The organism is Parabacteroides sp. AF17-3 (genome assembly GCF_003635445.1).
GTDB lineage: Bacteria > Bacteroidota > Bacteroidia > Bacteroidales > Tannerellaceae > Parabacteroides > Parabacteroides goldsteinii.
The window spans coordinates 523,887-639,229 of sequence record NZ_QTMM01000001.1 but is presented as its reverse complement, the minus strand read 5'-3'; the positions used below and the strand labels follow the sequence as shown (position 1 = coordinate 639,229).

Sequence of the window (115,343 nt, the reverse complement as noted above, 5' to 3'; positions counted from 1 at the left end):
GGCAGGAAACTTCGGGAAAAGAGGTCGATGCCATCGTTGCCTTCCCCCATAATTACGGTTGTTCACAATTAGACAACGACCACGAAAATACCCGTAAGATATTACGTGACATGGTGAAGCATCCGAATGCCGGCGCCGTGTTAATCGTCGGACTAGGCTGCGAAAACAATCAGCCGGATGCTTTCCGCGAATTTCTCGGAGAATACGATACCGAACGCATCCGTTTCATGGTTTGCCAGCAAGTAAAGGATGAACACGAAGAAGGAATGAACATCCTGCGGGAATTATACACAATCGCCTCGACCGATAAACGGACAGCCATTCCCATGAACGAACTGCGCGTCGGACTGAAATGCGGTGGCTCGGACGGTTTCTCCGGCATCACAGCCAATCCGTTGCTGGGTGTCTTCTCAGACTTTCTGGTTGCACAGGGAGGAACAACCGTCCTGACGGAAGTCCCCGAAATGTTCGGTGCGGAAACATTGTTGATGAACCGCTGCGCGACAGAAGAGTTGTTCAACAAAACCGTCCGTCTGATTAACGATTTCAAAGCCTATTTTCTGGAAAACAAGCAGCCGGTCTACGAGAACCCCTCACCGGGAAATAAAGCCGGAGGAATCTCCACACTGGAAGAAAAGTCATTGGGATGCACACAAAAGTCTGGTAAATCCGGAGTAAAAGATGTCCTCATGTACGGAGACCGGCTAACCACCCGCGGACTAAACTTGTTAAGCGCCCCGGGTAATGACCTGGTAGCCAGCACAGCACTGGCGGCTTCCGGTTGCCACATGGTACTCTTCACCACCGGACGCGGGACGCCTTTCGGCACGTTTATCCCCACTGTCAAGATGTCGACAAACACCGCTCTATCGGAAAACAAACCCGGCTGGATTGATTTTAATGCCGGAACGTTGGTGGAAGGTGAATCGATGGAAACCCTCAGCGAGCAGTTTATCCGATTCATATTGGAGGTCGCCGGAGGCCGTTTCGTAAACAACGAAAAGAAAGGATACCGGGAAATTGCCATCTTCAAATCCGGAGTCACTCTCTAAGTGGCTAGCAGATAAAAATTTTTCAGACAGCCTTTCCCATTTCGTATGCCTGCTTTAACGCGGGATGACTTTCGGTTTCGCCCGGTCCACCAACCCCACCGGCGAATACCGTTCCTGCAAGACGAGCCTTTTCGAAACAGTCGATCCATCCAGTGAGCCCTGCAACAGCACGTTTCGGTACATACTCCTCATTTTCCGCTGCGCTGGTCAGCATGTAAATATCACGGAAACGATAGTCGGAAGGATAAAGCGGATTGGCACGGTCAAGCAATGTTTTGAGCTGTCCGCACATTTCATAGTAATAAATGGGTGTTGCGAATGCGATTACATCGGCATCGTGCATTTTTTCCACGATGGCTGGAGCATCATCTTTGATGACACATTTTTGTGTTTTCTGACAGTTGAGACAGCCTTTACAGAAATGTATCTCCTTATCTTTTAGGGTTATTTTCTCAACTTCATTTCCCGCTTCGGCAGCCCCGCGGATAAATTCGTCCGCCAAGGCTTCCGAGTTACTCCGCAAACGGAGACTTGATGATATGACTAATACTTTTTTCATATTTTTCAAAAGTTCAATATTCTTCTTATTATTTGATGTTGTTTTTTGTAGATTTAATGAATCGTAAAGCCACCGTCTACCAGTAAAGCATGACCATGCACAAAACTGGAGGCCGGACTGCAGAGCCACAACACTGCATCTGCTATCTCTTCCGGCTTACCTAAACGTCCGGCCGGTATATCACGGACCAGTTCTTTTTCTAATTGCGGGTTTCTACGTATTAATTCTTCTGCCATCGGAGTAAGTATTACCCCCGGACAAACGGCATTGATCCGGATTCCTTTTGCTGCGTAGTCCATAGCTGCCGTACGTGTCATGCCAATAACACCATGTTTACAGGAAATATAGGCAGCCTGTCCGGCGAAAGCTGTTACTCCTCCTTGCGAAGAGGTATTGACAATAGCTCCACCTCCTTGTTTTAGCATCTGCCCGATTTCGAATTTCATACAGTTCCATACCCCTTTGAGGTCGACTGCAACAGTACGGTCAAACTCATCGTCCGTAATTTCCGCCATCGGGCGTTGCGGTGTTTGAATGCCTGCATTGTTAAGTGCTGCATCCAGGCGTCCGTATGTCGAGACTATCCAATCGATCATTTCCTTCACTGCCTGCACATCCGATACGTCACATTGATAAGCTACAGCATCATATCCGGCATCAATAAGTTTTCGAGCCTGCTCTTCCGGCTTTTGAATATCCGCCATTATAACGGTTGCCCCTTCACGGGCAAATGCTTCTGCACAAGCAAGTCCAATCCCCATTCCGGAGCCTGTAACCATGACAATTCTTTTTTCCATTGTTTTTCTGTTTTTATCTATGTTCAAAGATTTCTTTAATTTTACAGAGGCAAAGGTAAAGGCTTATGTTGCTTTGTTTTGTAGATAAATTACAGATGTTCTAACCTTGATTACAGATTTGTGGAGTAGATTACACTTCATCAATGCTTGAACAAGCAAAGGCAAAAGCCTCCGGAACGGGACTGGAGATTAATTTCATTGAAGCAGATATGCGAACATTAAAGAAACAGATATACATTTAGCATCGGATGAATAATCGGAGAAAGTCAAAAATAGACTTCCAATTAAAAAAACAGTCTCAGGCAGAGGGTATCAAATTAACAGGCAGGGCATTCATTACGCTCTGTTTTGCTTTGTACCGTTATGGACTGAATATTTTTTTCCATCAACTCTGTTATAAAAACACCTTTTCCCCGACTATATAATAAAGTTCAAACAAATGAAGTCAAACCAGAAAGAATTTCTAAAGATATTGTCTGCTTACCAAGGTATTATCCATAAGGTAAATCAGGTATATTTTAAGTCGAAAATAGACAAAGAGGATAATTTCCAGGAAGTCGTCTATCAGCTTTGGCGTTCTTTCCCATCGTTACAAAACAAAGAGAAACCAGCTTCATGGATTTATGCAGTAGCTATAAACACTTCTATTTCAAAGGTCAGACAAGACAGCCGGATTGAGTTCTGCGATGCTTCTGATTCTGCGCTCAATATAGAGGCGGCCACCCCCAATGAGCAACAAGAACAGAACGAGAACTACCAAAGGCTTATAAACGCTCTGTATAAACTGAATGAAATAGATAAATCGATCATGTTGCTTTACATGGAAGATTATAGTTATGAGGAAATTGCTGAAATAGTCGGAATGAGCAGTTCCAACATCGGAATGAAAATTCACAGGCTAAAGAACCGATTACAAAAACAATTAAAAAAGTAAGCCCTATGGAAACAAATGACATTAAAGATATTTGGAAAACAGAAACTGTAAAAGAGATGAAACCGTATTCCGAGGAAGAACTAAACGAAATAGTGGTTAAATCTGTAAGAAAATCAATCAAAACAGTATATCCCGGGACTATTTTTCGACTCGTTGTCATTGCTGTGATTGTGTATCTCATCGCAACATTATTTTTAAGGGAGCAGAGTATGGAAGGAATGCTCTTAGATGTCAGCGCTTTAGTTATATTATCTGTTTCTTATCTGCTTTGGGAACGCTCTGCTTACAAAATGCGGAAATATACCAATAGCAAGCCTGTAAAAGAATGGCTGGAATATCGAATAAAGGAATTTGAGAAAAATATAAAATTCAAAACCAAATATGATTTGGCCATATATGCATGTTCTTTTCTGTTTTCAATAGGTTTCTATGTCTTTTATCAAATAGCGGCAAATATTCCCCCGGGCATTTTGACTGTTATCATTATTCCGCTCGGACTTATCATTTACCTTTTGATAGCAAGACGTTCTATAAATCGAAATTATCAAAAAGCTCTTCATGAACTAAAAGAGCTCTATAAACAATTTGAAGAGTCAAACAAATAAAATATACGTATGAAACGAGTTATTATCAGCCTATTCGTATTTTTGCTAAGCAGTAATGCTTTTGCTTTTATTCCGGAAATCAAAACAATCCCGTTAAATGACGGAGAAGTAATTGAAGCCCGCCTGTGTTTACCGGATAATAAAGTGAAAACAATTGTCTTTTGTATTGCCGGAACGGGGCCGACTACCTATTTGACAAAGAGAACGACATTCAATTATTTTGATGAACTTGCGAACGGCTTTTGTGAAGAAGGAACGGCATTTTTTACCTATAACCGCCGGGGATGCAAAACAGGCGAAACTCCTCCTTTATTTGTAGAAGTGGATTCCGCAAAATATGCAAAATATACTCCTGTTCAGGAAGCTGAAGATGTGGAGACAATGATTTCATTCCTTCAAAAAGACCAACGCTTTACAGAATGCAAGATTCTACTTTATGGAATAAGTGAGGGTACTATTATTGCCGCGCTCGTTGCAGAACGAAAGGTCGTGCATATAGACGCTTTATTACTACACGGATATGCCCATGAAAATATGTATGATATCATCTTATGGCAAAATAAAGGACATGGAGTAATGATAATGGCAAACTCCGTTTTCGACAAAGACGGAGATAAAGCGATCAGTAAAGAAGAATATGAAACAGAGGAGGAAACAGTTATCCGGCATAAAACCTACATGTTTCAGAATATGCCATTTGATTCACTGGATATAGTAAAAAACGGCGTCATCGATATACATGACATTGAAAAAATGCGCATGCCGTTCCATGGAGAATTAATAAAAAGAATAACCAACAATGATTGGCTGTGGATTAGAAGTAATTACTTTAATATAACTCCCCAATGGTTTAAAAGCCATTTTAAACTTGAACCGAACAAAACAAGATTGTTACGACTACATATACCTATACATATTTTTCATGGTAAGGAAGATGCAAACGTGCCGGTAGAAGGTGTTTATGACTTACAGGAACGATTCGAAGTCTGTAATAAAACAAACCTGAACATACATCTTTTAGAAAACCACAATCATGATCTGAACTTTCAGGATTGGTTGATTCATAAAAAATGGTCTGAAGGATTTAGACTACTATTTAGTGTGGCAAAAGAATTATCTCTTTAAGGCCCCTCTTTAACCGGTCCAGACCGTCTATCAGCACCTGACGGGGGCAGGCTATATTCAGACGGATAAAACCTTCACCCGCCTCACCATACATGCTTCCTTCATTTACCCAAAGCTTTTCGTCTTCCAGAAGTATTTCCACTATCTCTTTCGAGCGCCGTTTCAGTATCGAGCAATCCACCCATACCAGGTATGTGCCTTCCAGTATCACTACAGGGAATTCCGGGAGGTACTCATTGAAGTAGGCTTTCAGATAATTGTAATTTATCGCCAGATAATGTTTCAATTCTTCCAGCCATTCCTCTCCGTCGTTGTAAGCGGCCATCAGTGCTTCCACTCCGAACGGATTCACATCACAAACTTCGTTGATATTGATGGCTTTGTCTATTTTCATACGCATATATTCATCCGCCGAGATAATATTGGCAATCTGTAGTCCTGCCAGGTTAAATGCTTTGCTTGGAGACGTGCATGTGACGGAATGCATCAGGAATTCTTCCGAGATAGAAGCGAAAGGAGTATAGGTATGTCCCGGATAAACCAGCTCACAATGAATCTCATCCGCTATAACAATCACATCGTTGCGGAGACAAATCTCACCGATACGTGTCAGTTCCTGCCGGGTCCAGACTCTCCCTGCCGGATTATGGGGGTTGCAAAGAAGTAACAGCTTTACTTTCGGATCAGAAGCTTTTTGCTCCAATCCGGCGAAATCGATACGGTAAGTTTCGTTTATATAAAGAAGGGGATTTTCCACTATTTCGCAACCATTATTGCGGATGGAAGAGAAAAAACAATTATAAACCGGGGGTTGTACCAGAATGCAGTCTCCCGGAACGGTGAGTGCCTTGATAACGGCTGACAATGCCGGTACGACGCCCGAAGTATAAATAATCCAGTCTTTTTCAATCTGCCAGCCGTGCCGCCGGGCAAACCAATCCGTTATTGCCTCATAATAAGCCGGAGGCACTTTTGTGTAACCGAAGATACCGTGTTCCACCCGTTTGCGCAGAGCCTCCACCACAGCGGGAGCCGTACGGAAATCCATATCGGCAACCCACATCGGTAGAACATCATCGTCGTGTGCCGTATCCCATTTGTAGGAATTGGTAGCACGCCGGGGAGTTATTTTATCGAAAACATATTTCATGCGCTGAAGCAAGTTCTGTTGTCCCATAATTTCAGTTCGCAGTCGGCAGGAGCTTTGATATTTCTATCAATGATGATCTCACCGTAACTCTCTGCCAGAATAATACCGGCACGCGGATTCTTCACGCTATGAACAGGACTGTTGATAGTGGCATCCACACTGCTATATTCAAAACACAGGTCGGCATCATCACCCATTATGCAATCCTCCATAATGAGATTATGGGCGTAACAGAGCGGTTGCGTACCAGAAATCTTACAGTTCACCAGCCGAAGATTGCGTGAATGCCAGCCTAGATACTCTCCATTCAGTTCTGAATCGTATACCGTTACATTTTCCGTATTCCAGAAAGCATCTTTCGAGTTGATAACGGCGTTGCGGATTTCCACATTTTTGCAGTACTGGAAAGAATAATTCCCATTCTGGCTATAGTTCTCGATACGGATATCCTCACTGTGCATGAATAGATAATCGGCCTTGTCTATCTGTACATTTTTCAGTGCCACGTTGCGGCAATGCCACAGAGTTTCCAGGGCATTGGGAAGTTGTACATTTTCCAACCTGATTCCGTCCATTTCACGGAACATCTTCGGGGCCTCTACTACCGTATCCGTCATTTGGAGATTTTGGGAATACCACAGGGCCGCCCGTGCTCCCTCCGTAAAAAGGCAATTCTTTACAATAAAGCCATTAGTATGCCAGAAAGGATATTTACCTTCAAACCGGCAGTTTACGGCAATGATATTACTGCATTCTTTCAGTGCGGACTCGCCTGTATGAATGGTTACATTTTCCAGTTGCAAGTCGTGTGTAGCGAATAGAGGACGTTCGCCTCCGAATTCTTTGTTTTTAATTATTTCCATGATATAATATTTAATTGTTTCGTTATTCATTTTATAATTCCAGTCCCATTCAATAGGCATTGTCAAGATGTTTTAGGAGGATTATCTAACTATATTGTTTCTACGTTGCAAAATTACGGGAAGAAAAAGACTTCCTTTGTAGATAAATTACAGACATCACTACCTCAATTACTGATTATCTCTTTATTCACGGAATGATATTCGCCTTTCACCCAATCCAAATCTTCCACAGTTACTTTTCACTGTCTTCTGAATTATTTTTCCGTTTCACATAAATAATCGTTCGACATATGTTCTTTATTCATTCGACAGTTATCGAATGATTATGCGACAGATGTTAAATGCATAAAGAATAATTGTCGAATGAAAAGTTATTTTAAACCAATAATAACCATACGATTAAAAAGAATATATATATATGTTTGCGACATTATTAGAGACACCTAATTTTGTTTTTTTGTAGGCTCTCATGTTCTTTTTGGTGTTCTTAACTAAAACAAACGCTTGAAAATCTGTAATTTAGCCAAAAGAAGGTTGTGTCCCTACGGTATCTCCTCCCTTTTACGTATCTTTGTTTAGGAAAAGGAGGTTATACGGAACGTAAAATCATACATATAGATATGGATGCATTCTATGCATCGGTCGAACAGCGGGATAATCCGGAGCTGCGGGGAAAAGCGCTGGCGGTCGGTTATTCGGAAGAGCGCGGCGTGGTTGCCGCGGCCAGTTATGAGGCACGTAAATACGGTGTCCGTTCCGCCATGTCGTCACAAAAAGCCAAGCGCTTATGTCCTCACCTGATTTTTGTACCGGGCAGAATGAGCGTATATAAAGAAGTTTCTTCACAAATCCACGAGATTTTCCATGAGTATACGGATATCATCGAACCGCTTTCGCTGGATGAAGCCTTCCTCGATGTGACGGAAAATAAAAAGCAAATCCCCCTGGCTGTCGACATTGCCAAAGAAATCAAACAACGGATAAGACAAGAACTGCATCTGGTCGCCTCCGCCGGTATTTCATACAATAAATTCCTGGCTAAAATCGCCTCCGATTACCGTAAGCCGGACGGCCTTTGCACCATCCATCCGGCTCAGGCACTCGACTTTATCGCCCGGCTACCTATTGAGTCATTCTGGGGTGTGGGTCCGGTCACTGCCAAAAAAATGCACACATTAGGCATTCATAACGGTGCCGAATTACGGGACTGTTCGCTGGAAATGCTGAGCCGCCAGTTCGGTAAAGCAGGCAGTCTGTATTACGAATGTGCCCGGGGAATAGACCTTCGCCCGGTAGAAGCCGTCCGTATCCGTAAATCCGTCGGGTGTGAGCATACATTGGAAAAGGATATTTCCCGTACCTCTTCCGTCATCATCGAGCTTTATCATGCTGCTACCGAATTAATCGGCCGCCTGCAACGGACAGGCTTCAAAGGGAACACACTGACATTAAAGATTAAATTCCATGATTTCACCCTGAAAACGAAAAGTATCACGCAACCCCATGAACTCATCACCCTGAATGATATTCTTCCCCTGGCTAAACAACTGCTCAGGGAAGTGGATTACGCAACCAACCCCATCCGGCTAATCGGCCTTTCCGTTTCAAATCCATTGGAAGAGCGTGAGGAAACAGAAAGAAAAGAACGGTGGGAACAGTTAAGTTTGGAGTTCAGCGATTGGAAAGTTTCATATTAAAGCTATATTTGCACAGAAATCTAAAAGGGATACTATTATATGCACAAGCGGTTCCTCTCCATATCCGGGCAAACCGATGACGAGTTACTTATTCTTTTGCAAAAAGGAAATGAGAGGGCTTTTACTGCTATTTACGAACGCTACCACAAGCTGCTCTATGTGTTGGCATACAAATATTTAAAAGATAATGACACCGCAAAAGACGCTGTCCAGCAGATATTTCTGAAACTCTGGGAATCGCGTTCCCTGTTCAGCATCCATATCAACCTGAGAAACTACCTGTACACCATGTTGAAAAACCATCTCCTGAACGAGATACGCAACAACTACACCGCTCTGGAGAAGAATTACGAACTGGCACAGGAAACAATCGAATATGAAAACGAAATATTATCGAAACTGGAAGAGAAGGAAATGACCGAGCAACTGTACCGGGCCATCGACGGCCTGCCGGAACAAAAGAAAGCAGTCTGCCTGTACAAACTGAAAGACAGTTTATCCAACCAGGAAATCGCAGAAAAAATGCAGATATCCATACCGACTGTCAAAACCCATTACTCGCAGGCTATCAAGCTGCTCCGTGAACATTTCGATAAGTTACTAATCCTATTGCTCTCCTCTCTTTTCTCCTGAAAAGAAAAAAAGAGTAGCAAACACTCATACCATCCGCCCAGTTATGTGTCAATTAAGAAAACAGGAATAAAATGAAAACACCAGATAAACATATCATCGACAGGGCCCTCAACAACACGGCCACCCCGGAGGAAGCCCGCCAGGTAATCCGCTGGTTCTCCACCCCTGAGGGTACAAAATATCTATCCTCCTTAATGGATGAGGACGCAGAAAAGATACAGCCGGGCAACGAAGAACTGTATGCTGAACGCAGCATCCCTTCCGATGAAATGTATCAGTATATCATGAAGAGAATCCAGCTCCGGAAAAGGAAACGGATGCTTTTCCGGGCAGCCGCCATTCTCATTCCATTGCTATTATTCCTCGGTCAATTCTGGTATATAGATAAACGTATCGACCTATTTGCCGATTCCGGCTACGAAGAGATATATGTTCCCAAAGGTGAACGTATGCAACTGATTTTCCAGGATGGTTCCAGGGCCATGCTCAATGCCGAGACACGCATCAAATACCCTCGAAAGTTCGGTTTCAACGAGCGTAAAGTCGAATTGGAGGGAGAAGCCTTCTTCGAAGTATCTCCCAACAAAGACCGCCCGTTTATCGTTGACCTGAAAGAAGTCAATGTGAAAGTACTGGGTACGACATTCGACGTAAAAGCATACGCAACCGATCCGGATATCTTCGTTTCGCTGGAAACCGGAAAAGTAGCCTTAGCCAATAATGCCCGCCCACTTGCTCATTTACAACCGGGGGAGAAAGCCACCTACAACCGTAAAACCGGTGTCTGCAAAATATCCCGGCCTGAAGATATCGGGCATAACTCTGCCTGGGAAAAAAATCAGATCGTATTCAATAATACGCCTTTATCCGAAGTCATCACGACCTTGTCCCGCTGGTACAACGTAGAGTTCGAAATGCAGGACTCCTCGCTGCTCTATTATAACTATACACTAACGTCCACAGATCAGAAGCTGGAACAGATACTGAAAGATCTTGAAAAAATAACACCTATACAATTCTCTGAAGAAGAGGGAATTATAAAGATAAGAAGAAAAAAATAAATAATTTTACATTCTCCACTCATACTTTTTTGTCCCTTGTGTGTCTACTATATAAAGACGAACAGGGACTAGTCGCCCTGTAAAGGATCGAGAAACTATCATATTGTTTAACCTATAAATAAAGACAAGCATGAACGACACAACATAACAGACTCAAAAAAATAACCGGAAATGTCCCCACATCCCCGGTTATTCGACGTACCGAAATTCAAATTAATTTCTAATACATAAATTCATTTCAAAAATATGAAAAAAAATAATCTGTGCCTTATCCCCAGGCACCTTTTAATATTAATTGAGAAAATCCCGAATGCAATGAAACTGACATTCTTATTTCTTGTCATCTCTTTGTTAACTTTTACAGCGGAGGCTTCCGCCCAAAGGGTATCCATCTCCCTCAATAACGTAAAAGTAGAAAAGATACTGTCTACTATTACCAAGCAGACAGGACTAAGCGTAGCATACAGCAAACAGATCGTCAACCTGGACAGAAGAATGAGTATTCAGGTGGAAGATGCCGATGTAGCCCAGGTATTGGAAAAACTCGTTGCCGATACCAATTTGAGTTATGAAATTAAAAACAATAAAATATACTTGTTTGAAAAGTCCCCCACTACAATACCCATTGTTGCACAACAAAAAAAGCACATAACCGGAATCGTTGTTGATCAAAACGGAGATCCGATAATCGGCGCAAATGTGGTAGAGAAAGGAACAACAAATGGGACAGTGACTAATCTCGATGGAGAATTCTCCCTTAATACCATATCAGATGCTACCTTATTAATAACTTATATCGGATATACAGAAAAAAATATTCCGATAAAAGGAGAAAACAACCTGAAAATCATCCTGAAAGAAGATGTAGAAGCATTGGAAGAGGTTGTTGTTGTAGGTTACGGTTCGGTAAAAAAAGGAAATCTGACGACAGCTGTCAGTTCTGTCAAATCCGAAGTGTTGGAAAACAGACCTCTACAAACAGTCACAGATGCCTTACAAGGCACAGTTGCCGGACTGAATATCGTGCAGTCAAGCAAGCCGGGCACCGCATCTTCCATTCAATTACGCGGTGCAACCTCACTCAATGATGCCGGCTCTCCTCTGTTATTAGTAGACGGGGTTCCTGGCGAGTTCAATTATCTAAACGTAGACGACATTGAAAGTGTAACAGTATTGAAAGATGCCGCATCTGCCGCTATTTATGGTTCACGTGCTGCACACGGTGTTATTCTGGTAACGACCAAACGTGGTAAAAGTGCAAAGCCGACTTTCAAATACAATGGATATATCGGAGTTAACACGCCTACTAATATGCCAAAAACCGTCAGCTCTGCAGAATATGCACGGGTAAGAAACGAATCCCAAAGAAATTTAGGTAAGGCAGACATTTTCACCGAAGATGATATCCGTAAGTTTGCAAGCGGAGAAGACCTAAACCGCTATCCGAATACCGACTGGATCGACTTAATGTTCAAAAACAGCATTACAACACGCCATTCGATTGCTGCAACAGGAGGTAACGAAGGGGTCAAATATTATTTAAGCGGAGGTTTTGATCATCAGACAGGAGTTATACCCGAAGTAAACCAGAATGTATTCAATGTCCGTTCAAACGTGGATGTGGCCATCAGCAAACGTTTCAATCTCTCATTTGATATGCGCTATATCCTGCGTGAAAAAGATGAAACCATGGGAACTTCGGACGGAACAGGTATTGATGGCATCATCATCGATACTTATAAAATGAATCCTACATACCTTGCTTATTATACCGACGGAAGCTATGCTTACAACTCCAACGGCATTGTAAACCCGTTGGCTTATTTATACGAAGCAGGAAACTGGCAGGATGATACTCACGACGCATCCGGTATTTTCAAATTAAGTTACGAATTTATAGACGGTTTGAAATTAACCGGATTGGCTAACGTAAACTACATTTTCAACAAAAGCTCCAAAATGAAACGCCAGTTCCAGATAACCGACTATAATTCGAAAGATAATGTGACTCTGGAGCAAAATTCATTAGACGAAAGTCGCAACTATTCAGCTTATTATAACCTTCAGGCATTATTGACTTACCAAAAACAGTTTGGTAAACATTCATTGGATGTCCTGGCCGGTTATCAACAGGAAAGCGAGAAGTCCGACTGGATCAGCGCTTACAGAGATGGTTACCCGACCGACCTCGTTCATGTCCTGACCGGAGGTTCGATGGACAACTGGAGCAACGACGGAAATGCAGACCATTGGGCTATTGCCTCTTTTTTAGGACGTATTAACTACGATTATGCAGGGAAGTATCTCCTGACATTCAATATTCGTTCTGATGCCTCCTCCCGATTTGCCAAAGGACACAGATGGGCTACATTCCCATCAGTTGCAGCCGCTTGGCGTATTACCGGTGAAGATTTTATGAGTAATGCAACTTTTATGGACGACTGGAAAATACGTGCTACATGGGGTAAAACCGGTTCTTCTTCCGGATTAGGCCTGTATCCGAGCTACACCACTATCGGCATCGGAAACACAGTCTTGAATAATACATGGATTCAAACCGGTTATTTACAAAACTTAGGAAATACAGAACTGAGATGGGAAACCACAACAATGCTGGATTTCGGAACAGACCTCCAATTATTAAAAAATAGGCTTGGGGTTACATTCGACTACTATATAAAGAACACCAATAACATTTTGATCGGACTGCCTGTCCCTATGGAATACGGTTTTAGCAATCCGAATGTAAATATCGGAAAAGTACAAAACCGCGGATGGGAACTGGAAGTAAACTGGAATGATAAAATAGGAAATGTAAGTTATGGCATCCAGGCCAATCTATCCAACAATAAAAATGAAGTAAAAGATTTAGGAGGAACAGGTCCTTGGAAAGATGGTTACACAGATGTCGGATTACCAATGAATTCTATTTACGGTTATGAGGCTTTAGGCTTTTTCCAATCGGAAGAAGAAATTGCCGAATCACCATTTCAGAATATCAAAAATAAGCCGGGAGATATAAAATATAAAGACCAGAACGGAGACAACAAGATCGACGGCGATGACAGAGTAATCTTAGGAGACCGTGCTCCTCATTACCTATACGGTTTACGTTTAAGTGCAGCTTGGAAAGGTTTCGATATCAGTGCTTTTTTCCAAGGGATCGGAAAAAAAGACTATATCATGGGAGGTCCGGGAGTACAACCATTAAGCGATGCCGGAAAAGGACCAGTATTTGAACATCAGCTGGATTATTGGACAGAAGATAACCGCAACGCCTCATACCCTAGGGTATTGGATAACGTTCAAGGATCTTTCAATTATGCTACTTCCGACTTTTGGAAAATCAATGCCGGATATCTGCGTATGAAAAACCTGCAATTAGGATATAATTTTTCAAACAGTCTGATTAAAAATACGAGATTCTCAAATCTGCGTATATTCTTCTCGGCCTCTAACTTATTTACAATAGACAACTTTGTTGCAGGATATGATCCGGAATCAGGAAATGCTTACAGTTATCCTTTATCCAGAACATACTCTTTTGGTTTGAATGTTCAATTTTAATGAAAGGAAAGTATAATGAAAAAGATAAATTTATTGATATGTTTGTTCGTTACAGTTCTGCTAAACAGTTGCGATAGCTTTTTAACAACACCTCCACTCGACCAGATTCCAGAATCCGAATGGTGGAAAAATGCAGAGCAATCACGCCTGATGGTAAATGAATGTTACGTCAAAATCTACAATAGTGGAATGGACCATATAGTCGCTTTCCGTGACGGATTTACCGATAATGCCATGTGGAGAGATAACTATCCCATGGCCGACGGCTCCTGGACGGCATACACCGGTAAAGTAAAAGAAGAATGGAGATACACTGAAATAGCCAATTTAAATTACGTTCTGGATGGTTTGGAGAAATCGAAAGAATATTTGACGGAAGAGGAATATGCTCATTTAACTGCCGAAGTTCGTTTTATTCGGGCATTCATATATTATGACATGCTGTTTTATTTCGGGGACATTCCTCTGATAAAAAAAGTACTGAGCATCGAAGAATCGAGAGAAACAAGCCGGCAACCAAGAAAAGAAGTCCTAAACTTTATCCTATCGGAATTAAACGATGTATTGACCGACATAAAAAAAGAACCGTCTGAAGAAAGCGGACGTGTTAACGAAGATGTTGTCAATGCTTATCTGGCCCGTATCTATTTACATGAAAAGCAATATGATAAAGTTTTAGAACATACCGCCGCAGTAATGAATACCGGTAAATACGAACTCTATCGTGCCTATGATAATGACCCGGCAAAAAATAGTTATGAAGAATTATTCCGTCCGGCAGCCGATGGCAATAATAAGGAAGTCATTTTCGAAAAACAATATTCATATCCGCTAAAGACAACAACGCTCAACCGCGACTTGTCACCTCAATCCAGCGTTTACAGAGGTTGGCTGCGTCTGTTACCTGTACAAAATCTGGTAGACGAATATGAATGTATAGGAGGACATCCTTACGATCAATGCCAGGATTTGAACTGCCAATATTGCAAATTACGTCAGGAAATCTCTGACAACGGAGGATATGGAGAATATGAATATCGGGACCCACGCCTCAAATCAACAATTATAACTCCCGGTTGGGAATGGAAAGTAAACGGAATCGTAAAATCTGTCTATGGCATAGAAGATCCCAACAGCCGTGATTATTTGGCCAAAGAACCTCACAGTACCGGTTTTTTAGTAACTAAATGGGTTGATCTTGAAGGTGAAGAAGTCGATGCTACACGAAGTCACAAAAACATGACTATCATCCGCTACGCAGATATCCTGTTAATGCGAGCAGAAGCGCTCATCGAAAAAGATGAAAACCTAGACGAAGCAGTCAAATTGATTAATGAAATTCGCGACAGGGGTGGTATGCCTGGCATCGAAATGGCTTCTCAAAATGTCTTAAGAGAAAAATTACGCCATGAACGGCGTGTCGAATTTGCATTCGAAGGCTTACGTTATTATGACATTGTCCGTTGGAGAATTTGTGATAAAGTCAAAAACGGAAATGTTTACGGATTTGCTAAAATGACCGATTCTGGTAAACGTGAAAACATCTTTCTGGAAAAAAGGGTATGGAAAGATCACATGTATCTGTGGCCTATTCCACAAGCTGCAATTGATTTAAATGAGAACCTCGAACAAAATCCCGAATGGTAAACATTCGTACACGTAAAATTTAAATTAGCGAGGCTGTTCATAAAAGATCTATTTATCTGAAAGGACAGCCTCTATTATTTCAAAATCGTCTTTTAAACATGAAAATAACAACATACATTTTCGCTTGTATAGCAAGCTTGTCATTCAACAGCTGTACATCGGAGAAAACAATCGACACATCCGTTTATATGGATATTAATCGTCCTGTAGAAGAGAGAGTTGAAGCACTGCTGAAACAAATGACCCTGACCGAAAAAATAGGCCAAATGGATATGGTCTCCGAATGGGATAAAGATGCAATTATAAAAAACGGATATTATGATTTCGGAGCATGGATTGCCGGAATGGAACCGGAAGAGACAAATAAAATTCAGGCGTTATCAGAAAAGACAAGACTAAAGATTCCTTACCTGATTGGCATGGACGCTGCCCATGGCTATGGCACATTATCCGGTAGAACCATATTTCCGACATCAATAAGTATGGCAGCCACTTTTAATCGCAATTTGGTAAAAAAAGCGGCAAAGACAGCGGCTGGTGAAATACGTTCGGCTGGTACACACTGGACTTTTGCTCCTTGTGTAGACATTGTTTACGACGCTCGGTGGGGAAGAACCGGAGAAACCTACGGAGAAGATCCTTACCTGTCAAGCGAACTGGTCAAACAAGCCATCAGAGGATTACAGGAAAATGCAGATCCACAAAAAAGAGTGGCTGCCTCAATGAAGCATCTGGCAGCCGGTGGAGCTTCCGTAGGGGGTGTCAATCATGCTTCGGCCGATATTTCAGAGCGTTCGTTACGTTCTTATATATTACCTCCATTTAAGGCGGGAATCGAAGCCGGTTGTATGACGATTATGCCCGGTCATAATGATATTGGAGGAATACCCGCCCATGCTTCCAAATGGTTGTTGACAGACATCGTAAAGAATGAATTTGGATTCAAGGGGTTTTACGTCAGTGACATGATGGATATGGACAATCTGAAGACGCTTCATTTTACCGCTGAAAATCAGAAAGACGCACTTCGCCAATCTGTTAATGCCGGAATGGATATGCACATGTACTCACCCGACACGACACAGTTTATAGTGCCATTGACACAGTTAGTGCAGGAAGGGATAGTCCCTATCAAAAGAATTGACGATGCAGTCAGAAGAATCTTAAAAATTAAATTCGAACTAGGATTGTTTGAAAACAGATACATTGATCCGGATAAAGATATTTATGCTACGGCAGAAAACCGTTCTTTATCTTTAGAAGCCGCCCGTGAATGTATTGTTCTTCTGAAAAATGAAAATAACTTGTTACCCATTGATGTTCAAAAATATAAACGAATCCTGGTAACTGGTCCCAATGCAGACAATCAATCTATCTTAGGTGACTGGTCCTTCTTTCAGCCAGACAGTAACGTAACCACTGTATTAAAAGGAATCCGGGAAGTTGTACCTGGCATAGAAGTCGTTTATAGCAACAGCGGCCGGATAAAAGCAAAAATTTCGAAAGAAAAAACCAATACGACTGACCCGGCTTTGCAGAAACAATTGCTTACCGAAGGTGGCGGTATTTCCGATTACAGCATATCCGATGCCGTAACAAAAGCTAAATCCTGCGATCTGGTTGTCGTCGTAATCGGAGGATACGGAATCCGATCGGATTGGGGACTACGAACTTACGGAGAGTCGGCTGACCGACCGTCTATTGATTTTTACGGCCGACAAGTCGAATTAGTCCAGGCTCTTCAAAAAACCGGAAAACCGGTTGTTGCCGTAATAGTAAATGGGAAACCTTTAAATAATGAATGGATCTCCCAGAATATCCCTTCAATCATTGATATCTGGGAACCGGGCATGTACGGGGGAAAAGCGCTGGCCGAAATTCTCTTCGGACAGGTTAATCCTTCCGGAAAACTTCCAATAACAATCCCTAAAAATGTCGGTCAGATTCCCATGTATTATTATCAGTCCTCTTCACGTTACTGGACCGGTTATGGCCTTGGAAGTTCTCGCTCGGACGATCAACCGGCATACTGTTTCGGACATGGATTAAGCTATACAACTTTTGAGTATAGCGATTTAAAACTCGATACGGTCTTCTCTCTGAAAGAAGATATTCAATTATCTTTCAAAGTAAAAAATACAGGAAACCGTACCGGAAAAGAGACACCTTTATTATTTGTACACGACTGTGTTTCAAGCGTTGTAACCCCTGTTGCCCTCCTAAAAGAATTTACAAAGGTTGAACTGGAAGCCGGGGAAGAGAAGACGGTCCATTTTACCGTTCCTTCTTCCAACCTGGGTTTATGGAATACTGAAATGAAATATACAGTAGAACCAGGTAAATTCATATTCAAAATAGGACGCTCGTTTAATGATATACGCCTGGAACAAGATATATTTATACAATAATAAGGTCTCCTTATCTCTTTTTATTAGACGTACCTTTAAACCAATTTAGAGGTACGTCTTCACATTTAGTTCCAGGTCTAAATAAAAAAAGACCTACCTCTTTCTCTAAATACTAACTGAGATTTATATAAATTCATGTATATTTGCGACAATACATCTTTCATGTAACAGGGAGAGCGGATTATTATGATGGAAAAAGAGGAAGAACTACATTTGATTCATTCCCTGAAATCGGGGGATAATCAAGCATACAAATACATATATGATCATCATTATACTTTGTTATGTAAGATTGCCTACGAATTTCTGAAGGATGACTTTCTTTCAGAGACTATTGTGGATGATGCCATTTTCCATCTTTGGGAAATCAGGGAAACAGTCAATATAACCACCTCCCTTCGTAGCTACCTGGTCCAGGCTGTGCGTAACCGCTGCATAAATTACCTAAATCTGGAAAGAGAAAAAAGGGAAGTTCGCTTTTCCGTTATCGACCAGCAAAACGAATGGATCAATTCTGTTTTCTCATCGGATGATTACCCGCTGGCAAGACTTCTGGAAAACGAACTCGAACAGGAAATAAAAAATGCTATCGAAAGATTACCGGATGAATGCAGGATCGTTTTTCAAAAAAGCCGGTTCGAAGAGAAACGTTATGAAGAAATTGCCAGAGAATTAGGTATTTCCGTCAATACCGTCAAGTACCATATTAAAAACGCAATATCCCGTCTGAATGCCGATTTAAACAGGTATTTGCTTATACTCCTCTGCTGTTTCTGTATTTAAAATAAAAAATTTGTCCGCCCACACTACCCTCCCATTCTTTTCAACTGTCATATAAGTAAGAACATAACAAATGAAGCCCACAAATACACATATCAAGATAGATGAACTGATCGCAACATACCTTTCGCAAGGTCTGGAAGCGGAAAAACTGGCAGAACTGGAGAATTGGCTCAAAGCATCCCCGGAAAATCAGAAACATTTCCAACAGATGCGTGAGATCTGGTTCTCAACAATCAGTGCAAGCGAAGAAGAACGATATAATAAAGAAGAAGCATACAGCCGGTTCCTCAGCAGAACCCGCCAAACACATCAAGAAGAGAAAACCGTCAAAAAGCTATCTTTACATAAATTCTTTTATGGGGCAGCTGCCGTCGCACTTCTCTGTCTTATTTCCTTCGCTTCCTACCGGACCGGTACCGAACAGGTAAAGAAACAATTTGCCGAAATGGTCGTCGAAGCTCCGTTAGGGTCAAAAACCAGATTATATCTTCCGGACGGAACCTTGGTATGGCTGAATGCCGGTTCGACAATCACCTATTCACAAGGCTTCGGTGTAGAAGAACGAAAACTGAAATTAAGTGGTGAAGGATATTTCGAAGTGACACGCAATAAACAATTACCTTTTGAAATCACGACAAAAGAATTGCAATTAAAAGTGTTGGGAACAAAATTCAATTTCAGGAATTATCCGGAAGACGAAGAAGTGTCCGTCAGCCTGCTGGAAGGAAAAGTGAGTTTAAGAAACTATCTGAAAAACGATGCCCTTTGTTATCTGGAACCCGATCAGAAAGCGATCCTGAACAAGAAAAACGGCAAACTGATGGTTTCCGCCTCCGAAGCACGGTATACAGCGGAATGGACCAACGGATTCCTGTTCTTCGACGAAGAATTGCTGCCGGATATTATCAAAGAACTGGAAAGAAGTTATAACGTAAAAATACACCTGGAAGACAATTCACTGGAAACATTCCGTTTCTACGGAAACTTCGTCAGAAAAGAACAGACTATCCAGGAAATATTAGAAATGTTAGCTTCGACTGGAAAACTAGAATACAGGATAAATGAAAAAGACATCTATTTATCCGCCAAATAAAAGTCTTTATTTAATACTTATTTATTAACTTAAAATTGAATTTATATGAAAAGAAGAGACCCTGGTTAGAACGTAAAAACCGAGTTCGATATAAAAAGAACCGGAGGATCTGCACAATCCTCCGATTCAGATATCCGGACTCCATTCACTGCGAATTCCGAAAGTATTGACAAATATAGTAAAACTTTACTTCCGGTATTAAAATTTCTTGTTTAAAACAATTAATTCTAATTACTTATGAATATCAGAAAGAAGGCCATATATATGGTCCTGGTGATGTTTTGCCTGAATTTAACAGTGTTTGCGCAAAACATAAGCCTGAATTTAAATAATGTGACGGTTAAAAAAGCCATTGAAACATTGAAAGAGACAAATGGCTATTCCTTTGTTTTCGCCTCCGGGGACATAGATACCCGAAAAACCATTTCAATTGCAGCAACTAATAAACCCATATCTGAAGTTGTAAAACAGATACTAAACGGTCAAACATTATCCTTTGAAATAAAAGGGAAAAATATCATTGTAAAAAAAGAAACCGATACAAATCTCCCGGATGATAAAAAACAAAGAATCTCCGGTGTTATCACTGATGCAAACGGCGAACCGGTAATAGGAGCGAACGTAATTGAAAGTGGAACCGTTAATGGTACGATTACAGACCTGAACGGCAAATACTCACTGGAAGTATCACCCAATTCAACCCTTCAAATCACTTACGTCGGCTACGACACGCAGGAAATTAAAATAGGAGGACGAACAACGATCAATATTGAACTGAAGGAAGATTCGCAAGCCCTGGAAGAAGTGATTGTTGTCGGCTATGGTGTTCAGAAAAAAGTCAACCTAACAGGAGCCGTATCGCAGGTATCCTCCAAAGTATTGGAGAATAGACCAATTACAAATCTGAGCCAGGGACTGCAAGGCGTTGTCCCTAACCTGAATATCAATAACTCCGATGGCAATCCGAATTCCACCGCAAAAATGAATATACGCGGGGCCGCCACCATCAGCAACGGTGACACATCTCCTCTCATCCTGGTAGACGGAGTACAAATGACACATTTCAATATGTTGAATCCGGAAGATATCGAGAGCATCTCCGTCTTAAAAGACGCTTCTTCGGCAGCTATTTACGGAGCAAGAGGGGCTTTCGGTGTTATTTTAATTACAACTAAAGGGGGGAAAGCAAATACAAAACCGGTCATTGAATACTCTGGAAGTATCCAGTTCAATACGCATACTTATCTACCCGATATGTTAAGTGCGGTAGATTATATGGATGCGTCCAACGAATCTTCATTCAACAATTCCGGTAAAAACAAATATACGGATGAGCAAGTACAATGGGTGAAAGATTATAATGCCGACCCGGTAAATAATCCGATCTATCATGTATTGGATAACGGTAAAATCTTTTGGAACGGAGGAAATGACAATTATGCACAGATGTTGAGTAAATGGTCGCCAACGCATAAACATACAGTCAGTGTAAACGGTGGTTCCGAAAAAATCAATTTTTACGCATCGGCTGGTATGATGCATCAGGACGGAATGTTCAAAGATTATACCGACGTATTCAAACGTTATAACTTCCTGACGAACGTCTCTGCAAAATTAGTTGAAAATTTCCGACTGGGATTTAAGGCTACTTATTCACAAACAATCTATGACGAACCTCATCGCTATACGACAAAAGGCTCCAGCTGGTGGGAACAAATGACTCGTGGCGAACCGCAAATTCTTTATCCGATATATACTCCGGAGGATTCTCCCGTGGGTGGAGGTGTTCCTACCGAACATTTTTATAATTTCCTGGCAAGCGGCTCAAGAAACAACACCAAACGTGAAGACGCGACCTTTCTGATTAACGGAGAATGGGATATCATAAAAGGATTGAAACTGAAAGGGGATTTTAGCTACCGTACAACGAATTACAGGAATAAAGATATTCAGAAAGAATTCTCTTATATCCGTGATTCGTGGACTACACAAAACAGCGCGACATATCCATCCTTCATTTCGGATGAGAACCGCCATACCGATTATTTCGCAGGAAACATCTTTATGGACTATACAACAAGTATCAACCAAAAGCATAATATTTACGCTTTGATCGGTTTCAACCAAGAATGGGAATTATACCGCATGTCGTCCATAAAAAAAGAAAATCTGGTATCAATGGAAGTTCCGTCCATCAATTTAGGGACAGGTAATATAATCGGGAAAGATTCCGAACAGGCCTGGGCTATCCGGGGTGCCTTCATGCGTTTTAAATATGATTATAAAGGTAAATATCTGTTTGAGATGAATGGACGTTACGACGGTACATCCAAATTCCCCCATAGTTCACGCTTCGGATTCTTCCCATCTTTTGCCGGTGGATGGAGAATATCAGAAGAGAATTTTATGTCCTCAACCCGTAACTGGTTAAATGACTTAAAAGTACGCGTTAATTACGGAAGTCTTGGTAACCAAAATGTTTCAGGCGTATATCCCTATATCTCCACATTCGACGTAACACAACAAACACAATATATATTAAACGGAAATCTTCCTATTTCGGTCACAGCCCCCGGCCTGGTTGCTTCCGACCTTACCTGGGAAACTGTAAAAACGTTGAATTTAGGTGTCGATATCACTTTATTGAATAAACTATCAGCCAGCTTTGACTGGTTCGACCGCCGTACCATCAACATGCTGACCGAAGGTGACAAACTACCGTCTATTTTAGGAACAGATTCACCACGCCGTAACAATGCAAACATGAAAACAAACGGTTGGGAAGTCTCTTTAAGATGGCAAGATGCATTAAATAACGGCATCAATTATGATGTAAGTCTGATCCTATCCGACTATGTCAGCAAAATTACTAAATACGACAACAACCCCAGTAAACTATATGAGACCTATTACGTAGGCAAAACGATCGGTGAAATATGGGGATATGAAACCGTAGGCATCTTCCAGTCGAAAGAAGAAGTCGCAGCATCTGCCGACCAAAGTCAATTAGGCAATGGTAGTAAATGGGGCCCCGGAGATGTGCATTATGCCGATCTAAATGGTGACAAAGTCATCAACTGGGGCGACAAAACCGTAGACAACCCAGGAGACACTAAAATTATCGGAAACACAACACCTCGTTATCAATTCGGTATCACAGGTAACATTGCCTGGAAAGGTTTCGATCTCAACATTTTCATTCAGGGGGTAGGAAAACGGGATTTCTTTCCGAGCGGAAATTTCTTTTGGGGACAAATCAACAATGCCGGAGCAGTCGGTACCTATGAAGTCTATAACAATGCATGGCGTGAAGATAACCCTAACGCTTTATATCCTATCTGGAAGGCCGGATCAGCCGGATATAATGCAAAAACTCAAACACGTTTCTTGCAAAGCGGTGCCTATGCCCGTTTAAAGAACCTGACATTGGGTTACACATTACCAAATGCTCTGACTTCTAAATTATACCTGAACAGGCTAAGAGTCTATTTTTCCGGACAGAATCTATGTGAAATCACAAATATTAAAGGTGGATTCGACCCGGAAATCATAGGGAATGTCGGAGAATATTATCCGCTACAACGTTCTATTTTGTTTGGTCTTCAAATAACACTATAAAGAAATATCAGTATGAAAAAGTATAAATATATAACAAACACACTTCTAGGAATCATACTTTTAGGAGTATGCTCCTGTAATAATGATTTCATGGACCGCTATCCTACTACCAGTATCAGCGACGAGAATTTCTGGAATTCTGAAAAAGATTTGGAAATTTACTGTAACGGACTCTACACCTTTATTGAAGGACACGCCTCGGGCCATACAAAAAGTCCTTTACTGACAGGAGATAACCAGAGTGATAATATGGCTCCCCAGGATTATAATATCATAGCTGCGGGAGAACATGTCGTCCCCGCCAAAAGTGGAGATTCAGACTGGAACTGGACCTTTACCAGAAAATGTAATTATTTCCTGAACCGCTACCAGAAAACCCCGATCAAAGAAAATGTGAAAGACGCGTATGCCGGAGAAGTAATGTTCTTTAAAGCATGGGATTATTTCAAAAAAGTCAAACGATACGGCGATGTACCCTGGATATCCAAAGATCTGAATGTAGACTCTGAAGAATTATATGGTCCGCGCGACTCCCGGATTATCGTCATGGACTCTGTCCTGCATTGTATAAACTGGGCGATAAGTAAATTACCAGCTTACGAGAAAGCCTCCCCCAACCGTATTAACCGCGACGTAGCCTTGGCTTTAAAAGCCAGAATATGCCTGCATGAAGGGACATTCAGAAAATATCATGGAATAGAAAACCATGAGAAATTCCTGAAAGAAGCCATGACTGCGGCAAATACGCTGATAACGGAAAAGCATTATTCCGTCTATAACACAGGCGATCCGGAATGGGACTATCGGACATTGTTTTGCTCTCTCGATTTGAAAGGAAACCCGGAAATGATTTACTATAAAGTATATGAACTTGGATTGCTGGGTAATCGAACGAGTAATTTTATTGAAGGCGGAGAAGCTAATTTAGGATTCAGTGTATCCAAATCTTTAATAGAATCTTATCTTTGCAAATGTGGAAAACCTATATCCTTATGTAAAGAACATTATCTGGGAGATGACAGCATACAAAGCGAACTTCTAAATCGTGACCCTCGACTAACACAAACGGTTTGTTATCCGGGAAAAGATTTACAACGTGAAACATTAAAACCGTCTATCCCGGGTTCTAACATTGCAACTGGTGTGATTCCCACAGGATATCAGATCATTAAATACTGGGTAGATGACCGTGAAGAATATCTCCGTTACCAAAACGGTATTCTGGATGCTCCGATTTTCCGTTATGCAGAGACATTGCTGATCTATGCAGAAGCAGCTGCCGAACTGAATCTATGTGACCAAAACGTTTTGGATAACACAATCAACCTGTTGCGAAAAAGAGCCGGAATGCCTGATATGAGAATCGAGACATTGGAAAAAGATCCTGCATCCGATTTCCCGGAACTCCCAGTTTTGATTGATGAAATCAGACGCGAACGGAGAGTTGAATTTGCACTCGAAGCAATGCGTTACGATGACTTGATGCGTTGGAAAGCGGGTAAGCTTTTGGAAAAAACGGTACGGGGAATGAAATTCGTACAGTCCCAATACCCGACAGTCGTAGTTGGTAAACATATCGACATAGATGAGAATGGTTATATTCTCCCCTATAAAAAGATTTTACCGAACGGACGTAAGTTTGACGAATCCAAACATTATTATTTCCCGTTACCGACTGAAGAGCTGGTACTGAACTCAAATCTGAAACAGAACCCAAATTGGTAATAAAATATGAGAAAAATCTTCATTCCAGTTTTCACACTGGCCTTATCAACGGCATGCTTGGCGCAATCTAAAAAGAAAGCGCCGAACGTCCTGTTCATCCTTGTCGATGACATGCAAAGTACGTGTATCCACGCCTATGGATGCGATCAGGTTCATTCACCCAATATCGACCGGATCGTAGATAATGGCATATCATTTACCCGGACATACACCAATGGTTCGTTAGGGGGTGCCCTGTCGATGCCCAGCCGAGCAATGATTATGACCGGAAGAGGGGTTTATCAAGTCATTCAGGACGGTGCCCGGATACCGGAGCAACATGTTACTCTTCCCGAGTTATTGAGGCAAAACGGGTACACCACGTTTGCCACCGGAAAATGGCATTCGGATCGTAAGTCTTTCAACCGCTCTTTCGAGAAGGGAGAAAATATTTTCTTCGGAGGAATGCATTCTTATCAGACAAACGGACATGTATCTCCACGCCTCTATCATTACGACCCGGCAGGCGACTATGCAGGCGAACCATTTACCGGAAAAAAATTCTCCTCCGAGATGTTTGCCGATGCGGCGGTAGAGTTCCTGCAAGGACGGAAAAAAGAGAAATCTCCATTCTTCGCTTATGTCGCTTTTACCTCGCCTCATGATCCGCGTATGCAACATCCGGATTATGCACAGAGTTATAAAGCTGATACATTGAATTTACCAATTAATTTCTTACCTCAGCATCCGTTTGATAACGGAGATATGAAAGTACGCGATGAAGTCTTATCTCCTATTCCACGAAACACTCAAACCATACAGAAAGAGTTAGCCGGATACTACGGTATGATTAGCGAAGTAGATACACAGATCGGACGGATTATACAGGCGCTAAAAGAAAGCGGGCAAATGGATAATACCATCCTTGTGTTTGCTTCGGATAACGGATTAGCAGTCGGACAGCACGGTTTGCTGGGTAAACAGAATTTATATGATCACAGCGTACGTGTTCCTTTAGTTATATCTGTTCCCGGCCTAGAGAAAGAAAAAGGAACAAAAAAAGATGTGAACTGTTATCTTTACGACGTATATCCAACACTTTGTGACTTGACAGGCACACAGCCGGCTCCGTCCGTCACCGGAAAATCTTTACTACCAGTTATCAAAGGGGCGGATAAACACAGAGACTGCCTGTTCCTTGCATACAACAGCATTCAACGCGGATTAGTGAAAGATGGCTGGAAATATATCATCTATAATGTCGGAGGCTTCAGAACTGAACAATTATTCGATCTGAAAAACGATCCCTGGGAAATGGTCAATCATGCCCAAGAACCGGCTTACGCCTTCAAACTTGCAGCCTACAAAAAGTTATTAAAAGAAGAAATGGAGAAAAATAACGATTTTTGTAATCTAGATGATTTTTTCTGGTGGGGAAAAGGAGAAATGCTCCCTTGGAACGAAGGGAAAAAGCTCTACACAGACCCGGATAAATAAACACAAATTGCTACATTAAAAGTTTGTTTATTATAAGCTGGCAAATCAAATACGGAGATAGAAAAATGCAGATAGTCTCCGTATTTGGTTAAGTATAAACATCATTCAATACAAAAAATCTTCTTGATCAAAAAATACACAAAACAATAACAGTACCTAAGCTATTAATATCACTTCTAGAAGAATAAAAAACACATATTTTAACACTAGCTCCAGATAAAAAGATCACAAACCTTCGTTTAGACCCCAATTGACATGCAGTTAAAACGAAAAAAATTCGTTTTAACTGAGATTGAAATTCGTTTAAACACAAAATTATATCAACTATAGTAGATTTTTCAGCAAAATCCATTTTCCAAGCATTGATTTTGTATGTTAAACAGCATATTTACAACTCTAGAAGAAGAAAAATATCAGAAGAAATCAAAATACCAAAACACACCAACAAAGCCCCCTTTTAAAGACAAACAAATCCGTTTTGCATATATATTCTTTCAGTTTAATCATCAAAAGCTTAATAATATTATCTATATGGACATGGACCAAACATTTAGAACGACTTCTATGAGAACCAACCCCATCCCTACCCTATACAGCCTCGGCAAATCTATGATAAATTATCATTTTGATAATTGTTTTTCAATTCGATTAAAGAATTCTGATAAAGATATCTGAAAATAATCACATAATACTTTTAAAGTACTGACAGTTATATTATTTTTTCCTTGTTCCAAACGTCCACAATGTATATCAGTATCAAGATAAACATCTTCCTGCGACAAATTCCGGGAAAGCCGAAGCTCTTTAATCTGCCGTGCTATTTCTTTTATTAACAAATCATTCTTAATGTTCTGCATGATTCAAATTACAGCAGCTTTTTTTACTTTTTCAATGACATATATGTCATATATCACAAAAAGCATTACCTTTGCTAAGAAATATTGATTATGGGAAGAAATATTGTAATCTTCAATTTTTATATATCTTTACCCTATCAATCATTCGATATGGAAAACATTTCAGAGATAAAGGAATTTAACAAACTGTTTTCGAACTATCAGGGAATTTTCATCCGTTTTGCTAACACTTATATTCAGGATGAAGATACTGCCGAAGATATAGTGGTCGACAGTCTGGTATATTATTGGGAAAACCGGCATTCTCTCAGCTCCAATTCGAATATCCCGGCTTATATCATGGAAGTTGTCAAACATAAAAGCCTCAACTATCTACGTAACCAACGAATCCGGGAAGATATCGAACAAAATCTCTGGACCCACATGGACAGAGTCAGGAAACTAAAAATCACGACACTGGAAGCCTGCGATCCGGAAGAGTTATTCAGTTCGGAAGCACAACGCCTGATAGACGAGACATTGGAAAGCCTCCCCGAAAAGACACGTACTATCTTTATTATGAGCCGGTATGAAAATAAAACTCATAAAGAGATTGCCGAACATCTCGATTTATCGACTAAAAGCATTGAATTTCATATAACCAAAGCCCTCAGCGTATTAAGAAAAAGATTAAAAGATTATCTCCCGTTCTTTCTTATCTTCCTGAATTAATTAGTAACGATCTTGTTTTTATTGAAAAAAGTAAGTTTTTCCATTAGGGATACATTTTAGTTATGTGCTTACTATATATGGAAAGAAAAATACTATATCGTTTTTTCGAAGGAAAAGCATCTCTTGAAGAAGAAAAAGAGGTTTGCGACTGGACGGAAGCATCTGAAGAAAACATGCAGGAATACATAAAGGAACGTAAATACTTTGACCTTCTGCTTATTCAGAACAAGAGAAACAGTACGCTGCATTCTTCTTCCGGAAAAGTGTTCCAACTGAACAGTCTAATCAAATATGCAGCAGTTGTCGCCCTGTTCATCATGTGTGGCTTACAAGCCTACCGGATAACAAAAACGGAGACAGACCAGGAAATGAACACGATCACAGTGCCAACGGGACAAAGAGTTAATCTTTTATTGTCGGACGGAACAAATGTATGGCTCAATTCCGGAACTAAAATGAGATATCCGGCCTCCTTTACAAAAGGGAAAAGCAAGCGAAAAGTGACATTGGATGGGGAAGGTTATTTTGAAGTTACCAAAGATGCCAAACGCCCGTTCGTTGTTCAAACCGGTAAATATGATATAGAAGTATTAGGTACTAAATTTAATGTGAATGCCTACAATAAAACCTCCTTTTTTTCTGCCGCATTAATGGAAGGTTCCATACAAATTTCAGATAAAACCGAACCATCCAATAAAATAGTGTTGCATCCACTGCAAAAAGCAGATTATATAAATGGTCAACTGAATGTTGTACAGATACAAAACTATGATATTTATCGCTGGAAAGAAGGTCTGCTCTGTTTTGAGAATATCACGTTCAACGATTTGATGAAAGAGTTCGAAAAGACCTACGATATACAGATTATCAATAAAAACAAAAAGCTGGAAAGTTATATTTGTAGTGGGAAATTCCGTATTTCGGATGGGTTAGACTTTATACTACATGTCCTCCAACGAGATGTCAGATTTAGTTTTACCAGGAATGAAAACAATACGATCATCTATATAAAATAACATGTCGAACCATTAAATCATATCGCCTATGAAATAGCACATAAAGAAAAAGCGATAAATGCGGGAACATCTATCGCTTCACGACTAACACAATTATCAACAACTGTATTAATCTCTAATAATTACAAAGTTATGAATAAAGTATCTTTGTCGGGACCTTATTATCAAAAAAAATCACGACATAAACATTTTTTCAGAATCATGAGAATAACCTCATTCCTTTTGTTTGTACTGATATTTTCATTACATGCAATCAATTTGAACTCGCAGAATACGAAGGTGACCGTCCGGGCCAGCAATACTTCTTTAAAAGAAGTATTGAATACTATAGAAAAACAAACGGATTATCTATTTGTATATAATATTAATGTAGATACGAGTCAGAAAGTGGCTTTAAACACGATCAATCAGCCGGTAAAGCAAGTATTGGATAATCTGTTTAAAAATATCGGATTAAACTACGTACAGGAAGGTTCCTATATTATCGTATCCAAATCAGAGGCAGAACAACAGAAAAAATTTGTAACCGGAACAGTCATCGATATGAACGGAGAACCGGTCATTGGAGCTAACATCGTGGAAAAAGGGACAACAAACGGTATAATCACAGACGTAAACGGGGAGTTTTCCCTACAGGTCTCTCCTGAAGCTGTGCTACAAATATCGTATATCGGATACAACACACGTGAAGTTGCCGTTAATAATCAATCTTCAATCACTATAAAACTAACGGAAGACACCCAGGCGATCGAAGAAGTCGTTGTCGTCGGTTACGGAGTTCAAAAAAGAGAAAACCTGACAGGAGCTGTCTCTGCCATTATGGGAGACGACCTGATGAAAAGACCTGTCGGACAAACATCCGTAGCTTTGCAGGGAATTGCCCCCGGAGTAACTATTACACAACAATCCGGACAACCGGGACAAGATGCCGGAACAATCCGGATCAGGGGAATAGGAACCCTTAATGACTCCAACCCTTTGGTTTTAGTAGACGGAACCGCAATGGACCTCAATAGCGTCGATCCCAATATCATTGAATCCGTTTCTGTTCTAAAAGACGCAGCCTCATCCTCTATCTATGGTTCACGTGCTGCCAATGGAGTGATCCTGATCACTACCAAAAGAGCTAAAAATAAAGAATTCTCCGTTTCATATAACGGATATGCCGGATGGCAAACACCAACCGACCTGCCGGATAAGGTGAATGCGATAGATCATATGGTCATGCTGAACGAAGCATACAGGAATGTCGGAAGAAGCCCGTTGTACACAGACCAGTATATTCAGGAATACAGAGAAAAAGGTCCTTCCGACCGTGATCATTATCCGGATGTAGACTGGCAGAAAGCTGTCTATAATCAATATGCATTCCAGCAAAACCATTTTTTCACACTTAACGGAGGTACAGAGAAGATGAAACTTCTTGCTGCAATCGGTTACTATGATCAGCAAGGCATAACTCCTAACACTGATTATAACAGATTCACGGTGAGATTAAATTCTGATATGCAGTTTACCCAACGTTTTTCTGCCAAATTAGACATGTATTTAAAATATAATACACAGAAAACTCCAGGCAGAGGTATATATGACGTTATTTACTGGATAAACCGAACTCCCTCCATTTATCCTGATGTCTTATCAAACGGAAAATATGCAGTCGGCTGGGATGGAGATAATGTACTGGCGTTTGCCAAAGACGGCGGATTTGCTAAAACCAAAACGCCTTCAGCTTCCATTAATATGGCTTTAAGTTATCAGTTTACAGATTTTCTGAAAGCAGATGTCAGTTATACGCCTATTTATAACAATAATATCACCAGCACTTACAATAAAAGTGTAAATACGTATTACGCCGATGGAGAACTAGCATACAGTAAACCCAGCAAAAGTGCACTATACGAGCACCGGAGTTGGGGATTATCGCATGACTTCAAAGCATTACTGAACTTCGACAAAGCATTCGGGCAACATAACCTGAAAGCATTGGCTGGTTTCCAATGGGAAAGTGGAACTGATGATTATATCGATGCTTCCCGCGATACTTTCATATTTCCTCAATATCCAAAATTGAATGCGGGAGGCAGTGACAATCAAAAAGCATCCGGTTCCGGATCTGAATATGCGCTGGCTTCTTTCTTCGGACGTATAAATTACGATTACCAGGGGAAATATTTATTTGAAGCAAATGTCCGTTATGATGGTTCCTCCCGTTTTGACCTGGGACATAAATGGGGTGTATTCCCTTCTTTTTCCGGTGGATGGAGAATTTCAGAAGAGAGTTTTTGGGAGCCTATACGTAATATTGTCGACAATGCTAAATTCAGAGTTTCCTGGGGACAACTGGGAAATCAGAATATAGGAAACTATGCTTTTGCCTCTGTCGTCAGCTACAGTTCCTATATTATCGGAGGACAACCTGTTACCAGCGGTGCGATCAACGACATGTCTAATTCTGCCATTTCATGGGAAAAAACGGAAATGCTTGACTTAGGGATTGACCTGCAGTTTTTCTCCAAACTTTCAGCCTCATTCGATTACTACAATAAAAAGACAAGTGATATCTTATGGAAACTCAATGTTCCGCTAATCATTGGTCTGAATCCTACATATCAAAATGCTGCAAAAGTTTCCAACAAAGGATGGGATCTGGAATTGAGATGGAATGACCAGATCAATGATTTCAGATATGGTGCCTCATTCATATTATCCGATGTAAAAAACAAAGTTGTCGACCTGAAAGGCATCAGTATGACTGGATTAACTGTAAACAGGGAAGGACACTCCATTAATTCAATCTATGGACTTGAAGCGATCGGTTACATATCCGAAGAAGACTACAATGCTGACGGTTCCTACAAACATGCCACTCAGTTTGGTGCATTTGCTCCCGGCGATATCAAATATAAAGATCAAAATAACGACGGGATAATAAATAACGAAGATGAAGTAATCATCGGTAATACCGTTCCACGTTTTACCTACGGATTAAATCTGGATGCAAGTTGGAAAGGTTTTGATTTTAGTATGTTTTGGCAAGGAGTTGGAAAAGCTGACGGATATTTAAACAAGCAGGCAACAATGCCATTCTATTGGGGAGCCTCTGCCCTGGAAATGCATAAAGATCATTGGACCGAGGATAATCCCAATGCCCGTTTTCCTCGTTTGGCATTCAATGAAACAAATAATGAACAGAATTCCAGTTTCTGGATGGCCAATGCTGCTTATTTAAGGCTGAAGAATGTAACCTTAGGATATACGCTTCCTAAAACGTTAAGTGAAAAAATAAAGTTCTCCCATGTCCGGCTTTATGTCAGTGGACAGAATCTTTTATCCATTGATAAATTCTGGGATGGATTTGATGCAGAAGCGCCTGTTGGAGACGGAGCTTACTACCCTCAGGTGAAAGTGTTCACGATTGGATTGGATGTAAAATTCTAAATGTAAAATTATTATGAAAAATCTTTTATACATATGCCTGGTAATAACAGGTCTATCTTTTTTCTCATGCGACAGTTCACTTGAAAAATATCCATTGGATAAACCCTCTTCAAGTACATATCCCAGTAATGAAACGGAGTTGGAAATGGCTTTGTGGGGATGCTACGGTTCTTTGTGGTTAAGCACTAACTATGGAATGGTCATGCCTGCTCTCTTAGATATAACAACAGATATAGCCTGGGAAAGAGCAGAAGTATCCATGCAATCAATCGGAAACGGTTCTCATGATGCCAATAACTCATGGTCCGAAGAGCTTTGGAAAAATTATTATATCAGCGTAGCACGATGTAACTATTTACTGGATAACATGGAACGGGCTAAAGCAGAAACAACTCCGGCTGTTTACGAAAGGATAAAAGGAGAGGTCCAATTCTTAAGAGCTTACTTTTATTTGATGCTGACCGAAACATGGGGAGATGTTCCGTTAGTAACAAAAACTCTTACTCTAGCAGAAGCCCAGATCCCCCAAACATCCAAATCTGCAATAGTCGATTTTATACTAAAAGAATTGGATGAAGCTATTCCGGTTCTCCCTGTACATATTGATGCCAATGAATGGGGGCGCATCAGCAAGGGAACCGCTCTTGCTATAAAAGCCAGGACCGCTTTGTATAATAATATGTACAATATTGCAGCCAAAGCGGCTAAGGAAGTTATTGACTCTGGTGAATATCAAATTGATGACAACTTTGAAAATTTATTCAAATCTGCCACCCAATCGAATAGTAAAGAAATGATGTTCTTCATTACTTATAAGGAAGGTTATCGAACCCCCGGAATAGTAAGAGGCTGTACATCAAGAATGGGCGGGGGCTACAGCAGTAAAATACCTGTCCAGGCCACAGTTGACTCATATGAATGCATTGATGGACTCCCTATAGATAAATCCTCTCTTTACAACCCTCAAAAACCATTTGAGAACCGAGATCCGCGTTTGGGATATACAATCGTCTTACCCGGTTCCGAATACATGGGATTTCAATTTGAGACTCACAAAGACAGTGTGGAATGCTGGAATTATAAAACTTCTCCAGCAAGCCGGGTCGCCAATCAGGATGCCTTAAATCCTTATGCAACTTTTTCGGGTTACATCTGGAGAAAATATAATGAAATATCAAAGCCTAGTGAATTAGACAATAGCGAAACGGCATTTATTATCATGCGTTATGCGGATGTTTTGCTCATGTATGCTGAAGCAAAAACCGAATTGGGAGAAATAGATAATTCCGTTTATCAGGCAATTAATGAAGTTCGGCAAAGAAAAAGCGTAAATATGCCTCCCATAACAAATAAAAATCAATCGGAACTACGTTCAATCATTAGAAAAGAACGAAAATGTGAGTTTGCATGGGAAGGATTACGATGGTCTGATATTCGCCGCTGGGGAATTGCGGAAAATGTCATGAATGAAGTTTTATATGGCAGACCTCCAAAAGACTATCTACATTCTGCTCCTAAAATCGATGAAAATGGAACGCCGGATTATAGTACAGTCTCCAATAAAAACGACATGCGCGTAATCGAACTCCGTTCGTTCAACAAAGACAGAGATTATGTACTCCCTATTCCAAGAATAGAAATAGAAACAAATACAGCATTAAAACAGAATCCTAATTACTAATGGGATTTACCGTTTTCCACTAATTCTACAGAGATAGCCCTTGCCTTTCACCTGGGCAAAGGCTACTCTTAAAAATCAATCGTATATGAAAGTAAAAAACTTACTCACAGTAGTCATAATGCTCTTTTTCCTGCCTGTCATATCTGCATCCGGACAAATATGGGTGGAAGCAGAACAATTTCAGGAAAAAGGAGGATGGATCGTTGACCCTCAATTTATAGATCAAATGGGATCCGCTTATCTTCTGGCTCATGGATTAGGAAAACCGGTCCAGCCAGCCAGAACAATCATACAAATAAAAAAATCCGGAAATTATCATCTATGGGTTCGTACCAAAGACTGGGCTCCCTACCCTACAGGTCCCGGAAAATTCACTATCGCAATCGATAACGACACATTACCAATAGTCTTAGGGCAAGATGGTAATTCCTCATGGCATTGGGTATATGCAGGTGTCTCTATGATCGAACAACCAAAGATTACCCTGTCAATAAACGATTTATCCGGATTTGAAGGCCGGGTAGATGCCATCTATCTAACCCAAAAGAAAAATGACCAGCCACCGGCATCCAAAGATGCTCTAAAGTTGTTCAGACGAAAAATGTTACATTTACCAAAGCAACCCAAAGAAGCCGGAACATACGATCTCGTAATTGCCGGAGGGGGAGTTGCCGGTACATGTGCAGCCATCCAGGCTGCCAGATTAGGACTAAAAGTTGCTCTTATACAAAACCGGCCGGTTTTAGGTGGTAATAACAGCTCAGAAGTCCGGCTTCCTATGTCCGGAGACATCTATCATAACCTCTATCCTAAATTAGGACGTATCGTAAGGGAACTGAATACAGGTACTACCAATGAAATAGCCTCTGCAGATCAATATGGAGATAAAAGAAAACTGGACATCGTTAAAAATGAGAAGAACATTACTTTATTTCTTTCTACCCACGTTTATAATGTAGAAAAAACAGGAGATCACATAGCAGCAGTTCTTGCTAAAAATGTAGAAAATAATCAAGAACTCCGCTTCATCTCTCCTCTTTTTGCTGATTGTACCGGAGATGCAACTCTCGGTGTTGTCGCAGGAGCAGACTATAGAAGTGGCAGAGAAAGTTTTTCTCTTACCAAGGAACCTAAGGCCCCACAGACAAGTGACAGTTTAACAATGGGTACAACCAACCATTGGTTTGCCCGCTTCGAAGAAAAATCTTCGGAATTTCCTTTATGCCCGTGGGCTGTTCAATTCAGTGATGACTATCATTTAGAAAACACAGCAAGTGCCTGGTTCTGGGAGTCTGGCTTTTATAAAGATAAAGTCGAACAGGCGGAAGAAGTAAGGGATTACAATTTCCGGGTTATTTATGGGCATTGGTCTTACCTTAAAAATCAGAAAAGAAAACAATATTCCAACTGGAGACTGGAATGGATGTCATTCATTGCCGGAAAAAGAGAATCCCGCCGGTTAATCGGTGATCTGATCCTCTCAGAACTGGATATAAACAATCGGATACAATACCCGGACGCATGCGTTACAACAACATGGGGAATCGATCTTCACTACCCGGATCCCAAAAACAGTCAATATTATCCGGGAAATGAGTTTCTAGGCATAGCAGATCATAACCGGGAGTTCGAGCCCTATCATATACCGTACAGATGCTTTTACTCAAAAGACATCAATAACCTATTTATGGCAGGTCGTAATATCAGTGTTACTCATATTGCCTTGGGAACAGTCAGAGTTATGCAAACTACAGGAATGATGGGAGAAGTGGTCGGGATGGCAGCTTTCTTATGCAAAAAATATAACTGTTCCCCCCGCGATATATATACACAACATCTGGAAAAACTGATCCAATTGTTAACCGAAGAGTATGATTAAAATCATACTAAACAGAATAACAAAAAAGCGAATTATCTAATAATTAGACAATTCGCTTCATTTTCGTGGTCCCACTTGGGCTTGAACCAAGGACTCCCTGATTATGAGTCAGGTGCTCTAACCAACTGAGCTATAGGACCGGTGTTTCAGAGGCTTACTCTGAAATCGGGTGCAATATTACGACTTTTAATCGGATTCTGCAAGTATTCTTGTAAAAACTTTACTTTTCAGCTGCTTCCTCACCGCCAAATTCCATCAGGTAAGCCTTGATAAATTCATCGATCTTGCCGTCCATGACACCATTTACGTCGGATGTCTGGTAGTTTGTACGATGGTCTTTGACACGACGATCATCGAAAACATAACTGCGGATCTGTGATCCCCATTCAATTTTCTTCTTACCGGCTTCGATCTTTGCCTGTTCTGCCAAACGATGTTTCAATTCCTTATCGTACAGGATAGAACGCAACTGACGCATCGCATTTTCACGGTTCTTCGGCTGGTCGCGCGTTTCAGTGTTTTCAATCAGGATCTCTTCCTCCTCACCTGTGTAAGGATCTTTGAATTGGTAACGCAAGCGTACCCCTGATTCCACCTTGTTCACATTCTGTCCACCGGCACCGCCTGAACGGAAAGTATCCCATGAAATAGCGGCTGTTTCAATCTTTACCTCAATCGTATCATCAACCAGCGGAGTAACGAATACAGATGCAAAAGATGTCATTCGTTTTCCCTGTGCATTGTAGGGAGAAACACGAACCAAGCGATGCACGCCATTCTCACTTTTCAGATACCCGAAAGCATAATCGCCTTCAATATTGATCGTGACAGTCTTGATACCCGCCTCGTCACCTTCCTGCAAATTTGCAATGGATACTTTATAATTATGAGATTCCGCATAACGCAAATACATACGCATCAGCATGGAAGCCCAGTCCTGACTTTCCGTACCACCGGCACCGGAATTGATCTTGAGTACGCAACTCATCTGGTCTGCCTCGTCACGAAGCATATTCCGGAACTCCAGATTCTCTACCAGATCCAAAGCCTTGGCATAAGCCGCATCGACTTCATCTTCGGTGATAATCTCTTCTTTTACATATTCATAAGCCAACTGCAACTCCTCTGCTGCCGCATTTACCTCGTTGTAAAGTTCGATCCACTTCTTCAGTTCTCTTACTTTCTTCATCTGAGCCTCTGCCCGTTTGGCATCTTCCCAGAAGCCGGGGTCCTGTGTACGCAGTTCTTCTTCTTCTAACTGGATGGTCTTACCATCTATGTCAAAGATACCCCCTCAGCGCGTTCTCGCGCTCCAACACATTCTGTAGTTGGTCTGATGTTATCATAATATTCTTCTTATTTTAAATTTTGTGCAAAGATAGGAAATTAATTGTCAGTTTACTCTGCATACATCGCTTCAATCTCATTCGCATATTTTTGCAAAACAACCGGACGACGTAATTTCAATGTATCCGTTAACTCACGCCCCTCCATCGTAAAAGGCTGGGGAAGAAGAGTGAACCGTTTGATCTTCTCGTAAGAAGCCATATTTTTCTGATGTTCCTCTATATGCGACTCTATCAGGCGGATGATTTCATTACTGGCCAAAAGTTCTTCACGACTACTATACGCGATACCCTTCTTTTCCGCATATTCTTCCAGCAAAGCATAAGCCGGCACGATCAGAGCACTGACAAATTTACGCTGGTCGCCGATAACAGCAATCTGTTCGATATACTTATCGCTCCCCATCTCTATTTCTATTGCTTGCGGAGCTATATATTTACCATTTGAGGTCTTATAAAGGTCCTTGATGCGTTCCGTAAAGAACAAAATGTTTCCTTCCATACGTCCGGCATCCCCGGTACGGAAAAAGCCGTCTTCAGTAAATGACCGCGCATTTTCTTCCGGTTTATTATAATAACCTGTAGTAACTGTTTTACCTTTGACAAGAATTTCTCCGTTACTCTCGTCTATTTTAACTTCTACTCCCGGCATTATTTCACCGATCGAACCGAATTGAAAACCTATTTCCGGATAGAAACAAACTGTCGCCGTCGTTTCACTCAATCCGTACCCATAGACAATAGGAATATTAACGGACTGAAGGAATTCATTCACCGTATCAGACAACGGAGCCCCTGCAACCGGAAATAAACGTCCTCTTTCAATACCCAGCACTTTTTTCAGTAGGGTAAAGACAGTCTTATCATAAAACTTAAATTTGGTTTTCAGGCAGAAAGGGGCTTCGATACCTTTATTCTTATATTCCAGATTATACAGACGTCCAGTCTCTATCGCATCCATAAAAATCTTCTTCATGAAAGGTGCCGAGGAATTGATTTTCTCATGTACTCCCACATATACTTTTTCCCAGAAACGCGGCACATTACACATCAGCGTCGGATGAACTTCCGGCAATGTTTTCTGGATCATCTTCGGATCCTGGTTAATCGCAATCTTCACCCCTTTATGCAGACAATAGCAAGTCCATGCCTTCTCAAAGATATGGGTCAGCGGAAGGAAACACATAGATGTATCCTTGTCATTGACCATCGGCAAACGGATATCATGGATACGCATCGCTTCCAGATAATTAAAATGATGAAGAACGACCCCCTTTGATTCACCGGTCGTGCCCGAAGTATACATAATAGTAGCCACATCATCAGCACTAGCCTCATTCATACGGATCTTTACAGTAGTCTCGGCATGTGCATTGTCGCCCAGACGCAGAAAGTCATCAAAATAAATAGAAGTCTTATCTTCCGGATTCAACTTAACGGCCGGATCAAAAATAATCAGACGTTTTAAGACGGCAGATTCTTTTTGTACCTTAAAGGCATTATTATATTGCAACTGTTCACCCACAAATAGCGTATGTATCTCCGCATCATTAATAATATATTCTATCTGAGCAGGAGAGTTAGTTGCATACATCGGGATAGAAATCACCCGGTTTCCGTATGCACCGAAATCTGTGAATAAACATTGCGGCATATTTTGAGAATAGATACCGATCTTTTCCTGTACTTCTATCCCAAACTCAGCCATAGCCTTTGCTGTAAGCATTACTTTCTCTGAGAATTCTCTCCATGAGATCTTTAACCATTTCCCGCTTTCATTATCACGGTATTTTAAAGCTGTACGTGAACCATACTTTTCAGCCTGTCTGTGAATTAACTCGGCATAGTGGTAATAAACCATAATTCTTCTTTTTGAATTGATACAACAAAAGTACGGGTTTCCTACTGAATAGCAACACTTTCGCTCCTTTTTTTACACACAATTGCACTTTTTGTGCAAAAATGGATTCAGAAATACAGGCAGACCGCCACCCGAAAGATGTTAAAATAGGATAATTACAGTAGCATGTATTGCATAGTACACAGGCAATACATATATTTGCAACATAAAACTATAAGCGATGAATGCAGAGAACGTAAAATCACAGATGAGAAAGGGGACACTGGAATATTGTATCCTGTTGCTTCTCAAAAAAGAGCCGGCTTACACCTCTGACATTATTCAGAAGTTACAAGAAGCAAAATTGATTGTAGTAGAAGGTACTTTATATCCGCTCTTGACCCGTTTAAAGAACAGTGAACTGTTAAGTTATCAGTGGATAGAGTCTACGCAGGGACCGCCCCGTAAGTATTACCAACTCACTTCGAAAGGGGAAGAATTCCTCGGTGAACTGGAAAACTCCTGGCAGGAACTAAATGATACAATAAACCACATCAGAAACAATTAAAATTAGAAAACAATGAAGAAGACACTTACAGTTAATTTGGGAGGAACTGTTTTCCACATTGACGAAGATGCATACCAGTTACTGGATAAATATCTTTCTAATTTACGTATACATTTCCGTAAAGAAGAAGGTTCCGAGGAGATCATGAACGATTTCGAAATGCGTATTTCGGAGTTGTTCGGTGAACGGGTACGCCTGGGACATGAGGTGATCACGATCGAACATGTAGAAGAGGTGATCAACCGCATGGGTAAACCGGAAGAGATATTCGAGGAAGAGACTGAAGAAGAAAAAGAGAATGCTAAGAAACGGACTTATCAGGAACAGGTCATTACCGGCAAGAAAAAGTTGATGCGTGACCCGGACAACCGGGTAATCGGTGGTGTAGCAGCCGGTATTGCAGCCTATATGGGATGGGACGCCACCGCTGTCAGACTGGCAATGATTCTGCTGTTATTCATTCCGGTCGTACATTGGATGGCTATATTATATATTGTTTTATGGATGGTCATGCCGTTGGCCAGGACTGCCGCAGACAGATTGATCATGAGAGGTAAAAGCGTAACGCTCGAAACCATCGGACAAACCGTTACTGATGGATTTGAAAAAGTCAGCAATAACGTAAACGATTATATAAGTTCAGATAAACCAAGAAGTTTTTTTCAGAAAATAGCTGATCTATTTGTCACAGTATTCGGCTTCCTCTTAAAATTCGGAGCAGTCTTGGTAGGTATCATTTTGCTCCCTCCTCTCTTACTGGTCGTATTTATACTGTTTGTTATAACAGTCGCCCTGATTGGAGGAGGTGCAGGCATATTATATCAGCTTTCTCCTTTCGGAATGGATCTTTACAACGGAATTCCCGTTTATATGGCAGTGATAGGCTGTATCGGTATCATCTTACTGATCGGAATACCTGCAATAGCATTACTTTTTGCCATATTCGGTCAATTATTCAATTTGAAACCATTACCTAATCCGGCAAAATGGACACTACTGGTCATTTGGATACTAGCACTTATTGGAAGTATCATTTACTTTGTAAACTTGGGATTACCGGCACTTAGTCCGTACTTATGGCATAACTCTAATTTTTCAATACATATATAGGGAGATAAAAAGATTTGTTTATAATTTGTGTGTTTAAAAAAGAAGGCCGCTCTGTCTCAGAGGGGCCTTTCTTCTAAGGTTAACAAATTTATGAGTAAAAACCACTAATGAATCATTAAAAAAACCACTATTTCTGCCGTTCTAAAACAATACAGTAATAGTGGTTACAAATATACGTATTATTTCCAATAAAAAAAGCCTTTGACCAATTATTTGTACGCTTTTTTTATCAAGGCAGCTACCGCTGCCAACTCATCCTGAGTTATTGTCATTTTCTCACCTCCAAAATACATATCCGATTCCTTTGTTATAGGGATTAAATGGATATGCGCATGAGGCACTTCCAATCCCATTACAGCTATCCCTACACGTTTGCAGGGAATAGCCGCTTCCTGAGCACGGGCCACACGCTTGGCAAAAGCCATCATTCGCCCTAACAATGCGTCTTCCAGATCAAAAATATAGTCAATTTCTTTCTTCGGAATCACTAAAGTATGCCCTTTTGCAACCGGATTAATATCCAGGAAGGCGAAGAATTCTTCGTCTTCCGCAACCTTATGGCAGGGTATCTCGCCAGCCACTATTCTACTGAATATTGTTGCCATATCTTATTGTATTAAATTGATATATCCATTATTTCAAAAGTCATCAATCCAGACGGAACTTTGATTTCCACCACGTCTCCGACTTTCTTTCCCATCAGTCCTTTTGCAATCGGTGTACTCACGGCAATCTTTCCTTCTTTCAGGTTTGCTTCCGAATCGGAGACCAATGTATATGTCATTACCATATTATTCTTCGTATTTTTGATCTTCACCTTATTCAGAATCTGAACTTCGTCAGTCTGAACACGTGATTCATCTATCAGACGTGCATTAGATATCAACCCCTTCAACTGGGCCAGTTTTGCTTCCATAATGCCTTGAGCCTCCTTTGCAGCGTCATATTCTGCATTTTCAGACAAGTCACCTTTATCCCTGGCTTCAGCAATCTGGGCAGAAATTTCAGGACGCTTCACGGTTTCCAAATAGTTGATTTCAGCTAAAATCTTATTGTAGCCGTCTTCTGTCATATAACTAACAGCCATACTAAATCCTCCTAATTATTGATTTAAAAATTAATATTTATTACTGCATAATAAAAAAAGAATCCCGACCAACAACCTGGCCGGAACTCCTTTTTCTCTTTATTTTAGACATTGCAAAGATAAGACATCTTTTCAAAATGCACAAACCCTCACAAGTGCTTTACAACATATAAATCTGATTGTTAGCTACTATATTAAAGTACAGCTTTTACATCTGCCGCCAGATTTTTCACGTCATCCACCCGTTTAACCAGATTACCTTTGCGGTCAAGGATGAAGATCGCCGGGAGTTGTTTCACATTATACAATCCGGCTATCTGAGAGTAGACAGACTGCGGATCACGAACAGCTACCCAAGGCAGGTTTGATGCCGCATTCTTCCAGAAGTGAGCATCAGAGTCCAGAGACACCTGATAAATATCCAAACCCTGACTATGATACTGCGTATATAATTCGCCCAAAGCCATATTCAATGCCGGAGACCATTCAGCCTGATAAGCTGTAAAATTAATAATAACCGGCTTTCCTTCTGCCACAGAAGATAGTTTAACCACCTCCCCTTTCAGGTTCGGCAATTCAATATCCAGAAAACTCACTTCTGTCGTTTTCACATCATCCAGATTTACCGGACGCTGTGCACGAAGCACCTTCATAGACTGCAAAGTCAGGTTGTAAAGATGTTTCGAACGCGGACTTCCCGGATAGAAATGATCGTAACTGGTAGCCACTGCTCCGTAAGCCTTTACATCATTTCTGTCATAGAGGTCAAAGAACAATAGTCCGTCGATCTGCTGAAACAAAGCAAAATAAGCTGCTGTCGACATCGGAGCTGCATAAATATATTTACGGGCTACATCCTTATAAGCCTCTGCTGTTTCCAGGATTCTTGCACGGTATGTCGTATCAGCAATATGCTTATCCTCATATTCTTTACGTAAACGACCGATCGCCTGGTTCGCATCCAACTGTGCCAGGGTGATCGCTTTGATCGCTTTACTGTTTTCAGATCCTTCAACGGAATAAGAAGTGGCAAACGTTCCGGCATCAGCAGCAAAAGTAACTGTCTCAACCGAGTCGATCGCAAAATTTATCAATTGATTATTCAGACGCAAACGATAAAAATCCGGAAATTCCGGACGTTTATGGGTAAACTTGAATTTACCGGCAGCAGTCAGTTTCACCGAATCCAACAATTCGATATTTGATATGCCCACATTCTCCAGATACATTGTCTGACCGTCGGCTCCGGATACAACTCCCTTCACTGTAAAATCCGATGCCTTGTTACATGCAGTAAACAACAGCATACAAATTCCGAAAATAACCAGTAATTGCTCAGATATTTGTTTCATCCTTTTTTCTTTACAATGTTCGTAATTCCGATGCAAATATACATTATTTTACAATTGTGGCACTATTATTCTCAAAATCTTCCTTTTATTTTTATAAAAAAGGGCTTTTCTGATGTTTTTTATTTTCATTTTCATGTGTTTACAGGTAAACTTTCATTACATTTGCACCAATTTTTACAGATAGAAAAATAAGAAAGAAGATTATGCTTAATCCAATTAACAAGACGATCGAGTTGGCTGATGGAAGAACCATCACCATCGAGACCGGGAAATTGGCAAAACAGGCGGACGGTGCGGTTACCGTACGTATGGGCAACACTGTGTTGCTGGCTACTGTTTGTGCCGCTAAAGATGCAAATCCCGGTGTTGACTTTATGCCGCTGCAAGTTGAATACAAAGAAAAGTACTCCGCATTTGGCCGTTTTCCCGGAGGTTTCACAAAAAGAGAAGGAAAGGCTTCCGATTATGAAATCCTGACATCGCGCCTCGTTGACCGCGCTTTGCGTCCGTTATTCCCGGACAATTACCACGCTGAAGTATATGTAAACGTTATATTGTTCTCTGCTGACGGCGAAGATATGCCGGATGCATTGGCTGGTTTAGCAGCTTCTGCTGCCCTGGCTGTTTCAGATATACCTTTCAACGGACCGATCTCTGAAGTTCGCGTAGCCCGTGTCGATGGTAAATTTATTATCAACCCGACATTCTCTGAATTGGATAAAGCAGACATCGATATGATGGTTGCTGCAACAATCGACAACATCATGATGGTTGAAGGTGAAATGTCTGAAGTACAGGAATCAGACATGCTGGATGCAATCAAGGTTGCACACGAAGCTATCAAAGTACAGTGCCAGGCTCAGCTTGAACTGTCGGAAGCTTGCGGCAAGCTCGTTAAACGCGAATACTGCCACGAAGAAAACGACGAAGAACTGCGCAAAGACGTACATGACAAATGTTTCGCAAAAGCATATGCCGTTGCAACATCGGGTACGGACAAACACCAGCGTTTCGATGCTTTCCAGGCAATCATAGAAGAATATAAAGCTAATTTCTCTGAAGAAGAACTGGAAGCTAAAGCCGAAATGATCGGCCGTTACTACCACGATGTAGAGAAAGAAGCCATGCGCCGCGCTATCCTTGACGAAGGAAAACGTCTGGACGGCCGTAAAACAACGGAGATCCGTCCGATCTGGATCGAAACGGATTACCTTCCGGGACCTCACGGATCAGCAGTTTTCACACGTGGCGAAACTCAGTCGCTGACAACTGTTACACTCGGTACCAAAGCCGACGAAAAGATGGTTGACGACGTACTGAACCACAGCAAAGAACGTTTCTTATTACATTATAACTTCCCTCCGTTCTCAACTGGTGAAGCAAAAGCATCACGTGGCGTAGGACGTCGTGAAGTCGGCCACGGAAATCTGGCTCACCGCGCTTTAAAACGCATGATTCCGGATGGCTACCCTTATGTTGTACGCGTAATCTCCGATATCCTCGAATCAAACGGTTCTTCTTCTATGGCAACTGTTTGTGCTGGTACACTGGCTCTGAGAGACGCCGGCGTTCCGATGAAGAAACCGGTATCAGGTATCGCAATGGGTCTTATCTCTGAAAACAAAGGTCAGAACTATGCCATCCTGTCGGATATCTTAGGTGACGAAGACCACCTGGGAGACATGGACTTCAAGGTAACAGGTACAGCAGACGGTATCACAGCTACCCAGATGGATATCAAGGTAGACGGTCTGTCATACGAAATCCTTGAAAACGCATTGGCTCAGGCAAGAGAAGGCCGTATGCACATTCTGGGTAAAATCATGGAAGCTCAGCCGGAAACACGTGCCGAACTGAAACCGCACGCTCCGCGCATCGAATCAATGACGATCGGCAAAGAATTTATCGGCGCAGTGATCGGCCCGGGTGGAAAGATTATCCAGGGTATCCAGGAAAAGACCGGCGCTGTTATCACAATTGAAGAAGTTGACGGTGTAGGTAAGATCGAAATCTCCGGAACAAACAAAGATACGATCGATGCTGCTATCAGAGCGATCAAAGGTATCGTTGCCGTTCCTGAAATCGGTGAAGTATACGAAGGAAAGATTTCTTCTATCATGCCTTACGGTGCATTCGTTGAATTCATGCCGGGTAAAGACGGTCTGCTTCACATCTCTGAAATCGACTGGAAACGTCTGGAAACAGTAGAACAGGCAGGTTTGAAAGAAGGTGATACAATTCAGGTTAAACTGGTAGACATCGACGCTAAAACAGGTAAGTTCAAACTGTCACGCAAAGTATTGCTTCCGAAACCAGAAGGTTACGAAGAACGTCCGCCAAGACCTGAAAGAGGTCCGAGACCGGAACGTGGGGACCGTGGCCCTCGCCAGGATCGCGGAGACCGCAACAACCGTAACGATCGTTAATAGACAACTTTCTTATACATTTATATATAAAGAGCTATCCTGCGAAGGGTAGCTCTTTTTTTGTACTATCCGGAAAGCTGATTGGTACATATCTTCGTGGAAAACTGTTACGGATATCGAAACCATTTGACAAAAAAAGGGGATTCTTTATAGAATCCCCCACCTAAAAATTATATTGAAAAAACGGACTGTTTACTTCGTAAAATTAACAATTGTAATCGTCCACTCCCGTTGCTCTCCATTAGCTGCTGTTACAAGATATTTATTGGGTTTAGACCAATCACCAGGAACACCTAAAGCAGGCGATCCTTCTTTAGGAGTAATTCTGGCAGCCGTAGACAAAGTGACCATCACACCTATATTATTTACTGAACATTTCTCCCACTCTGACGCCGGAAAAGATCCTTCATTGGCAGCAGGAACTGATACATCCAGACTAACTGTACTAGCCTCCTTATCAATAACAATATTAGATCGTCCAAGTTCGACTTTTTTCACGATCTGCTGTCCGCTTGCGTTCGAAACCTCATCGCTTATATAACGATACTCTACACGTTGTACCCCGCTAATCTCATTCTCTTCAAACTCAGGCAGATCTTCCAATCCTCCCGTAAGGCAAGAAGATAGAGTGAAAAGAATGGACAAGAATAACAAATAACTATATTTTTTCATACTCATATTCATTTTTAAATTTACCAACCCGGATTCTGTTCATCAGTAATTCCACTCGCTGCGCGTCTATCAATCGCAGATTGCGGAATAGGCATTAAATAACGTTTTGTTGTAAAATTTCTGTTCCAGGCTCTGTTTCTTACGATCTGTCCAATGAAATAACGCTTACGGTCTTTTGTTATCTGAATCTTATGGACAGGACGGTTTAACGCCTGAATAACACCATTAGCCTTTTCCCCTTCATTTGCATATCCGCCATATTTGCCCCAGCGCAAATAACTCCAGTATAAATTACCTTCATAAGCCATTTCAACACGACGTTCGCGAATATAATCCCGCCATGCCTCTTCCTCCGTTACAGCCATAGAAGGAGGTAATCCGCCATGTTGTGTACGTGTCACATTCAAATCTGCTACTGCTTTATCTATTTCGCCTTTCAGCAAGTAAGCTTCAGCACGGTTCATATACATCTCTCCTAAACGAGCCAATACAAAATGATAATCCGTATTATTCGAGACATAAAAACGAGGAGAAACTTCATAAACATTCTTCCTCCAATAATAACCAGATGCCGTAGTATACCAGGAATCCGCTTGGTCTTTACGTACACCGGCCCACAAATTACCCTGGCAACAAAGTGTCACTAGCTCGCCGCTTAACCAAGTACAAGAATCATACACTATCGTTCCGTAAAAACGTTTGTCACGATTATTATACATAATCTCATTGATACGGGAATCATCCGTTACACGTCCGTAACGTACAATCTTTTTCCCCTTTTCGGTAGAACCCATATCATCTTCATCCGGTACTACCCGCCCAGTCAATTCAACTTTGACAAAATCACCGACCTGCAACGCCGAGGGGTCTTCTTCCTTTACACTATTTTTGTACTGTGCCGTTTCATTCCAAGGTTTTGCCTTTCCATCCACTTCATCAATGACAAGATATTGGTCTACCATATCCTGTGTCGGGAAATAACTGGCCCAGCCTTCAAACGAACGTCCGCCAGCATCTTTAAATAATGGAGATGCATTTGAATTGGCTATTTCATCATTATTTACATTCGGCACACAACTAATCATTTCACTGAATGAACCGCAATTCGTGTTCTTCTCCAAACGGTAATAACCCAAAATAATCTCATTATCATAAGCTCCTGCCTTTTGGAACATCTCGCCATAATTACTGCTCAATGTATATTTACCAGAATTAATAACTGCATTCGCTGATTCAATGCACATATCCAGATAAGACGCATCTTTCGTATAAGCATAAGCTTGGAGCGCTGCACGACAACGAAAAGCATAAGCTACATACTTATTGACGCGTCCTGAAGCCGATTCTTCAGGAAGTCCTTCAATACCAGCATTCATATCGTCAATTACCAGTTTATAACTTTCTGCTACATTAGCAGTCAGCGGAGTCTTAAAATCTTCTGTAGACTCGGGGGTCAACACCTTCATGATTGGGACAAAACGACCTTCCCAAAGCGTCTGATAAAAATTCACTAACGAACGGAGGAAATGACCTTCGGCAATCAATTCCGACTTTTGTGCCTCTGTAAGTGCAGTGGCAGCAGCAGCTTTTTCGATAATCAAATTACAATTCCTTAAATTAGCGAAATAGCCGAATCCCATATTCGTTGTCCGGTCCATCCCCACTTCAGTAGGAAAAGCATCCAGGTTTGTCAAATCGCTATGGATTCCATTCGGTGTATATGATTCCAGATAAGCATACTCTCCGGCATATAGGGCTACCGAGGATTTATACACCTCTGTCACAAAAGCATCGGCGGTTTCTTTGGAAGACCACACCAAATCCTCATCATACGATTCCATCGGTTTTGTATCCATCACATCACAAGAAGTAGCGAGAACTCCACCAGTGAAACACAGCAAACCATATTTTAAATATTTATTCATATCAGTTCTGTTTTTATTTTCAATTAAAATCCTATACCAAAGTTGATCGCGAACACGCGCTCATTTGGATAATCATAACGGTTGGCTGATCCGTTTTCAGGGTCTATTCCGTACTTTGTAGCCTCCGAAATAGTAAAAATATTTTGTCCGCTCAAAGCCACATTCAACCGAGTGATCCACGAGGTCTTCTTCAATAGTATACGCTTGAAATCGTATCCGACCTGAATGTCCCTCATTCGCAAATATCCTCCGTTAATCAACCAGAAATCACTTCCGACTGTATTATTAGAACCATTATTTCCGGTAGAAGACAACAAACGCGGAAATTTGGCATCAGTATTCTCCGGTGTCCAATAGTCCGTTTGAAACTCATAGGTAGGACTTGAACCGGTATTGGCATCACTCATCATCAGCACACTACCTAAATACATATCAAAACGGGTTGCCCCCTGAAAGAGGGTACTGAAAGAAAATCCTTTATAAGATAAATTGATGTTCAATCCATAGTTGGCACGCGGGAAACTACTTTTACCCAAACGATGCTGGTCGGCCCCATCAATAACGCCATCCCCATTAAAGTCATAATATTTAAGATCACCTGCCGTTAGTGAGTGGGAACCTGTACGTTGCACACTGTTATATACATCATTTGCATCCTTATAAAAGCCCATATTCTCATAATAGACACCGGCATATCCCCGTTGCTGGGTTGTACGCTTGTAAGGATTTTTCTTATTTTCAAGTGACTCAGACGGGTTGTTAGCCCATAACTCATCAAATTTTGTAAAATTAAAGGCTACATCATAATGGAAATCACCAATATCATCGCGCCAACCCAATTGAAACTCCACACCGGCACGACGATGTTCCCCATCTGTCGATATTTTAGGAAGCGATACACCCAACGGATCGGTATAACCAACATCCAATGCATCCGGTGCATATAAGAAACCTTTGGTTGCATAATAGAAATAGTCGAAAGAGCCGTACAATCTATTATTCAACGAACTAAAATCGAATCCGGCATCAAACTGATCAGTGGTAAACCAAGTCAAATCAGGAGAAGGCAAGCTCCCTTCCCAAAAACCGGGTACATACTCACCATTCATTACATACTCCTGGCCGCCTAATCCGTAAGATGTCAGATAGGCAAAACGTCCGATGTGATACGTATCCCCGTCATTTCCCCAGTTATCCAAACCCACTTGTCCGTAAGAGGCACGTATTTTCAACATATCGAAAATATGTTTTTCGCGTATGGTTTCCATGAAAGCTTCATCTGCCAGCGACCAACCGATCGAACCAGAGTAAAAAGTACCCCAACGATGATCTTTCGGAAAATTATCCGACCCGTCATAACGCATACTGGCTTCTACAAAATAACGGTTATCATAATTATACTTGACCTGTCCGACCCAACCGGCCCGGCCATTTTCCCATTCACCGCCGGAGTTTTCCATCGTCGAAGAAGGTCCCGGGTTAATTTGATCAATCGGGAAATCATAATTCTTACGGACCAAGCCCATACTATGTCCAAAACCGCTTGTATATTCGTAACCTCCTAAGGCGCTTACCGAATGCTTGCCAAACGTACGGTTATATTCGGCAAAATACTGTAAGGTCCAGGAATTTCCCAATTCCCCATACTGGCTCAACTGTGGTTTTGAAGCATATGTAGGCTCTTGAGAATCCCATGCATACTGAGCTGCATCTTTTCTCCAGGACTTATTATCCTTTATATAATAGCGATAACTGCCCTTCGCCCGCAGTTTCAGGCCTTTTACCCAGGGAAGATCCCATTCAACCCCCAACAAGCCGTTGACTACATTCTCTTTTTCATCAATATAGCCACCATCATCAGAAATTTCAGCGATCGGATTATCTGTATTATTATACACCAATCCATATTTATTCCGACCAATTTCCATCGGTGATTTATTCTGGACATGGGAGAATACGTTCCCGTATCCGCTGGATGTGGAAGTATACGGATGTGTTTTAAACTGCATGTAACCATCCAACTGTGCCGTTGTTTTCAGGCCAATGGATTTAAAAGTTGAAGTTTGAGTCAATTGAAAATTCGTTCGTTTCATATAATGCGAATCGCTCTTATACAGCGATTGCTGGTTAATATGACCTATAGAAGCATAATAAGTATTGCTCGCACCACCACCACTAATCGTAATATTATGTTTCTGTTGCGGAGCAAAATTCTTCATTACCTCTTTTTGCCAATCTGTATTAGGGTGTCCGTACGGATCCGAACCATCGGCAAACATGCGTAAATCGTCGTCATTGTAAGGAATGGTCACTCCGTCATTCGCTGCCGCCACATTACGATGTATAGCACGCTCATACGAATTCAATTTATCAGGCCATACATTCGGTTGAGACCAGCTTTGGTTGAAGTTATAATCAATCTGAGGTTTTCCTTCTTTTCCCTGCTTGGTCGTTACCTGCAAAATACCGTTAGAAGCACGCGAACCGTACACAGCCGTAGCCGAGGCATCCTTTAAAATAGATAAATTCGCAATATTTTCGGGAGCTAAAGCAACAAAGTCTCCATAGTCCCGAATAACGCCATCAATAACAACGAGCGGAGTGCCACCACCGCGAATACTCACCGTACTCGTCTTATTAATACCACCACCGCTACCTTGTACAATCAAACCAGGTGAACGCCCGGCCAACCCCTGCGTGATATTTGTTACCGGAAGAGCAGCCATCTCTTCTGCATTTACTGTTGATACGGCTGCAATCATCGAACGTTTTGTTGTCGTACCATACCCCAGGACTATTACTTCGTCCAGCTTCTGAGTGTCTTCCTTCATAGATAAATTGACAGGACCGGCAGTCACCTTGTGCTCAATAGTGAGATACCCGACATAAGATATTACCAGAATATCTCCAGGCTTAGCCTCCAAAGAGAAATTCCCGTTCATGTCAGTTACAGTTCCGTTTGTAGTACCTTTAACATGAATACTGACACCAACCAATGGACCAAAATCATCTGAAACAGAACCCGAAACTTTCTGGGTTTGCTGCATTTCCACATACTTGGACTCCCGTACAGTCAACAAATCATTCGAATCAGCCGCAGCAAAAGCCGGCAAAACAAATGACAACAAACAAGCGACCTGTACTCCTTTCACAATTCTTTGCGGAATAGAAAATGACAGCGATTGAATTTGTACTGGCTTAATTTCCATCTACATTTTGATTTAGAGTTTTACATAATATTTCTATCTAATCCAAAACAGTACTTAATCAGCAACCTGTTTTTAGAATATTTTCATAATATCCCATAGTTCTCTCAGAACTATGTCGATAGAAACTTTCTTCAAATCGCTTATTTTGTAAAGGATCAGGAAATATCACAGAAAAAAGGGGGAAACATGTTGACTCCGCATCCAACTTTAATAGAACAAATTGAAAGCCTACGTGTATAATATCAATCATAATAACATGTAGGGATTTGTGTGAGATATAAAAAACGCATTTATCCTATTAAAATATCATTACTTAATTTACAATGACTTCATGCAATAAAACAATGGGGCTATGTAGAAGCAATCATACCGTACACAACTCAACAATATGTTATAAAATATATTTGTTAATCTTTTTTCAAAAAAGACGCATAATATTAAAATATATTCTAATTTTGCACATGTATTAAACTTAGTTCTGAGAGAACTATGCTACCATGAAAAGTTTATCCAACCAATACACAGCGATCCGGTTCTTTCATAAACAAATCAATATATCCTCCAAAAATTCAAAATCAATAAAAGAAGAATACTCTTTTAAGTCAACACACAAACATCCTATTTATCAAACAACTATCAGACATCGATCTGTCAATTAGCCTACCAATCCTCCTTTTCGTTAACAAATAGACAATAATCGTTGACTCTATATCCTCATTAGTATCCTATTAGTAAAAAAATACATCCCGAACAAAATGTTTCAATTCCCTTATGTATTTTGTTGCCGATAGCTATACGTAAGCTTATCGACAATTATAGGTAATCTTGTCGATATTTATCAGTAAGTCTGCGCATAGCTATCGGCAATAAAATACATAAGGAACTCAATCGGAAAAGATCACTATGAACAGGTAACAACAAGGCAGGGAAAAGAAGAAAACAGAAAGAAAAAGCCTGCCCCGAATAAACGGAACAGGCCTTTCACCTCTTATAATAAGTTGTTCTTATTTGCTACAGGAGCAACGCGGCTTCAATTGTTTGAAGAAATCGTTGCCTTTATCGTCCACCAGAATGAAAGCTGGGAAATTTTCTACTTCGATCTTCCAGATTGCTTCCATACCCAGTTCCGGATATTCCAGACATTCTACTTTCTTGATGCTTTCCTGTGCCAGGATAGCAGCCGGACCACCGATACTTCCCAGATAGAAACCGCCATGCTTCTTACAAGCATCTGTTACCTGCTGGCTACGGTTACCTTTGGCAATCATAATCATGCTACCGCCATTGTCCTGGAACAGATCGACATAGGAATCCATACGGCCGGCTGTTGTCGGACCGAATGAACCGGAAGCCATTCCGGCCGGAGTCTTGGCAGGACCTGCATAATAAATAGGATGATCCTTGATATACTGAGGCAGACCTTCGCCTTTATCGATACGTTCTTTCAGTTTTGCATGGGCGATATCACGACCAACTACGATCGTTCCACTCAGAGAAAGACGGGTGGATACCGGATATTTAGTCAGTTCTTTCAAGATATCGGCCATTGGCTGGTTCAGGTTGATCTTTACGGCATCACCTTCGCCGGCATTACGCAACTCTTCAGGAATCAGGCGACCTGGATTAGAATCCATCTTTTCAATCCAGATACCCTCCTTATTGATCTTACATTTGATATTACGGTCAGCAGAGCAGGAAACTCCCATACCTACCGGACAGGAAGCACCGTGACGCGGCAGACGAACGATACGTACGTCGTGTGCATAATATTTACCACCGAACTGAGCACCCAAACCAATGTTGTGAGCCGCTTCCAAAACTTCTTTTTCCAGTTCGACATCACGGAAAGCACGGCCATACTCGTTACCGCTTGTAGGCAGGTTGTCATAATAATGAGTAGAAGCCAGCTTCACAGTCAGCAGGTTCTTTTCTGCTGAAGTACCGCCGATAACGAATGCAATATGGTAAGGAGGACAGGCAGCTGTACCTAATGTTTTCATTTTTTCAACCAGGAACGGAACCAATGTTGCCGGATTCAGGATCGCTTTTGTTTCCTGGAACAGATAAGTCTTGTTGGCAGAACCACCACCTTTCGCTACACAAAGGAATTTATATTCCATACCTTCGGTTGCTTCGATGTCGATCTGTGCAGGCAGGTTACATTTTGTATTCACCTCGTCGTACATATTCAACGGTGCATTCTGTGAATAACGCAGGTTTTCTTCCGTATATGTTTTGTAAACACCCAGAGAAAGCGCTTCTTCATCACAATAGCCGGTCCATATATGCTGGCCTTTTTCACCGTGGATGATAGCCGTACCTGTATCCTGACAGAAAGGAAGTTGGCCTTTAGCTGAAACTTCGGCGTTACGAAGGAAAGTCAATGCAACGAATTTGTCATTGTCGCTTGCTTCCGGATCGCTCAGGATTTTAGCAACCTGTTCGTTGTGGGCCGGACGAAGCATAAAAGCCACATCACGGAAAGCAGCATTAGCCATCGCTGTTAATCCTTCTTTTGCAATCTTCAGAATCGGTTGTCCTTCAAACTCGGATACCGACACATAATCTTTTGTAAGCAGATAATACTCTGTTGTATCCGGTCCCAGTGGAAACGGTTCCTGATACTTGAAAGGAGGTGTTGCCATATCTTTATTATTTAATTATGTAATATTGGTTTTACAATTTCAGAATCATTCTTTTTCGCTTGGCAAACTTAGACAAAAATCACGAAATACGGGAGTGGTTTCACAAATTTGTTCGTAGTACAGGAAGAATTAATTAAAAGAAAAACATATATTTGCATGAATATGAAAAAGCTAGTCACTCTTTTTTTCCTCTGCCTGTTGGTATCCGCCCATTTAACAGGACAGATCAGTCACGGAGGCAGACCACTTCCGATGACGATACTCAGCACCCGCTCAGGAAGTATGTTTCAAGAAATGCCTGCTTTTGACATCGCTGAACAATTACGAATCGACTCACTCAACGAAAGCGATTTGCGCAGCAGTTTTCATTTTGCCTACAAATTCATGACCGATTTTACTCCGGATAACTCGGGCAGCTGGTTTACACAAGCCGACGGCACCCGCGTATGGCGACTGGGCATTCGATCGGCCGGAGCTTATTCGATCAATGTATTATTTTCTGAATACGAAATTCCGGAAGGAGCCCAGCTCTTCCTGTACAATCCGGACCAAACACATATATTAGGAGCATTCAACCATCTGAACAACTCCGAACTGGGCATACTTCCCGTCTCTCCGGTACAAGGTGACGAATTAATTATCGAATATCAGGAACCGGCTAATGTACCGTTTCATGGCAAGCTAAAAGTGGGTGAAGTAAACCATGACTATCGTAATATCAGAGGATACGAGCCGCAAGAATACAGCAGGACATATATCGGATGCATAAAAACACTGGCCTGCCTGCAGGAAAGTACGGATAAATATAATGAGATAGGTCGAAGCGTCGTCCTGCTCATTATCAATGGGACTGATTTTTGTACCGGTACATTAATTAATAATACATCAAACGACGGCACACCTTACCTGTTAACAGCATCCCATTGTTTGAACAAGCAGTTCAACATTGAGAATCCGGATTATGAAATGATTGCAGGCAATATCGTCACCTATTTCAATTACGAAAGTCCTCTATGCGAACCAGTCATGAGAGGTACGGAAGAAATGTCGATGGCCTCCACCCTCTTCAGGGCGACCAACGAACAGACCGACATGGCCTTACTGCAACTGATGGAAACACCACCGGCTTACTATCAGCCTTATTATGCCGGCTGGAATGCCAAGGACCAGGGCACTGCCCCATACGTAGGAATCCATCATCCGGAGGGCACCGTAAAGCGACTTAACACGACAGAAGAAGTCGAATTAACGACATTCAACTCTCTGGTAGGAAACTTTATAAAAAACGGGCACTGGCACATAAAGGAATGGTCAGACGGAAGCACGGCAGGAGGCTCTTCCGGTTCCGGGTTATTTGACAGCAACGGCCTAGTTATCGGAGGTCTGTCCGGAGGAGAGTCCGACTGTCCCCGTCCTTATAACGATTTCTATTTCGCCTTAAGCCAAAACTGGGAAATATCTCCGGATGCCGACAAACAATTAAAAATATGGCTCGACCCGGCAGGAACAAACTCCGAACGGACCTGCAAGGGACTTGATCCTTACAGTGCAACCCCATGCCTCCGCCTGAGCAATATAAAGGAAAGCGGAAAAGTCAACACGATAGAATCAACACCTCTCCCCTCACCCGGTACAGGCCCAGCTTTCGGCAACAACTCACTGGGGATGAACGAATTTGCCGAAGCCTATAAAATAACGGGCAACGCTAAAATATACGGCACATACATCGTAAATCCGGCTATAAGCAAGATGAGTGACCTTGAAGTAGAAATCACCGTCTACAATGGCTCGGATAAACCGGAAACACTATTACACAACGAATCATTCAGCCCTTCATTCGTAACGCTCAATGACAAAAGTGCTTTTATCGATTCTACCAAGCCGATGAACCGCGACCAAGAATCATTTATAACCTTCAAAGAGCCAATCGATGTGTCCGGCAATTTCTTCATCGGATACAAGATCAAATCGGCTGCCGGCAATACCTCTTTTTCGGCATTCAATCTCCCAAAAGGAGAAACAAGTAAAAATACCGTATGGATCAATTATAAAGGCCAATGGATAGAAGCTACCAGCCATCCGGCTTCCCCGATGAGTACTTCCTTATTCATCGACCCGGTCATCCAGTACAATACGGCATCGGCTAACACTTCCATTAACGAAAGTAATCCAATCCGCATATTTGTGGAAACAGCTTCCAAAGCAATTCATGTCCTGCTACCGGAAACAATCCGTCAGGCACGGTATTCAGTGCTGTCGATGGAGGGAAAAACTTTACAGAACGGCACTGTTCATTCGGGACAAAACATCATCACCGCTACAACAGCCACGTCAGGTATCTATCTGATACAAATCAGCTACGGAAACGAATGTTTTACTCAAAAGATTTTATTTTAATCAAAAATACACAATAAGAAAACAGCCGGCAGAAGCCGGTAAGATAAAGAGATGAAAGCGAAACACTATAAATTAACTAAATTAGTACCGGATGGAAGCTATTAAAGCGTTCATAAATCCTGTCATTTATACTCTTTTTAGCAAAAAAAGGAGCCTGGATTCATTAATAAGTATTAATTAGAAAGATTTTATCGTATCTTTGCTATTCATAACAAAAAAATGCTTTAGTTTTGCACTTTGATGGCTAAGGGACAATTGAAAGTGAATATATAAACATAGTAACATTTTAAACTTACATCAAATTATGAACAAAAAGTTTTTATTGTCATTCTTTGTAATGGCAGCAATCTTAACCCTTTCTTCTTGTTCAAACAAGTTGAAACCGCTAGCTGAAGAGTACATCAAAGCTGAGCCGCAGCCGCTTGAGGCTATCGGAGGCAAAGTACCCGTGACTATCAACGCGACTTTCCCTGCAAAATGGTTCAACAAGAAAGCCGTTGTAACTGTAACTCCGGTTCTCCGCTATGCCGGTGGTGAAGCATGGGGAACATCTTACACTTATCAAGGTGAAAAAGTAAAAGGTAACAATCAGGTTATCGCTCAAAAAGAAGGTGGTAACGTAACAATGAAATCTTCTTTCACTTACAAACCTGAAATGAAGAAATCTGAACTGTACCTGACTTTCGATGCAAAGATCAAGAACAAGACAGTTAAATTACCGGATGTAAAGATCGGTGAAGGTGTAATCGCAACTTCTGAACTGGCTGACGCTGCTACTGCAACTGCTGCTATCGCTGCTGACAAATTCCAGCGCATCATCAAAGAAGCTCACGATGCTAACATCATGTTCCTTATCCAGCAGGCTGAACTTCGTGCTAAAGAGTTGAACTCTGATGCAATCAAAGAATGGAAAGACCTGGTTAAAAACGCTGACGAAGCTCCTAACCAGAATGTAGCAATCGAAATCTCTGCTTACGCTTCTCCTGATGGTGGTGTTAAACTGAACACTGGTCTGGCTGAAAGACGTGAAGGTAACACTTCTAAATATCTGGACAAAGAATTGAAGAAAATGAAAGTTGATGCTCCGGTTGACGCTCGTTACACTGCTCAGGACTGGGAAGGCTTCAAAGAATTGGTATCTGCTTCCAACTTACAGGATAAAGACCTTGTATTAAGAGTTATCTCTATGTATCAGGATCCTGAAACAAGAGAAAAAGAAATCAAAAACATCTCTGCTGTTTATTCTGATCTGGCTGAAACTATCCTTCCGCAATTGCGTCGTTCTCGTTTGACTGCTAACATCGAAATCATCGGTAAGTCTGACGACGAAATCAGCGCATTGGCTAAGAGCAATCCTTCTGAACTGAATATCGAAGAAATTCTTTACGCTGCTACATTAACTAACAACGACAGCGAAAAGATGGCTATCTATACAAAAGCTTCTGAATTGTATCCTAACTGCTACCGCACTTGGAACAACATCGGTATGATGGCATTCAAGGCTGGTGACCTGGCTAAGGCTGAACAAATGTTCAACAAATCTAACTCTGTTAAGGCTAACAACGAAGCTAACATGAACTTAGGTTTGATCGCTCTGACTAAGGGTGACCAGGCAAAAGCTCAGCAATTGTTCGGTAACGCTGCAGGTGTTGCTGAATTAGGCGAAGCTCTGGGTGTTCTTTATCTGGAACAAGGCGAATATGCTAAAGCTGTTAACTCTTTCGGTTCTGTTAAGACTAACAACGCTGCTTTGGCTCAGCTTTTAGTAAAAGACTACAGCAAAGCTTCTCAGACTTTGAACGCTGTTGCTAAACCTGATGCAACTACTTCTTACCTGAAGGCTGTTGTTGCAGCACGCACAAACGATGTAAACGCAGTTATCAGCAACCTGAAAGCTGCTATCGCTGCTGACAAAGCTATGGCTAAAGAAGCTGCTATCGACCTGGAATTTGCAAAATATGCAACTAACAGCGATTTCGCTAGCTTGGTTAAGTAATTAGTATATTACACAATCCTATAATAGAAGCTGCCTCCGTAAAAAGAGGCGGCTTTTTTATTTCTACCAAAATCATAAGGAGATAACAATTTATTCATTTTTAGCCGTTTAATATTGCAATTTCAGTATTATTTTCCTATTCTTGCATATGCTAAGCTTAATCATAATATTATGAGTAGATTCATTATTATACTATTATTGGCTATTATCTCCGGAAGTAATAAGTTGGCTGCGCAAATCGACAGTGCACAATTCTTATTGCGTAACTTTGAAAACGGATATGTTTATTACAAGGATGGCCGGACATTCAATGTACCGCTAAACTATAGCCTGCTCATCAAAAAGTTCCTTTTTCAGGACCAGCACGACAATAACAATATCAAAGAATTCTCTGAACCGGAGATGGTGGCAACCATCAAGATAGGCGAAAGAATCTTTCTTCCAACGAAAGACGGGGCAACCGAAGTGCTGCAAAAAGACCCTCCTATTTTCGTCCAATACAGAGGTGCATTAAAATGGGAAGGCAAACAGGTCGGTTACGGAGGGCGCTCGGAAACATCGGCGGTCGACTCCTATTCCTCTTTCCAGTCAGGAAACACTACCCATAAGCTGGAAACAGAAAAGCTGATTCTCAGTCGTATCGACAAAATATTCCGGATAGAGCGTAACGGAAAACAATTCCGGTTCCTCAATGAAAAGCAATTCCTCAAAGCATTCCCCGACCATAAAGAGGAACTAAAGAAATATGCAGATGACAATAAAACGGATTTCAACGAGATTGAAGACGTACTGCAGATTTACAATCATGCAGTAACTTTATAAAAAAACCGGATACACAAATGCATATCCGGTTTCCCATTATATATTTCAACAGGTTCATCTACCCTGACGTTTGCGTTCGGTCTCATCCAGGATGACTTTACGCATACGCATATAGTTCGGTGTGATCTCCACATATTCGTCAGCCTTGATATATTCCAAAGCATCTTCCAGACTGAATACGACAGGAGGAGCCAATGATACTTTATCGTCAGAACCTGAAGCACGCATGTTCGTCAATTTCTTCGACTTCGTTACGTTTACAACCAGGTCGCCTTCTTTCGTGTGTTCACCAACTACCTGTCCGGCATATACTTCTTCCTGCGGAGCAATGAAGAAACGTCCGCGTGACTGCAAGTTGTTCAGGGCATAAGCGAAAGCTGTTCCCGTTTCCATTGCAATGATGGAACCGTTGTTACGGCGTTCGATATCTCCCTTCCACGGCTGATATTCCAGGAAGCGGTGAGCCATAATCGCTTCACCGGCAGAAGCTGTCAGAACGGCATTGTTCAGACCGATGATACCACGTGAAGGTATATTGAATTCAAGATGCATACGGTCGTTCTTGCTTTCCATCATTGTCATCTCACCTTTGCGCTTTGTCACCATATCGATGATACGGCTGGAAGACTCTTCCGGGAGATTGATAGTAAGCTGTTCAACCGGTTCGCATTTTACACCGTCAATTTCTTTAATGATTACCTGCGGCTGACCGACCTGCAATTCGTATCCTTCACGACGCATCGTTTCAATCAACACAGACAAGTGGAGCACGCCACGGCCATATACCAACCATGAATCGGCTGAATCGGTAGGAACCACACGCAAAGCCAGGTTCTTGTCCAACTCTTTCTGAAGACGTTCAAAGATATGGCGCGATGTAACGAACTTACCATCTTTACCGAAGAACGGAGAGTTGTTGATGGTAAAGAGCATAGACATCGTCGGCTCATCGATTGCAATCGTAGGCAGCGGTTCCGGCTCATTGATGTCGGCAATAGTCTCGCCAATCTCGAAACCATCGATACCAATCACGGCACAGATATCGCCGGATTGGACGGATTCTACTTTCGTACGGCCCAAACCTTCAAAGATATCCAACTCCTTAATTTTCGATTTTACCATCGAACCGTCACGTTTGCACAACATAACTTCCTGGCCTTCGCGCAACTCACCACGATGAACGCGGCCTACAGCGATACGACCTACATATTTGGAGAAGTCCAGCGATGTAATCAACATCTGGGGAGTTCCTTCCAATACCTCCGGTTCCGGAATATATTTGATGATAGCATCCAGCAATGCATAGATATCTTCGGTCGGCTTCTGCCAGTCTTCAGACATCCACCCCTGTTTAGCGGAACCGTAGATTGTCGGGAAATCCAACTGTTCTTCGGTTGCATCCAAGCTGAACATCAGGTCGAACACCATTTCCTGCACTTCCGACGGACGACAGTTCGGCTTGTCTACCTTATTAATAACTACGATAGGTTTTAATCCTAATTGAATTGCTTTTTGCAGCACGAAACGTGTCTGAGGCATCGGGCCTTCAAAAGCATCTACCAACAGCAGGCAACCGTCGGCCATGTTCAATACACGTTCTACTTCACCACCGAAGTCGGCGTGACCCGGGGTATCAATAATATTGATTTTGCAATCCTTATAATTAATAGATACATTCTTAGCTAGAATAGTGATACCTCGTTCACGTTCCAGGTCATTGTTATCCAGGAACTGGTCCGGCTCTGCCTGTCCTTCACGGAAAAGCTTACCGGCTAATAACATCTTATCCACGAGCGTCGTTTTGCCGTGGTCTACGTGCGCGATAATCGCGATGTTTCTGATTTTTTGCATCGAAGACTAATTTATTGGCTGCAAAAGTACGACATTTTTACGATATGTATGTGATATTCATGTTGCAAAATATAAAAAAGATACAGAAAAGAGTTGTCAGACAAAAAAGTTATGCATATCTTTGTCGCCGCTTAGATAATATAGTATCAATTTATTAAAGTAAAAAGAATCATGTATTTAGATTCAGCAAAGAAAAAAGAATTATTCGAAAAGTATGGCAAATCAGCTGCCGACACAGGTTCTGCAGAAAGCCAAATCGCACTGTTTACAGTTCGTATTGCACATTTAACAGAACACTTGAAAGCTAATCACAAAGATTACAGCACTGAAAGAGCTCTGAAAATGTTGGTTGGTAAACGTCGTCGTTTACTGGATTATCTGATTAAAGTTGATATCGAAAGATACCGTGCTATCATCAAAGAACTTGGTATCAGAAAATAAGAAACTACTTCGCAGGAAGTTACAAAAGGGCAACTCTCACAAGGGTTGTCCTTTTTTTCTTTCAGTAAATTACATGGTAAAATAAAATATTAATGTAAATTTGCGGCGTTCAGTTACAAATTAAAAGATAATCTAAAAATAAACATACTTATGGGAAACAACAAAATCATCGGAGCCAAAATTAAAAGTATCCGTGAATCAAAACAACTCACTGTTGAGGAAGTTGCCGAACGTTCCGGCCTGAGCACAGAACAAATCGAACGTATAGAAGGTAATGTAGATTTTCCTTCACTGGCACCTCTTATCAAAATAGCACGGGTACTCGGTGTCCGCCTGGGTACATTCCTTGACGACCAATCCGAACTCGGTCCGGTTATCTGCCGCAAAAAAGACAGTAATGACTCCAATAGCATCGGTTTTACCAACAATTCGATGGAGAACCGGAAACATATGGAATACCATTCACTGTCGCAGGATAAATCAGGCCGCCATATGGAACCGTTCCTGATCGATGTTTCCCCTTCGGAAGATGGCGTTGATTTTATTCTTTCCACACATGAAGGTGAAGAATTCATTTATGTGCTGGAAGGCGTACTTGAAATAAACTACGGAAAGAATACCTATATATTGGAAGAAGGCGACAGCATCTATTATGATTCGATTGTTGCTCACCACGTTCATGCAGCCGCCGAAAGCACGGCTAAAATCCTTGGAGTTGTTTATACCCCCTATTAATGTTAAAGAAAAGATATGGAATTACAACTGCAAGATAAGACATTAGGCCAATGGCTGGAACATTGGGCCGAAACGACGCCGGACAAGGAATACCTGGTTTATTCCGACCGCGACCTGCGTTTTACATGGAAAGAATTCAACGAACGTGTCGACCGGATGGCAAAAGGTATGCTCTCTATCGGTATCGAACACGGCACCCATGTCGGTATCTGGGCAACGAATGTACCCGACTGGCTGACATTTCTTTATGCTGCCGCCAAAATCGGAGCCGTAGCCGTTACCGTCAACACGAACTATAAACAGAACGAGTTGGAGTTTCTGGTAGAGAATGCCGATATCCACACCATGTGTATCACCGAAGGCGTATTTGACGGTAGTTACATCGATATGATGTACACCATGCTTCCCGAACTAAAGGAATCGCAACGCGGCTATCTGAAAAGCCAACGCTTCCCGAGACTGAAAAATGTCGTTTATATCGGCCAGGAGAAATATCGAGGTATGTATAACACGCCGGAGTTGTTATTGCTGGGCGAAAATATAGAAGACGACAAACTGGAAGCCGCTAAAAAGCTCGTTGACTGCCACGATGTTGTCAATATGCAATATACCTCCGGCACGACAGGCTTCCCGAAAGGGGTTATGTTGACTCACCATAATATTGCGAACAACGGTTTGCTGACCGGCGAGCATATAAAATTCACCGCTGACGACAAGCTCTGTTGTTGCGTTCCTCTCTTCCATTGCTTCGGTGTGGTGCTGGCTTCCATGAACGTGCTGACACACGGTTGTACGCAGGTTATGGTCGAGAAGTTCGACCCGCTGGTAGTACTGGCCTCTATCCATAAGGAACGGTGCACGGCACTTTACGGCGTACCGACCATGTTTATTGCCGAACTGAACCATCCGATGTTCCCGATGTTCGACCTGACTTCGCTCCGTACCGGTATCATGGCAGGTTCGCTCTGCCCGGTGGAACTGATGCGCCAGGTGGAAGAGAAGATGTTTATGCGTGTAACCAGCGTTTATGGTCTGACGGAAACATCACCCGGTATGACCCATTCACGTATCGACGACCCGGCAGAAGAACGTTACAATACTGTCGGACGCGACTTTGAATTTACAGAGGTGCGTGTTATCGACCCCGAAACCGGCGAAGAATGTCCGGTTGGCGTACAGGGAGAAATGTGTAACCGTGGTTACAACAACATGAAAGGTTATTATAATAATCCTGCCGCCACAGCCGAAATCATCGACAAAGACGGTTTTCTGCATAGCGGCGACCTCGGCGTAAAAGACGAAAACGGCTTCTACCGTATTACCGGACGTATCAAGGATATGATTATCCGCGGCGGAGAAAATGTTTACCCGCGTGAAATAGAGGAATACCTTTATCACCTGGAAGGAGTGAAAGACGTTCAGGTAGCAGCCGTCCCGTCCAAGAAATACGGCGAAGAAGTCGGTGCTTTCATCATCCTGCACGAAGGAGTTACGATGACGGACGACGTAGTGAAAGACTTCTGCCGCGGCAAGATAGCCCGCCACAAGATTCCGAAATATATCTTCTTCGTCGATACCTTCCCGATGACCGGTAGCGGCAAAATTCAGAAGTTCAAGCTGAAAGACCTCAGCCTGAAGCTGCTGGCCGAACAAGGGATTACTCCGGTATAAAACGAAAACATATTAAAAGCACAAGGCTTTTGCCCGGTAAAATAGCCGTTGATTAGTATCAGCGGCTATTTTCATTATAACACTACGGCTCATCGATTACAGTCTCCTCGTAGTTTCCTCCTATGGAAACGCACGTTTCCTAAGCAGGAAATTATGAAGAGATAAGCAGACGGATATGTTTGTCCTTGCAAATCATCCGTACAACTCAATAATTTGTTATCTTTGCCACACATTCAAAATAATTATTATTTATGTCACAATTATTTCCAACTAATCTGCCTTATAAAGTGGCAGATATGAGTTTGGCAGAATTCGGTCGCAAAGAGATTGAAATCGCCGAACACGAAATGCCGGGACTGATGGCTCTTCGCCAGAAATATGCCGCTCAGAAACCTCTGAAAGGTGCCCGTATCACCGGCTCACTGCACATGACAATCCAGACAGCAGTGTTAATCGAAACATTAGTTGCGTTGGGAGCAGATGTACGCTGGGCAAGCTGTAACATCTTCTCTACCCAGGACCATGCCGCTGCGGCTATTGCTGCAACAGGTGTTCCCGTTTTTGCCTGGAAAGGTGAAACTCTGGAAGAGTACTGGTGGTGTACCGACATGGCACTCCGCTTCCCTGACGGAAAAGGTCCGCAGATGATTGTAGACGACGGAGGTGACGCTTCTCTTCTTGTTCACATGGGGTATCGTGCTGAAAACGATGCAGAAACCATCAATCGCAAAGGTGGTAACCACGAAGAACAGGTTATTCTGGATACATTAAACAGCATCCTGAAAGAAGATAACCAGCGTTGGCATCGTACAATTGCAGAGATGAAAGGCGTTTCCGAAGAAACAACGACCGGCGTACACCGTCTGTACCAGATGATGGAAAAAGGCGAATTGCTGGTTCCGGCCATCAATGTGAACGATTCGGTAACGAAATCCAAATTCGACAATCTGTATGGCTGCCGCGAATCGCTGGCCGACGGTATCAAACGTGCTACCGACGTGATGATTGCCGGTAAAGTCGTGGTAGTTGCCGGATACGGTGACGTAGGTAAAGGTTGTGCACACTCCATGCGTTCTTACGGAGCACGTGTGCTGGTTACTGAAATCGACCCGATTTGTGCTTTGCAGGCTGCTATGGAAGGATTCGAAGTTACAACGATGGAAGAAGCGGTTAAAGAAGGTAATATCTTCGTTACTACCACCGGTAACTGCGATATCATCACCATCGGCCACATGAGCCAGATGAAAGATCAGGCAATCGTTTGCAACATCGGTCACTTCGATAATGAAATACAGGTAGACAACCTGGTGAACTATCCGAACATCAAGCATACCAATATCAAACCGCAGGTTGACAAATATACGTTCCCGACAGGAAACTCTATCTTCCTGCTGGCAGAAGGACGTCTGGTGAACCTGGGTTGTGCAACCGGTCACCCTTCCTTTGTAATGAGCAACTCATTTACAAACCAGGTACTGGCACAGATGGATTTGTGGCAGATGGCTTACGAAGTGGGTGTTTACCGTCTTCCGAAACGTCTGGACGAAGAAGTTGCCCGCCTGCACCTTGAACGTATCGGTGTGAAACTGTCTACATTAAGCCCCAAACAGGCCGACTATATCGGAGTACCGGTAGAAGGTCCGTATAAGGCTGACCATTACAGATATTAAAAATAATTAGCCAATAAAAGAATGTGCCAATATGCCAATTTAGGAAATAATTGAATGAATTACTATTTCCATTGGCTTTTTGGCACATTCTCACATTAGCTAATTATTAATTGGCATATTGGCACATTAACTAATTGGCAAATTATTATGTTATACCGAAGCAAAGCACCTTTCAGACTGGGAATTGCCGGAGGAGGAACAGATGTTTCCCCCTATTCCAACCTCTATGGCGGTGCAATCCTCAACGTTACCGTCAATTTATATGCCCACGCCACCATCCGCCCGCTCGACAACGGGAAAATCAGGTTTGTCCATATCAATGAAAACATTACAGAAGAATTTGACGCTGTAAGCGAACTGCCTCTCGACGGCCCGTTAGTACTGCAACATGGCATATACAATTCAATCGCTTCGCGTTATAACAACGGAGAGCCTCTTTCCTTTGAACTGATTACCCAGATGGACGTCCCATCCGGTTCCGGCCTTGGCACCTCTTCCACTTTGGTTGTCGCCATCCTCGGAGCCTTCACCGAATGGTTGCGGTTACCACTGGGGAAATATGATATTGCCCATTACGCTTACGAAATCGAACGCATCGACCTGAATATGGCAGGAGGCAAACAGGACCAATATGCCGCTACCTTCGGAGGCGTTAACTTCATGGAGTTTCTGGAAGACGACAAAGTCATTGTCAATCCTCTCCGCATCGGCGATGATATCTTGCAGGAATGGGCCATGAACACCGTCCTCTTCTACACCGAACAACAACGTTGCTCCGGAAAGATTATCGAAGAACAGGCCGAAAACGTCAAAAACAATAAAAACGACTCGCTGGAAGCCATGCACAATGTCAAGCATGAAGCATTCCGCATGAAGAATTGCCTGCTGCGGGAAGAATTGCAGGAACTGGGAAAAGCGCTCAACACAAGCTGGACCAGTAAGAAGAAAATGGCCCGCAACATCTCCAACGAATTTATCGACCATATATACGAAACCGCCATGGCCAACGGTGCCCTGGGCGGTAAAATCTCCGGTGCCGGAGGAGGAGGATTCATGTTCTTCTACTGTCCCGGCAATAGCTGCTACAAAGTGTCCGAAGCATTGGACAAGATGCATATCGGACATATACAACAATTTGAATTTTGTAAGAAAGGATTGATTACATGGACAGTAAAGGAATAATCAGAAAACGGCTAGCGCAACACCGCGACATTATCGAACAGATACTGGCGGACGAGAAGCTGCAGGACACAATTGCACAGATTACCGACACGATTGTCACCTGTTTTAAATACGGTGGAAGGGTTTACTTCTGCGGAAACGGTGGAAGTGCCGCCGATGCACAGCACCTGGCTGCCGAGTTCTCCGGCAAGTTTTATCTGGAACGTGACATTCTGCCGTCTGAAGCATTACACTGTAACTCTTCTTACATCACGGCCGTATCCAATGACCTGAGTTTCGAGATCATCTACTCCCGGCTGATTTCGGGTATCGGAAAGGCAGGCGATGTCCTGGTCGGCTTATCCACTTCGGGCAACTCCGCCAACATCGTAAAGGCGTTCGAGACATGCCATGAAAAAGCAATTACAACGGTAGCTTTTACTGGTGCCGACGGTGGCCGCATGCGTGAACTGACGAAGCTCCTCATCAATGTGCCGTCTACCGATACTCCACGTATCCAGGAGGCACACATCACCATCGGGCATATCATCTGTGAATTGGTAGAAGAAGAAATATTCGGAAAGGAATAAGGAATGGAATGTATCATACTGGCGGGAGGAATGGGTACCCGGCTGCAAAGTGTAGTGTCTGACGTTCCCAAATGCATGGCTCCGGTAGCCGGGCATCCTTTCCTGCATTACCTGATTACAACGCTGATTGAAGCCGGTTTCAAACATATCATCCTTTCCTTAGGGTACAAACATGAGATTATCGAGGAATGGCTCGGGGCAAACCGCTTCTCCGCCGACATATCGACCGTAGTCGAAGAAGTCCCGCTCGGAACAGGAGGAGCAGTAAAGCTGGCACTTTCAAAAGCCCGCACAGAAAATGTGTTCGTCCTGAACGGCGATACATTCTTCGGAGTGAATTATCCGGAATTATTAAACCTCCACAGGCAAACCAGCGCATCAGCAACCCTCGCATTGAAAAGAATGGAGAAGTTCAGCAGATACGGGGTTGTCGACATCGAACAGGAATCCCGTCGTATCCTGCGTTTCAACGAAAAGCAATATTGCGAATCGGGCCTTATCAACGGAGGCATCTATCTGATTAACCGCAACGAACTGGACGCCTATCCGGCAAAGTTTTCACTCGAAAAGGATTTCTTTGAAGCAAAAGTCACCACCTCCATCCTTTCCGGATATATATCGGAAGGATATTTCATAGACATCGGTATCCCCGACGATTACGCACAAGCTCAAACAGATTTCAAAGATGGAAGATATAAAGCCTTATAACACATTATTCCTGGACCGCGACGGGGTTATCAACCAGCAACGTCCGCACGACTATGTCAAAACAACCGGGGAATTTATCTTTATCGACGGAGCACTGGAAGCCCTGAGGCTACTCTCCCCCCTGTTCAAACATATCATAATTGTCACTAACCAGCGCGGAGTCGGAAAAGGCATAATGACCCGGAAAGACCTGGAAGAGATACATGCTTATATGATAAATGAAGTCTCCGGACAGGGAGGAAGGATAGATAAGATATATGTTTGTACCGATACCAGCGATTACAGCAAGAACCGTAAACCCAACACAGGCATGGCACTTCAGGCCAAAGATGATTTTCCGGACATTGATTTCACGAAAAGTATAATGGCAGGAGATAGCATCAGTGACATGCTGTTTGCCCAAAATGCCGGGATGAGGGGAGTATTTATAGGAAACAAATATGGCCCGGGAGAAGTGTCAAAAACACTCTACCAGGCCCATTATGCGGATTTGCTGAGTTTTGCTCAGGCTTTCTTCTTATAATGCTTCTTCAGCTCTGCCTCAACGTCTACTTTCTGCTTTAAAATCACTTTGCGGACAAATGCACCGATAAATCCCATACCATAACCGCCTAATTGAATAAAGCTGGTCACGATGGAAAGTAAAGCGATCGACAGGCTTTTATTGACAAACAGAGATTCCAGGAACAGCGCCAGTATATAAACACCCAACGGCAGTAAAGCCCAGGGACAGATTAACGACGATAACAATAAAAACAACACTCCCAGTACAAAACAGGCAGGCAACAGATGAACCAGCTTCAACGAGTCCGGATGCATCTGATATAAATCCACACGCGCCATTCCAAAAACATACACCTGTCTGTAGAATGATTTCAGACTCACGCGGCGCTTATGATATACATAGGCTTCCGGAAACAGCTCTACAGTAAAACCGGCTTTACGGATACGGGTACTTAAATCAATATCCTCTCCGAACATATCCTTAAAGCCGCCTACCTTCTGATAAACTTCCCGCGAGAATCCCATATTGAATGTACGGGGCACGAACTTCTCCAGTCCTTTCTTACTTCCACGGATACCGCCGGTTGTCAGAAAAGAGGTCATCGAATAGCTAATAGCTTTCTGCATCAGGGAAAAAGAGGCATGTGCCCTGTCCGGCCCGCCGAAACAATCCGCATTCGTCTCTTTCAGATAGTTCGTAATCTTCTCGAAATAGTCTTCCGGAATAATACAATCCGAGTCGAAAAAGACCTGATATTTACCTTCGGCACGTTCCATACCATAATTCCGGGTCAGGCTTCTGCCCGAATTCGGTTTGAAAAAGTAACGTACATTCAGCTGGTCTTCATATTCTTTGACTACCTCGTCGCAACGAACCGCTGAACCATCTTCAATAATCAGCACTTCAAAATCCTTGCAAGTCTGATGCAATAAACTTTCAAGCAATTCCCGAACTTCAACCGGACGGTTATATACGGGGATTATGATTGAGTAAGATATCATAAATTTTACTTTTGTTTTTTTCTATAAGCTTGGTTTGGATGATTCGGGATGGTCGGATAAAGACGCTCTAAACGCTCCTGAGCCAAAAGGAGAGGCAATATTTTATTCTTCAAATAAGTTGGTGTACGAAGAATCACTGCTGCAATCTCATCAACGCTTTTAAATGTATCGCAACAAATCTCAACAACCAACGTCATTAGCTCTTCATTCCTCATCCATTTCTTTCCCCGAGGTGTCATCGTTTCTCCCGAGGTGTCATCATTTCTCACCGGAGGTGTCATCGTTTCTTCAAAAAGATTCTTTTGAACAGTTTTTTTCTCTTCGCGTAAATTCAAATGGTAGACAGTCCATCGTCCTTTATTCTCTGCGACCAGGTATCCCTCATTGCATAAATCTTTCAATAACTGAGATATTTCTGTTGAATGTTTATTTATCAGTTGCTGTAATCTGACATTAGACACACATCCTTCCATTTCGGCAGTCGTGAGTGCTATTAATCCGTCACCATATAAATGGGTGATTTCTTCCCCAAAAACAGAGATAAGTTTGTTTATACTTTTTTGAGGCAATAACTGCTCCATACTCAGGCACAACTCAACTCTATCCGGACGGGGCAACACATTTATCAGAGGCTTTCTCCAATGTGCTCCTTCCCAGGCATTCATAATCCGAGTGCTTCCGGAACCTGCCTTTTCTCCATACCCTAAAAGCAGAAACATTGTTTGGATACTATTATTACGCGGAACGCTAATGCCTCCTTTATAATATTGAGCGACAGATACTTCATCAAGATCTTCCAATGTATAGTTCTCCAAAATTCTGGAGTCCGGTTTGTCTGGCAAGCTATCGGCAAGCATTCTTTTTACTTCGTCCGGAGTACATTTATAATCTCCCGTATGACAACGCTTATAAGTACCTTTCATCGGATCTGAGCCGATATAAACAGGACGATTCCTATAATCAGCACAAGAAATACGGAAGATTAAAATAAATTGTCCTTCTTGTATCTCAAGCATCTGTACATCATTTTCCAACAATAGATTAAAGCTAACCTTTTCCCTATTATTAACCTGATTCCAAAAATCATCTTGAAACTTACGCATCACCATCTGTGGCAGACCATCATAGAAGCATTGGTCATCCTTTTCTGAAATACCTAGGATGATGATACCGCCTTCGGTATTTGCAAAAGAAGAATAAGTTTCCCAAAAGCTCTTAGGAAATCCACCTTTCGCACTTTTAAACTCCAGATCAAAAGATTCCGTCAGCAATCCTTTATTCTCCAGAAATTCCACTATGGAACTATAATTGTCTTTCATTCACGACTCTTCTGCCAATATTTCCAGCCGGACCATCCAACTGCAGCAATCAGCAATAACAAGATTAGGAAAGAGCTATAAGCTGACACGTTAGCAGCAAGCACATAAGCCTCCGGACGAAACTCAAAGACAATTGTATGTTCTCCCGCGGGTACCAGCATTCCACGTAAAATCCAGTCGGCACGGAAATGAGTCGCTTCTTTTCCGTCTATTGTAACTTTCCAACCCGGATAATAGATTTCGGAGAGAACTGCCAGTTGTTCCGAAGATGCTTTCGTTTTATATGTCAACCGATTAGGGCGATACTTTTCCAACACAATCGTTGCCGTGGAATCTACCTGCGGAGTAAAGCCTTCCAGGTCTTTCGCAAAACGCTTATCCACCACCGCTGTCTTCAACGGGTCAATCGTATTCAAGGCTTCAATCTCAGCATCCGCATTTTCTACAATATCCACCTTATCAACAAACCATGCATTTCCATAAGCATACGGATTTCGAATCGGCGCCTGGTCCGGATTATAAATAATATACCGTGTATTCAACATGTTCAAAGAAGGAGAGGCCGCCAGGACAGGCATTATATCCTGTATGCTCTGTGCCTTTTGCAAAGCACCGATAATATTACGGTATTCACCATCCAGACGATAATCAATCAATTCCTGATAACGGCGTAATTTAACGGCATGATATCCTCCAATCGAATGATGGAAATAAGAAACGTTTGTATCCTGCCACGGATTATTCAGTCCAAACACGCGGAAAGATTCATCCGTATCTTTAAATATCTCTTTATCGGCAACACTTTCCTTATAGGATTCTTCCGCTTTTTCCTTTACATAATTACTATCGTCCAGATAACGACGATCGACCGACCATAAATCAACCAATATCAATACGGCCATACCTGCACTCACAATCATAGAGGCAGTCGTCTTATTTTTCGCCTTCCAGTACCAAAGCAATAAACCGGCTCCCAACAAAATAAAAATCAAAGAACGCAATGCATCCGACGAAGCCAGCGAAGCACGGTCCATCAACAAAGCAGTGTAATACCATTCCGGAACCTGGTTCTGGAACTGTGCATCATAAGCAGAATGGAAATTCAACAATAATGAAGGTATCAGGAAAACAACCAGACAAATACCACCAGTTATGCCTAAAGACCATAAAAAGCCTTTTTTCATCGTTTTATCATCCACATTTCCCCTGAATATTTCCCGTAATCCCCAAATGGCAACAAGAGGAAATACCAATCCTGGAATCACCAGAGCCATTTCTACTGTTCTGAACTTATTATACAACGGCAGATAATGGAACATTATATCATTGAATGCATCAAAATTACGCCCCAAGGCCAGGAATGTAAGGAAAACAGCCCCGCCAAACAACCACCATTTCATCGGGTTACGCACCACGAACATCCCCAATACAAACAAGAAACATACCAATGCTCCAAAATAAACAGGTCCTGATGTAAATGGTTTATCCCCCCAATAAGTATAAGTCTGAACCTCTTTTCCTACCTGGGCACCATTTTTCTTCAATTCTTTATACAACTCGGAAGAACTGCCTAATGTACCTCCCGAACTACCTCCATATACATCCGGAATCATGACAGTCAATAACTCCTTCCAGCCATAACTCCATTGGAAAGCATAATCTTTATCCAAACCGGAAGAGGCTTTCTCCACTTTTCCCGTTTCGTCTGGTTTAGGCGTCAGTTCAGAGGCTCCACGGATAGAATGTTGTCCCAAATCCCAGTTGGAATACATATGTTTTGCATTGGGAAGGACTGCTAAAACTACACATGCCAACATAATCAAAGATGTTTTAAGCCAGTCGGCAGTCTGCTTTTCCTTAAGCATCTTAATAGAATATCCCAAATAAATGAAGAAACATAACAAAACCAGATAATAAGTTATCTGAACATGCCCGTTCAACAAAGAGAAAGCCACTCCTAAAAGGAACAGGACTGCTCCCCAAAGCCATTTTCGTTTAAACAGCAAGAACATACCCGCCAACGTTACAGGCATATACCCTATCACATAAGCCTTTACAATATGTCCCGCTTCAATAATGATTATATTATAAGAAGCAAAAGCAAAAGCAATCGCTCCCGCTATCGCCAGCCACCAGTTCACTCCCATGATGCACATCAACAGATAGAAACAGACCAATCCGGTAAAAACCATGGCAGCATGAGTATATCCCGGAGTCTTCAACCATCCGTCAACGATGCCATAAGAGGGCAATTCCGGAGCCGGACTTCCATATCCCGGTCCATAAGGCATCCCCGAAAACATAGCATCCGACCATACACTAAACTCACCCGGTTCAGCAGTCTTTGCATATTTATCGACCTGACTTCCTCCCATGCCGGCAGCTTTCACATTATCACCTTGTCTGATAACCTTTCCATCAAACACTGCGGGAGAGAAATAAGCCATCACCAACCCTAAAAACAAGACAAGGGCAGCCACATGCTTACCCACATTTTTCATCATACTATGCATAATATGTATCTTCTATATATTTTCGTTTACACTCTACCTTTGAACCACTTAGCAAAATAAAAGCGAATAGCAAACCAAACATGGAGTAAAGATGTTGATATTACTCCATAATACCGGCACATAATATCATATCTTTCTTTCAAAGAGGCTTTGCGCTGAGTCGTGCTAACCCCGCCATCCAGGAAGTTAGATAATGTCATTCGCGTATTATATATTCTACCTGCTTGTTTCATACATCTGATACACCAGTCGAAATCAGCAGAATAGCGGTATGTTAAATCATATAACGGAGCAATACTACGTTTTGTTATAAATGACTGATGACAAACTAACATGCCCATCCGGAAGCTTTTCCATGTAAGTTTGTTTGGGGCCTTCAATCTCCGTTGTCCTAACGATTTACCTTCTTCATCAACAATAACCGTTTCTCCATAAATAATATCAGGCAGAACTTTCTTCTTCTGGACTAAAGAGGCAACCCGTTGTACGATATCGGAGGTAAATAAAGAATCCCCGGCATTAATAAACCATACATAGTCGCCCGTAGCCTTCTGAAGACCTTTATTCATTGCATCATAAATACCTTTATCCGGCTCACTTATCCAATAAGAAATTCCGGAAGCATATTGCTTTATAATATCCACCGTCCCATCCGTCGAACCTCCGTCAATAACGATATATTCAATATTCGGATACGATTGGCTCAGCACCCCAAGAATAGTCTGCTCTAACCAACGGGAAGCATTATAGGTGATTGTTATGATTGAAAAAACTGGTTGTTGCATTAATTAGACTTTCCTATTTGTATTTACATTAAAAAATTTACGGCTTACTTTAGTTTCGCCTTAACAAAATTAACCACCATCTTCGGATTATTGATTGCCTTTTTTATACCTTTTAAACGGGCATTCAGAATATCCTTCGATAATAACCATTTTAAATCATACCAGAAACCTGAATGGTGAACTTTATTCTTATCTAATATATATTTAAAGATAGAGTATTTTGAACGCCCTTGAAAATGAAGACAGTAAAAACGGATTAACGAGTTATCACTCGTTAATCTTCCATATGGAAGATTGTCTATCCAATAGACTTTCTTTTTACCATTTTTCATTTCAAAACCAGCAGACCATGTAATACAACCATCAAAGCAAGAACCTTCTATTGGAGTTGCAATATCTATAACATTACATTTAACATTCTCCTGGTACCAAACAAATGCAGTCATATCACAAATCCCACCTAATTTTTTTTCAGACTTCAAGTTTTCATAAATCCCATCCATTTTATTTATATAAGAAGGAGATGTGTACATCAACATCATATAATCGCAGAAACTTTTAATTGAATGAGCATTAAACAAAGAACAGCCTGGCCCCAGTTTATTGCAAATAGTAAAATCACAGCCTAAATACTGATTAAAGACATCATCAACATTACAATAGAACAACACATCAGAATCCATACACAAAAAATCCTGCAAGCCATTTTCTTTAACAAAGTCGTTAATGACAAACCACCTTTGAAAACAAAAGAGCTCATAATCATATGGATTAGATGATCTATGCTTATAAATTTCTCCAAAATGTATAAGGCCCTCTGAATAGTTCTTTATATCATAATGCTCTACAAAATCATAGCACTTTGTACTTTCATCACTAATCAGACAAATCCGGCTATTAGGATTAAACAATCGTAACTGCCTCAGTACTATAGGTAAATAGAAAGTATTACCCTTGTGAACTATTAAAATCGGTATATTCATAAGCTACTATAACTCCCCCAATAATATCAAAATGCATATTTATTATAAACTTCACAAGTATTTTTCACCATCAAATCTATTGAAAAGTCTTTCAGCCTTATCCTTCCTGCATCCCTTAAATCATCAGCAAGAGACTTATTTTCAAGGACTTTACGTACAGCCTCTGTTATTGAATCCAAATCAGATGGGTCAAAATAAACAGCCGCATTTTCGGCTATTTCAGGGAAACAACTTGCTTTGCTCAAACAAACCGGACAATCATTTTGAAATGCTTCCAATATAGGAATGCCAAATCCCTCATAAATAGATGGGTAAACAAAAGCTAACGCATATCTGTAGAGAGAAGCCAGCTCACTATCTGAAACTGATTTTTGAATAACCCGGTCTATTAATTTGATTTGATTTAATTGTTCCAATTCTTCTCGGCTAAAGGGATTCCCTGTACATACGATTTTTAAATCCTTATATTTGTTCAAGAGAGGAACCATCGCCTTTATAAAGTTCCAGAAATTTTTATAGCCTTTACGTTCTCCCACAAACAAAAGATAATTCTCAAAAAGAGCCTCCGCTGATTTACAATGCTGCTTATAGCCATGATATACGACTGTAATTTTATCAGGGCTAATGCCAAACAGTTCAACCAAATCCTTTTTAGTATTCTGGCTAACAGCTATGATATGTGCAGCTTCTTTTGCCAATAAACGTTTATTTTCAGATGTATTATCATATGCCAAAAATAAATCAGGAAACTTCTCATGATTCATATCATGGACAGTAATGACAAAAGGCTTCTTGATTTTTTTTATAAAATATGGATCATAATAAGTAGGATGAAACAGATTAAATTCATTCTTCTTTATTGCCTGATTAGACAATATTGTATTTCTATGATAGTAATATAATCTTTTTAATCTAAAAGGAAGTATATCTGAAAACTTCCTTATTACGACATCCTCTTTTTCTCTTAAATAATGGTTTTCACTGTATAAGATAGGTAATTCGCCCTCATATCCAAGAGGTAAATCGAATATCAAGTCAGAAAAATATCGGGTAATTCCTCCATATTTTTGCATTGAAAACATTTGATGGTCATACAAAACCTTCATAGAGTACCTATTATTTATTCTTAATATTTATATTTCGCATATATTACACCTTTTCTAAAAATAGAGGAAATATCTATTGAATCATAATCTACATCCGAATAAACATCCAACATATATCCTTTAGAAATAGATAACAAGTAATTATCTCCCAACATTTCGGAAATCATTTTCTCATCATTTGGACGATGGTAGGAACATACTATTATTTTTTTCAGTACTCCATTTTGAATCATTTTCTCTGCTCCTTTTAACATAACTTCTTCTGCCCCCTCAATATCAGCTTTTATAGTAGAAAGGTTTATGCCCTTTTCATAAAAATAATCATCCAGCCGAATCATACACCCTTCCGAGTTATCCGATACATATTTATTTATAATACGAACCTTCTCTTTCCAAGGAGAAAAAGTTAAATTAAGAGCTTCTATCCACCCTTCATCGCATTCAAACAAATATAGGGTCTTTACACTTTCAATAAGACTTAATCCCCATATACCTTCAGCTGCACCTATATCCGCTACAATTTCATTTTGAAAAGACATCTCCCCAAATGAATAACTATGAGGAGAATCTTTATCTTGTTCTATACATAAACACCGATACAAATCCTTTATTGCTCTTTTTGATAATTCTCGTTTAAAATAAAGCCTTTTCCCTTTATGATTTACATAGAAGAGTCCATTACTTTTATCTTTTGTCAATTTGATTTTTTGTGTCAAATACTTATTTCTAAAAGAATAGTTTATCTGTGAAATCAAAGAATATCTTAAATATTCCATAATCTCTTTTTTATCTTGTAAGGGCAATTTACAACTTGCCGACTCCAAATACAATTTAGTTTTTCTAGTTAACCGATACCTTTTGGTGTTGAGAAAAGATTCAATCACATATTTGAAGAACAGTAAAAATCGGATGTACATAAAGCTCATGATATTTAATACATACCTAAAAAATAACGCACCAGTCTTTTATAAGAAAAAAATTGGTGGGCAATAGTAAAATCATCAATTTCCACATTTGCCTTTATATAAACCGGATGTTTTAAAGGGAATTTCATTTCCTCAGAAAGAACGAATAAATCATCATTCCGGGCAGTAGTATGTGTAGCCTCAATTGAATGCAGACCAATATTTGTAACTAAGTTAACCATAGGATAAATCGATAATCTATTCTGGAGTCTATGCATAAAAAAATATTGAGTATCCCAGGTATTAATACCCCTATTACCTCCTAACACATCTGAAAGAAAAGTTGAAAAATATATTTCTTCCTTCAAATTTCGGAATAAACCTTTCCGCTTGTACTTGTCGTCTCGAATCTCATTCCAATAAGGAAAATTCACATCATAATCCTTCCAGACCCTCCGCCAGGAAGCCCATCCCCAAATATGGGATACAGAGCAAAAATCATAACTATACTCACTCTTTACATCATTTCGCAAAAAGTTATTTCCCCCAATGTGTCCAATACGCTCATCATCCTTATATTTCAACAATAATTCTTCGCAGAAAGGGAAAAATGACAAATCCGGTAAACAATCATCTTCTAAGATTACACCATATTCTTCACATTCAAAAAACCATGAAATAGCAGTCGAAACAGCCATTTTACAACCTAAGTTAGTATCACGAAATAGAGTATGAACTTCACAAGGCCAATCAATTAAATCAATAATATGACGGGTTTCCTGACTTCGTTTGATTTCATCCGGGCGATTCTCACGTGGAGCATCTGCTGCTATATACAACTTTGTTGGCTGAATTTGCTTAATGCGTTCAAATACTCTTCGTGTTGTATCCGGACGTGCAAATATTAAAAATAAAATAGGGGTCCGATACATATTTACTTTTTTAGTCCGTTAGCCAAAGCCTCTAAATAACCTCTACCATTCTTCAAATCTGGTTCCATATAATTACCTTCGGCCCATTCATTCCATGATTTCAATATGACAATTTTGTGTTCATCCGATTTATCAGATATTGACTTAACCACAGTCTCCACATGCTTCTGAAACAAAACTGGGGTTGAATTTTTCAGTATAGAACCATATTTACCAGTTCTTGGAGAATGATCCCAATTAGGAACTAAAGTAGGATACACATTCTCTCTTTTATCTTCCAGACCAGAGAAATATTTCATTGCATCTTTATATTCATACCAAAATCCATGTTTAAATATCTCTCTATTAATTTTATTAATTGCCATTCTTAACAAAGACAACCCTACTCTTTGATATTCAAACAATCGGACAACATTAACAGCATTATATCCTAGTGCCAACAAAGTATCTATATAATCAGGTCGGTAAGTATGAGCTACAAAATGGATTCCAAGAAGTCCATTTTGTTTGGCAAGTTCTTGCCAACAATCTATAAACTCTTTGGAATCAGGAATTTCCTGCGGTGAAAAAACTAAAAAGAACGGTTTACCATCAACCGTCACATAACGTTTATCCTTAAAAGCAGGCAACACATCATAAAAATGTTTTTTGTAATCTTCTATTCCATTATAAGTTTGTCTCATTACTGGCTCTTTAGTTTTCAAGCCACAATAAATACCATGCCAACTATGATTAGCCCATGCAAGACAAAAAGGGAAATCAGGCTTTCCCGAAGATAATACTTCATTAAATGGGCGTTCTAACAATCTGCGTCCATTACCAAACCAATAATGCCAATAGCAAAAACCTTCAACACCATATTCTCTAGCCATCTCTGCCTGAGCTTCTCTTGTTTCAGAAACTCTAAGATCATAATAGCCCAAATCCGCAGGTATCTGAGGTTGATAATGCCCTCTAAATAATGGTTTAGCTTTACCTACATTTGTCCATTCTGTAAAACCTTTACCATACCACTTGTCATTTTCCGGTATAGGGTGATATTGAGGTAGATAGAAAGCTAATACTCTTGCTTTATTATTTTGTTTCATTAAAAAATCGTTTGTTCTCCTGTTTTTCCAATCATACCATGATAAAAACCATACAATAGGCCTTTTATCTTAGCGAACTTATTATCTTCGTAACATATAACAAAAAATAATCTTTTATAGAACCAATAGTACAGAAATCCTTTCCAATTAGCCCATGGATATAAGCGTTTTGTTATTATACCATTTCTCACAATATAATAAGATCTTACTGGCGAATATTCATTGGGAAAGAATGTTTTCCACAAAAATTTATGTTTTGTCTTTTGGTATCCGGCACCATGAACTAAGTATACTTGTGGCATCACACGGGTAGTGATGCCACTTTTCTTTGCACGCAAAGAAAACTCAGTGTCTATCGCATCAATGAAAAAGTCATCCCGAAACAAGCCGATTTTAGAAAAAACTTCTACAGGATATACACTTCCAGATGTCATCGTTGTTTCTACTTCAATAAAGCCGTCATCTATAGATGTATACAATGCTTTGTCATGAAGCAAATAGTTCGGGGAGAAAATAGACCTGATATTTGATTCCTTGATCGCTTTCAAATACAGCTTGAAATCTTCTTTCACAAAATGACTATCCTGATCCATCGTCAATAAATAGTCATATTGATTTTCTTTCGCATATAAGATAGCTCTATTTAAAGCTTTTCCTATTCCTAGATTTTTACCTACTCCCATCAAAACGATTTTCTCTTCCCAAGTTGGTGAATGCAAATCTAATTGATTTCCAGGGGTATTATTCCAAATAATCAACTTATCAAGTAAATCTATATATGATGCGATATTTTTCCAAACTTCATCAGTTGGGTAATAAAATATCACGATTCCAAGCGTTTTCATATTATTTCAACTTACGCCCTAGTATATAAATATTATCCCAGCCTTCCTGAGAATATATAATCTCCAAATTAAAGTATGAGAAAATCTCTTCCAATAGCTTAACAGTAAAAATATGATGATGAAAACAACGATTTTCATCATTTTTCATAGAACGTCCTATGAAAACATCTTTGTTATTACCCACAACATCCTTATCCAGATCATGCAATTCTATTATTTCATCGAAATGCGTCATATCGTTTTCATTCACATCATTTGCATAGTCCTCCAACAAATGAGAAAAGGAAGTATCGGGTCTTCTATGATCAAAATTAGAAATTTTATTAGGTAAAATAAGAAGGATATATCCACCTGCATTCAATACGTTCAACCAACTTTTAACGGCTTTGAGTGGATTAGCGACATGCTCTAAGCAATTTGATGAAATGATAAAATCATACATTTTACCGACAATCATTTCTATTTCTGTTGCTTCTCCTATGAATTGAGTTCCTAAATTTACACCTTTGTATTTGTATGTACCTTGACTCAAATTACCCTCCCAAACCGTTTGATAAGAGTAGTTACATCCATCTACCCTATTAGCCACAGAATAGATCGGCAAATTACCTTCTTTACTAAAAATATGAGATCCCCCGCCTACTTCCAAGCCGTTCTTATTCTTAAACAACGGTAAAAATTCTATCAGCTTCCGTTTAATCAGAGGTTCCTTGAAACAATATTTAAGAGCCTGTGGATTACGGATATAATTTAATATGGTTCCTAAAAAACAATTATAAATTATCAACCTGAATCCTACAGGAAGTTTTCTATACAATTTTACAATCATACAATATGCTATTTCTATTTATTTTTTTAATATAAAAGAAATACTCTCTCTCAATACAACAGACCTCGTTAGCCACAATATCAAAATATACAGTACCGCTACAATAACAATTTTGGCAGTAAGCAAATAATACAAATTATTAATACCTATTGTTGCAAACCAAGATATAGAAAAACAGAAAAAAACGAGTAATAAATAAGGAGAAATATCCCGCAATAACTCAATTGTTTGAATACCAATATATTTTTTACCACAAAAATGCCATCCAAAATTTAATAAAAGAGTAAGAGCGGAACATCCTATTATCATTGGGAAAATCCCATAAGAAGCTAAAAATAAAGCCAATAATAAATTAAGACCATAAAAAGTAGAACTTACATAAAGTATAATGTTCGACTTGCCATGAGAAAATAGTATTGCCCAATATAAATTAGTAATAAAACTAAATGAATACGCAATAGTCAGAATTTGAAGATAAGGAACACTATTGAGCCACTTTTCTCCAACTGTTAGTAATATAAACTCTTTGGCGACAAAAGCCAGTCCCAATAATACAGGAAAAGAAATAAAAGCACCAAATCGTAACATTTTTCTAAAAACTTTCTTCTGTCGTTCTTTATCATCCGCGACCTCAACCAAAACAGGTTGTGCCACCCCCTGTATCATATTGCTTATTGTCATATTCCCTAAGACCATCCATTTATTCCCTTGTGAATAGTAACCCGTATCTGTATCTGTATAGAATTTACCCAACAGTACAGAAAAAATATTCATATTCACTTGCCCTAAAATATTATTAAATAATATTTTAGAACTAAATCCAAACATTTCTTTGATTGGAGAAAGATCAAAAGAAAGGGTTGGTCTCCACCCAGAAAAATACCAACGCAATAAAGTAGCAACCAAGCATTGAGAAACTAATTGTATAGCTAATCCCCAATAGGCAAAACCCAGCAATGCAAATATTAAGCCAACTCCTCCTGAAACAGATACAGCTACGACATCAATAATACCGCGTTGCTTGACCTTTAACTTCTTAAATAAAATAGCATTATGTGCTATCCCAAAACTTGAAATCAAGAAACTTAAAAATAGTACACGGGAAAGATTAAGAAGAACCGGTTTATTATAAAATTGGGCAATCAGAGGAGCTGCAAGAAATAAAATCATATAAATAACGATTCCACAAAACGCACTAAACCAAAAGACAGCATTATAGTCCTCATGCCGAATAGTCTTTTTATTAATCAACGCCGTAGTAAAGCCGCTATCCATAATCGTATTGGCAATAGCACTAAAAATAGCAAGCATAGCCACCAATCCATAGTCATCCGGACTAAGTATACGGGCTATCACAATCCCAAATACCATACCTATTATTTGTTGGAAGAATGTACTAATCCCTCCCCAAAAAAGGCCTTTAGCCGTTTTATCTTTCAAAGTTTCCTCAGCCATTTATTCTTTCCTATCATCACCTTTATCCAATCTCAACCCAGTTTTTGCATTAAGCGGAGAAATGACCAATGGATTGAATCAAACGAAATAGTTGCTCGGTAGTAACTACATTAGTTTTGTAATATTTACCGGCAGCAGACGGAAATTTCAGTTGGTGACAATTTGTCACCAATTCACTTCCTTCAGCTTTCAGTCTCTGTTTGAGCTTATTCCAGTACTTCCGACCATCTACACTCTCTGTCAATACACTCACCACATCTACTATGGAGAAATACCATTCTTCCGTTTCGTCGTCCCAAAGAGTACGAACTTTCTTCTCCTCGAAAATTTTAATAGCTTCTTTCCTAGTCATTGTCTTGGTTTTTATTTATTCTTAATTTATTTTGCAAAACAACTGTCATACTATCATCAACATCATTACACCGATTGTAAATCAATTATTACAACAAATGACAGTATACATGATAGAAACAAATTACCCTCTCATACTATCATAAAAACAGCTATCTTTTTTCAAACAGTATATTGCTTATTTTCAAAGATATAACTATATAAACTCATTGACACCCGGGTCTTAACCATCTCCACACCCGGGTGTCAGCATCACTCAGACCGGGGTATAAAAACTGTCGAAATAGGGGTCCCGGGAAAATTTTCTCCCTGTTTTAGCTAAAAAAGATAACTACTTTGACAAATTAAATGCCATACTTAACACAAAACAAACGAAGAGTAGGACGGTAATGACAGTTTATGATAGTTCTATGATAGATAAATTCATCAACCATCATAGTTATACATCCCGTAAATCAAAGAGTACAAACAAAATATGATAGTATGATAGTTATTTTTCAAAAAACTTCTTTATGACCAACCACTCTTATCTTCTTTTCACCGTATGCTTAAACTTTAAAACAGCCAGATTCAATTCTATTTTCGTTTCCGAATCTGTTACTTTCGGTTCATCATCTAATAAGTCAGCCATTAACTCACTCGTGCGCTGCATAAGTGTTTTCTGCTGTGCTTCATCGGCGGTAGGTAACTGTAAAACAGTTCTGGACAATTCCTTGATTCTTGCAAAAGCTTCAACGATTGCGATTGTTGTCTGCGTTGCCTTATTACTTTTCAGGATTGTTGCCAACATGTAAAGTCCTTTTTCAGTAAAAGCTGTCGGAAGAGCTGTTGAATGTTTTAAAGGATTGAACCGGTCAAAATTTTTGACCAGTTCGGCTTTCTCAACTTTATTACATTCGATTAAATATCCGGCAGGAAATTTATCCGGATTATTTTTGACTGCCTGATTTATTTCTTTTGTTTCTACATCATAAAGCATAGCGACATCCCTGTCAAGCAGAACTCTTTGATCCCGTAATTCAATTATGCAACTTTCTACATCACTGAATCTAATCACATTTTCTTTCATAGTTAATTAATTTTAGTTTACAATATGTATTCTACCTCCCTATGCAATGATAAACAAACCCGTTCTCCTCCATCTCCTTGATATCATAAATATTACGGCCATCAAGAACCAACGGGGTAGCCATCAGTTTCTTTATAGCAGACCAGGAAGGCATACGGAACTCTTTCCATTCCGTTACAAGCATCAGGGCATCGGCATCCACTACTGCATCATAAATATCTTTTGCATAATGAATCGCATCTCCGATACGACGTTTTGATTCTTCTACTGCTACAGGATCGTAAGCATATACTTCACAACCTGCCGCCAACAGTTTTTCTATCAAAACCAAAGAAGGGGCTTCACGCATATCGTCTGTTTCAGGCTTAAAGGCCAGTCCCCAGATAGCGATACGTTTACCTTTCAGGTCTCCATTAAAATGCTTTTCGAGTTTATGGAACAAAAGAGATTTCTGTTCATCATTTACTTCCTCGACTGCCTGGAGGATACGCATCGGATAATTATTTTGCTTGGCTGTATTAATCAAAGCTTTCACATCTTTAGGAAAACATGAACCGCCATAACCGATACCGGCATACAGGAAACGGTTACCGATACGATTGTCGGAACCGATACCTTTACGTACCATATTTACATCCGCACCGATAATCTCACACAAGTTGGCAATATCGTTCATAAAACTGATACGGGTAGCCAACATGGCGTTCGCAGCATATTTAGTCATCTCGGCAGATGGCACATCCATAAAAATCACACGGAAATTGTTTAAAAGGAAAGGACGGTACAGACGAGTCATCAGCTCTTCTGCACGCTCAGATTCTACACCAACAACAACACGATCCGGACTCATAAAGTCGCTGATCGCTGCTCCTTCCTTCAGAAATTCAGGATTAGAAGCGACATCGAACTCGATCTCTACTCCACGTTTATCCAGTTCTTCCTGGATAGCCCGGCGTACTTTCTTTGCCGTGCCGACGGGAACCGTACTCTTTGTTACGACCAGAATATGTTTCTTCATATTCCGACCGACAGTACGGGCTACCTCAAGCACGTATTTCAAATCGGCGCTACCATCCTCATCGGGAGGCGTACCTACGGCACTGAACAAAACTTCCACTTCGTCCAAGCATTCAGTAAGATCGGTTGTAAAGTGTAATCTTCCGGCCTGCTGGTTACGATGGACCATATCTTCCAGACCGGGTTCATAGATAGGGATTATCCCCTTTTTAAGGTTTTCAATTTTTTCGGTGTTAACATCTACACAAAAAACTTCGGTCCCCATTTCTGCAAAACAGGTTCCGGTAACCAGGCCGACATAGCCTGTTCCTACTATCGCTATTTTCATAATTTATAATCAAAATGCAAAATTAAAGGCTCTTGAAATATTTAATTGTATCTATCAAACCTTCTTCCAAACGGATTTTAGGTTCCCAGCCATTCAGTTTTTCTTTTGCTAAAGTAATATCCGGTTTACGCTGTTTCGGATCATCAGAAGGAAGAGGGGTAAATATTATTTTTGATTTCGAATTAGTCATCTTCAATACTAACTCGGCCAACTCCAGCATGGTAAATTCTCTCGGATTTCCCAAATTGACAGGTCCGGTAAAGTTTTCGGAAGCCATCATACGAATCATACCTTCCACCAGGTCGTCGACATACTGGAAGCTACGGGTTTGCTTTCCATCTCCGTAAATAGTAATATCTTCGCCTTTCAACGCCTGCATGATAAAGTTGGAAACAACCCGGCCGTCATCCGGACGCATACGGGGACCATAGGTATTGAAAATACGGATAATCTTGACATCTACCTTATTCTGACGATGATAATCCATGAATAAAGTTTCCGCACAACGTTTGCCCTCATCATAACAACTGCGCAAACCGATCGGATTCACGTTTCCCCAATAACTTTCTTCCTGGGGATGGACGATCGGATCACCATAAACTTCACTGGTAGAAGCCTGAAGAATACGTGCTTTGGTACGTTTAGCCAACCCAAGCATATTGATGGCACCGATAACAGATGTTTTAGTCGTACTCACCGGATCGAACTGGTAATGTATCGGAGATGCCGGACAAGCCAGATTATAAATCTCATCGACCTCTACATAATACGGGAATGTCACATCATGGCGAACCAGCTCAAAATAGGGATTGTCCAGTAAATGAACAATGTTTTGTTTCAGACCTGTAAAATAATTATCCATACAAATCACATTGTTCCCGTCTTTCAGCAGGCGTTCGCAAAGATGAGAGCCGATAAAACCGGCTCCTCCGGTAACTAAAATCTGTTTCATGCTATCTGTTCAATTTGAGTTTTTCTATATATCTCAGTCCTTTTCATAAGAATGAGAGCACAACAATGTTGGTCAGTCCCATGCCGGAAATGACAAAACTTCCACAAAGATAGGAATTTGAAGGGATTCTTTCCCTTCTAAAATCGTTATTTATATAAAATGGAAATTACCGATCATTATTTCTTATTCAGAATCGTTACTTTTGAGCATAGATACGTTGTATTATATCTACGACTTTCATACCTTCTAATACATTCGTTGTAATACATTCCGAACCGGAGCCGGAAAGGACACGGACCACATTGCGGATCACGAAATTATGATTCTGAGCCGATCCCTTGTAAGGGCCGTAATCATTACCCGGATTGGTTGGAGCCAGTTCAGGCATTTCATACTCCTTCACATGGCAATATTCCACTTCGTTCATATATTGTCCGCCGATCTTTACGCTGCCATTCTCTGCCACGATCAGCATGCTGCTTTCCATATTCTTGTCCCACACAGAAGTCGAATAGCTCAGACTTCCCATTCCTCCGTTCACGAAATTGAAGTTCACAAAGCCGGAGTCTTCAAAAGCGGTCAGTTTCTCATGATTGAAATCGGCAAAACGGGCCTGGATATTACAGATATCCCCGAACAACCAATACATGATATCGATAAAATGGGAGAACTGGGTGAAAAGCGTTCCGCCGTCCAGCGCAGCATCACCATGCCAGCCACCGGGTTTATAATAACGTTCGTCACGGTTCCAATAGCAGTTCAACTGAACCATGTATATTTCACCCAACTTGCCAGAGTCGATCATATCCTTAATCCACACGGAAGGAGGGGAATAGCGGTTCTGCATGACGCAAAATACCTGTTTACGGTATTTCAAAGAAGCATATACTACCTTCTCCGCATCAGCCAATGTCAACGCCATCGGTTTTTCTATCACCACATTACAACCGGCTTCGATGGCTTGTACCGCCATAGACGCATGCAAACCGTTCGGAGTACAGATATTAATGACATCTATCTGAATACCACTCTGCAATAACTCTTGCAAACCGGCAAAAAAAGGAACTTCATACCCCTCTATTCCCAATTCTTCGCGAGGACGGATATCGCATAAAGCTACTAATTCGGCATCTTGATCACGGGTTACCATCTCGGCATGGCGCTTTCCGATATGACCACAACCGACTACAGCGAATTTTATCTTATTTTCTTTCATCTATATTGTTACTTTCCACTAAATTCGAATAGAAATCAAGTATAGCATCAATTATATACTCCTGCTCTCCCTTTGTCATCTCCGTATGGATCGGTAATGATAAAACACACTGGCTCAGACGGGCCGCCTCATTCATATTTCCCGGCGTACGTGCCATCCACTTATAGGCATCCTGGGCCTGTAAAGGCAACGGATAATACACCATGGAAGGAATGCCTTTCTCTTTAAGAAAAGACTGTAAAGATTCCCGGAGTTTTGCCGTATCGGTATAATCACCGACCGGTTTCAACTGAACCGTATATTGATGATAGACATGTGTAGAAAAATCACTCTTCTTCGGAAGAATCAACTGCTCGCATGAAGCCAAACCTTCGTCATATCTTCCGGCAACAACTTGCCGGGCTTTCGTAAACTCGTCGATATACTTCAGCTTCACATCCAAAACAGCGGCATGCAGGGTATCCAGACGAGAGTTACATCCTATCAACTTATGATGATATTTAACTTCCTGACCATGATTTGCGATCATACGGATACGCTTTGCCAGACTCTCATCAGAAGTTATTAAAGCGCCTCCGTCACCAAAACAGGCCAGCGGCTTGGATGGGAAAAACGAAGTTGTACCGATAACGCCCATTGTCCCTGTTTTCTTCACCTGCCCATCCGGGAAAGTATACTCCGCACCAACAGACTGCGCATTATCTTCTATCACATGAAGATGATACATGCCGGCTATTCTCAGGATCGGAGCCATATCGCAGGACTGTCCGAACAGGTGAACTACAATGATTGCCTTGGTATTACGGGAAATAGATTCTTCTATTTTACGGGGATCGATATTATAGGTTCGCGGATCTACATCCACCAGCACAGGAGTCAATCCCAGCAAAGCGATCACCTCGGCAGCCGCCACATAGGTAAATGCCGGAACAATCACCTCATCCCCCGGCTGCAACTGCAACGCCATCAAAGCGATCTGAAGAGCATCCGTACCGTTCCCGCAAGGAACCACATAGGGAATATCCAAATAATCAGCCAGATGATCACCAAAAGCCTTCACCTGAGGACCGTTGATAAAGGCACTGCTTTCAATAACAGTTTGCATGGCGGTATCTATCTCCTCTTTCAGGCGATGATACTGACCTTGCAAGTCAACCATTTGTATATGTCTTTCAAGCATCTTTCCTATTGTATACCACTGTTTATCTTATGAAGATTAAAACGTTTCAAATAATCTTTTATTGCATAAAAGACCTTTAACATTCTTTTCTATGATAAGTGAGAGCTTAGGGGCTCTTACCTATAAGAGAGCCGGGACTCTTACAGATAAGAATACCGGCTCTATTATCATTCATACTCCCGGCACTCTTACGTTCCATAGCACCGGAGATCTTATGTTATTTTACTTCGCTACCCGGTTTCACTTCCTTTTCCGGAGTGATGACAGACAACTTGCCGTCGAAGTTTTCAGCAGAGAGGATCATACCTTCCGATACGATGCCTTTTAACTTACGCGGAGCAAGGTTGGCAATAAAACAAACCTGTTTTCCGACCAACTCTTCGGGGGCATAATGCTGGGCGATACCGGAAACGATCGTACGTTTCTCCAGACCGTCATCGATACGGAACTGCAACAACTTATCGGCCTTAGGCACCTTTGTACATTCCAGGATCGTTCCCACACGGATATCCAGTTTTGTGAAATCATCGAACGCGATGTTTTCGCGTATCGGTTTCGCTTTATAGTTGGCTTCTTCGTTCGCTTTCTTTGTATCCAGCAACTTCTGAACCTGCGCTTCGATCACACTGTCTTCGATCTTTTCAAAGAGCAGTTCGGATTTGCCAAGCTGATGTCCGGCTTCCAACAAATCGGTTGCGCCCAGACGGCTCCAGCCTAACGGTTCTACATTCAACATCTTGTTGAGTTTCTCCATACTGAACGGCAAGAAGGGTTCGAAAGCAATAGCCAGGTTGGCTGTGATCTGCAAAGCGATGTTCATGATTGTTGCCACACGAGTCATATCTGACTTTGCCAGCTTCCAGGGTTCCGTATCTGCTAGGTATTTGTTACCGATACGGGCCAGGTTCATGGCTTCTTTCTGGGCATCACGGAAATGATAGGTGTCGAGCAGACGTTCCACATTTGCTTTTACATCTTCGAAATCTTTCAAAGTCTGACGGTCATAGTCAGTCAGTTCGCTTACTGCCGGCACTTTTCCTTCGAAATATTTCTCAGTCAGCACCAGAGCACGGTTTACGAAGTTACCCAGGATGGCAACCAACTCGTTGTTATTGCGTGCCTGGAAGTCTTTCCAGGTAAAGTCGTTATCTTTTGTTTCCGGAGCATTGGCGGTCAGGACATAACGTAACACGTCCTGTTTTCCCGGCATATCCACCAGATATTCGTTCAACCATACCGCCCAGTTGCGGGAAGTAGAGATCTTGTCGCCTTCCAGGTTCAGAAATTCATTGGCTGGCACATTCTCCGGCAGATTGAAAGTACCTTCCGCCTTCAACATGGCTGGGAATACGATGCAATGGAACACGATATTATCCTTTCCGATGAAATGTACCATCTTGGTTTCAGGATCTTTCCACCAGGTCTCCCAACTGTCGGGAAGTAATTCTTTTGTATTGGAGATATAACCGATCGGGGCATCGAACCATACGTAAAGCACTTTGCCTTCCGCTCCTTCTACCGGAACAGGGATACCCCAGTCCAGGTCGCGGCTTACGGCACGCGGTTGCAATCCCATGTCCAGCCAGCTCTTGCACTGTCCGTACACATTCGGTTTCCATTCTTTATGATCTTCCAGAATCCATTTGCGCAGGAACGGTTCATGCTTATCCAAGGGCAGATACCAGTGTTTGGTCTCCTTCATCACCGGTTCGCTACCACTAATGGCAGACTTCGGGTTGATCAGGTCTGTAGCATTCAACGATGTACCGCAGGCTTCGCACTGGTCGCCATAAGCCTTTTCGTTACCGCAATGCGGACATGTACCGGTTATATAACGGTCGGCAAGGAATTGTTTGGCTTCCTCGTCGTAATATTGTTCGCTGGTCTTCTCGATAAACTCTCCTTTTTCATACAGGGTACGGAAAAAGTCCGACGCTACCTGACGATGAGTAGGCGAAGTTGTACGTGAGTAGATATCGAACGAGATGCCGAACTCCTCGAAAGACTTCTTGATAATGCCATGAAAACGGTCCACCACATCCTGCGGTGTAACACCTTCTTTCTTAGCACGGAGGGTAATAGGCACACCATGTTCGTCCGATCCCCCGATCATCAATACCTCTTCCCCCTTCAGACGAAGGTAGCGGGCATAAATATCGGCCGGTACATACACCCCGGCCAGATGTCCGATATGTACCGGTCCGTTCGCATACGGCAACGCCGTAGTTATCAGCGTTCTCTTAAAATGTTTTTCCATACCTTGTGTTCTCTTTTTGAGGGGCAAAGGTACGGAATAATTTTTACAATCCCCAGCTCTCCCTGTCCAGATTCCGGTAATTAATGGCTTCGGCAAGATGGCGTGTTTCTATCTTTTCAGAGGCATCAAGGTCGGCAATGGTACGGGCTACTTTCAGGATACGGTCGTAAGCACGGGCGGAAAGGCTCAGACGTTGCATGGCCGTTTTAAGAAGAGACAGGCAAGCGGCGTCGGGTACGGCATATTTATGCAGAAGTTGCGTGGTCATCTGTGCATTGCAATATACACCTTCGTTGTCGGCAAAACGTTTTTCCTGAATTGCACGGGCATTAACAACCCGTTCACGAACAGCAGCACTGGGTTCAGACGGACGTTGTTCGGATATCTTTTCAAAAGGAACAGGTACAATCTCCACCTGTATGTCGATACGGTCGAGCAACGGGCCGGATACACGGTTCATATATTTCTGCACTGCCCCCGGAGGGCAAAGGCAAGCCCTGTCCGGATGGTTGTAATAACCACAGGGACAAGGATTCATCGAGGCAACCAGCATAAAGCTGGCCGGATAATCGACCGAGAAACGGGCACGAGAAACAGTAATCTTTCGATCTTCCAACGGTTGTCGCATCACCTCCAAAACACTCCGGTTGAATTCCGGTAATTCATCGAGGAACAATACGCCGTTATGAGCCAGACTCACTTCACCTGGTTGAGGATAGGCACCGCCTCCCACCATTGCTACATTTGAAATGGTATGATGCGGCGAACGGAAGGGGCGTTGCACCATCAGGGAAGTCTCCATCCCTATCTTTCCGGCCACGGAATGTATCTTAGTAGTCTCCAACGATTCGTGTAAAGTGAATGGCGGAAGAATCGTGGACAGTCGTTTGGCCAACATTGATTTTCCGCTTCCCGGCGGACCAATCATAATCAGATTATGGCCTCCTGCCGCTGCGACTTCCAAAGCTCGTTTTACATTTTCCTGGCCGCGTACATCTGAAAAATCAAACTCGAATTGCTCCTGACGGGCATAAAACTCTTTCCTCGTATCAACAACAGTCTGTTCCAGTTCGCATTTTCCGCCCATAAATTCGATCACCTCTTTGATGTTATCGGCCCCATAGACCTCCAGGTTATTGACAACAGCGGCCTCACGGGCATTCTGCCTGGGCAGTATGAAACCCTTAAAGCCTTCCTCTCTCGCTTTGATAGCAATAGGGAGCACGCCTTTTACCGGTTGCAGGCTTCCGTCCAACGATAGTTCGCCCATCAGGATAAACTTATCCAGCCGCGAAGCATCCAATTCCTCGGCGGCTGCCAGTATCCCGACAGCCAGTGGCAGATCATAAGCAGAACCTTCCTTCCGAATATCGGCAGGTGCCATATTAATCACAATTCGATTACGGGGGAATTTATATCCACTCACCTGAAGCGCAGAAATGATACGTTCGTGGCTTTCACGCACAGCAACATCGGGAAGACCTACCAGAAAGAATTGGATTCCCTTTGTACAATTTACTTCAATGGTGACAATGGTTGCAGAGATGCCCTGCACCGCGGCGGCATAAGATTTTACTAACATAATTAATGATTTTGGTTGGAAGTTTATAATTCGTTATCTCATTTTTCTACCAGTTTTTCAAGTGTTTGTTCTATTTCTACACCGTTGTCCGTTTTCATGATGATCTTTCCTTCCTCATCGATCAGAAAACAGCGAGGAAGTGCATTCACATTATACAGATCAACCAGCATTGTTGCTTGTCCGGCAGAATCGGTTACCAAATTCCAGTTGATACTATCCTTTGCCAACAACTTGCGTACCTCCTGCGGGTCGTCATCGAGACTGATCAACAGCATATCGACTTTCTCTTTCGGGTACTTCATCGCAACCTTATCCAAAAACAGATCTTCTGTCTGGCACATATCGCACCAAGGAGCCGTAAAAGCAAGTAACAAATATCGCTGCGGGAACGAATCCAGACTCACAGTATGTCCATATACATTCTTTACATTAAAACCCGGAGCTTCCGCGCCCAAAGAAGTTCGCTGTGCTTTCATACTGTAATCCTGCATTTTACGAATCAGATAAAAATCTTTCAATTTCGGACTTAACACAGCCAGCAATTCATCCATTTTGCGGGTATCATCCGGATTCATAAAATAATATTGCAATAAAACAGCCGAAGCTTCTTCATCCGGATGTTCTTGTATATATTCCATCGCCCGTTCACTCAGGGTATGGTTTACATTCGTCAGACGGGAAGGAATATCAGTTTCTTCCGTTGTATTTGTATGACTGCTTTTATTCGTTAATATCTTGATCAGGTCTGCCTGCTCCTTCAGTAGGGGAGTAACACTTTTACGAAAAGAATTCAACTGGTCGTTGACACGTCCGCCTTTCACCTGAAGCAAAGCCGGATAAAGAGCATCGCCGGTTATGGTGACTTTCTCTCCTTTCATCAGGTAAGCCGTGGTCCAGCTTTTTTTATTATCGAAGAAAATCGTTACGGTATTGAAGTCTCCTTCGTTCCGTTTCAGGGAGAATTGTCCGGGTTTCTCGCAAGTGATGGTATCAACAACTTTATAATTGTCATTCTCAAAAACAGCATATAGCGTCTCATCTTCCAAATTAGACAACTTGCCTTCAATTCGGTAAGAGACGTCCTTGCCGCACGACGACAAAAACAATGCGACTCCTAAAATCAGTAATAAACGTTTTATCATTATACCTTAAACCCACACATTAACGGATAATACGCGGTAAAGATAACAATAGATTTTAAAACAAACTAACATTTATGATAAAATTAATGTAGATATACAAAAAAAAGCGCAGAACGGTATGTTCCACGCTTTTTGATGATATTATTCTTAACCTTTGGTAAGATTTACCTCCGGCGTTTGAATTACAATTTCGGACCGGCAGAAACCAAAGCCTTACCAGCTTCGTTACCTGTGAACTTAGCGAAGTTCTTCTGGAAGCGAGCAGCCAAATCTTTAGCTTTTTCATCCCACTGAGCAGCATCAGCGTAAGTGTCACGAGGATCAAGGATTTTCGGATCAACACCCGGAAGTTCTGTCGGAACAACGAAGTCGAAGTAAGGAATAACCTTAGTCGGAGCTTTGTCGATAGAGCCATCCAGGATAGCATCGATGATACCTCTTGTATCTTTGATAGAGATACGCTTACCGCTACCATTCCATCCAGTGTTAACCAGATAAGCCTTAGCACCAGTCATTTCCATTTTCTTAACCAGTTCTTCACCGTATTTAGTCGGGTGTAATGACAAGAATGCAGCACCGAAACAAGCAGAGAATGTAGGAGTCGGTTCAGTGATACCACGTTCTGTACCTGCCAATTTAGCTGTAAAACCAGAAAGGAAGTAGTACTGAGTTTGTTCCGGAGTCAGGATAGATACCGGAGGCAATACACCGAATGCATCAGCAGACAGGAAAATAACCTGTTTTGCGTGCGGACCTTTAGATACCGGCTTAACGATGTTTTCAATGTGATAGATAGGATAAGAAACGCGAGTATTTTCTGTTACGCTCTTATCTGCGAAGTCAATAGTACCGTCAGCAGCAACTGTTACGTTTTCCAACAGAGCATCGCGTTTGATAGCGTTGTAGATATCCGGTTCGCTTTCTTTGTCCAGGTTGATAACCTTAGCATAGCAACCACCTTCGTAGTTAAATACACCTTCGTTATCCCATCCGTGTTCGTCATCACCGATCAACAGACGTTTCGGGTCAGTTGACAAAGTAGTCTTACCTGTACCAGACAGACCGAAGAAGATAGCTGAACTAGTTCCTTCTTTATCCGTGTTAGCAGAGCAGTGCATAGAAGCGATACCACGAAGCGGGTTCATGTAGTTCATGATAGAGAACATACCTTTCTTCATTTCACCACCGTACCAAGTGTTCAGGATAACCTGTTCTTTAGTCTTCAAGTTGAAAACTGTAGCAGTTTCAGAGTTCAGACCCAGTTCTTTGAAGTTGTCAACTTTTGCTTTAGAAGCGTTGAAACATACGAAATCAGGTTCACCGTAGTTAGCCAGTTCTTCAGCTGTCGGACGGATGAACATGTTAGTTACGAAATGTGCCTGCCAAGCTACTTCCATGATGAAACGCACTTTCATACGAGTTGCTTCGTTTGCACCGCAGAATGTATCGACAACGAACAGACGTTTGCCTGACAATTGTTTTACAGCTTTAGCTTTCAGATCAGCCCATGCTTCTTCAGTACAAGGCTTGTTATCATTTTTATATTCTTCAGAAGTCCACCATACTGAGTCTTCGCTGGCTTCATTCTTTACAAAGAATTTATCCTTAGGTGAACGACCTGTGTAAACACCTGTCATTACGTTTACAGCACCCAGTTCTGTTACCTGACCTTTTTCAAAACCTTCCAAAGATGGTTTTGTTTCTTCTGCGAACAGAACATCATAAGACGGATTGTGTAAAATTTCTGTTACACCGGTAATTCCGTACTTGCTTAAATCTAAATTAGCCATTCTTGATAATAATTTAAATGATTGACTTTATATAACTTTTCTCTCTCGCGAAATTAAAATAACAGGGCTCCAATACCTACATCTAACTTGCTATTATCGCGCCTTGTTAAGACCGGTACAAAAGTAATACATTTTTTTATAGCTGGTACTCTATTAAGGAAATTTTTCAGTAATAATTGCTCTTTTCCATGCAATTAACAAATCGGATAATCAATTTGCAAACTGCACTTTACAATCTAGAACAAAAATGTCAAAATATGACTCTTGTAAAAAAAACATTTTTTTCAATGAGAGTGAGTAGATTTTTTTAATATTTGTGTTCTGTTACTGAAATAAGGAATCTAACCAGTAATATTTTTATGCAAAAAAACACAAAGATTACAGTAGATACAACCACAACAGAATATTCCGATCAAATGATCTGGGAACAATTCCTTCATGGAGATGACGAAGCTTATACATATATTTATAGACAATATTCTCAGGCATTGTATGCTTACGGTATGCACTTTACACCTGATAGCGGATTAGTAGAAGATTGTATACAAGAAGTATTTGTAAAAATATATCAGAATCGTAAACATCTTCAAACGACCGACAATATCAAACTATATCTTTTTATTGCACTGAAAAATAATTTGTTCAATGTATTCCGGAAGGATATAACCTACAGTCAAATAGATACAATCGAACCGGTCTTTGCTGCAGAATACACGATCGAAGATGAAATTATTAATAATGAAAAGAAGCAATTCCTGAATGAAAAGATGGTCCGCATGCTCGAAATCCTTTCTCCACGACAAAGAGAGGTCATCTATTACCGCTTTGTCGAAGGACTGTCGTATGAAGACATCTGTCAAATCATGAACATGAACTACCAGTCTACTCAAAACCTAATTCAAAGGTCTTTAAAAAAACTGCGTAGCACCTTCTCTAAAGTAGAATTGCAATTCGTATTATTACTGTTAGTCAATATTAGATTGGGTTGCTCATAAAGTAAACATAACTTCTCAAGTCTATTTACTTTATAAGCAACTACTCTAACTTCAAATTTTTCCTGAAGTTCGCTGTTCACGGGAGTTACCCGGATAAATTTTCAGAAGAAATACTCCATGAAGGTTCACAACGGTTTTGCATAAATTTACGGTATTACAACTCCTGTATTTCCTCCTCCTCTCAGAGTCAAGTCGACCGGCTTATTAGTTATCCATGCACCACAAGTAAAGTCAGGGACATCGATCGAGTTCGAACGATTAGCAACCGACCAGTAACTCAGTGGAGTAATACTACACCATGTTGCAGCATCATACACATCCATATCTAGTGGTAAACCGTTACGCAAACAATCGATCATACGCCAATCCATAATGAAGTCCATACCGCCATGGCCACCGATTACTTTTGCAACATCCGCAATATGTTTTACCATTTCCGGAGTATACTGTACTTCCAATTCACGCATCTTTTCTTCACTGACAAAGTTATCGCCAAAAGCAATCTTTCCCGGCTCGGGAAACTTACGGCAAGAACCTTTAGTACCGGTCAAAACATGTAAACGATCGTAAGGATGTGGAGTACTCACATCATGTTGTATCATAATCGTTTTACCTTTTGCTGTACGAACCGTCGATGTATTCATATTTCCACGGTACTTCATCGCAGCCATCGGTTTATAATAATCGTTCTGAACTGCCAGTTCTTTTGCTTTAGCTTCCATCAAAAAATCATCGGTAGACATAGATGTCATATATTCCATCTTATCCCCTCTGTTGATGTTCATAGCCCAACATACCGGTCCCAAACCATGGGTGGGATAAGGGTTTCCGCTTTTATGGTTTTCATCCCACCGCCAGGTCGGCCATTGCGGTTCACCGAACATACCGCTCAACAGTTCATGGATATAAGCACCCTCACCGTGAATTACTTCACCGAACAAACCTTTCTGTACCATGTTCACTGTCAGGATCTCAAAGAAATCGTAACAGCAATTTTCCAACTGCATGCAATGTTTCTTTGTTCGCTCCGAAGTCTCTACCAGTTGCCAGCAATCTTCCAGTGTTCCAGCTGCCGGAACTTCCACTGCCACATGCTTTCCGCATTCCATGGCATAGACAGCGATCGGTGTATGCCATTTCCAGGGAGTGGCTATATAAACCAAATCGATATCATCCTGTTCACACAATTGTTTCCAGCTGTAATCATCTCCGAAATATTCTTTTGCAGGACGGCGGTTAAAGCGCTGAAGTGTTTCCTGATTTCTTTTTACAGCACCTTCATTCAGATCACATAAAGCCGTTACTTCAACATCTTTCACATTCATCATACGTGTCACGGCCCAACTGCCACGACTACCAATCCCTACATAACCAATCCGGACAGTAGGAATCGCCGGAGCTGCATATCCGCACATATTAAATAACTGCTTCCTACTTTTACCTTTCTCTACAGCTTTACTCACTGTTTCTTCTGCTTCTTTTACGGAAGTACAGGCAGTTCCAGCCACACCTGTTAACAAGGCACCAAACCCTAAGGTGGAACCTTTTATAAAATCACGACGTTGCATATTAATCTTAGTTTGTTTTATTTCTCTTCTCCAATTCTCTAATATGTTCAATTATTTTTTTAAAAGCCAAAGCAGCTCCACTTTCCAAATCGGTCGGTTGTCCATAATAAGTTTTAATAAAACGATATGCAGGTTCCCAGGCTGTTCCGCAAAATCCTCTCAAACGAGAAGAGAGAACACATGAATAATCTTGCCTTTTTCCATTTTGTCGGACCATATTCAACATATCCATTTGAGCTATACCCACATCCGCTTTAACACACGTACAAACTATCACATTAAATCCTTTTATCGCAAAATATTCGGGCGTTGGAGGAGCATCCTCGTATTTCCAGTCACAAATAACAATATCTTTTGGTATCATATCAATAGCTCGATGCGTTTCATTCATACAAGCTTGCCAAGCCCCTAATCCTGTAGTGTATCCATCTATCAACCGGTCACTCCACATCCACATTTCACAATTTTTCTTCTTAAGATGCATATGTAAAGCCTTTATATGATTAGCGAAAACAACCGCCGGATCTGCACCGAAACAACGTGAACAGCTCTCATGTGCTACTATCCAAGCTTCATCTAAACCTACATGAAACGCATCTGCCTGACATACATTAATTAATTCGTCTATAAGAGGAAATATTACTTTATATAAATCCGGATGTTGAGGACAAAGACATTTACTATAAAAGCCTCCTCGCGCACTCGGCTCTATCCATGGACTAGGAGGATCAAATCCCGGGGATTCATCGAATTCCGGATAATGAATTAATAATTTTCCTATTTGTGTCTGCTCCGATTGATGGGCTAACAAATTTATTTTAGGTATTAATCTTACTCCCGCATCCAAACATGCTTGGGTTATCTGTTGAACCTCTTCCTTAGATAAAGCATACATATCAATCAATTCCGGATGACTTTCAAATTTATATCCGTAATTAAAACGAAGTATTAAAGTATTTATCCCTTCTCTAGGCAAAGCGTCTTTAACAAAATGACAAAACTCATCTATACCACCGGGGCGCGGAGGAGCTAAAAAAAGAGCTTTAACCGGAATTTTATCCCAATCTTCTGTTACTTTTTGGGATGATAATCCCTGGCAACCCAGAATCAATACCATGACCAGTGTTGCTATCCTTATTACATACCGATGTTCCATGATAATCTTTTTAAGAAACCGGGGATATAGAAACATATCCCCAAGCCACTATATTCATTATAAATCAATCAATACCTTTCACCAAGATTTCAGCAATACTGGCGTGAGGAGGATTGTTGCTTTCATGTACGATACATTTTATATACCGCGCTTTTTTAGGAACAATCGTTTTTTCCATTGAAGATACATAATTATCGGCATTTCCAAAATCCATATCACACACCTGTTCGAATGTCTCTCCATCTGTACTTAACTCGAATGTCACATACTTAGTATTCGAATTGTTCTTACGCCTGATCAATTCAATAGCCATCACATCCCGCTCTTTTTTCATATCGATTACCAAATAATGTGGTAAACTTGCATCTGGCTCCCACATGCTATGCCAATAAGTATCCAAATTCCCGTCCAATACAGTATTCACGCCACCGCCATCATCATCTCTTACACTAGACCAATCAATTACTTCCCAGGTAGCACGATCAAATGTTATCGGCTGGAAAGAGACTGGTAAAATCAAAGTTGCTTTATCCGGATTTATTCCATGCATAGAAACGGATTCAATTCGTACAGGAATAGCATATTCTCCAAATTTATAAGAACCATCTGTTCCTTGCAGCTTATTCTTGTGAAGGACATACTCAAAATCTTTTTCATTTGCTTTTGCCGGAATTTTCCACGTATCTTCTACCAAAGTATAAGCATCAGCCGGTAATAATTCAACAGGTTTCATATCTTTTGATACCCTATCTTCATTATAAGGGATCAAAGCATCCGGATCAATACCCAATATATATGTCAGATCCCATTTATTATTATAATTCGTTTGTATATTAGCGATAAACTTTTCTTCATTAGAAGATGTAGGATCAATTGTTGCCACATTCAATGACGAAGAGTTCGCAAATTCAATATAAGGCATTTTCACAGAAGGAGCTATAATCGTATACATTCGATCCTGATCAGACGAAATTGCATTTAAAGGGATGATGCGGCAAGGCAATACAAATTCAATATTCCCATCATCCTGCAATTCTAGAATCTTCTTTGAATCGAAAACGAATTCAAAAGCTTTAGATGATTCCTTTTCTGAAATTACAAGTTTAGAATTTTTCAGAGTATAACAATTTTCCGGTAAGACCTTATAGGTTGTTCCTTGCTTTATATTATAGGTATCCAGTACTTCCTGATCAACAACTAATTCCAACTCGGCATTTTGTTGACCTACTCCACTTTTTATAACACATAAATCATAATCAAAATTTCCCCATTGGAAAACGTTGATTTGATTATAATCCGGCTTCAACAAATAAACTGTATCATCCACCATATTATGAGACCTATAGTCCTCACAGGCAATTATGCCCACAAACAGGAATGAAAAGACAATGAATTGTGATATATATTTTCTTAGTTTCATTTTATATGATTCTTTAAATTTGTATTACCAACCATAATTCTGAGTCATATTAACCATCTCTTTCCTTTGATTATCATGAATTGGTTGAAAATAATGCTTATTTTCGAAAACCATTTCATAATTAAAAATTTGATCTGTACGTGTCCATGACCCTTCATAAGTTTTAGACAATACATTGCGTGTATAATATGGACCGTTAAACTCTTTCGGAGCAATCATCCATGTACGAATATCATGGAAACGATGCCCTTCAAAAGCCAGCTCAACCATGCGTTCTTTCAGAATTAATTCTCTAAGTAACAATTTGTTTCCCTTGACTTCCGGATAAGCAACTTCAAGATTATTCAATCCAACTCTGTTTCTCACTTTATTAATATATCTCAAAGCCTCCGCCTCGTCCCTAGAAGTTTTTTCATTACATGCTTCAGCATAATTTAAATAAATCTCGGCTAAACGGTACGTTGGAAAACAAAATTCCCCCCACCTGTTTTCTTCTATATTATTTTCCGGATTATTCATTCTTCTCCACAAATACCCAACTTTCACCACATCGCCTGAAGATTGATAAGAAGAGGTTCCTCCATCATAAAACGTAACCAATTTTTGTCCTTTAAATGTATTAATCCAATACATACCATTGGCCAAAACAGAGGCATAAAAACGAGCATCGCGTCCTACACAACTATTATGAGCATTAATCGTTACGAATGTATCCAAAGGATGTCTATATGGAGAAGTAAAACCGGTCTCCTGATATCCTGACTTCGGATCAATAATTGGATTACCGTTAGCTTCGTAACCTGTAACAGGATAACGACCGGACTCTGCCATCGGATAAGTATCAACCAATTTTAAAGAAGGGCAAAAACCCCCATAACCTTCCTTAACAACACGAGGAGGAGCACATCTTACCTGCCAATCCCACGCACTAGACCAACGTCCCCAAATAACCTCTGAATTCCAGTTTTTAAACATTACTCCCATATAAGATTTGATATATTTGCGAAATTGATCATTCTCTTCCGTGTCTTCATATAAAGCATACAAATTCAAATCAATTACATCCTTTGCTGCTTTTGCTGCAACATCCCATTTTGCAGGATCTTCTGATTGAGGAAATAAAAAATCTCCATACATATTTTTCATACCCTTATACAATTCGCAACCATTAAATAACGGACGAGCCATGTACAATGTCAACCGGGATTTCGCGGCCATCGCAGCTCCTTTTGTTATACGCCCTTTCCACTGAGGCGATTCAATTTCAAGTGGTAATACAGCTATTGCTTTTTCCCATTCGGATAAAATAAATTCCACATTCTGATCTAACGAATGCCTATCAATTGTTTCTGGCTTGATTGCCTGATCAGGATCCTGATCACCCCAAATAAAAACCGGACCGTATCTTCGTAAAAGTAATGAATACATATAAGCTCTGATAAAACGAGCCTCTGCATGCATTATATCTTTTTGTTCCGTTGAAAGTTCTGTACAACGATGCACATTATTCATGAAAATAGTAGCTTGTGCTATTCCTTTATAATAATCCGCCCAAACTTGATACGCCCAATAATCCGTTCCGTAAGTACCATTATTCATTGGCGTATAATCCAAATTTGGCCAGGAAAAAGTAGCTTCATCACTACGCGGTATACCACTACCTTCATTTCCCAATGGGTATCCTTCATCCGGAAGAAAACCATAAACTTGTGCCAGATAAGCTTCCGTAGTACTACGTTTATCAAAAACCTCATCTATTGAAATCTGATTGTTAAGCTCTACCTCCATATATTTTTCACAAGAAGGAAAAAATGGAGCCAATAACAATAACAAATATAATTTTAATCGCTTCATCAAACCTATATATTTAAAGATTAACATTCAAACCAAAGTTCACAACTGTCATATTTGGATACGCCATTCCTGAATTAGTATCCAGTTCCGGGTCCCACATTTTAAACTTACTAAGAGTCAACAAATTAAGACCTTGTATATACAAGCGCATTGTTGAAAGACCGATCTTCTTTGTTAAATTTTTAGGAATCGTATAGCCGAATTCAGCGTTTTTCAATCGTAAAAAGCTCATATCTCGTTGAAAAAATGTTGACGGTTGAGTATTATTTTGACTTGGGGCCATATACATTCTCGGATATTTTGCATTAGGATCCGGATTATCCGGCCTCCATCTATTTTCTGCAACCTCAGCAAAAAAACCACCTAAAGCCTCTATATTACCTCCAACTCCCCAAATAGCACCACCTTGTATAATACGAGTGACATTTCCTACTCCTGAAAAGAAGAATGATAAATCAAAACCACGCCATCCCATACTGAGACCAAAACCATAATTAATTTCAGGGATATGTGTTCTACCTATAGCAATTTCATCATTCGTATCAATAATTCCATCACCATTTATATCTTTATATTTAATATCACCCGGTTTCGCTCCTCCAAACTGTCTGGGACTGTTATTCACCTCTTCCTCTGATTCAAATAATCCCATAGCAACCAATCCGCGCTGTTGATATAAAGGAACCCCAACATCTTCACGATAAGCCCACACTGGAGTAGGTTTATCATCATATAATTTTTTATTACGATTAAACGTAAAATTAGCACGTCCCTGAATCATAAAATCATTAATATTCTGAGTATACTCTAAAGATGCATCAACTCCTCCATTTTGCATTTTTCCTAAATTGATCCATTGACGAATATTATTTCCAACAACAGAAGGAACACTTTCTTGTTCTATATAAATGCCTTCTCTTTTCTCATGAAAAAAGTCAATTTGGGCTTTTAACTTATTAAAAAATCCCATCTCCAGACCTACATTCAATTTTTTTGCAGTTTCCCATGAAATACTAGGATTTCCAATCCGACCCGTAGCAATACCGCTAATCCAATTCTCTTTCATTTCTCCAAACTGATATCCTCCTGTCCAACTCATTTCAGAATTAAACGCAAAACGTTGTCCTCCAATTTCGTCACTACCAATCAACCCATAAGATCCTTTTATTTTCAACAGGTCAACAACAGAATTCAATCCCGAAAAATAATTTTCATTACTAATCAAATATCCTGCAGCGATAGAAGGGAAAAAACCAAATTTATGTCCCGGAGAAAAGTTCTCTGAACCATTATAACCAAAATTTCCTTCAATGAAATAGGTATCTCTGAACGAATATGTAGCACGTGCTGCAATACCCTGATTTTTATGGGCAAACGCAGCGATATAACTTCCTGGAACATTATCATTATATTCCCTCATATTATAAAGAAATAATCCGCCTACACGATGTACATCATTAAAAACACGATCATAAGTAAGAGATGCTTCTAAGGCCCAAGATCTATTTCCGGAATAGCCTTTATTTGTCAAATCAATATAATCACTACCATCTGAATTCTTGTGAAAAATCAAATTACCCTCCTCATCACGTCCTGTTGCGTAAAAGGTTGCTGGTGATTTTTTTCTATCCAATGTTGCCCCATTATATGCATCCCAAGCAAATTTCACATTTGCCTTCAGCCCCTTTGTTATCAACTCTGAAAAATCCTGAGTTAATCCAATCAATGACTGTGTATTGTTCCAAAAATCGGTTGAGTATCCCGAATTATTCAACATATTATAAGGATTGTTACTTGCCGGATAACAAGATATTGTTCCGTCAGAATACACCGTAGGCATAGTTATTGGAGGAACATCTATACATCTTATCCAGAAATCTCCCAATCCTGTTCCCGGTCTATTCTTTGTTTCATATTGATTAGACAAATTCAAATTCAACACAGTCGAAGAAGATAAATCTACATCTAAATTCGACCGAAAGCTAAATTTGTTATAACGGAGAGATGCATCATATTGAGAATTTTTCTGTACATTAAAAATACCGCCTTCCGAATAATAAGAACCTGATATGTAATAACGAATTCTCTTTCCCCCACCAGATATATTTAAATTTACGCGCTGTGAATTAGACATGTTTTTAAATATCTCCTTCATCCAATTCACATTCGGATATAAATCAGGATCCGTTCCATTCAAGAACATTTCTTTTTGTTGCGGAGTATAAGCCGGACGACCATACGCATCCAAAGAAATATCATTATAATAATCAATCCACTGTCCCGCATCGGCAGTTTTAGGCATAACTGTCGGAGTAGACAAACCATATTCTACATTTGCTCTGATAGAAGGCTTTCCTTCTTTTCCCCTTTTCGTTGTAATCAATACAATGCCATTTGCACCACGCACGCCATATACCGCAGTAGCTGTCGCATCTTTCAAAATCGACAAAGATTCAATATCTTCAGCATCTACTAAATCCAAAGAACGCTCTATACCATCTACTAAAACCAGAGGTCTGTCATTTGCACCAAACGTACTAATACCACGAATCCAAAAATTAGCACCAGCCCCTGGTTCACCGGAAGTTTGTGTAACAACAAGGCCTGCCAATTGACCAGCCAAACTAGTAGAAATCTTCCCTACCGGCATTTTTATATTATCCGTCGAAAGTGTTGTAATTGCACCAATGACACTCTCCTTTTTTTGTTTACCAAAAGCGACGATTGTAACCTCCTCCAGTTCATCTGCTTTCGGTTTCATCTTAACAACGATATCGTTTTGGTTACCTACCACTATTTCTTGATCTTCCATTCCAAGGAATGAAATAATCAATCGATCCGATTTACTTACTTCCAGTTCAAAAGACCCATCCAAATCAGTTGTTACCCCACGAGTACTACCCTTAACCTGAATGGCAGCTCCAGGTAACGGTTCACCGAACTCATCTAAGACCTTGCCTCTGAAAGTATTTCTATTCTGATTTTTTACTGGTAAGGGACCAACCAAACTATCGGAATTTTTCTTAGAAATAAAGATCTGACGATCTTTTATTACAAAAGTGTTATTCGTACCAGCAAACAACTGTTTTAATACAACATCCACTGTTTGGTTGGATACATCTACTTTTACTTTTCGATTAACATCCAATACCCCGTCATAATAAAAGAAAACATACTCACTCTGTTTCTCTATTTCAGAAAAAACTTCTGTCACTGTCTTATTGTTTACTTTCAAAGACAGCATTGTTGACTGCGAATATGTATTGTTAGCCAAACTTACATTTATCCCTATAATGAGGAACACTGTAGCCAATTTCATAATTCGATATTTAATACTCCAAAAATTGGAGAATTGCTTATTTACCATATCTTTGTAATGATTTTAATGGTTAATTTTTAACTCGTTAATCTAGAAATCTTGCCGGATAACATGGCAGTGTTATCCGGCTTCTTTGTAAGTACGTACTTACACGTTAATTTTTATAATCTATTCATCACACATTCTTCATAGGCATCGCTGATTTAAGTTGTTAACACTATTCTATCAAAATGCAAGATAACCACAAACACAACCTCTATTCACCTTTTTTGACTAATACATATTCTTCATCTATTTTTTTACATACAACCGGAGCTGTCTTTGTCAATCCGTCTAACACAACATCCAAATCTTCCTGCATATCCAGCTTTCCCGAACATTTCAATGTAGCTACATCCGGTTGATAACTAATCTTTTTTCCATAATATCGAGATAAACGGTCTAAAATGACAGACAGGCTTTCGCTTCTATAAGTATAAAGCCCATCTTTCCATAAAATATAATCTTCGACATTTACTTGTTTCACTTCACCTCGGCCTCCAGAGAAAGACAACATATCACTCGGTTTTAAACGAAAATCTCCTTCATTCTTTATATTAACCTGCACCGATCCTGTCACCAGAACAACAGCAGTCGACAGATCTTTTTCATAAGCCATTACATTAAAAGAGGTACCTAATACTTGAACACTCATATTATTGGTTTTCACAATAAAGGGTTTATTTTTATCCGGAGTCACCTCCAAAAAGACTTCACCATTCACATAAATTTCTCTTTTCTTTTTCGCAAATGTAACCGGATACACAACACGACTTCCGGCATTCACCCAAACCTTTGTTCCATCTTCAAATACCAATGTCGAACGTTTCCCATTCGGAACGATCAACTGATTAAATTCTTCCGACCGTTTGTCTGACTTATCAATAACTTCCGCTATTTTTTCCGAATTAACAACAACTGTACCTTTTTTATCATGTTCGATTTTGGAATCTTGTCCACTGATGGGGATTTGCTTATCGGGCATTACCAATTGTATTTCATCTGTTTCGGGAATAACTGGCATTATCTGTGCGATCGATTCTACATCCAGGACATTTTCTGTATTAATATATATATATGAAATTGAGAATATAACCAAAACTGCAATACAAGCAACAGAATACATAAATGCATGGAATCGACGATTACGAATCAATTCCTGCTTTTTATTCAACTGCATAATATTTTCCCATAGCTGTCCCTGTCTTTCTTCGCTCATCTGTGACTTTTTCACTCTTACCGAATTAAGGAAAAATACCGCCAATTGGTATTCATGTTCATCCAATCCGGAAGCAATCTGCTTTTTCCAAAAGTGAATCGTTTCCAAAGAGGGAGAAAGATTAGACTGGACGAAAAAGTCATCCTCTAATAGCTCCTCTGATCTATATTTTGTATAATCTTTATTCATTCTATGTTTACTGCTTTTTTATCAGAACACAGAAATCTTTATTTTATACTCACTTTTATCCTAAAAAATTATTTCATTCATAACGGAACCATGCAATACTCTATAAATCAATACATATATTGATTAAATTAAGATATACAAAAAGGGATGACCATATGATCACCCCCCCTATTCCAGTTATTATAATAAAATCTTATTTCACTTCCCAAACTTCACCCTTCATTAAGAAGTCTTTCAGTTTACGGGTAGGATTCTTTGCCTGTACCTCTTCGATCTGTTGATGAACGGCTTCATCATATACCGGAGCATCCACATCGCGGATAATACCCAAGGCAATAGGCATATCATCTTTCATCATAGCCAGCATCATATGAAGTGTCGTATCTTTTTCATGGGCATCATGAACCAGCACATCATCCATTGTGTAGCCACCTTCACCGATCGTAACGGCTTTCAGTTTAAGACCATCCAACACAAGACCTTTGTTACCTTCTTTTCCGAAAATCATCTTTTCGCCGTGGCGAAGGAAGATGGTACGGTCTGCACGATATTCCTTATCAACGATACTCTTATGAATGCCGTCATTGAAAATTACACAGTTTACCAGCACTTCCGTGACAGAAGCACCTTTATGGCGTGCAGAAGCAGCCAATACTTCAGTTGTATTCTTCAAATCCACATCGATCACCCGGGCAAAGAAGTTTCCGCGTGCTCCCAAAGCCAGTTCAGCCGGGATAAACGGGTCTTCCACTGTTCCGTAAGGAGAACTTTTAGAAACGAAGCCACGTTCGGAAGTCGGAGAGTATTGTCCTTTGGTCAGACCATAAATTTTATTGTTGAAAAGAACTATGTTCAGGTCGACATTACGACGTACGGCATGGATAAAATGGTTACCACCGATAGCCAGACAGTCGCCGTCGCCGGTGATCAGCCAGACACTCAGGTCGGGACGGGCAGTCTTCACACCTGTTGCTATTGCAGCACCACGTCCGTGGATGGTATGGAAACCGTATGTATTCATATAATAAGGTAAGCGGGAAGAACACCCGATACCCGAGATAACGGCCATATTATGAGGAGCCACTCCTACTTCCGCCATCGCTTTGTGTAAGCAGTTCAATACGGCATGGTCTCCACAACCCGGACACCAACGTACATACTGGTCGCTTTTATAATCTTTCGGTTCGAATTTTATATCTGTCATTTTTTAAGCCTCCAATATTTTAGTGAATTCCTCAACTAATCTCGCAACAACGAAAGGCTGTCCTTTCACGCGGTTGAATCTGTACGGATTGAATCCGGGAACTTTACCACGCAGGTAGTTGGCAAACTGTCCGTTATTCTGTTCAGCAACAACCACTTTCTTATATTTGGAAAGTACCTCTGCCGTATTCTTCGGAAGCGGACTGATAAATTTGAAGTGGGCCAAAGCCACTTTCTTGCCTTGTTCATGCATTGTTTCCATTGCTTCATACAGATGACCGTATGTACCGCCCCAGCCTACCAGCAACAGGTCGGCATCGGGATCTCCGAGCACTTCCAGTTCCGGGATAAAATCAGCAATTTTGTCGATCTTTGCCTGGCGGGTGGTAACCATCTTCTGATGGTTGATAGGATCGGTCGAGATAGCACTTGTATCGTAATCTTTCTCCAGACCACCCAAACGGTGTGCAAATCCTTCCATACCCGGGATAGCCCAGTAACGAACCTGTGTATCTTTATCACGACGATATGCCTTCCAGGGCTTTTCTCCCTGATAGTTGGACACGTAGTTCGGTTTGATTTCCGGATAGTTGTCCAGATCAGGTAATTTCCAGGCAGACGAACCGTTTGCAATGAAAGCATCCGTCATCAGGATAACCGGAGTCATATGTTCTACAGCCAGCTTACCAGCCCAGTAAGCTGCATCGAAACAGTCTGTCGGAGTAGAAGCGGCAATCACTACCAGCGGACTTTCACCGTTACGTCCGTAAAGCGCCTGCATCAGGTCGGTCTGCTCACTCTTTGTCGGCATACCTGTTGATGGACCTCCACGCTGTACGTCGATGATAACCAGCGGCAATTCTGCTATTACAGCCAGACCGATCGCTTCACTCTTCAACGCCAAACCCGGACCGGAAGTCGATGTAGCAGCCAGACAACCGGCAAAACTACCACCGATAGCCGTACAAATACCGGCAATTTCATCTTCAGCCTGAACGGTAATTACGCCCAAATCTTTCCGTTTAGATAATTCATGCAAAATATCAGTCGCCGGAGTAATAGGATAACTACCCAGGAAAAGTTGCAGGCCGGCTTTTTCGGCAGCAGCAATCAGACCGTAGGAAGTAGCCTTATTTCCATTTACATCCGTATAGAATCCCGGTTCAGCTTTCTTACTTTCAATACGATAAGTAGAAACTGACGCATGGATATTGTGACCATAGTTATAACCGTCTGTCAACGCCTTGATATTAGCCTGTGCGATCACCGGCTTCTTGGCGAATTTATTCTGAAGCATGTTCATGGCTTCTTCCAGAGGACGGTCAAACAACCAGCAAACAAGGCCCAGGGCAAACATATTCTTTGAACGGAGCGCAGACTTGTTATCCAAGCCAAACTCTGCCAAACCGTCTTTCACCATCGTAGAGATCGGGGCAGCGACAACCTGCACACTGTTCAGACCCAGTTCTTTGAACGGATCGTCCGTTGTGTACAAAGCCTTATCCAGATCACTCTTCTTGAATGAATCGGTATCGATAATAACAATTGCATTTGGCTTGATATTCTTCACATTCACTTTCAGAGCGGCGGGATTCATAGCGACTAAAACGTCCGCCTTATCACCAGGAGTAAAAATTTTACGTGATCCCAGATGCACCTGGAATCCTGATACACCACTCAGTGTTCCCTGAGGAGCACGTACTTCCGCCGGATAGTCGGGAAATGTAGAAATCTCATTTCCAAAAATAGCCGACAGATTAGAAAAGATCGTTCCGGTTAACTGCATACCGTCTCCGGAGTCACCCGAAAAACGGATCACAACCTTCTCCAACGTTGTTACTTTTGTTTGTTCTGCCATAATTATTTATATTAGCTTAATCGCTTGTTTGTAGTTAGATTTCCGCAAAGTAAAGAATAAACTTGGCTTGTTCAAAACTTTTGAGGCTTAAAAAGCAGAAAGATATAGATCCAGGTTATTTGATGATAAATTAAAATGATTAGACACGTAATTGTTTACAGGTTTCCCACAATACATGTAAACACCTGAACGAAAGCCATCATCCGACTTTATCATATTCTGGACTGTCCCGGCATCTCCCAAAGCAAGAAAGATGGGTACAAATATATTACTGAAAGCCATCGAGGTGGTACGTGCCACCCGATTACTTATATTAGGTATACAATAATGTAATACACCGTATTGCTCAAAAACGGTCGGATCGGATTTAGCCAGACAGCAGGTTGTCTCGAAACAACCACCCTGACTGATACGCAGATCAATCACCAGAGAACCCCGTTTCATAGTCCTGACCAATTCTTCCGCAATCACATAACGGTAACGTGTATTGATATACCGCATAGCTCCGATCACTACATCCGCCGTACGGAAAGCATTATGCAATACATTCGGATGAAAAGTCGAAGTAAACAAACCTTGCCCCAATACTTGCTGAATCGTGCGCAGCTTGTTGATATCATCATCGAAAACCTTAACGGATGCACCTAGCGCCAAAGCAGCACGGGCAGCCACGGTTCCTGCATTTCCTGCACCGACGATCACAATCTCAGTCGGTGACACTCCGGGGATTCCTCCCAGCAAAATACCTTTTCCTCCCTGGGTATTACTCAGCAATTCGGAAGCAATGGTAATAGAAGCTGTCCCTTCTATCTCTGAAATAACATTCAGGATAGGACACCTTTTCTGATCGTCCGACATCAGTTCATAAGCGATTGCCGTAATACGTTTGGCCATCATCAGTTCAAAAGCTTCCTGAGCAAACAGATTGAGTTGCACCATGGAAAAGACAGTAGAACGAGGTTTCATCAACAGGATTTCCTGAGGTAAAGGAGGAAGTATCTTCAAAATAATATCCGCCTGAAAAACTTCCGCCGGAGTAGCGACAATCTCGGCACCAGCCTCGGAATAGTGATTATCGGAGTAATTGATCCCCAACCCGGCACCCGACTCTACCAATACACGATGTCCGCGATCGGTCAACATGTCAACAGCCTCAGGAGTAAGCGCAAGCCGCTTTTCCCCCTCTTTCCGTTCACAAGGGATACCAATCAGTAAACGATTACCTACCTTATTCAATTCCTTCAACAGTTCCTGGGTAATATATGAACCCTGAAGCTGTTTGTCTCCTGTTGCTTCCATAATACGATTCCACGGCCGGCAATTCCTAACTGCCTTACATTATATATTATACTATTTTTTCCAATGCTTCCGAAATCTCATGCACATCCGTTTCCGTCAACATCACTTCGGCATCAAACACGATTGAAGCTTTCATATAATGGGGAGTTCTTTTCTCCAGGCTTTCGGCAATAAATGCAACCAACTCATCACCGGAACGTCCTTTCAGTACGGGGCGAGTCGATTTACAGATTTCAAGACGTTTAGCCAACTCTTCCACCGACACCTTCAGATAAACGGTTGAGCCTGTTTCGTTCATAAACTCCATATTGTCAAAAAAGCAGGGAGCACCACCGCCAGTGGAGATCAGTACATCTTCAAACATGGCCACTTCGTGGAGCATCCGCCGTTCAATATCACGGAAAGCCTCCTCCCCTTTTTCAGCAAATATCTGCCCGACCGTTCTATGGTAGCGGGCTTCTATGTAACAGTCCAGGTCAATAAAAGAAAGCCCCATTCGTTTGGCCAGGTCTTTGCCGACCGTCGTCTTTCCGGCTCCCATATAACCTATCAAAAAAATACGCTTCATCTCGTATATGATTGTTTACCGCAAATGTAAAGTTTTTTTTCTTCATTACTTTTCTTTCAATAGAAAAGTAACAAAATATTACCTTTGCAAATCATATCCGAAGAATACAGAAGATGGCGAAGAACAAATATTATGTCGTGTGGAAAGGACTTAACCCAGGTGTTTACGACAACTGGGCAGAGTGTAAAATGCAGGTGGAAGGACAAGAAGGAGCGAAATACAAATCGTTCGAAACCCGCGAAGAGGCCGTTGAAGCCTTTGAGAAAGGATATACGCATTACCTGAAAACTGCTTCGTCAGCCAAAGCTGCCGCCAATCTGGCACCGAAAGCACCTGTCGGAAAACCGATCAACGAAAGCCTGGCAGTAGACGCCGCCTGTAGCGGAAATCCGGGGGATATGGAATACCGGGGTGTTTACACAGCCACCGGACAAGAGATTTTCCATATCGGACCTTTGAAAAAAGGGACAAACAACGTCGGCGAGTTTCTGGCACTCGTTCATGGTCTGGCACTGTTAAAGCAGAAAGGAAGCAACCTGCCTATTTATTCGGATAGCCGTAATGCGATCAGTTGGGTCAAAAAGAAGAAATGCAAGACTCTGCTGGAACGTGAACCTGTCAACGAGCAAATCTTCGATCTGATCGAACGTGCCGAGAAATGGCTGAATACAAACACCTATACTACAACGATCCTGAAATGGGAGACTTCGGTGTGGGGGGAAATTCCGGCTGATTTCGGACGGAAATAACAGAAAAATCCTCCTTCAAGGTGGTTTTCAGAAACAGCGGATATAGGCCAACGAAAAACTATCGTAAAGATAATCTTGTATACCGTGTTTATAACCGAAAGAGATAATGTTCTTTTTTATCTCATAATTGAGTTTTGAGCGGACAATCATCGGTTTGTCCCCGTCTCCTCTGTACCCCTTTATGCCTGTATAGTCACAATTCAATGTAAAACCACGATAAGTAGCCTGTGCCCCGATCGCATATGTCAAAGCATCATTCTGCCGATGTATCAGATCGTTCGTCATCCAGCAGTAAAAACCGGCCATTCCCTGTAAACGGACAGACGCATTTTTTTCCGGATTCTGCCACAACGTCCGTCCAATATTACAATCGAACCAATAAGCAGCCGCATCTGTATAACGGGCATCACACAAACGTCCCCCACTGGCTGTTCTCAGAGTTGCATTTACCACGATATCCACCCATTTCTCACTTTTCAGCACCTGATAATGGCAACTCAATATAAAATCCCCATGACAAGGGATCGGAGATTTCACATCGACAGCATTACGCTCGTCACGCACTTCCGGTGATGTTTCGTACCATTCCTGAATCACCCCGTAAAGCGATACACCGGCACGTCCTTTGGCTATAGGGATATACAAACGGGCAAAAACGTCTTTCGTCTTATCCCCGGTCATTTTATGATATTCACCTCTTAATTCGACCTCCCAGCGCGGAGATAACTTCCCGCCCATCAATTCCGGAAAAGGGAAAGCATTCGCACCAAAATAACGGGGAGAATACTTTAACAAGGGTATTTTATCCCTCCAATCTGCATTGGCAGGAAAGATTGTAAAAAAGCTACAGCAAAAAACAAGGAGGGAAAAAAGTATGTTTGTTTTCATTCTATAATGTTGTGGATTTATATTTACAACCGATCGTCCACCCATTCCGGATTCAGACAACCTTTTACATCATATACTACGTGATTTTCACTGACAAGCGACGGGATGTCAAGTTCCAGAAATTCTTTATGAGCCACAGCCAGTACAATCACATCATACTTCCTGCCTTCGGATAAAGACCCGGTCAACTCTATTCCGTATTCATCCCGGACTTCTTCCGCACGAGCCCAAGGATCATACACAGAGACATTGATGCCGTAATCTTTCAATACACGGACAACATCCCCTACTTTTGTATTCCTCACATCCGGACAATTTTCCTTGAAGGTAAAACCCAACACCAGCACTTCCGCATTCTTAACCGGTACATCCTTTTTAATCATACATTTCACCACACGGTTGGCTATGTATTCGCCCATCGTATCATTGATACGACGCCCATACAGGATCAGGCCGGGATGATATCCGTAATCCTGCGCTTTCCGGATCAGGTAATAAGGGTCGACACCAATGCAGTGACCTCCAACCAACCCCGGTCTGAACGGCAGAAAGTTCCATTTCGTTCCGGCAGCAGCCAACACTTCGTTTGTATCTATATCCAACAGATGGAAAATTTTAGACAACTCGTTTACAAAAGCAATATTAATATCCCTCTGCGTATTTTCAATCACTTTAGATGCTTCTGCCACGCGGATACTGGATACCGGAAATGTTCCGGCAGTAATTACAGAACGGTATAGCGCATCTACCTTCTCCGCCGCATCCGGTGTGGAGCCGGAGGTTACTTTCATAATTTTCTCTACCGTATGTTCCTTATCCCCCGGATTGATACGCTCAGGAGAATAACCGGCAAAAAAGTCTTCATTATATACCAATCCTGAAGTCTTTGCAAGAATCGGAACGCATTCCTCTTCTGTAATGCCCGGACAAACAGTTGATTCATAGATAACAATATCCCCTTTTGATAATGCACACCCAACTGTTTCACTGGCCTTATATAAAGGTGTCAAATCCGGACTATGATGACTATCTACAGGAGTAGGCACAGCTACTATAAAATAATTACATGACTGAAGATCAGAAGGAGCAGATGTAAAATAGAGCCCTGTTTCATCAAATTCCGGTAAGTGAGACAATAAAACAGATTTCAGTTTTCCGTCAGAGACTTCCATCGTTATATCCTGCCCTTTCTTTAAGGCCTCAACCCGATCCTGCTTAATGTCGAAACCAACAACCGGATATCTGGTTGCGAACAAATGCGCTAACGGT

Annotated in this window: 84 protein-coding genes, 1 tRNA gene and 2 pseudogenes (2 of these 87 cut by a window edge); 37 read left to right on the top strand and 50 right to left on the bottom strand. The window is 41.1% G+C overall.

Going from position 1 to position 115,343, the window contains the following annotated elements; all coding sequences use genetic code 11:
• On the top strand, nt 1-1,052 hold the 3' portion of the coding sequence (locus DWW91_RS02185; RefSeq protein ID WP_122326802.1) for a UxaA family hydrolase. It extends 436 nt beyond the left edge of the window; only the last 1,052 of its 1,488 coding nucleotides appear in the window; its start codon lies beyond the left edge, outside the window; its stop codon occupies nt 1,050-1,052.
• A gap of 22 nt (nt 1,053-1,074) precedes the next feature.
• On the opposite strand, the gene DWW91_RS02180 is transcribed toward DWW91_RS02185, so the two are convergent.
• Nucleotides 1,075-1,611, bottom strand: a complete 537-nt coding sequence (locus tag DWW91_RS02180; protein ID WP_122326801.1) for a flavodoxin family protein — start codon at nt 1,609-1,611, stop codon at nt 1,075-1,077.
• Nucleotides 1,612-1,664: 53 nt separating this feature from the next.
• Nucleotides 1,665-2,408 carry an SDR family NAD(P)-dependent oxidoreductase gene (locus DWW91_RS02175; protein WP_009860765.1) on the bottom strand — a complete coding sequence of 248 codons (744 nt, stop codon included), beginning with the start codon at nt 2,406-2,408 and terminating at the stop codon, nt 1,665-1,667.
• A gap of 116 nt (nt 2,409-2,524) precedes the next feature.
• Here DWW91_RS02175 and DWW91_RS27970 point away from each other — a divergent pair.
• The 4 genes and pseudogenes from DWW91_RS27970 to DWW91_RS02155 form a co-directional block, all read left to right on the top strand.
• Nucleotides 2,525-2,638 (top strand): annotated as a pseudogene (locus DWW91_RS27970) (class I SAM-dependent methyltransferase); the annotation flags it as partial.
• A 209-nt stretch (nt 2,639-2,847) separates the two neighbouring features.
• Nucleotides 2,848-3,342: an RNA polymerase sigma factor gene (locus tag DWW91_RS02165; RefSeq protein ID WP_122326800.1), complete on the top strand. Its 495-nt coding sequence runs from the start codon at nt 2,848-2,850 to the stop codon at nt 3,340-3,342.
• A gap of 5 nt (nt 3,343-3,347) precedes the next feature.
• Complete coding sequence (locus DWW91_RS02160) at nt 3,348-3,947, top strand: hypothetical protein (RefSeq protein WP_122326799.1); 600 nt, start codon at nt 3,348-3,350, stop codon at nt 3,945-3,947.
• Between the two features lie 9 nt (nt 3,948-3,956).
• A complete protein-coding gene (locus DWW91_RS02155) occupies nt 3,957-5,072 on the top strand; it encodes a hypothetical protein (RefSeq protein ID WP_046145684.1) in 1,116 nt (371 codons plus the stop codon).
• On the opposite strand, the gene DWW91_RS02150 is transcribed toward DWW91_RS02155, so the two are convergent.
• A complete protein-coding gene (locus DWW91_RS02150; RefSeq protein WP_122326798.1) occupies nt 5,044-6,222 on the bottom strand; it encodes a MalY/PatB family protein in 1,179 nt (392 codons plus the stop codon). The two genes, DWW91_RS02155 and DWW91_RS02150, sit on opposite strands and share 29 nt — an antisense overlap.
• The gene (locus DWW91_RS02145; protein WP_046146447.1) at nt 6,219-7,085 is read right to left on the bottom strand and encodes a DUF3737 family protein; all 867 of its coding nucleotides are present in this window, start codon (nt 7,083-7,085) and stop codon (nt 6,219-6,221) included. Before DWW91_RS02145 ends, DWW91_RS02150 begins: the two co-directional genes overlap by 4 nt.
• 605 nt (nt 7,086-7,690) lie before the next feature.
• Between DWW91_RS02145 and dinB the strand changes: the two genes are divergently transcribed.
• The 11 genes from dinB to DWW91_RS02090 all read left to right on the top strand — a co-directional run bounded on the left by dinB (nt 7,691) and on the right by DWW91_RS02090 (nt 26,793).
• Complete coding sequence (dinB, locus tag DWW91_RS02140; RefSeq protein WP_255420013.1) at nt 7,691-8,782, top strand: DNA polymerase IV; 1,092 nt, start codon at nt 7,691-7,693, stop codon at nt 8,780-8,782.
• A gap of 39 nt (nt 8,783-8,821) precedes the next feature.
• Nucleotides 8,822-9,415 carry an RNA polymerase sigma factor gene (locus DWW91_RS02135; protein ID WP_009860761.1) on the top strand — a complete coding sequence of 198 codons (594 nt, stop codon included), beginning with the start codon at nt 8,822-8,824 and terminating at the stop codon, nt 9,413-9,415.
• A 71-nt stretch (nt 9,416-9,486) separates the two neighbouring features.
• Nucleotides 9,487-10,476: a FecR family protein gene (locus DWW91_RS02130; protein WP_122326797.1), complete on the top strand. Its 990-nt coding sequence runs from the start codon at nt 9,487-9,489 to the stop codon at nt 10,474-10,476.
• 315 nt (nt 10,477-10,791) lie between these two features.
• The gene (locus DWW91_RS02125; protein WP_233584384.1) at nt 10,792-14,043 is read left to right on the top strand and encodes a TonB-dependent receptor; all 3,252 of its coding nucleotides are present in this window, start codon (nt 10,792-10,794) and stop codon (nt 14,041-14,043) included.
• Between the two features lie 15 nt (nt 14,044-14,058).
• Entirely contained in the window at nt 14,059-15,690 is a 1,632-nt protein-coding gene (locus DWW91_RS02120; RefSeq protein ID WP_048315011.1) for a RagB/SusD family nutrient uptake outer membrane protein, read from the top strand.
• Between the two features lie 98 nt (nt 15,691-15,788).
• A complete protein-coding gene (locus DWW91_RS02115) occupies nt 15,789-18,098 on the top strand; it encodes a glycoside hydrolase family 3 N-terminal domain-containing protein (protein ID WP_122326795.1) in 2,310 nt (769 codons plus the stop codon).
• A gap of 189 nt (nt 18,099-18,287) precedes the next feature.
• Nucleotides 18,288-18,881: an RNA polymerase sigma-70 factor gene (locus DWW91_RS02110; protein ID WP_122326850.1), complete on the top strand. Its 594-nt coding sequence runs from the start codon at nt 18,288-18,290 to the stop codon at nt 18,879-18,881.
• Between the two features lie 70 nt (nt 18,882-18,951).
• Nucleotides 18,952-19,974: a FecR family protein gene (locus DWW91_RS02105; RefSeq protein WP_122326794.1), complete on the top strand. Its 1,023-nt coding sequence runs from the start codon at nt 18,952-18,954 to the stop codon at nt 19,972-19,974.
• Between the two features lie 237 nt (nt 19,975-20,211).
• A complete protein-coding gene (locus tag DWW91_RS02100; RefSeq protein ID WP_122326793.1) occupies nt 20,212-23,592 on the top strand; it encodes a TonB-dependent receptor in 3,381 nt (1,126 codons plus the stop codon).
• A gap of 12 nt (nt 23,593-23,604) precedes the next feature.
• Nucleotides 23,605-25,317: a RagB/SusD family nutrient uptake outer membrane protein gene (locus DWW91_RS02095; RefSeq protein ID WP_122326792.1), complete on the top strand. Its 1,713-nt coding sequence runs from the start codon at nt 23,605-23,607 to the stop codon at nt 25,315-25,317.
• A gap of 6 nt (nt 25,318-25,323) precedes the next feature.
• Entirely contained in the window at nt 25,324-26,793 is a 1,470-nt protein-coding gene (locus DWW91_RS02090) for a sulfatase-like hydrolase/transferase (RefSeq protein WP_122326791.1), read from the top strand.
• 620 nt (nt 26,794-27,413) lie between these two features.
• On the opposite strand, the gene DWW91_RS02085 is transcribed toward DWW91_RS02090, so the two are convergent.
• On the bottom strand, nt 27,414-27,650 hold the full coding sequence (locus tag DWW91_RS02085; protein WP_233584383.1) for a helix-turn-helix domain-containing protein: 237 nt from the start codon (nt 27,648-27,650) through the stop codon (nt 27,414-27,416).
• Nucleotides 27,651-27,800: 150 nt separating this feature from the next.
• On the opposite strand from DWW91_RS02085, the gene DWW91_RS02080 reads away from it, so the two are divergent.
• The 5 genes from DWW91_RS02080 to DWW91_RS02060 all read left to right on the top strand — a co-directional run bounded on the left by DWW91_RS02080 (nt 27,801) and on the right by DWW91_RS02060 (nt 36,378).
• The gene (locus DWW91_RS02080) at nt 27,801-28,361 is read left to right on the top strand and encodes an RNA polymerase sigma-70 factor (protein WP_122326848.1); all 561 of its coding nucleotides are present in this window, start codon (nt 27,801-27,803) and stop codon (nt 28,359-28,361) included.
• 77 nt (nt 28,362-28,438) lie between these two features.
• Entirely contained in the window at nt 28,439-29,377 is a 939-nt protein-coding gene (locus tag DWW91_RS02075) for a FecR family protein (protein ID WP_122326847.1), read from the top strand.
• Nucleotides 29,378-29,578: 201 nt separating this feature from the next.
• Entirely contained in the window at nt 29,579-32,818 is a 3,240-nt protein-coding gene (locus DWW91_RS02070) for a TonB-dependent receptor (protein ID WP_158599427.1), read from the top strand.
• A gap of 13 nt (nt 32,819-32,831) precedes the next feature.
• Nucleotides 32,832-34,499 (top strand): RagB/SusD family nutrient uptake outer membrane protein, encoded by a 1,668-nt coding sequence (locus DWW91_RS02065; protein WP_122326789.1) that lies wholly within the window; start codon nt 32,832-32,834, stop codon nt 34,497-34,499.
• 85 nt (nt 34,500-34,584) lie between these two features.
• Entirely contained in the window at nt 34,585-36,378 is a 1,794-nt protein-coding gene (locus DWW91_RS02060; protein ID WP_122326788.1) for an FAD-dependent oxidoreductase, read from the top strand.
• Nucleotides 36,379-36,444: 66 nt separating this feature from the next.
• Here DWW91_RS02060 and DWW91_RS02055 read toward each other — a convergent pair.
• The 3 genes from DWW91_RS02055 to DWW91_RS02045 all read right to left on the bottom strand — a co-directional run bounded on the left by DWW91_RS02055 (nt 36,445) and on the right by DWW91_RS02045 (nt 39,585).
• Nucleotides 36,445-36,518: transfer RNA gene (locus DWW91_RS02055), tRNA-Ile, on the bottom strand.
• 80 nt (nt 36,519-36,598) lie between these two features.
• A protein-coding gene (gene prfB / locus DWW91_RS02050) for a peptide chain release factor 2 (protein WP_122326787.1) occupies nt 36,599-37,724 on the bottom strand; the annotation gives its coding sequence in 2 pieces (ribosomal slippage) (nt 36,599-37,660 and nt 37,662-37,724; 1,125 coding nt in all).
• Nucleotides 37,725-37,776: 52 nt separating this feature from the next.
• Nucleotides 37,777-39,585, bottom strand: coding sequence for a long-chain fatty acid--CoA ligase (locus tag DWW91_RS02045; RefSeq protein ID WP_046145699.1), 1,809 nt, complete (start codon nt 39,583-39,585; stop codon nt 37,777-37,779).
• Nucleotides 39,586-39,805: 220 nt separating this feature from the next.
• Between DWW91_RS02045 and DWW91_RS02040 the strand changes: the two genes are divergently transcribed.
• On the top strand, nt 39,806-40,132 hold the full coding sequence (locus DWW91_RS02040; protein WP_009860753.1) for a PadR family transcriptional regulator: 327 nt from the start codon (nt 39,806-39,808) through the stop codon (nt 40,130-40,132).
• A 12-nt stretch (nt 40,133-40,144) separates the two neighbouring features.
• Nucleotides 40,145-41,242: a PspC domain-containing protein gene (locus DWW91_RS02035; RefSeq protein WP_122326786.1), complete on the top strand. Its 1,098-nt coding sequence runs from the start codon at nt 40,145-40,147 to the stop codon at nt 41,240-41,242.
• A 209-nt stretch (nt 41,243-41,451) separates the two neighbouring features.
• On the opposite strand, the gene DWW91_RS02030 is transcribed toward DWW91_RS02035, so the two are convergent.
• From DWW91_RS02030 to DWW91_RS02020, 3 genes are all read right to left on the bottom strand, one after another.
• Nucleotides 41,452-41,847 (bottom strand): HIT family protein, encoded by a 396-nt coding sequence (locus DWW91_RS02030; RefSeq protein WP_009860751.1) that lies wholly within the window; start codon nt 41,845-41,847, stop codon nt 41,452-41,454.
• Nucleotides 41,848-41,858: 11 nt separating this feature from the next.
• The gene (gene greA / locus DWW91_RS02025; RefSeq protein WP_009860750.1) at nt 41,859-42,329 is read right to left on the bottom strand and encodes a transcription elongation factor GreA; all 471 of its coding nucleotides are present in this window, start codon (nt 42,327-42,329) and stop codon (nt 41,859-41,861) included.
• 194 nt (nt 42,330-42,523) lie between these two features.
• Nucleotides 42,524-43,681, bottom strand: coding sequence for a TlpA disulfide reductase family protein (locus DWW91_RS02020; RefSeq protein ID WP_122326785.1), 1,158 nt, complete (start codon nt 43,679-43,681; stop codon nt 42,524-42,526).
• Between the two features lie 203 nt (nt 43,682-43,884).
• Here DWW91_RS02020 and pnp point away from each other — a divergent pair, with 203 nt between their 5' ends.
• A complete protein-coding gene (gene pnp / locus DWW91_RS02015; RefSeq protein ID WP_009860748.1) occupies nt 43,885-46,107 on the top strand; it encodes a polyribonucleotide nucleotidyltransferase in 2,223 nt (740 codons plus the stop codon).
• Between the two features lie 192 nt (nt 46,108-46,299).
• On the opposite strand, the gene DWW91_RS02010 is transcribed toward pnp, so the two are convergent.
• The 4 genes from DWW91_RS02010 to DWW91_RS01995 all read right to left on the bottom strand — a co-directional run bounded on the left by DWW91_RS02010 (nt 46,300) and on the right by DWW91_RS01995 (nt 54,558).
• Nucleotides 46,300-46,761 (bottom strand): hypothetical protein, encoded by a 462-nt coding sequence (locus DWW91_RS02010; protein WP_233584381.1) that lies wholly within the window; start codon nt 46,759-46,761, stop codon nt 46,300-46,302.
• Between the two features lie 38 nt (nt 46,762-46,799).
• A complete protein-coding gene (locus DWW91_RS02005; RefSeq protein WP_010801382.1) occupies nt 46,800-48,704 on the bottom strand; it encodes a RagB/SusD family nutrient uptake outer membrane protein in 1,905 nt (634 codons plus the stop codon).
• 23 nt (nt 48,705-48,727) lie between these two features.
• Complete coding sequence (locus DWW91_RS02000; RefSeq protein ID WP_122326784.1) at nt 48,728-51,913, bottom strand: TonB-dependent receptor; 3,186 nt, start codon at nt 51,911-51,913, stop codon at nt 48,728-48,730.
• A 1,004-nt stretch (nt 51,914-52,917) separates the two neighbouring features.
• The gene (locus DWW91_RS01995) at nt 52,918-54,558 is read right to left on the bottom strand and encodes a fumarate hydratase (protein ID WP_009860744.1); all 1,641 of its coding nucleotides are present in this window, start codon (nt 54,556-54,558) and stop codon (nt 52,918-52,920) included.
• 156 nt (nt 54,559-54,714) lie between these two features.
• Between DWW91_RS01995 and DWW91_RS01990 the strand changes: the two genes are divergently transcribed.
• The 3 genes from DWW91_RS01990 to DWW91_RS01980 all read left to right on the top strand — a co-directional run bounded on the left by DWW91_RS01990 (nt 54,715) and on the right by DWW91_RS01980 (nt 59,773).
• Entirely contained in the window at nt 54,715-56,955 is a 2,241-nt protein-coding gene (locus DWW91_RS01990; RefSeq protein WP_122326783.1) for a trypsin-like peptidase domain-containing protein, read from the top strand.
• A 304-nt stretch (nt 56,956-57,259) separates the two neighbouring features.
• Nucleotides 57,260-58,951, top strand: a complete 1,692-nt coding sequence (locus tag DWW91_RS01985; RefSeq protein WP_122326782.1) for a hypothetical protein — start codon at nt 57,260-57,262, stop codon at nt 58,949-58,951.
• Nucleotides 58,952-59,122: 171 nt separating this feature from the next.
• Nucleotides 59,123-59,773, top strand: coding sequence for a hypothetical protein (locus tag DWW91_RS01980; RefSeq protein WP_009860741.1), 651 nt, complete (start codon nt 59,123-59,125; stop codon nt 59,771-59,773).
• A 54-nt stretch (nt 59,774-59,827) separates the two neighbouring features.
• Here DWW91_RS01980 and typA read toward each other — a convergent pair whose 3' ends face one another.
• Nucleotides 59,828-61,624 (bottom strand): translational GTPase TypA, encoded by a 1,797-nt coding sequence (typA, locus tag DWW91_RS01975; RefSeq protein WP_009860740.1) that lies wholly within the window; start codon nt 61,622-61,624, stop codon nt 59,828-59,830.
• A 171-nt stretch (nt 61,625-61,795) separates the two neighbouring features.
• On the opposite strand from typA, the gene rpsO reads away from it, so the two are divergent.
• The 8 genes from rpsO (at nt 61,796) to DWW91_RS01935 (ending at nt 69,123) form a co-directional block, all read left to right on the top strand.
• Complete coding sequence (rpsO, locus tag DWW91_RS01970; protein WP_009860739.1) at nt 61,796-62,065, top strand: 30S ribosomal protein S15; 270 nt, start codon at nt 61,796-61,798, stop codon at nt 62,063-62,065.
• A 150-nt stretch (nt 62,066-62,215) separates the two neighbouring features.
• Complete coding sequence (locus DWW91_RS01965) at nt 62,216-62,800, top strand: helix-turn-helix domain-containing protein (protein WP_009860738.1); 585 nt, start codon at nt 62,216-62,218, stop codon at nt 62,798-62,800.
• A gap of 15 nt (nt 62,801-62,815) precedes the next feature.
• Nucleotides 62,816-64,471 (top strand): AMP-binding protein, encoded by a 1,656-nt coding sequence (locus DWW91_RS01960; protein ID WP_122326781.1) that lies wholly within the window; start codon nt 62,816-62,818, stop codon nt 64,469-64,471.
• Nucleotides 64,472-64,722: 251 nt separating this feature from the next.
• Nucleotides 64,723-66,141 carry an adenosylhomocysteinase gene (gene ahcY / locus DWW91_RS01955; protein ID WP_122326780.1) on the top strand — a complete coding sequence of 473 codons (1,419 nt, stop codon included), beginning with the start codon at nt 64,723-64,725 and terminating at the stop codon, nt 66,139-66,141.
• Between the two features lie 147 nt (nt 66,142-66,288).
• Nucleotides 66,289-67,323 (top strand): dehydrogenase, encoded by a 1,035-nt coding sequence (locus DWW91_RS01950; protein WP_122326779.1) that lies wholly within the window; start codon nt 66,289-66,291, stop codon nt 67,321-67,323.
• Nucleotides 67,305-67,892: an SIS domain-containing protein gene (locus DWW91_RS01945; RefSeq protein ID WP_009860734.1), complete on the top strand. Its 588-nt coding sequence runs from the start codon at nt 67,305-67,307 to the stop codon at nt 67,890-67,892. The genes DWW91_RS01950 and DWW91_RS01945 overlap by 19 nt, the downstream gene beginning before the upstream one ends.
• Before the next feature lie 3 nt (nt 67,893-67,895).
• Nucleotides 67,896-68,600 carry a nucleotidyltransferase family protein gene (locus tag DWW91_RS01940; RefSeq protein ID WP_122326778.1) on the top strand — a complete coding sequence of 235 codons (705 nt, stop codon included), beginning with the start codon at nt 67,896-67,898 and terminating at the stop codon, nt 68,598-68,600.
• Nucleotides 68,578-69,123, top strand: coding sequence for an HAD-IIIA family hydrolase (locus DWW91_RS01935; RefSeq protein WP_122326777.1), 546 nt, complete (start codon nt 68,578-68,580; stop codon nt 69,121-69,123). The genes DWW91_RS01940 and DWW91_RS01935 overlap by 23 nt, the downstream gene beginning before the upstream one ends.
• Here DWW91_RS01935 and DWW91_RS01930 read toward each other — a convergent pair.
• The 22 genes and pseudogenes from DWW91_RS01930 to pckA all read right to left on the bottom strand — a co-directional run bounded on the left by DWW91_RS01930 (nt 69,105) and on the right by pckA (nt 95,750).
• Entirely contained in the window at nt 69,105-70,106 is a 1,002-nt protein-coding gene (locus DWW91_RS01930; protein ID WP_122326776.1) for a glycosyltransferase, read from the bottom strand. The two genes, DWW91_RS01935 and DWW91_RS01930, sit on opposite strands and share 19 nt — an antisense overlap.
• A gap of 5 nt (nt 70,107-70,111) precedes the next feature.
• Nucleotides 70,112-71,425: a helix-turn-helix domain-containing protein gene (locus tag DWW91_RS01925; RefSeq protein ID WP_122326775.1), complete on the bottom strand. Its 1,314-nt coding sequence runs from the start codon at nt 71,423-71,425 to the stop codon at nt 70,112-70,114.
• Nucleotides 71,422-73,938, bottom strand: coding sequence for a YfhO family protein (locus DWW91_RS01920; RefSeq protein ID WP_122326774.1), 2,517 nt, complete (start codon nt 73,936-73,938; stop codon nt 71,422-71,424). The genes DWW91_RS01925 and DWW91_RS01920 overlap by 4 nt, the downstream gene beginning before the upstream one ends.
• A gap of 26 nt (nt 73,939-73,964) precedes the next feature.
• Complete coding sequence (locus tag DWW91_RS01915) at nt 73,965-74,723, bottom strand: glycosyltransferase family 2 protein (RefSeq protein WP_009860727.1); 759 nt, start codon at nt 74,721-74,723, stop codon at nt 73,965-73,967.
• Between the two features lie 44 nt (nt 74,724-74,767).
• Nucleotides 74,768-75,706, bottom strand: a complete 939-nt coding sequence (locus DWW91_RS01910) for a hypothetical protein (protein ID WP_122326773.1) — start codon at nt 75,704-75,706, stop codon at nt 74,768-74,770.
• A 26-nt stretch (nt 75,707-75,732) separates the two neighbouring features.
• The gene (locus DWW91_RS01905; RefSeq protein ID WP_122326772.1) at nt 75,733-76,812 is read right to left on the bottom strand and encodes a glycosyltransferase family 1 protein; all 1,080 of its coding nucleotides are present in this window, start codon (nt 76,810-76,812) and stop codon (nt 75,733-75,735) included.
• Between the two features lie 20 nt (nt 76,813-76,832).
• Nucleotides 76,833-77,588 (bottom strand): hypothetical protein, encoded by a 756-nt coding sequence (locus tag DWW91_RS01900; RefSeq protein ID WP_122326771.1) that lies wholly within the window; start codon nt 77,586-77,588, stop codon nt 76,833-76,835.
• Between the two features lie 155 nt (nt 77,589-77,743).
• Nucleotides 77,744-78,649, bottom strand: a complete 906-nt coding sequence (locus tag DWW91_RS01895) for a hypothetical protein (RefSeq protein ID WP_122326770.1) — start codon at nt 78,647-78,649, stop codon at nt 77,744-77,746.
• 2 nt (nt 78,650-78,651) lie between these two features.
• Nucleotides 78,652-79,737, bottom strand: coding sequence for a glycoside hydrolase family 99-like domain-containing protein (locus DWW91_RS01890; protein ID WP_122326769.1), 1,086 nt, complete (start codon nt 79,735-79,737; stop codon nt 78,652-78,654).
• Entirely contained in the window at nt 79,737-80,582 is an 846-nt protein-coding gene (locus DWW91_RS01885) for a hypothetical protein (protein WP_122326768.1), read from the bottom strand. The genes DWW91_RS01890 and DWW91_RS01885 overlap by 1 nt, the downstream gene beginning before the upstream one ends.
• A 1-nt stretch (nt 80,583) precedes the next feature.
• Nucleotides 80,584-81,411: a methyltransferase domain-containing protein gene (locus DWW91_RS01880; RefSeq protein WP_122326767.1), complete on the bottom strand. Its 828-nt coding sequence runs from the start codon at nt 81,409-81,411 to the stop codon at nt 80,584-80,586.
• Between the two features lie 18 nt (nt 81,412-81,429).
• Nucleotides 81,430-82,866, bottom strand: coding sequence for a lipopolysaccharide biosynthesis protein (locus DWW91_RS01875; RefSeq protein ID WP_122326766.1), 1,437 nt, complete (start codon nt 82,864-82,866; stop codon nt 81,430-81,432).
• 67 nt (nt 82,867-82,933) lie between these two features.
• Nucleotides 82,934-83,218: pseudogene (locus tag DWW91_RS01870) on the bottom strand (BRO family protein); the annotation flags it as partial.
• A 525-nt stretch (nt 83,219-83,743) separates the two neighbouring features.
• Nucleotides 83,744-84,286: an ORF6N domain-containing protein gene (locus tag DWW91_RS01865; protein ID WP_122326765.1), complete on the bottom strand. Its 543-nt coding sequence runs from the start codon at nt 84,284-84,286 to the stop codon at nt 83,744-83,746.
• A gap of 31 nt (nt 84,287-84,317) precedes the next feature.
• A complete protein-coding gene (locus DWW91_RS01860; RefSeq protein WP_009860714.1) occupies nt 84,318-85,631 on the bottom strand; it encodes a UDP-glucose/GDP-mannose dehydrogenase family protein in 1,314 nt (437 codons plus the stop codon).
• 22 nt (nt 85,632-85,653) lie between these two features.
• Nucleotides 85,654-86,583: a UDP-glucuronic acid decarboxylase family protein gene (locus DWW91_RS01855; RefSeq protein WP_009860713.1), complete on the bottom strand. Its 930-nt coding sequence runs from the start codon at nt 86,581-86,583 to the stop codon at nt 85,654-85,656.
• Nucleotides 86,584-86,779: 196 nt separating this feature from the next.
• Complete coding sequence (locus tag DWW91_RS01850; protein ID WP_122326764.1) at nt 86,780-87,799, bottom strand: Gfo/Idh/MocA family protein; 1,020 nt, start codon at nt 87,797-87,799, stop codon at nt 86,780-86,782.
• Entirely contained in the window at nt 87,786-88,979 is a 1,194-nt protein-coding gene (locus DWW91_RS01845; protein WP_199722535.1) for a DegT/DnrJ/EryC1/StrS aminotransferase family protein, read from the bottom strand. Before DWW91_RS01845 ends, DWW91_RS01850 begins: the two co-directional genes overlap by 14 nt.
• A 217-nt stretch (nt 88,980-89,196) precedes the next feature.
• Nucleotides 89,197-91,236 (bottom strand): methionine--tRNA ligase, encoded by a 2,040-nt coding sequence (metG, locus tag DWW91_RS01840; protein WP_122326763.1) that lies wholly within the window; start codon nt 91,234-91,236, stop codon nt 89,197-89,199.
• A gap of 43 nt (nt 91,237-91,279) precedes the next feature.
• A complete protein-coding gene (locus DWW91_RS01835) occupies nt 91,280-92,818 on the bottom strand; it encodes a YifB family Mg chelatase-like AAA ATPase (RefSeq protein WP_122326762.1) in 1,539 nt (512 codons plus the stop codon).
• 38 nt (nt 92,819-92,856) lie between these two features.
• Entirely contained in the window at nt 92,857-93,960 is a 1,104-nt protein-coding gene (locus DWW91_RS01830; protein ID WP_122326761.1) for a TlpA disulfide reductase family protein, read from the bottom strand.
• 182 nt (nt 93,961-94,142) lie between these two features.
• A complete protein-coding gene (gene pckA, locus DWW91_RS01825) occupies nt 94,143-95,750 on the bottom strand; it encodes a phosphoenolpyruvate carboxykinase (ATP) (protein WP_009860706.1) in 1,608 nt (535 codons plus the stop codon).
• A 359-nt stretch (nt 95,751-96,109) separates the two neighbouring features.
• Here pckA and DWW91_RS01820 point away from each other — a divergent pair, with 359 nt between their 5' ends.
• Nucleotides 96,110-96,745: an RNA polymerase sigma factor gene (locus DWW91_RS01820; RefSeq protein ID WP_122326760.1), complete on the top strand. Its 636-nt coding sequence runs from the start codon at nt 96,110-96,112 to the stop codon at nt 96,743-96,745.
• Between the two features lie 146 nt (nt 96,746-96,891).
• On the opposite strand, the gene DWW91_RS01815 is transcribed toward DWW91_RS01820, so the two are convergent.
• The 10 genes from DWW91_RS01815 to DWW91_RS01770 all read right to left on the bottom strand — a co-directional run bounded on the left by DWW91_RS01815 (nt 96,892) and on the right by DWW91_RS01770 (nt 112,437).
• Nucleotides 96,892-98,313: a Gfo/Idh/MocA family protein gene (locus tag DWW91_RS01815; RefSeq protein ID WP_233584379.1), complete on the bottom strand. Its 1,422-nt coding sequence runs from the start codon at nt 98,311-98,313 to the stop codon at nt 96,892-96,894.
• Nucleotides 98,314-98,320: 7 nt separating this feature from the next.
• Nucleotides 98,321-99,469, bottom strand: coding sequence for a family 20 glycosylhydrolase (locus DWW91_RS01810; protein WP_158599426.1), 1,149 nt, complete (start codon nt 99,467-99,469; stop codon nt 98,321-98,323).
• Nucleotides 99,470-99,533: 64 nt separating this feature from the next.
• Nucleotides 99,534-100,889 (bottom strand): BT_3987 domain-containing protein, encoded by a 1,356-nt coding sequence (locus DWW91_RS01805; RefSeq protein WP_122326758.1) that lies wholly within the window; start codon nt 100,887-100,889, stop codon nt 99,534-99,536.
• A gap of 24 nt (nt 100,890-100,913) precedes the next feature.
• Nucleotides 100,914-102,743, bottom strand: a complete 1,830-nt coding sequence (locus DWW91_RS01800; protein WP_122326844.1) for a RagB/SusD family nutrient uptake outer membrane protein — start codon at nt 102,741-102,743, stop codon at nt 100,914-100,916.
• Between the two features lie 13 nt (nt 102,744-102,756).
• Entirely contained in the window at nt 102,757-106,110 is a 3,354-nt protein-coding gene (locus DWW91_RS01795) for a TonB-dependent receptor (protein WP_122326757.1), read from the bottom strand.
• Nucleotides 106,111-106,318: 208 nt separating this feature from the next.
• The gene (locus DWW91_RS01790; protein ID WP_122326756.1) at nt 106,319-107,509 is read right to left on the bottom strand and encodes a FecR family protein; all 1,191 of its coding nucleotides are present in this window, start codon (nt 107,507-107,509) and stop codon (nt 106,319-106,321) included.
• A 193-nt stretch (nt 107,510-107,702) separates the two neighbouring features.
• Nucleotides 107,703-108,713 carry a 2-oxoacid:ferredoxin oxidoreductase subunit beta gene (locus DWW91_RS01785; protein WP_122326755.1) on the bottom strand — a complete coding sequence of 337 codons (1,011 nt, stop codon included), beginning with the start codon at nt 108,711-108,713 and terminating at the stop codon, nt 107,703-107,705.
• Nucleotides 108,714-108,716: 3 nt separating this feature from the next.
• Entirely contained in the window at nt 108,717-110,570 is a 1,854-nt protein-coding gene (locus DWW91_RS01780; RefSeq protein ID WP_122326754.1) for a 2-oxoacid:acceptor oxidoreductase subunit alpha, read from the bottom strand.
• Between the two features lie 87 nt (nt 110,571-110,657).
• A complete protein-coding gene (locus DWW91_RS01775) occupies nt 110,658-111,869 on the bottom strand; it encodes an alanine dehydrogenase (RefSeq protein WP_010801357.1) in 1,212 nt (403 codons plus the stop codon).
• A gap of 46 nt (nt 111,870-111,915) precedes the next feature.
• Nucleotides 111,916-112,437, bottom strand: a complete 522-nt coding sequence (locus tag DWW91_RS01770) for a shikimate kinase (RefSeq protein ID WP_122326753.1) — start codon at nt 112,435-112,437, stop codon at nt 111,916-111,918.
• A gap of 113 nt (nt 112,438-112,550) precedes the next feature.
• Here DWW91_RS01770 and DWW91_RS01765 point away from each other — a divergent pair, with 113 nt between their 5' ends.
• Nucleotides 112,551-113,186, top strand: coding sequence for a viroplasmin family protein (locus DWW91_RS01765; RefSeq protein WP_009860689.1), 636 nt, complete (start codon nt 112,551-112,553; stop codon nt 113,184-113,186).
• A 27-nt stretch (nt 113,187-113,213) separates the two neighbouring features.
• Here DWW91_RS01765 and DWW91_RS01760 read toward each other — a convergent pair whose 3' ends face one another.
• Nucleotides 113,214-114,074, bottom strand: a complete 861-nt coding sequence (locus DWW91_RS01760) for a hypothetical protein (RefSeq protein WP_009860688.1) — start codon at nt 114,072-114,074, stop codon at nt 113,214-113,216.
• Nucleotides 114,075-114,097: 23 nt separating this feature from the next.
• On the bottom strand, nt 114,098-115,343 hold the 3' portion of the coding sequence (locus DWW91_RS01755; protein WP_122326752.1) for a nucleotide sugar dehydrogenase. 47 nt of this gene lie beyond the right edge of the window; the window shows 1,246 of its 1,293 coding nt (coding positions 48-1,293); its start codon lies beyond the right edge, outside the window; its stop codon occupies nt 114,098-114,100.

Bases quoted from the DNA above. Each gene is read 5' to 3' on its own strand.
- DWW91_RS02085 (WP_233584383.1), bottom strand. From the start codon at position 27,650: ATGCAGAACATTAAGAATGATTTGTTAATAAAAGAAATAGCACGGCAG.
- DWW91_RS01985 (WP_122326782.1), top strand. From the start codon at position 57,260: ATGAACAAAAAGTTTTTATTGTCATTCTTTGTAATGGCAGCAATCTTA.
- DWW91_RS02135 (WP_009860761.1), top strand. From the start codon at position 8,822: ATGCACAAGCGGTTCCTCTCCATATCCGGGCAAACCGATGACGAGTTA.
- DWW91_RS02105 (WP_122326794.1), top strand. From the start codon at position 18,952: ATGAAGCCCACAAATACACATATCAAGATAGATGAACTGATCGCAACA.
- DWW91_RS02100 (WP_122326793.1), top strand. From the start codon at position 20,212: ATGAATATCAGAAAGAAGGCCATATATATGGTCCTGGTGATGTTTTGC.
- DWW91_RS02020 (WP_122326785.1), bottom strand. From the start codon at position 43,681: ATGAAACAAATATCTGAGCAATTACTGGTTATTTTCGGAATTTGTATG.
- DWW91_RS02160 (WP_122326799.1), top strand. From the start codon at position 3,348: ATGGAAACAAATGACATTAAAGATATTTGGAAAACAGAAACTGTAAAA.
- DWW91_RS02090 (WP_122326791.1), top strand. From the start codon at position 25,324: ATGAGAAAAATCTTCATTCCAGTTTTCACACTGGCCTTATCAACGGCA.
- DWW91_RS02005 (WP_010801382.1), bottom strand. From the start codon at position 48,704: ATGAATAAATATTTAAAATATGGTTTGCTGTGTTTCACTGGTGGAGTT.
- DWW91_RS02165 (WP_122326800.1), top strand. From the start codon at position 2,848: ATGAAGTCAAACCAGAAAGAATTTCTAAAGATATTGTCTGCTTACCAA.
- DWW91_RS01880 (WP_122326767.1), bottom strand. From the start codon at position 81,411: ATGATTGTAAAATTGTATAGAAAACTTCCTGTAGGATTCAGGTTGATA.
- DWW91_RS02115 (WP_122326795.1), top strand. From the start codon at position 15,789: ATGAAAATAACAACATACATTTTCGCTTGTATAGCAAGCTTGTCATTC.
- DWW91_RS02175 (WP_009860765.1), bottom strand. From the start codon at position 2,408: ATGGAAAAAAGAATTGTCATGGTTACAGGCTCCGGAATGGGGATTGGA.
- DWW91_RS01950 (WP_122326779.1), top strand. From the start codon at position 66,289: ATGTTATACCGAAGCAAAGCACCTTTCAGACTGGGAATTGCCGGAGGA.
- DWW91_RS01835 (WP_122326762.1), bottom strand. From the start codon at position 92,818: ATGTTAGTAAAATCTTATGCCGCCGCGGTGCAGGGCATCTCTGCAACC.
- DWW91_RS01815 (WP_233584379.1), bottom strand. From the start codon at position 98,313: ATGCAACGTCGTGATTTTATAAAAGGTTCCACCTTAGGGTTTGGTGCC.
- DWW91_RS01775 (WP_010801357.1), bottom strand. From the start codon at position 111,869: ATGGAAGCAACAGGAGACAAACAGCTTCAGGGTTCATATATTACCCAG.
- DWW91_RS02145 (WP_046146447.1), bottom strand. From the start codon at position 7,085: ATGGAAATAATTAAAAACAAAGAATTCGGAGGCGAACGTCCTCTATTC.
- DWW91_RS01770 (WP_122326753.1), bottom strand. From the start codon at position 112,437: ATGAAGCGTATTTTTTTGATAGGTTATATGGGAGCCGGAAAGACGACG.
- DWW91_RS01930 (WP_122326776.1), bottom strand. From the start codon at position 70,106: ATGATATCTTACTCAATCATAATCCCCGTATATAACCGTCCGGTTGAA.
- DWW91_RS01830 (WP_122326761.1), bottom strand. From the start codon at position 93,960: ATGATAAAACGTTTATTACTGATTTTAGGAGTCGCATTGTTTTTGTCG.
- DWW91_RS02150 (WP_122326798.1), bottom strand. From the start codon at position 6,222: ATGAAATATGTTTTCGATAAAATAACTCCCCGGCGTGCTACCAATTCC.
- DWW91_RS01960 (WP_122326781.1), top strand. From the start codon at position 62,816: ATGGAATTACAACTGCAAGATAAGACATTAGGCCAATGGCTGGAACAT.
- DWW91_RS01795 (WP_122326757.1), bottom strand. From the start codon at position 106,110: ATGGTAAATAAGCAATTCTCCAATTTTTGGAGTATTAAATATCGAATT.
- metG (WP_122326763.1), bottom strand. From the start codon at position 91,236: ATGGAAAAACATTTTAAGAGAACGCTGATAACTACGGCGTTGCCGTAT.
- DWW91_RS01855 (WP_009860713.1), bottom strand. From the start codon at position 86,583: ATGAAACAGATTTTAGTTACCGGAGGAGCCGGTTTTATCGGCTCTCAT.
- DWW91_RS02065 (WP_122326789.1), top strand. From the start codon at position 32,832: ATGAAAAATCTTTTATACATATGCCTGGTAATAACAGGTCTATCTTTT.
- greA (WP_009860750.1), bottom strand. From the start codon at position 42,329: ATGGCTGTTAGTTATATGACAGAAGACGGCTACAATAAGATTTTAGCT.
- pnp (WP_009860748.1), top strand. From the start codon at position 43,885: ATGCTTAATCCAATTAACAAGACGATCGAGTTGGCTGATGGAAGAACC.
- DWW91_RS01940 (WP_122326778.1), top strand. From the start codon at position 67,896: ATGGAATGTATCATACTGGCGGGAGGAATGGGTACCCGGCTGCAAAGT.
- DWW91_RS01785 (WP_122326755.1), bottom strand. From the start codon at position 108,713: ATGACAGATATAAAATTCGAACCGAAAGATTATAAAAGCGACCAGTAT.
- DWW91_RS01920 (WP_122326774.1), bottom strand. From the start codon at position 73,938: ATGCATAGTATGATGAAAAATGTGGGTAAGCATGTGGCTGCCCTTGTC.
- DWW91_RS01995 (WP_009860744.1), bottom strand. From the start codon at position 54,558: ATGGCAACACCTCCTTTCAAGTATCAGGAACCGTTTCCACTGGGACCG.
- DWW91_RS01915 (WP_009860727.1), bottom strand. From the start codon at position 74,723: ATGCAACAACCAGTTTTTTCAATCATAACAATCACCTATAATGCTTCC.
- DWW91_RS01885 (WP_122326768.1), bottom strand. From the start codon at position 80,582: ATGAAAACGCTTGGAATCGTGATATTTTATTACCCAACTGATGAAGTT.
- DWW91_RS01760 (WP_009860688.1), bottom strand. From the start codon at position 114,074: ATGAAAACAAACATACTTTTTTCCCTCCTTGTTTTTTGCTGTAGCTTT.
- DWW91_RS01965 (WP_009860738.1), top strand. From the start codon at position 62,216: ATGGGAAACAACAAAATCATCGGAGCCAAAATTAAAAGTATCCGTGAA.
- DWW91_RS01860 (WP_009860714.1), bottom strand. From the start codon at position 85,631: ATGAAAATAGCGATAGTAGGAACAGGCTATGTCGGCCTGGTTACCGGA.
- DWW91_RS02000 (WP_122326784.1), bottom strand. From the start codon at position 51,913: ATGGAAATTAAGCCAGTACAAATTCAATCGCTGTCATTTTCTATTCCG.
- DWW91_RS01805 (WP_122326758.1), bottom strand. From the start codon at position 100,889: ATGAAACTAAGAAAATATATATCACAATTCATTGTCTTTTCATTCCTG.
- DWW91_RS02070 (WP_158599427.1), top strand. From the start codon at position 29,579: ATGAGAATAACCTCATTCCTTTTGTTTGTACTGATATTTTCATTACAT.
- pckA (WP_009860706.1), bottom strand. From the start codon at position 95,750: ATGGCTAATTTAGATTTAAGCAAGTACGGAATTACCGGTGTAACAGAA.
- DWW91_RS02095 (WP_122326792.1), top strand. From the start codon at position 23,605: ATGAAAAAGTATAAATATATAACAAACACACTTCTAGGAATCATACTT.
- DWW91_RS02110 (WP_122326850.1), top strand. From the start codon at position 18,288: ATGGAAAAAGAGGAAGAACTACATTTGATTCATTCCCTGAAATCGGGG.
- DWW91_RS01890 (WP_122326769.1), bottom strand. From the start codon at position 79,737: ATGAAACAAAATAATAAAGCAAGAGTATTAGCTTTCTATCTACCTCAA.
- DWW91_RS02120 (WP_048315011.1), top strand. From the start codon at position 14,059: ATGAAAAAGATAAATTTATTGATATGTTTGTTCGTTACAGTTCTGCTA.
- DWW91_RS02130 (WP_122326797.1), top strand. From the start codon at position 9,487: ATGAAAACACCAGATAAACATATCATCGACAGGGCCCTCAACAACACG.
- DWW91_RS02040 (WP_009860753.1), top strand. From the start codon at position 39,806: ATGAATGCAGAGAACGTAAAATCACAGATGAGAAAGGGGACACTGGAA.
- DWW91_RS01900 (WP_122326771.1), bottom strand. From the start codon at position 77,588: ATGGAATATTTAAGATATTCTTTGATTTCACAGATAAACTATTCTTTT.
- DWW91_RS02125 (WP_233584384.1), top strand. From the start codon at position 10,792: ATGAAACTGACATTCTTATTTCTTGTCATCTCTTTGTTAACTTTTACA.
- DWW91_RS01980 (WP_009860741.1), top strand. From the start codon at position 59,123: ATGAGTAGATTCATTATTATACTATTATTGGCTATTATCTCCGGAAGT.
- DWW91_RS01800 (WP_122326844.1), bottom strand. From the start codon at position 102,743: ATGAAGCGATTAAAATTATATTTGTTATTGTTATTGGCTCCATTTTTT.
- DWW91_RS01820 (WP_122326760.1), top strand. From the start codon at position 96,110: ATGCAAAAAAACACAAAGATTACAGTAGATACAACCACAACAGAATAT.
- DWW91_RS02080 (WP_122326848.1), top strand. From the start codon at position 27,801: ATGGAAAACATTTCAGAGATAAAGGAATTTAACAAACTGTTTTCGAAC.
- DWW91_RS01945 (WP_009860734.1), top strand. From the start codon at position 67,305: ATGGACAGTAAAGGAATAATCAGAAAACGGCTAGCGCAACACCGCGAC.
- typA (WP_009860740.1), bottom strand. From the start codon at position 61,624: ATGCAAAAAATCAGAAACATCGCGATTATCGCGCACGTAGACCACGGC.
- ahcY (WP_122326780.1), top strand. From the start codon at position 64,723: ATGTCACAATTATTTCCAACTAATCTGCCTTATAAAGTGGCAGATATG.
- DWW91_RS02075 (WP_122326847.1), top strand. From the start codon at position 28,439: ATGGAAAGAAAAATACTATATCGTTTTTTCGAAGGAAAAGCATCTCTT.
- DWW91_RS02035 (WP_122326786.1), top strand. From the start codon at position 40,145: ATGAAGAAGACACTTACAGTTAATTTGGGAGGAACTGTTTTCCACATT.
- DWW91_RS02045 (WP_046145699.1), bottom strand. From the start codon at position 39,585: ATGGTTTATTACCACTATGCCGAGTTAATTCACAGACAGGCTGAAAAG.
- DWW91_RS01790 (WP_122326756.1), bottom strand. From the start codon at position 107,509: ATGAATAAAGATTATACAAAATATAGATCAGAGGAGCTATTAGAGGAT.
- DWW91_RS01875 (WP_122326766.1), bottom strand. From the start codon at position 82,866: ATGGCTGAGGAAACTTTGAAAGATAAAACGGCTAAAGGCCTTTTTTGG.
- DWW91_RS01810 (WP_158599426.1), bottom strand. From the start codon at position 99,469: ATGGAACATCGGTATGTAATAAGGATAGCAACACTGGTCATGGTATTG.
- DWW91_RS02155 (WP_046145684.1), top strand. From the start codon at position 3,957: ATGAAACGAGTTATTATCAGCCTATTCGTATTTTTGCTAAGCAGTAAT.
- DWW91_RS01845 (WP_199722535.1), bottom strand. From the start codon at position 88,979: ATGCTTGAAAGACATATACAAATGGTTGACTTGCAAGGTCAGTATCAT.
- DWW91_RS01850 (WP_122326764.1), bottom strand. From the start codon at position 87,799: ATGAAAGAAAATAAGATAAAATTCGCTGTAGTCGGTTGTGGTCATATC.
- DWW91_RS01935 (WP_122326777.1), top strand. From the start codon at position 68,578: ATGGAAGATATAAAGCCTTATAACACATTATTCCTGGACCGCGACGGG.
- DWW91_RS01990 (WP_122326783.1), top strand. From the start codon at position 54,715: ATGAATATGAAAAAGCTAGTCACTCTTTTTTTCCTCTGCCTGTTGGTA.
- DWW91_RS01865 (WP_122326765.1), bottom strand. From the start codon at position 84,286: ATGAAAGAAAATGTGATTAGATTCAGTGATGTAGAAAGTTGCATAATT.
- DWW91_RS02180 (WP_122326801.1), bottom strand. From the start codon at position 1,611: ATGAAAAAAGTATTAGTCATATCATCAAGTCTCCGTTTGCGGAGTAAC.
- DWW91_RS02060 (WP_122326788.1), top strand. From the start codon at position 34,585: ATGAAAGTAAAAAACTTACTCACAGTAGTCATAATGCTCTTTTTCCTG.
- DWW91_RS01925 (WP_122326775.1), bottom strand. From the start codon at position 71,425: ATGAAAGACAATTATAGTTCCATAGTGGAATTTCTGGAGAATAAAGGA.
- DWW91_RS01780 (WP_122326754.1), bottom strand. From the start codon at position 110,570: ATGGCAGAACAAACAAAAGTAACAACGTTGGAGAAGGTTGTGATCCGT.
- DWW91_RS01895 (WP_122326770.1), bottom strand. From the start codon at position 78,649: ATGTATCGGACCCCTATTTTATTTTTAATATTTGCACGTCCGGATACA.
- DWW91_RS01765 (WP_009860689.1), top strand. From the start codon at position 112,551: ATGGCGAAGAACAAATATTATGTCGTGTGGAAAGGACTTAACCCAGGT.
- DWW91_RS02030 (WP_009860751.1), bottom strand. From the start codon at position 41,847: ATGGCAACAATATTCAGTAGAATAGTGGCTGGCGAGATACCCTGCCAT.
- DWW91_RS01905 (WP_122326772.1), bottom strand. From the start codon at position 76,812: ATGAAGGTTTTGTATGACCATCAAATGTTTTCAATGCAAAAATATGGA.
- rpsO (WP_009860739.1), top strand. From the start codon at position 61,796: ATGTATTTAGATTCAGCAAAGAAAAAAGAATTATTCGAAAAGTATGGC.
- DWW91_RS01910 (WP_122326773.1), bottom strand. From the start codon at position 75,706: ATGAATATACCGATTTTAATAGTTCACAAGGGTAATACTTTCTATTTA.